The organism is Leptolyngbya sp. BL0902, from assembly GCF_016403105.1.
Taxonomy (GTDB): Bacteria; Cyanobacteriota; Cyanobacteriia; order Phormidesmidales; family Phormidesmidaceae; genus Nodosilinea.
On record NZ_CP046155.1, the window covers coordinates 569,289 to 684,631 of the forward strand.

Consider the following 115,343-nt stretch of genomic DNA (forward strand, 5'->3'; position numbering starts at 1 on the left):
CCTCCCCTGGGCTAGGCTTGGGGGCTCAAGGGTGCCTGCTATTGTTCAACACGATCCCTGACCATTCTATAAAGTTTATAAAGCTTCACCTGAAATTTACAAAAAGGCTCAGATCGTAAAACTACTGAGTTCAAATCCCTTGTGCCTCAGTCCCTCTGGCAGCGCCTCTTAGGCAGGGGGAGGAGAGACCGCCCTTGTGCCCCACAGGCGGCGGATGAACTGGGACACGACAGCCCCTTGATCGCGACGAACAGCGCCAGCGGTGGGGGGAGAGATCGTCGTCAGCAGGGCTAGGAAGTCGGTATCGAGGGCCGGGGTAAACTGCGCTAGGGGCCAGATCAAATCTGGAACTGCTGGCGCGTCGTGCCCAGCCCCCTGTTCCCAGCCTAGGGCCGAAGCTGCTGCTAGGGGCAGGGTTTCCTTCGGGGTGGACAGCACCAGGGGCCTCACCCAGGCGAGTTGCCGATCCGTCAAAACCTCAATGACCTCGGTGTAAAGCCGACTTTGGTCGCAGGTTAGGTAGACAATTTGATGCGGCTGAAAGGGCTGATCTGGGGATGATTGGGAATGCTCGTTTTTGATCATGGCGATTGGATACGGACATCCTGGAACAAAGCTGCGAAGGGCGCGTGGAGCCGATACCTTGCTAAGGTTTGGGATCACCCTTAAGGGAATCCTTGTACCTTGAAACCTAGCCGATCAAGGTATTGCGGTCATAGATCGGGAAACCGTGGAACCAACAATGGGTGGAGGAGGGGGTGGGCAGAGCCGTAACTTGGCCGGGGGAAAGATGCCAAACCCAAGGTAACGTTTTATGATGATGGAGCATCGCCCAACATAGTCAAAGGGTTCACTGGCCTCAGTCTGCCACGGCAGGCTATAGGAGAGCGATGCTGGGCTAGATCCTATCGCCAGAACCCGCAGAGCAACGCTAGTCCTGGGAGCATGAGGTGTCGCTGTGTCGGTTGAAACGATTGAAAAGAAGTCAACCTCAACCATTCGTAAGCCCGCCCCCCGCTATCGGGTGCTGCTTCACAATGACGAGTTCAACTCCATGGAGTACGTGGTGGAGTCGTTGCTGAAGGTGGTGCCTAGCCTCACCATGCCCCAGGCTGTCGATATTATGATGCAGGCCCACACGGCGGGGGTGGCCTTGGTCATTACCTGCGCCCTCGAACACGCCGAATTTTACAGCGAGAGCCTACGGGGCCTCGGTTTGACCAGCACCATCGAGCCGGACGAATAGGCCCGATGAAAAACGGGAAATGGCTCCAGCGGTTGCCGTGGAAGGTGGCCCAGTGGCCCGCCTGGGCTAGGGTAATCACCTTTTTAGGCGTGGCGGTGGCTCTCTGGTTTCCGGTGGCTTGGCCGTTCTACCGCCTCTCTGGCCAAGGGCGGCTTCCCGGTGGTGATCTGGTGCCCACGGCCATGCTGTACCTGGTATTTTTGGCCCTTCTGCCCCAGTGGCAGCGGCGGGTACATGGTTTGCGGCAACCCTGGCGATCTGTCGGCTTCACCGGAGTCTGGCGGCTGGGGCGGGGCTTTGGCATCGGCCTGGGGCTGGGGATTATCAGCATTGTGGCCCTGGGGGTAATTCAGTGGGGCGCAGGCTGGGCCACTCTCAACGCTGAGGCCATAGCAACAAATCCCTGGAGCAGCATTCTATTAGGCGCTGCCCTCACGGCCTTGGCGGTGGGCTGGGCCGAGGAAATTCTCTTCCGGGGCTGGCTGCTGGGGGAATTAGAACGGGGGTTGTCTGCGAGGGTGGCGCTGATTGCCAATAGCCTGATCTTCGCGGTGGCCCACTTTATCAAGCCCCCAGCAGTGATGCTACAAATGCTGCCCCAGTTCTTCGGGCTTTTTTTGCTGGGCATGGTTCTGGTGTGGGCGCGGCGGGTGGCCTTGGTGCCCATCCCCCGCGAGGATAGCCTGGGGCCAGCGGTGGGGTTGCACAGCGGCCTGGTGGGGATGTATTACGTGTTCAACGTCGGCCATTTGTTACAGCCTACGGGTCGTGTTCCAGCCTGGGTGACAGGTTTAGATGGCAACCCCCTGGCTGGACTCCTAGGCATTACCCTGCTAACGGCCCTGGGGCTGGGGTTTTGCCGCTGGGTTGCCCAGTCTCAGGCGACCTAGCCGCGCTGATCTAGACCGCTTCTCCCCTCACCTCCTACCCATGACGCTATGCCCTACCCCCTCGCCCAACTCAACCAAATGACCGAGGCCGAGTTTGTCCAAGCTATCGGCCCCACCTTTGAAGACACTCCCCAGATTGCCGCCCAGGTGTGGCCCCAGCGCCCCTTTGCCTCGGTGGCCGATTTACACAGCAGGATGGTGGCCCTCGTGCGGGCTATGGCTGAGGCCGATCAGTTGGCCCTCATCCAAGCTCACCCCGACCTAGGCACCCGTGTGGCCATGGCGGAGGCCTCGGTGGCCGAACAGAGTCAGGCAGGGCTGACCCAGCTTTCGGCGGCAGAATACGAGCAGTTTCAATCACTGAACCAGCGCTACAAGGAACGCTTCGGCTTTCCCTTCATCCTGGCGGTGGCAGGGCACACCAAGGCCTCGATTCTGGAAAACTTCACCCAGCGCCTCACCAACGACCTTGCTACCGAAAAAGCCACGGCCCTCCGCCAGATCGAAACCATTGCTCACCTGCGCCTGTCGAGCTGGATCCAGGACTAGGCCCAGGCTGGGAGGGCGGTCGGCTAGGGCAGGCTGGTACTTGTCCTAGGGGCGCGGCGGGGTTAAGACAAGCCAATGAACCGCTTGAACAGTTGCACCTTGCCCTCGTAGGGCGGATAGCGCCAGTCTAAATCCATCCAGAAGGGCTTTTTCAGGACGCTTTTGAGGTGGGAGAAGGTGTTGAAGCTGTGGGGGCCGTGGTAGCTGCCGAGGCCGCTGCTGCCCACGCCGCCAAAGGGCAAATCCCACACGGCCACCTGCAAAATCACGTCGTTGATGCAGAGGGATCCGGCGGTGGTGTGGTGCAGCACTTGGTCTTGGGTGGCTTTGTCCTTAGAGAAGAGGTAGAGAGCCAGGGGTTTGGGGCGCTGGTTGATGGCGGTGAGGGCTTCCTCTAGGGTGCGATAGGTGAGGATGGGCAGGATGGGGCCAAAGATCTCCTCCTGCATGATGGGGTCGTCCCAGGTGATGCCGTCGATGAGGGTGGGGGCAATGAAGCGATCCGGGCGGCTGTGGTCGCCTCCAATCAGGATGTTGCCGCGATCCAGCAGGCTCACCAGGCGATCAAACTGCCGCTCGTTGACCACACGGGAGAAGTCGGGGCTGTGGGCCGGGTTGTCGCCATAGCAGGCTTGGATGCGCTGTTGGAGGGCTTCCACTAGGGCGGGCTTGATGCTTTCGTGGACGAGCAGGTAGTCGGGGGCGATGCAGGTTTGGCCCGCGTTCAAAAACTTGCCCCAGACAATGCGGCGGGCCGTCACCGCTAGATCAATGTCGGGGGTGACGATGCAAGGGCTTTTGCCGCCCAACTCTAGGGTGACGGGCGTGAGGTGCTGGGCTGCCGCCTGCATCACCACCTTACCAACGCGCTCGCCCCCGGTGAAGAACACATGGTCAAACCGCTCCGCCAGCAGCGCCTGGGCCGTTTCTACACCGCCTTCGATCAGGGCTACATGGGCGGGGTCAAAGATTTCAGCCACCAGCTTAGCGAGCACTTGGGAGGTGGCGGGGGCCAGTTCCGACGGCTTCAGAATGGCGCAGTTGCCCGCCGCAATCGCGCCCGCCAAGGGGGAAATCATGAGCTGGAAGGGATAGTTCCAGGGGCCGATAATCAGCGCCACCCCCAGGGGTTCTGGCTGGATCCAGGCTGACCCTGGTTTTTGGTTGAGGGGCAGCGACACCTTGCGAGGCCGCATCCAAGCCCGCAGGTGCTTAATGACGTAGTCGAGTTCGCTAATGGCCCCCACCTCAAAATAGCCCTCAAAGGCCGGACGCCCTAGGTCTGCCGTGGCTGCGGCCACAATTTTATCCTGGTAGCGCACAATGCCGTCCCGCAGTTTTTTGAGGTGGGCGAGCCGAAAGTCAGCCCCACGGGTGGCTCCGGTGGCAAAGAAGGTGCGCTGCCGTTGCAGCACATCGGCGATGGAGGAAGCGGCGGTTAGAGTCGTAGTCATGGGGTATTTAAGCGCGAATGAGGAACCGAATCAGCCGTAGGACAGGGCAACCCTGGGAATATCTTTTGCTATCTTACAGAGGGTAAAGTTTTCTTGCAGAACCCACCGCCCTTGCCCAGTCATCTTGTTTCCCTTCCAGAGTTTGCCCCACTACAACAGCCCATGCCCATGCCCTTTTTGCACCGTCTAAGCGCTCTTTTTCTAGCGCTGTGTCTTGTTTTGACCGCCGCTGTTCCCCCTGTTCTTGCCGCCCCCACCAGTCCTATGCCCCTAGCTGCTTTGCCGTTCTTGGGTTCGCTGTTTGCGGGTCAGCGCCCTAGTAATTTGGGCGTGAAAAATGGCCAGCTTGCCCCCTGCCCCAGTTCGCCCAACTGCGTGGTGAGCCAGGGCAACCCCGATGCCGACCACGCCATTGCCCCCATTGCCTACAGCGGCGATACGGCCAGCGCCCTGAGTCGGCTGGAAGCGGTGATTACGGCCATGCCCCGCACCGCCATTATCGAAAAAAGCGACACCTACCTCTATGCCGAATTCACCAGTCGGCTGATGGGCTATGTGGACGATGTAGAGTTCTACGCCGACCCGGATGCTGCCGTGATTCATGTGCGGTCAGCCTCTCGCCTGGGCGAGTCGGACTTGGGAGTAAACCGCAAGCGCATCGAGGCTATTCGGGCGGCCCTGGCTGGATAGCGATGGCCACCGTTGATTAAAATAGTGGGGCATTCCCTAGGCGGAAATTGGCTCAGACTTCCACGCCATCCCTAACCGCGACCTGCCAAGGTGGGGCACTCTTAGGGGGAGGCGACAGGGCGCACTACAGCTTCCATGACGTTCCGTGGAACAATCCTAAGAAACGTTAAGGGTTGTCGCAGGATCTGACAAACTGGGCTGAACTTTTGGGAAGAATGAGCTTGGTTGAGTCGTGGTTGTCTGACATGGTTGTCTGACATGGCTGTTTTGCCCAACATAAGTGAACCGTAATGGCCGATGCTCAGTACGGGAAGGATGAGATCAGGCTATCTACCTGGGCCAAGATCGGGGCTCCAGGCGAGGTGGGGTTTGGGCTAGAACCGCTCGGCAAAGAAGCGGAAACGGACGCCGCAAAGGAGGAGGATCTCCTCCTGAACTTTCTGTTTGATCAAAGTCTCGACGGCTTCTTCTTAATGCGGATGGAACGGCCCGTGGTGTGGCCCGCCATGGACGACCCCGACGAAATGCTAGAGCAGATTTGGACGCACCTGCGGATGACAAGGGTCAACCAGGCCTTTTGCGACCAGTATCTTGCCCAGCCGGAGGACTTAATCGGCAGGGCTTGGGCTGATTTCTTTGCCCACGATCCTGCGGGCGGACACGCCACCCTTCAACAACTGTTGGACAGTGGCCGCGCCCATCTAGAAACCGAGGAACAACGTCAGGATGGGTCGGCGCTGGTGGTAGAAAGTGATGTAATCTGCCTCTACGATGACCAGGGCCGGGTGGTGGGCTGCTGTGGGGTGCAGCGAGATATTACGGAACTACGGCAGGCCATAGAATTTTTGCAGGTTTCAGAACATCGCCTACAAACCCAAGAAAACCATCTGCGAACCGCCCTCGAAGCAGCCCACATGGGCACTTGGGAATGGCATTTTTCGAGCGGCCAGGTCATCTGGTCGGAGAGCCTGGAGAAACTAATGGGGCTGGCTCTGGGCAGCTTTGATGGGCACATTGACAGCGTCCGGGAGATGATCCACCCAGAGGATCGGGATCGGGTGGCCCAGGCGATTCAGCAGGCCATTGCCAAACAGGCGGAGTACACCATTGAGTTTCGCTTTCTGCGGGCCGATGGTACCGTGCGGTGGGCCTTGGGCCAGGGCACCGTAGAGTACGATAACCAGGGCCAACCCTTGGTGATGCGCGGCGTGGATGTCGATATTACCGACCGCAAGGAGGCCGAGGAGCGGCTGCGGGAAAGCGAGCTGCGGTTTCGCAATATCTCCAGCAACCTGCCCGGTGCGATCTTTCGCTACGTACTCCACACCGACGGCAGCGACTCAATCACCTACATGAACCAAGGCTGCGTCGAGGTTTGGGAGGTGGAGGCAGATCAGATCCTGGAGAATGCCCAAGCCCTGTGGGCCGCAGTGCACCCGGAGGATCGGCTGGCCATGTGGGAGTCGGTGCAGGTCTCAGCCCGCGACCTGACGACCTGGGTCTACGACTGGCGGATTCATACCCCATCCGGACGGCAGAAGTGGATCCATGGTATCGGTCGGCCCGAACGTCTAGATAACGGTGACACCGCCTGGGACACGATTATTTTTGACTATAGTGATCGCAAACAGGCCGAACTAGCCCTAGCTGCGACGACCGCCCAGCTAGAATCCTTCATTGCTAACACTCCCGCCCTCGTCACCTTCATTGATGGCCATGGCACCTATCTCAGTGTGAACCAGGCCGTGGCGGATCAATTTCATCTCCAGGCCCAGGACATGATGGGCCTGCCCCTAGATCGGTTCATGCCGCCGGAGGTATTGCCACTGTTCATGGCTCGCATTCAGCAGGTGATCACCAGCCAAGCGTCCATCACGGTGGAGGATCGGTTAGCGCTGCCCACCGGGGAGAAGGTGTTTAGCACCGTGCTGTTCCCCATTATGACCAAGGAAGGCGATGGAACGGGGGCGATTGGAACCATTGCCACCGACATTACCCCCCTGGTCGAAGCCCAGCAGGCCAGCCATCGGCAGGCTCAGGAAGAGCATTTGCTGCGTACCCTCACCCAACACATCCACCAGTCCCTAGAGGTCGGCGAGATTTTGCAGACCATCGTGGACGATATTCGCCAGTTTCTCCAAACGGATCGGGTGATGGTTTACCAGATTAACCCCGACGGCAGCGGCACTGGATTGGTGGAATCCGTGGAGCCACCCTGGGCTTCGGCGCTGGAGATCGCCCTACCGCCAACCTGGCTGGACGCCACCCTGGTGCAGGAGGCTGATCCCCTGCTGAGCCAAGGCCCCAACTCTGATCCCCCCCCACCTTCCTTAGGGGCCGACCAGCGGCGCTGGTTCGATCAGGTTGAGGCGACATCTCACCTGAGTATTCCCATCCGCTACAGCGACAAGCTCTGGGGCTTCATCCACGTCCACCACTGCCGCGCCCCGCGCCCGTGGCAGGCCCAAGAGGTTGATCTGGTGCAACAACTGGCCGATCAGTTGGCCATTGCCCTCTACCAGGGCGAACTGCTGGCGAAAACAACCCTCCTGGCTGAGCAGGAAAAGCTGCTCAACACCATTGTCACCGCCATTAGCGACAGCCTGGAATTAGAAGATCTGCTTCAGCGGGCGGCGGATCAGATGCTTCAAGTATTCAAGGCCAGCCGCAGCCTGGTGATTCTCTGTCAGGCCACCGATGAGGTGCTGATCCATACCACCACGGCGGCGGCCCCCGGCTTTGCAGACCTCAAAGGGGTTGGCATTCCTGTGGTGGACAACCCCCACGCCCAGCTTATCCTCAGCCAAGACGATCCGGTGGCCGTAGATGATGTGACCCAGGATCCTCGGCTGGCTACTGCCGCTATGCAGGCAAGGGTTCAGAGTAGGGATATTGGGGCGATACTAGCGGTATCCATTCGCTACCGGGGTGAGGTGAGGGGGATTTTGAGCCTGCACCAAGGCCCCTATGCCCAGCCCCGCCATTGGACGCCGGAGGAACAAGACCTCCTCAAACGGGTGGCGGATCATCTGGCCATTGCCATCCAGCAGGCGGAACTCTATCAGCAGGCCCAAACCGAACTAGCCGCCCGCAAACGCCTAGAAGCCAAGTTGCGCTATGAGGCTCTCCATGACAAGCTAACGGCCCTGCCCAACCGAGTGCTGTTTTTAGAGCGGCTCTCCCAGGCCATGGACGATCTGCACCAAGCGGCCCCCGCCCCGCCCGCCTGCGTGCTGCCCTACGAATCTAACTTGGCCGAACTGCGGGTTCCCAGGGGCCACCAGTTTGCCGTACTGTTCCTAGACCTAGATCGGTTCAAGGTGGTGAACGACAGCCTCGGCCACACCATTGGCGATCAGCTCCTCCGCGCTGTGGCGGACCGTCTGCAAAGCTGCCTGCGCCCCACGGATACCGCCGCCCGCCTGGGGGGCGATGAATTTGTTGTGCTGCTCGCCTGCTTAGCCGATAGCCAAGTTGCCATTAATCTGGCCCGCCGTATCCATGCGGCCCTAGAGGCACCGATGATCCTGGATGGCTATGAGGTATTTGTGCGGGCCAGCATTGGCATTGCCCTAGGATCCCTCGCCTACACCGACCCCAACCATGTCCTGCGCGATGCCGATATTGCCATGTATCAGGCCAAAACGAGTGGTCGAGAATACGCCATTTTTGACGCGCCCATGCACGCCCATGCCGTGCAGCGAATGCAGATCGAAAGCGACCTCCAGCGGGCTATCGAACGCCAGGAGTTTGTGCTGTACTATCAACCGATTATCAACCTCAACACTTTTCAGGTAGAGGGGTTTGAGGCACTGATGCGGTGGTGCCATCCCACGGCGGGCGTGGTTTCCCCCAGCGACTTTATTCCCGTTGCCGAAAGTACGGGCCTGATTGCCCACCTCGACCTGTGGGCGCTCAACCATGCCTGCCAGCAACTACGCCAGTGGCAACTGCAATATCCCCACCTGCCCCTGTCTATGAATGTGAACCTTTCGGGGAAGCAGTTCATGCGCTCCGATCTGATTCCTCAGATCGATCATGCCCTGGTCTCCAATGAAATCAGTGGCCGCTTCCTCAAAATTGAAATTACCGAAACTGTCCTCATTCAAAATGCCCAGGCCGCTATTGATCTCCTGGGGCAACTGCGCCAGCGCCACATCCAAATCTGCATGGACGACTTCGGGACGGGCTATTCCTCCCTCAGCTACCTGCACCGCTTTCCCATTGATATTCTCAAAATTGATAAGTCCTTCATCGACCCGCTGCAAGGCCACGCTGACAGCAACGGAACCATCGTCCATGCCATCCTCAACTTGGCCCAAAGCCTTAACCTGCGGGTGGTCGCTGAAGGTATTGAAACCTACGACCAAATGCAGTACCTCCAGAGCCACCGCTGCCACAGCGGCCAGGGTTATTACTTCGCCCGTCCCCTGGCTCCCCATGAAGTACACCCCTTCCTGGCCCAGCAGAAACCGCAAATTGCCTAGGGGCCATGGCCCCGGTGCCCAGGTATCAACGGTTCTAGGCATCGACGCCTAGCCAGGTGGTGGCGGCGGGCTGGGTTTGGGCTAAGAGCTGGCCCCTGGAGATGACGTGGGTGACGGTGGCGCAGCGGCGGATGGCGTCGTAGGGGCTGTCGGCATCGAGGACGATCAGGTTGGCGGGCTTGCCCACTTCAAGGCCGTACTGGTCTTCCACCTGGAGGGTTTTGGCTCCGTGGTGGGTGGCCATGGCGTAGCAGGCGTCGATTTCCGCCTGTCCGGTCATGTGGCAGGCGTGGACGGCCATGGAAGCGACGGCCAGCATATTGCCTGTGCCCAGGTTGTACCAGGGGTCTTGCACACAGTCGTTACCGAGGCTAACGTTGAGCCCCCGCTGCCACAGTTCCTTGACGCGGGTGATGCCCCGTCGTTTGGGGTAGGTATCGGCGCGGCCCTGGAGGGTGATGTTAATCAGGGGGTTGGCGACGAAGTTAATTTGGGATCGCTCTAGCAAGCCCATGAGCTTGGTGGCGTAGGCGTTGTTGTAGGCGGCGAAGGCGGTGGTGTGGCTGGCGGTGACGCGATCCCCCAGGCCAGATCGCAGGGCGCAGGCGGCGACGACTTCTAAAAAGCGGGATTGATCGTCGTCAATTTCATCGCAGTGGATATCCACCAGGCGACCGTACTGCTGGGCCAGATCAAAAATGCGGTGGACAGACTGCACCCCGTCCTCGCGGGTGAGTTCGTAGTGGGGAATGCCCCCCACCCCATCGGCCCCCATCTCCATCGCCGTCTCGATCAGGGCGTCGTTGCCGGGACTGCCATAGATGCCGTCCTGGGGAAAGGCCACCACCTGCACGGTGATCCAGTCCTTCACCGCCTCCCGCACCTCCAGCAAGGCTTTTAGGGCGGTGAGGCTGGGTTCGCTAACATCGGCATGGCTGCGGACAAAGAGCGTCCCCTGCTGGGCCAGCAATTTCAGAGTGGCCGTCGCCCGTTGCTTCACATCCTCTAGGGTGAGGGACTGCTTGCGTTCCCGCCAGATGTCGATGCCCTCAAACAGGGTGCCGCTCTGGTTCCAGCGCGGTTCGCCCACGGTGAGGGCCGAGTCTAGGTGGATATGGGACTCCACAAAGGGCGGACTGACGAGCTTTCCCTGTACCGCCAGTTCCTGGCCCCCAAACACCTCTAGCCGAGGCGCAATGGCCTGAATGACACCGTCTTGAATGGCAATATCGACATCTCCATCGTGATTTAAGAGGCGACATTGCCGCAGCACCATTTCCGGCGAGATCATAGCTATACTTCCTAGCTTGGGTGGGATGGGGGATGAGCTAACGAGCCGACCCCACAAACAGCCCCGGCGCGTAGGCTTCGATCACCTTGCCGCTGCGGGTACAGGTAATCATAAGGTAATCGCAGGCATTACACTGGGTGCGCACCAACTGTTCTTTTTGCAAATGATGACGTTCGGCCAAGTGACCACAGTTGGGGCAATGCACCTGTTGAGACATAAAAATCATTTTTGTAATCCTAGCTACTTTAGGGTGCGAAAAAACAAACCTGCGACCTGAATTTCTCCAAAAATAAGCTCGCAACGAACTAGGCCCATTGCGAGGAATTCAGAAAAATACAGTCTTTGATATAGCTCATATTATGACGGCCTTTTCCGGTGGCGACAATGTTATTTTATAAATGCTTAATCTTGTAAACCTCTACATATCGGATGATCCCTGGGGGGATTGGCTGCGATTAGGGCATTTAGCGATTAAGGCCATAGACCACCAAAGGACGGCTAAGGTTTCCAAAAGTCTGCCCTAGGGCAACGGAGGTAGCTCGCCATGATCGCCCTATCGCGCCATCGGTAATCGGCAGAACGGCACCACCCCGATCTTCCAGCGATCCCAAACGGCATGATCACAGGTCAACGCCTTGGCGAGCATGGAGCGGGCGGCTTTTAGCGGGGTACCTAGCCAGATCGCCGGGGACGGATGGGCCGGGGCTTTGGCCAAGGGAAGACCGCAGGCATACAGAACCAGAGCCCCCCTTGCGCTAAGGTAGTGGCGCTCCCAGGAGGTTAAATTCAGCCATGCGCTTTCATATTCAGCACCATACCACCTACCGCTATCCGGAGCCCGTTTTGCTCCAGCCCCACACCCTGCGGCTGCATCCCCGCACCGACGCGGCCCAGCGGGTGAGCTATTTCCACCTAGAGGTCTCCCCGCCCCCGGTGCAGCAAACCGCCCTCCTCGACACCAACGGCAACCACACCCACCGCCTCTGGTTTGATCCTACCCCCGCCCACCAGTTCACGGTAACGACCACCACCGAGGTCGAAACCTATCGCGTCAATCCCTTTGACTATCTCCTAGAGCCCTGGGCCGCTACCCTACCCATTGACTATCCCAGCAGTCTGGTAGCCATCCTCCAGCCCTATCTCAAGCCCATCCTCTACCCCACCACCTCTCCGCGAGCAGCCCAGTTGGCGGCGGATCTGAGCCATGAGGTAGACGGTAACGTTAGCTTTTTTCTTACCACCCTCACCCAGCGTATCTACGATAGTTGTGCCTACACCACCCGCAGCACAGGCGATCCCTGGCCACCGGGCGTAACCTGGGAAAAGCGCCTTGGCAGTTGTCGCGATTTTACGGTGCTGTTTATGGAGGTCTGTCGGTCGGTGGGGCTCGCTGCCCGGTTTGTCAGCGGCTACGAGGCGGGGGATGAGGCTGCACAGCGCGATCTCCATGCCTGGGCCGAGGTCTATGTGCCTGGTGGCGGTTGGCGTGGCTTCGACCCCACCCACGGACTGGCGGTGGGTGATCGCCATGTGGCCATTGCGGCCAGCCCTTTTCCGCCCTACACCGCTCCGGTCAGCGGCCACACCCTAGCCACCACGCGCCCGGTTATGGGCCACCTCGAAACCCACCTAAATCTGTCGGTGCAGGACTAAACACGGCCTAGGGCAGATCCCAGGGCCGAGGTCTGGGTAGAGATTAAGGCTATCGTTCAGCCAAAAACCCGCCAGTGGGCCACCAGCGGGGAGGGTAGCTTGCTGCCGAGCCTGGCTTGGGGAGGTTAAATCCGATCACCCTAGAGCGATCCCGCACCGCCAACGCTACGGAAATAGTCTCGACCGTTGTAGGTAAGCACCACCGTAGGATCAACCCCTGAGAGGTCGATGGTCTTGATCCGCACCTGCCCCCCTGCGACGGTATCTCCCTGGGAAACGCGCCGCCCCGAAGGATTGCCGGGATCGACGACGATGGCGTGAACCTGTTGGCCAATCTGCACCACACCGCTAATCGTGACTTGATCAACCGCACTTTGAACCACCGGAGCCGTGTCTAAGGTGGCCTCTGGCAACAGAGGAAATCCCCCCGGAATTGGGGGGGCGGGCAAATTGGAGAGGGTGACTGTGGGTAGAGGAGGCAAGCTTTGGGCCGCTGCCCCCGTGGGTAAAGACGGAGGGCCAGCGGGCTGGGAGGGAGCCGCAGCGGGCGCGGGCATGGGGACAGGCGGGGGCGGCGGGGCAGTTACGAGGGCCGGAGTGGGCCGGGCCGGGGTAGCCGCAGGAATGACCAACGGCGAAAAGGGGTCGGGGCGTCCAGCGGCGACGGTGGGCACCCGCGCCTGGGACGGCGTTGATTGCAGCAGGGTTGGATCCGCAGGATCGGGGGTCGCGGCGAGAAAAGGCTCTGGAAAACCAGCGGGCTGGGACCCATCTACCGACACCGCCGTCGTTTCCTGGGAGCCGTCGGCTAGGCTGGCCGCCGCCGATGCCGTAGCGCCTGGGTCGGCCTGCTGATGCTGCCATAGCTTCAACCCGCCGCCCATGGCCAGGGCTACCAAGGCCCCTCCTGCGATGCCAAGGTACAGCCTACGGTTGGGCCTAGGGCTGGCACTGCCGGGGCCAGGAAGCACTGTAATTTTCGGGGGTCTCGTCTGGGACGACCGCCCTTGGGATGACCCTGAGTAGGATGTCCTTGAATAGCTCATGCGCCTTATTCCCCACAACTCATCCCAAAGGATAGCGAATTCTCTGGGAGATGGCGCATGGCCCCCTAGGGGACTGACCCATGGATGAGAACGGGTTAGCCTAGGGGTGGGCTATCAGGCTACTGGGCCAAAGACTTGGCGCTGGTCTGGCGTTGCTGCTGAAGGGTCTGAAGCTGCAACAGCAGGGCATCTGCCTCCGCTTGCAGGTGCAGCAGTTCAACCTGGTGATCGGGGCCGTAGGGCGATTGGCTCACCCCGATCCAACAAATCTTGTCATCGGCGGCGGGGGCCGTTTCACGGTCAACCTCCCCAAGGTCGAGGGATGGGGCGGAGACATTGACGCGATCAGCGGGGGCGTTCATCGGCAAGACCCTAGTGAAATATACTCAGTCAGCTACTCAGTCAGAACGTTAAGCTATTTTAACTATTCTGTCTAGAGGACTATCTTAAACTACGTGGCTCAGACCGCCGAGCGTCTGCCATGGCAGTTTCCCAACTGGAACGGTGGGGCGAAGCCCTGTGGATTCCATCCCCCCCGCAGCAAGGTCGCCAAATCGGGGCATCGCACACGGTAAACTGGGAAGGCAGTTGCGCCACCGATGGGGTTGGGGTATCTGGGGATGAACGCTATCCCTGGGCCAGCCTTAACCTTTGTCCCGCTTTAATCCAGCGTTTGTTCGTCCCCTAATCGTTTTTTGCTTGAGCCTACCGTGACGATTCGTTTCACCCCCTCTTCCCGTGAAGTTAGCGCCGTTTCGCCTCCTAGCGTCCCCAGCCCCGGCACTCAGCCTTGGCCAGGGCTGATCGAAGCCTATCGCCCCTATCTACCCGTATCGGATCAGACCCCGGTCGTCACCCTCTGCGAGGGCAACACGCCGCTGATTGCCATGCCTGCCCTCAGCGAGCGCATTGGCCGAGGGGTGCAGGTCTGGGTGAAGTATGACGGCCTCAACCCCACCGGAAGCTTTAAGGATCGAGGGATGACCATGGCCCTCTCTAAGGCCAAGGAAGACGGGGCCGAAGCGGTGATCTGCGCCAGTACGGGCAATACCTCGGCGGCGGCGGCGGCCTATGCCCGACGGGGCGGCATGCGGGCTTTTGTGCTCATCCCTGACGGCTATGTGGCCCTGGGCAAGCTGGCCCAAGCCCTGCTCTACGGAGCCGAGGTGCTGGCCATCCAAGGCAACTTTGACGATGCCCTGCGGATGGTGCAAGAACTGGCTAAAGACTATCCCGTTACCCTGGTGAACTCGGTCAACCCCTACCGTTTGCAGGGGCAAAAAACCGCCGCCTTTGAAATTGTGGATGTGATGGGTGATGCCCCCGACTGGCTCTGCATTCCTGTGGGCAACGCCGGAAACATCACCGCCTACTGGATGGGCTTCAGTGAATATCACCAGCAGGGCAAATGCCGTCTGCCCCAGATGATGGGCTTTCAGGCTGCTGGGGCGGCTCCCCTGGTCAACGGCCACGTCGTTGCCGACCCCCACACCCTGGCCACTGCCATCCGCATTGGCAACCCCGCCAGTTGGAAGCCCGCCGAGGCGGTGCGCGATGCCAGCGGTGGCAGCTTTACCGCCGTCACCGACGAGGAAATCCTCGACGCCTACCGGATTTTGGCCCTAGAAGGCATCTTCTGTGAACCCGCTAGTGCCGCCTCTGTGGCCGGACTGCTGAAGGTGAAAGACCAAGTGCCCGCCGCCGCCAAGGTGGTCTGTGTGCTCACGGGCAACGGCCTCAAGGATCCCGACACCGCCATCACCCACAGCAACAACCAGGTGAAGGGCGGACTGGTGCCAGAACTGAACGTCCTAGCCCAGGCTATGGGGTTTTAAGCCTTGTCCTGGCCTAGGCCCATCAGGGCGTCTCCTTGGCGGGAGCGCCCTGGGGCCTAATGTACTTTGCTGTCTCGCACCATGACCACATCGTGGATGGGGCAGTGGGGAATTGCTTCATCGTTGCTGTGGCGATACCAGGTTTGATGGCAACTGGCGACCGGGCAGCGATAGCGCGGGCTTTCTACCCGTGACTCGCTGCCCACCAGGGGGCTGTAGCCATCGTGGAAAGCACTGTCTTGGCCTGGGTTAGCGGAGGAGTCGGTGGTCATATTGCAAGGCTTACCCCATAGAAAACGTAATGGCGCATGAGGGTTGAAGGGCCGCTGGGGAAATGCGGTGTTCTCGTCCCAGATAGTGTGATCATAGCCCCCGGCTGGGAGGCTGCTTCAGCTTTTTACAAAACTCATCCCTGGCCAGCCGCCCCCATGGGCGATGGATGGGGCAGTACCGACGCAATGATGACAAATCTGACTTGCAAGAAGAAATTTAATGTAGTTTTGTGAAAACTTAAGATTCAGTCCGTAAAAATACGGGTAATCTGCAACAGACCGACATGACAAGGCGAAAGCCATCTGTCCTGCTGGCATTGAGTGCTAGGGATCAGGGCTAGGGATCATGGTTAACGTCGGGGCGAATCCAGCCATGGCCTAGCCCGATGATGAAGCACGGTCTTCGCCTTACGGGTCTGCTTGGTTTATACGGTGTGAGGGTGAAACCCCAGAGGGTGAGTGTGAGACGACGTTATCGGCACTTGTGGCTAGGGTTTCTCTTTGCCCTATCGCTTTTGGTTAGCCTTGCCTGGGGAAACTGGCCCCAGGGAACAACCGCGGCCTATGCTCAGGCTGCACCGACCCTAATTCAGAACCAGGCCCAAGCATCCTACGATCCGGGCGGTGGGCTGCCCCCTGTGACCTTGCCCCCCTCCATCACCACCACGGTGCCTGTGGCGGCGCTGCCTCAGCTCACGATTCAAAAGACCGTGAGTCGGGCGACGGCGGCACCGGGCGATACGGTGAACTATGAAGTCGTAGTACGGAATCCTTCCACGGTGGCGGCAACTCCGGTGACGATTATCGACCAGTTGCCTGGGGGCTTTAGCTATGTGGCCAGCACCGTGGCTTCGGTGCCCGCCCCCGCCAATCCTCCTGCCATCAACACCGCCAACCGTACCCTCACCCTCACCTACGGCACGCTTGCCCCTGGCGGCGAGATTCGCGTCACCTACGAGGTGCAGATTGCGGCCAATGCCCCTGACGGCAGTGGTATCAACACCGCTGAAGCCTCTGCCCCCGGAGTTCCCCCCGTCACGGCTACCGCTGAGGTGGTTGTGAGCCGCACCCCAATTCCAGAACTTAGCATTGAGAAAACCACCGCCCGCGCCACGGCTGCACCGGGCGACACCGTCGGTTACACCGTGGTGGTGCGAAACGTCTCTACGGTGGTGGCGAACCCGGTGACGATTACCGACCAGTTGCCTGGGGGCTTTAGCTATGTGGCCAGCACCGTGGCTTCGGTACCCGCCCCGACGAATCCCCCCGCTATCAACACCGCCAACCGCACCCTTGCGCTGACCTACGGCGCGTTGAATCCGGGCGACGAGATTCGCGTGACCTACAACGTTCGCATTGCCGCCGATGCCCCCGATGGCAATGGAGTCAACACCGCCGAAGCCTCCACCCCAGGAGCCCCCACTGTAACGGCCAACGCCACGGTGCTGATCAGCCGCACCCCGATCCCGGAGCTCAGCATTGAGAAAACCGTCGCTCGTCCCACGGTGGCCCCAGGCGATACGGTGAACTACGAGGTCATCGTGCAGAACGTCTCCACAGTGGTGGCCAATCCGGTAACGGTGGTGGATCAATTGCCCGTGGGCTTTAGCTACGTGGCCAACTCCATCGAATCAGTACCCGCGACCACCGCACCCCCAGCAATTGACGCGGCCAACCGCACCCTCACCCTCACCTACGGAGCGCTGAATCCGGGCGACGAGATTCGCGTGACCTACAACGTTCGCATTGCCGCCGATGCCCCCGATGGCAATGGGGTGAACACCGCTGAAGCCCTCACGCCGGGGGCTCCTATCGTGGTTGCTAGGGCTACTGTTACTGTTACCCGTGCGGCCCCGGCCCTCGCCATTGTCAAGACCTCCAACCGCACAGCGGCGGCTCCAGAGGATGTGGTGAACTACCAGGTGGAGGTGACAAACATTTCCACGGTGACGTTGGATCCTGTGAGGGTGGTGGATCAGTTGCCCGTGGGCTTTAGCTACGTGGCCAACTCCATCCAATCGGTGCCCCCCGCCTTGACGCAAACCCTCGACCCAGCCAACCGCACCCTCACCCTCACCTATAATCCCTTAGCCGCTGGGGCCGTCATTGACCTCACCTACGACGTTCGCATTGCCCCAGGGGCAACGGCGGGCAACGGGGTCAATACCGTGCAAGCAGAGGTGCCGGGGGTGGTGCCGCCAGTGGTGGACAACGTCCGCGTCACCCTGGTGCCTCCGCCCTCGCCCCCACCCCAGCTTCGGATTGAGAAGACCGCCAATCGGACGGCGGCGGCACCGGGCGACGTGGTGGATTACCAAGTTGTCGTGAGGAACCCCTCCAATGTGGCGGCGACACCTGTGACTGTGTCCGACCAGTTGCCCGTAGGGTTTGCCTACATTCCTAACTCGGTGCAGGCTACCCCCAATGCCCCGACGGCGGTGGAGATTAACGGGCGCACCCTCACCCTTACCTTTGCCACCCTGCCCGCCGGAGAAGCCCTCACCGTCACCTACTCGGCCCAGGTGACGCCTGAAGCCGCCAACGGGGACGGCATCAATCGGGCCCAAGCCTCAACGCCGGGGGTACCGCCCGTGGGCGCTAGGGTTCCGGTGACGGTGGTGCCGCCGCCCTTCCCGCCGCCCCAACTTGAAATTGAGAAGACTGCTGCACGGACGGTGGCTCCCCCTGGCGGGCTGGTGGGCTACCAGGTGGTGGTAACGAACACCTCCACCGTGGCGGCCACCCCCTTGACCATCATTGACCAGTTGCCCGATGGCTTTGCCTATGTGGCTTCCTCGGTACAGGCGACGCCCAACGCGCCTACCCAGGTGGAAATCCTTGGGCGCACCCTCACCCTCACCTTTGCCACCCTGCCCGGTGAGGAGGCCCTCACCGTGACCTACAACGTCCGCATTGCCGCCGATGCGCCGGAGGCCGATGGGGTCAACGAAGTCCAGGCCACCACGCCCGGTCTTCCCCCCGTCCGCGATAGGGCTCAGGTGACGGTCAATCCATCGCCGCCAGAGCTAGCAATTGAGAAGACCGTAGTTCAGTCCGAGGCAACTCCTGGCGATTTAGTGAACTACCAGGTGGTGGTGAGCAATGTGTCTGCGGTGGTGGCCGCCCCGGTGACTGTAACCGACCAGTTGCCCTTGGGCTTGGCCTACCTAGAGGACTCGATCCGAGCGACCTCAGACATTCGGGATCAGACCGTCAATGCCGCAGATCGCACCCTCATCCTCACCTTTGACACCCTCCCCCCCGATGGAGCAATTACCATCAACTACGCGGTGCGGGTAACGGCTGATGCGGTCGGCGGCGATGGGGTGAACCGGGTTGAGGCGTCGGCACCGGGAACCAACACGGTTTCTGCCAACGCCCGGATTACCATCAACGCCCCAACGCCAGAACTCCGAATCATCAAGACGTCGGATCGGGCGGCGGCGGAACCGGGGGATGTGGTGGTGTATCGCCTGGTGGTTACGAACGTCTCTGAGGCGGTGGCCAATCCGGTGACGATCACCGACCAGTTGCCCCTAGGGATGACCTACGTACCCGACTCGATTCAGGCCATCCCCAACCCGCCCACCGAGGTGATGAACATGGGCAGTGCCCTGCGGCTCACCTTTGGTGAACTGCCGCCGGGGCAGTCCATCACCGTGGCCTATGCGGTACTGATGACGCCGGATGCGGTGCGTGGCGATGGCCGCAACATTGCCCAAGCCGCCACCCCTGGGGCACCCACCGTCACCGCCACCTACCAAATGACCATCCGCCCCGGCATTTTGGCCGACTGCGGCACCATTGTGGGGCGGGTGTTTGTGGACAAAAACTTCGATGGCCAGCAGCAGCCAGGGGAACCGGGCGTACCCAACGCCGTGATCTTCATGGATGACGGCAACCGCATCCTCACCGATGCCGATGGGCTGTTCTCCTTAATCAATGTGCTGCCCGGTCATCGCGTCGGCACCCTGGATCTGTACAGTATGCCGGGGTATACCCTGGCTCCCAACCTCTTCCGCATTGAGGAAAATAGCGTGTCTCGGATGGTGCGCCTATCGCCAGGAGGAATGGCCCGCATGAACTTTGCCGTAACACCGACCTTTGGGGAGGAGCAGCCATGACCGTTCTGTTCTCTCGACGCTGGGGGCTGGGGCTGCTGGCCACCCTGGCCGGATCCTGGAGCGGGGTCAATCCGGCCTGGGCAGAGACGGTTCCAGGATCCTCGCCTGACCGTGGTTTGAGCGAGGCCACCCTAGCCGTATCGCCCTGGATCGATGGGCTGGCCCTAGAGTCTCCATCCTCGACCGCCATCAACCCAGAAGCCGGATCCAGGCCCTCGGTCAGCCTAGACGTCATCGGCACGGAAGCTGAGGCTCCAGCCTCTGGCCCTGGGGAATCTGGAGGGGCGCATCCCCTCGACGCAGGCACTCCAGCAGCCGACGGGGAACAGGCATGGCCCGCCCTCACCGAGGCGATTATCACCTTCCGTACCCAGTCAGCGCCGTCAACCTTCGGCACCCCGGCGGCTCCGTCTAGCGAAGCGCCTCAGCCCAACAACTGGCAAACCGGAACCACAGACCTGGCCAACCGTCGGGAAAACAGCGACCTGTTTGAATCTAGCCCGTGGCAGCATCAGGTGCCCCAGGTGCCGCCGGAAGTGGTGCCCCTAGCGCCCGTGGTGCCCGTGGTGGTGGCAGACTATCAGGTGACGCTGCGGCCCCAGCGGGAGGTGCAAATCCCCGCCAACAGCCGTTCCTCCCTGGTGGTAGAGGGGGAAGTGCTGGATCCAGACGGCAACCCCGTTGAACGGGATGTAGTGGTCACGCTGACCAGCAGCGCCGGGGAATTTGTGGGGGCCGACTACGACACCGACCGCAGTGGCTTTCAGGTGTTGGCTCGTCAGGGGCGGTTTGAAGCCCGATTGCGCTCCACCCTAGAGGCCCAGGTGGTGACGGTGCGGGCTACGGTGGAGGGCAAGGCGGCGCGGGGGCTGGAGGAGGCCCAAACCCGCGAAAGCTACCCCCGTTTGGTCGCGGATCTTCAGGTTCACTTTTTAACCGATCTGCGGCCTACGTTGATTTCTGGGGTCATTGATGTTCGCCTAGGGCGGGGCGGCACCAACCTGCTCAGCAGCTTCCAGGATTTCCTCAACCCCGATGCCCTGAACAACGACGTGAGCCTCGACCTCAGTGCCGGAATTTTTGGCACGGGCAGCTTGGGTTCCTGGACGTTTACCGGGGCCTACAACAGCCAGCGGGGGCTGAATGACCGCTGTGATGGGGGCGGACTGTATCGCGATGTGCAAGCCTGCGACCAGCGCTATCCCACCTACGGCGACAGTTCTACCACTTCGTTTCTAACGCCCTCCGCCGATAGCCTGTACCTGCGGTTCCAGCGCGATTCCCTCGCCCCCGATGCCAACCCCGACTACTTCATGTGGGGGGATTTTGGCACCCAGGAATTTGCCGCGCCCTCCCAGAGCTTTACGGCCACGATACGGGAATTCCACGGCCTGAAGGGGAACTTCACCTTTGGCAACGGCATCCAGCTCACCGCCCTCTATGGCGATAATGTGCGCCCCTTCCAGCGGGATACCCTCGCTCCCGACGGCACCAGCGGCTTTTATTTCCTGTCGCAACGGCTGATTCTGCGCGGCAGCGAGAATGTATTTTTGGAATCTGAAGAACTGAACCGCCCCGGCACGGTGGTCAGCCGCCAGCCGCTCTTTCGGGGGGTAGACTACGAAATTGACTACGACCGGGGCACCCTGCTGTTCCGGCAGCCGATCAGCGCCGTTGACCTCAACCCCCTCGGCACCACCCTGGTGCGGCGGATTGTGGCCACCTACCAAATTGATGACCCCAACAACCGGGGCAGCGTCTACGCCGGACGGGTGCAGTATCGGCCCCAGGGCAATGACGGCCTGCTGCTAGGGGCCTCCCTGATGACAGAAGACCAGGGGATGCAGGACTTTACCCTCTACGGCGTTGACCTGCTGCTGCCCCTGGGGGATGTGGGCCGCATTGTGGGCGAGTTTGCCCGGTCGTCGTCCTCCATGGATGGCACCACCGCCGAGGGCAATGCCTACCGCCTGGAAGCCTCCGGTTCCCCGGTGGACTGGCTGCTGGGGCAAGCCTACATTCGCTCGACCGATAGCGGCTTTAACAACACGGCTTCAGTTAGCTTTCGGCCTGGGCAAACCCGCTGGGGGGCACAGCTTACGGGGCAGGTTGGCCCCACCACCCAGCTTCGGGCCGGGGTGGATCAAGAGCGTAATGTGGGCGACACCCCGGCGGTGCTGACCACGGCAGAAGCCCTGCTGCAACCGGGCCAAACCCCCATTTTGGGCGCAGCGGTAGACAACACCCTCACCGAGTATCGGGCCGGGGTGATTCAGCAGTTGGGCACCGCCACCCTCGGCGTCGATTACGTCAACCGTTCCCGCACCGACCGCATTGGCGACCAGTCCATCAACGCCAGCCAGTTGGCCTCCCGGTTTAATTTGCCGATTACCGGAAACCTCAACTTCCTGGCCCAAAGCGAGCTGAACCTCAGCAATGAGGCGGATCCCCTCTACCCCACCCGCAACACCGTGGGGCTGGAATGGGCCTTGCAGCCCGGAGTCAGCCTGCGGTTGGCCCAGCAGTTTATCTCTGGGGGCCAGGGGCCAGGTTCCATCACCAGCCTGGATAGCCTGGTCAGTTACGACCTCGACGACAACACCACCCTCACCAACCGCTATTCCCTGCTGGGGGCCAACAACGGCGTCACCGGGCAGGGGTCGGTGGGGCTGAACCATCGCCTGGTGCTGGCTCCGGGGCTGCGGGCGAATATCGGCTTCGAGCGCATCTTTGGCGAGGGCTATAACCTGACCGGAGCAGGCCAGCAGTTTGCTCAACCCTTCGCCGTCGGATCGGGAGCTTCGGCCCTGGGACTGCAAGCCTCGACGGCCTACCGGGTGGGGCTAGAATATACCGACAACCCCAACTGGCAGGCCAGTGGTCGGGTGGAGTATCGCGATTCCCCTGGGGCTAGCAACCTGGTGCTGGGGGCGGCGGCGGCGGGGCGATTTACCGACTCCCTCAGCGGCCTGTTCCGGTTTGACACGGCCAACTTTGCCAACCAAACCATCACCGACCAACTGGGGAACTCCAGCAACCTACGGCTGGGCCTCGCCTACCGCAACCCCCACAGCGATCAATTCAACGGCCTGCTGAGCTACGAATTTCGCAACAACCCCAGCACCACCCCCGATACCCTGCTGTTTGGGGCGGGCAGCGCCTCCCAGGATCACACCCTGTCCCTAGAGGGCATCTACGCCCCCAACTGGCAGTGGGAGTTCTACGGACGGTATGGGCTGCGCCACAGCACCACCAGCCTCACGGATACCATCATCCCCTCCAACACCATTCACCTAGGCCAATTCCGGGCCAACTATCGCTTTGCCTACCGCTGGGATGTGGGCGGCGAGGTGCGCTGGATTGGCCAGCCTGTGGTGGGCTTCAACGAACTTGGATTTGCCCTGGAGACCGGGTATTACCTCACCCCGGATGTTCGACTGGGGCTGGGCTACAGCTTTGGTCGGGCCAACGACGGCAGCTTTGTCGGCGGCGGCGGATCCCGTTCCGCCAGCGGCCCCTACTTTGGCATCACCGCCAAGGTCAACCAATTGTTTAATTCCTTTGGGGTGCAGCCCATCGCGCCACCCCAGCAGCGAGAATCGCTCATTCAACGGGACGAAGCGGCCATTCCGGTCAACCTGAATAGCGAGGAAGTGATCTCAGACCCCACCGTTCCCCTCAACTTGAACCCTAACGGAGACGATAGCTCGCCCGATGGGAGCCACCATTTCGAGGGTGAGGCGGCAACCGCAGAGGATGAAACCGCAGATGATATTGAGGCGAATCAGCCCAATGCCCAGCCCAGCGGCTTGGCCGTCCTAGGAGGTGAACCATGATGAAACAAGGGTGGATAGCCTTGGGGGTGATGGTCGTCACCCTGCCGACGGTGACGGTGGGGCTGGCCTGGGCAGAAACCCCATTGCCCAGTTATCGCATAGTGGTGACAAGCCCAATGGATGGCCCCCCGGAGGCCGATGGTGTCCTCACCCTGCGGGAAGCCTTGGAACTGGCCAACGGCACCCGATCCTGGGACAGCCTCAGTCCGGCGGAGCAAGCCCTCGTGGAGGTGCGGCCAGGAAGCGTCAACGACGGCCAAGGGTCTGAGATTGGCTTTGCCCTGCCAGCAGGAGAAACCACCATTGCCCTGACGGATCTGCTGCCGGAGATTGTGGCTCCAGGGCTGACCATTGACGGCACCACCCAGGCGGGCTACGACCCCACGCTGATGGTGGTGCCCCGATTCCCCGCCCCGCCCGTGGTGACGATCACCGTGGCTCCGGGCCATGAGGTGGCGCGAGGGTTAACCATTGCCGCCAGCGATGTCACCGTGCGCGGGCTAACGATGCACGGCTTTCGCACCGCCCACCGAGCCACCCAAACCACGCCCCCGGCCAACATTTTCATTAGCGCCCAGGCCCCAGCGGTGGATTCTGCGCCCAACTTGCCGCCGCTGTCGGTGTTTCGGCTGACGGAATCCGAATTCGCCCCCCGCAACGTGGTGATTGAGCAAAACTGGCTGGGCCTCACCGCCGAAGAAACCCTCCCCGGTCAGCCCTCGGCCTTTGGGGTGGTGGTGTTCAACGGGGTGGATACGGTGATCCGCCACAACCGCATCGAGTTCCACGACGGCAGCGCCGTAATTACGGGCTTTCGGGCCGAGGGGTTGCAGATTCACGAAAACGCCATCATCGGCAACGGACGGGCCGGAATGCCCGACGCCCTTCGCCTGGAGGGGCAGATTGCCGCCAGCAAAATCACCGGAAACCTGATCTGCGCCAACGACGGCAGCGGTGTGTTTCTGTTCAAGCCCGATGGGGCCATTCAGGTTCGCGACAACCAAATCCAGTTCAATGGCCGACGGTTCCAGCGATCTGCCCTCTACCTGATGGGTAGCGACCACCAAGTCACCGACAACACCATCGGCTACCAGCCCGGAGCGGGCATCACCGTGGCGGCCTATCCTGCCAGCCATCGCAACCTGCTGCGGGGCAATCAGTTTGCTCAGCTAGACGGCCTCAGCGTTGATCTCATCGCCCAGGGCAACACGGGGGTACGAGACTTTCAAACCGGGGATGGCCCCAACCCGCCCCGCAATTCTCGCCACCGTCGCCTAGACACAGCCAACGGAGCGGTGAACGCCCCGGAGTTTGCCGCCTACCGCTTTGTGGTGAGCAGCGGCAGCGCCCTAGTCACGGGCACCGCCGACCCCAGTACCGAGATTGATCTGTACCAAGTGCTGGAACTGGGTCAGCCCTACGCCGCCCTGGGCGACTATCTGGGCACCGTCCAAGCCGATGACGCGGGGCAGTTCACCGCCACGGTGGAACTCCCCGTTGGCAGTCGGGTTAGCGCCCTAGCCACCGACCCCGCCCACGGCACCTCCGAGCCCGCCGCCGTGGCCACCCTCACCGCCGCCGATGGTTCGTTCCCCACCCTGCCGCCACCGCCCCCCGACCTACCCGACTGTTCTCCCCCCGTCCGCCCAGAGCCGCCCCCAGAACCGGAACCGCCGCCGCCGCCCCCAGAGCCAGAGCCCCTGGTGCTGGAAATTGTCCGCAACATCCACTTTGCGCTGGATCGGTCGAACATTAGCCCCGAAAGCGCCGCTATCCTCGATGCCATCGCCACCACGATGCTGGAGTATCCCTTCCTCACGGTGGAACTCCATGGCCACACCGACCCCCGCGCCAGCGCCGCCTACAACATGGCCCTCAGCGAACGCCGCGCCCTCGCCGCCAGGGATTACCTCCTGCGCCGAGGCGTGGCCCCAGAACGGATGCGGATTGTGCCCTTCGGCCTCACCCAGCGGCGCAGTCAGGGCAACACCCGACTCGATTTTGCCCGCGACCGTCGCGTAGAATTCGTCTTCACCGACCTGCGCGGCCTAGAGATTATCTTCATCGACCAAGAGGCCGACCTCCAACTGGAGTAGATGCTGCCCTTTGTTCCCTGTTTCCGCCTGCCTCACCCGCCTGTCCTAGGGATATAGCCTTTACCCCGAACCTGTTTATGCGCCTACCTTCTCCGATTCCACCCTCCGCCCTATTCGCGTCCTTCTGGTCTTGGGCTAAACGGTTGACCAGCAGTCTGGTGGCAGGGCTATTCATCCTGACCAGCGTGGCGGGCTGGGCTCCTCCGGCTCAGGCTCAGGCTGGACTAGTCCCCCCCCGGCCTGTGACGGCCATCACCACCCAGAACGACATCCCGCTGGTCAGCAATACTCCCAACGCGCCCTACGCCAACCCCTGTGACAATACTGCTACCCTTCAGGGCTGTTCAGGAGCTGCGGTAGACCTTGCCTTTGGAAGCGGCAATAACCGAGTCTTGGTGGAGTTTCAGGCCGCTACGGTTCCCGGAGGTTTGAGGCGGGTAACGGGGATAAACGAGCAGATTGAAATACGGCGCAACCTAGGCTTTGCACCCAACGGCAGCATTAGCCGAGATATCTTGTTCTACGAAAGCACCGCTATTGCTGGCGGCCCACCTCCCACCAATATTAGCCTCGCCCCCGAGGAAGCGGTGAATATTGCTGACGCTCTCATCAGTCCCATTGTGAATCGAGGGATTGACAACGTTTTTAATAACATTGGCTTCAACGAAATTGCTCCAGGTTCTGGTCAAGATACCCGTATCAACGTCGAGCGGATTGACTATATTTTGCGTGATGGTGTGGTGGTGCCCCCTGAATTTCAAGGACAGGAGGGTTTCTTGGTGCTAGAGCGTGGCGGTAATGACCCATTTCTGATTGCCGCCATCACCAGCCTTGATGCCAACGGCAACCCTGCCAGCTACGGCGATCCAGTTCTGGTGAGGGTTGCAGACTGGGGCGTTACCAACGATATCAACTTCCCGTCGGTGGTGTTTCGCCGGGAAAATGCAGGCGGTGATCTGCAAGCCTCCCACTCCGTGGGTGCTCAGTCCGTTAGGGGGATTTTCTTCCCGGTCAACGCTCTGTTATCTGCACCCGAAAGTAATAGCCGGATTTTTGGCTACTCCTTGATGGCCGCAGATGTCCCCCAAAATCGTAATGCCATCCTCGATTGGAACACCTTTCCAACGGATACGGTGGGGGCTGGGGTGGCAGCTCCCCCTGAAGGCTTGGCGGGCGGGCTTGACCTGGTGGCGGGGGGCTTTGGCCTTTTCCGGGTGCCGCGTCCACCCGTACCGGGCAACCTATTTTTGAATAAGCGGATTACCCAACTCACGGCGGCGGGCACGGCCATTCCCTTTCCTGGCACCGTTAACCCCGATGGCAATGCTGGGTTTCCAGCCCTGGAATTGGCTGGCCTAGGGCAGGGTACCGTCACCGTGGCCAACCCAGAACTGGCCCCCGCCGACCAGGTGGAATATACCCTCTATATCAACAATACGGGGGAAACTGTGGTTAGCAATGCCCAAATCTGCGACCAAATCCCCCCTGGCACTGCGTTTGCGCCCAATGCCTTTGGCGCAGGGCGTGGGGTGCAGGCCATTGCGCCCACGAACTCTCAAAATCCACCTGTGAACTATCCAACCGTGACCTATACCAATGCCGCTGATGGCGATCCAGCCACATTTTTCCCTCCCGGCGCACCGCTGCCTGCCATTTGTGGGGCGAATCAGGGCAATGGTGCGGTGGTCGTCACTTTCCCCACCGTGGGGCCAAGTCAGGTCGGGTATGTGCGGTTTCGTACCACCGTCAACCCGTTCTAGACCTAACGTTAGTTCAGCACACCACGCCCCTGCTGGGGAATCATCGAGGATGGGATGCCCAGAGCATCCCATCCTCGGTTTTTTGATGCAATCAGGGTAATCTTACCGGGGCTAATGGGGGATTCCCCTCCTAGGAGGCGGAGTAAGATCAAGATAGGCCCAGGGGTGTCCACCCTCCCTTCATTGGTGCGCCTGGGCTCAGAGGTCGCTATGGTCTACGTCAACGCCGCCGCATCGCCCACGCCCGACACCCACCCCACCACGAGGCCGATCATGATTTTTTCCCTAGGCCACGGCCCCCTCGGACGGCAGTACGCCGACCAGCGCCAGCAGATGGTGCAGCAGCAGATTGTGGGACGCGGCATCACCGATCCTAGGGTGGTCAACGCCCTGATGATGGTGCCTCGCCATCGCTTTGTGCCCGCTGATTATGCCAACCGGGCCTATGCCGATGAACCCCTACCCCTGGGCCAAGGGCAAACCATTTCTCAGCCCTACATCGTTGCGTTTATGACCGATGCTGCCTCTATCCCTGCCAATGGCAAGGTGTTGGAGGTGGGCACTGGGTCAGGCTACCAAACGGCGATCTTGGCCCAACTGGCCCAGGAGGTTTATTCCGTAGAAATTTTGACCTCCCTAGCCCAGCGAGCCGAGCAAACCCTAGGCCAAATGGGCTATGCCAACGTTCACATCAAACGGGGCAATGGCTATGAAGGTTGGGCCGACCACGCCCCCTACGACGCCATTGTGGTGACAGCCGCGCCGCCCCGCATTCCCAGCGCCTTGGTCGATCAACTGGCCATGGGAGGCAAACTGGTGGTTCCGGTGGGCCACTCTAGCCAAACCCTGCTGGTGATCACTCGCCACCTCACGGGCCTGTCTACGGAATATACCATTCCCGTGCGCTTTGTGCCGATGGTAGACGAACCTGTGGCCACGGTCTAATTTCTGTGGCCACGGCCTACTTAACGAACCGCTTGTAGCAGTCCGTAGCGGATCAGCCCGCCGTAAAGCCCCTGCCGCATGGGCCAAAGGGCGAGGGCACCTTGAATGGTCTCTGGCCCTGCTTGGATTAGACCTGTGACCGCTTCCCAACTGAAGGCAGAGGCGATCACCTCATCCCAAAAGGGGGCGACGGCCTGAGACCAGTCGGCGGTGTGTACCTGCTGGAAACCCGTATTTTCGGCCAGGGTTTGGTATTCTGGCAGCGACAGCACGTAGGGCAGGCCATAGACTCGGTAAATCCAGTCCAGTTGGCCCCGTTCGGCAGGCGTTAGCGGCCCCGCCAGGGAATCTGTGGGGCGATGGCACCACGTCACCATCAGCAGCTTGCCCCCCGGCTTGAGGAGGCGGTGGCATTCCTGCAAGAATCCCGCCTTGTTGGGCATGTGTTCGCCGCTTTCCATCGACCAAATGAAATCAAAGCTCTCGTCGGCGAAGGGCGTTTGCAGGGCGTTGGCCACCTGAAACTGAGCACAGGGGGCGCTGTCTCCGGCTAATCCCGCTGCTTCAGCCCGTTCTGTGGCGCGATTGGCCTGCACGGGGCTGAGGGTAATACCTGTCACCTTGGCGTTGAACCGGGTGGCCAACTCCAGAGCACTGCCGCCAATACCGCAGCCGCAGTCCAAAATTGCCGCCGCCTGGGTGATGTTGGCCCAGCGCAAGCATTCGTCGATCAGGTCAATCTGGGCTTGCCGCCGATCCTTCCGCACCGTGCCCGTGGGGCCGTAGTAGCCATGGTGCATGTGTTCGCCCCAGATTTGCTCCCAGAGGCCGGAGGAAGCGTCGTAGAAGGATTGGATTTGGTCGGAGAGAGGAGTAGGCATGGGGGAGGAGAGAGTTGGGAACCATCGTAGGGCACATTACATCGCGAATGCGCTCTCTTCAAGAATTGGGAAAGGCTGAAATAGGTTTACATTACTTTATTAAGAAACTGGGCGATGGGGCCATTGGGATCCAAGAAAAACGGTGGATCAAGGGTTTGGGACGATGGATAGAGGGGGATCTATAGGGGCATTATTACGATCCATTAAGGTTTGCCAGGGCCAATGATAAGAGCTGAAAACTCTCGCTATAGACTGGTTCATGATTAGGAAACCCTTACTGTATAGACCCTTTTGACCGCTTTTTAAGGGGCTCCTTAGGGCTGTCAAAGTCAGTAGTCGTGACCCAACATTGGAGTTTTAAATTCAATGTCCCATTCCGTCAAAATCTACGATACCTGTATCGGCTGCACCCAGTGCGTGCGTGCCTGCCCCCTAGACGTCCTGGAGATGGTTCCCTGGGATGGCTGTAAGGCTGGCCAAATCGCCTCCTCCCCCCGGACTGAAGACTGCGTGGGCTGTAAGCGTTGCGAAACCGCTTGCCCCACCGACTTCCTCAGCATTCGGGTTTACCTGGGTGCCGAAACCACCCGCAGCATGGGCTTGGCCTACTAGGGCTGTGCCTACGGGCTTACATCATCATAGTTTCTGCATTCTCGTTCCCTGCTGGCTTTGGTCAGTGGGGTTTTTTGATGCGCTAGGCTTAACCCTGGGCTGTAGGGGCATCAACGATAGCGACTCAGCCCTCCACAAGACTGGCTCCTCTCCCATACTGCTATGACCTTATCCGACCCCTCTCCAACCCAGCCGGATGGCGCTGACCTCAAGATGTGGCCCCTAGAGCTTCAGGCCGTGGTGCGGGGGGCGGCGGGGGGCTTTTTGTTTGGGGTGCCCCTGCTCTACACCGTGGAAGTGTGGTCGATTGGGTCGTCTACGGGGGCTTGGTGGCTGTTGACGGTGCTGGGGGCGACGCTGCTGGGGGCTTGGCTGCTGACCCAGGTGGAGGGCTTTCGCCAAACCCTCAGCCTGCATCCCCTAGAAGCGGTGATGGAAAGTGTGGAGGCGGTGGGGATTGGGGTGGTTTGTGCAGCGGTGGCCCTGGTGCTGCTGCGGCGCATCACCCTAGATACGCCCCTGGCGGAAACCTTGGGCAAGCTGGTGTTTGAAGCGGTGCCCTTTTCCTTGGGGGTGGCCCTGGCTCGGTCTACGTTTCAGGGGCGCAAGGTACGAGATCGTCGTACTACGGCCCCGCTGTCGCGCCATTTTTCCTCACCGACCCTAGCCACCGTGCGCGATGCCCTGGTGGATCTCGATGCCACCCTGATCGGCACCGTGTTGATTGCCTTCAGCATTGCCCCCACCGAGGAAGTGCCGCTGATTGCGTCGTCGTTGCCCTCCCTGTGGCTGCTGTTGATTATGGCGGCTTCCCTGGGGCTGTCCTACGCCATTGTGTTTGCCTCTGGCTTTGCCGACCGCAGCGAACGGCTCCAGCGGGGGCTTTTGTTCAGCCCCATCACCGAAACCCTGGTGGCCTATTTGGTGGCGCTGCTGATTTCCGTGATCATGATGGTGCTGTTTCAGCAGCTCAACCTCACTGACCCCTGGCAAGAATGGCTGGGTAATACCCTCGTTTTGGGCCTGCCTGCCTCCATTGGGGGGGCCGCAGGGCGTATTCTAATTTAATAAGACCTAGTAGATCGCGAACGCTTTCTTATGCCATGCCTTGGCCCTCACCCTAAATCCCTCTCCCAAATAGGGAGAGGGATTTTGAAGAATTTTCCTGCTCCCCTCTCCCTCCTGGGAGAGGGGCCGGGGGGGAGGGCTAATCTCACGGTAAGCGAGGATGTTTTCGATCTACTAAGGCTTGTGAATTAAATCGGCTTACTGAAATTGAAGCTGAACCTGCATGAGTTTGCTGAAACCCCACCCATCCTCCCCTTTGCCTGTGCCCATGGATGCCGACGGCTTTACCCGCCGCTCCTTGGCAGAATGGGTCACGTTTTGGGTGTCGGCTCTAATTTTGCTGGTGCTGGTGGGCCTGATTCTCTACGATTGGCAGGTGAACCAAAGCCGCCCCCCCGCCTTTGATGTGGCGGTCTCCGATGCCATCCGCATCACCGATGGCCGCTACTATGTGCCCTTTGCCATCACCAACACCGGGGGCCGCATCGCCAACGGCGTTCAAGTCACCGCCGAACTCCATTTCCCCGACGCCGAAGAGGAAACCGGGGAACAGCAAATCGACTTTCTCTCCGGCCACGAAACCAAGGCGGGTAGCTTTGTCTTCAGCCACAATCCCCAGAAGGGCGACCTCACCGTTAGAGTCGCTAGCTATCGCTTGCCGTAGGGGGCATCCGCGTAGCAAAGTACCCCCTAGCCCTTGACCTCATCCTCAACCCTCAGCGACCGAGGTAATCTAAAATGCCCCTGGCGATGCCGTCGGCGATTTGGTTGACGGCGGCGGGGTTGCGAAACCGAGCAGCATCCTCGGCCCCGGTGACAAACCCCGTCTCCACCAACACGGCGGGCATGGTGGTGTGGCGCAGCACATAGAACCGGGCTTGGCGAACGCCTCGGTCGCGCATGTCGGTATTTTGCAATACGCTCCGATGGATACTGCGGGCCAACCGTTCGCCGCTGGCCAGGTAGTAGGTTTCGAGGCCGTTCACCTCCGGGCGAGACATACTGATGGCGTTGGCGTGAATGCTGACAAAAATGTCGGCCCTAGCGCGGTTGGCAAACTGGGCGCGGGCATCGAGATCGACCCACTGATCGCCCTCGCGGGTCATCAGCACCGTCAGGCCAGCCTCTTGCAGTCGCTGCCGCACCCGATTGGAGATGGTGGTGTTGATTACTTTTTCCTGAATGCCGCCAATGCCGATGGCCCCAGGGTCGCGTCCGCCGTGGCCGGGGTCAATCACCACCACGGTTTGGCCACGGGGCACATTGGGAATCACCGGAGTAGACGCCACGGCAGGGGCCATCGCGGCCATGATGGTGGCGGGAAGACTGGCCGCTACGAGGCTTTGACGCACTTCTTCGGCCCGCTGCCGCTCCCGAAATAGGCCCACCTGCACCACATTTTGACCATCCACCGTCGTCCGAAACGCCTCGGGCTCCACATTGCGTACCTGTTGCAGGGTATCGGGGCTGCTGATGGGCACAATCACCCGAAAATGGCTGGCGTTCGAGGCTGGGGGGGCTGGGTTAGACCCAGGGACGCTGCTGGGTGGCGGAGTCGAAATCGGCGTGGTGGGGGCCGTCGTGGCCCCAGATCCAGAGACCACCTGGGCCGACAGCCGTGCTGAGGCCAGCCGCTGCCGCAATTCCTCCGCCCGCTGCGCCTCTTGGAACACCCCGGCCTGCACCACCTCCGCCCCATTCAGCGTCGTCCGAAAGGCGGTGGGTTCTACCGCCCGCACCTGGGGCAGGGTGGTGGGGCCAGCCACGGGCACAATCACCCGGAACTGACTGCCTTGGGCCGCCGTTTGGGCATTGCTGGGGGTGCTGGCGACAGGGGGCGTGGTACCGGGATTGGGGCGCACCGCCACTGTGGGCAAGTTGGGCTGGGTGGGCGCGGGCACATTCAGCCCACCGGAGCTATTGGAGGTGGGCGGCGTGATGGGCCGAGTAGCCGACGGGTTGACCGGGGGAGGATTCAGCGGCACCGTGGTGGGAAGGGAGGGGGCGGCGGGGCTGGTGGGTGCTGGGTTGAGGGGAGCACTCAGGGCCGGAGCCTCAGCACCCGACAGCGGCGGCAGGGGGGCCGTGGCCACCGCCACATTGGTCAGGGGGGCATCGTGGGTGACGTAGATGTGGCCCGTGGGCTGGCCGTTGAAGAGGCGACGGGTGAGCTGCCAGCCCGGATTGAGCTGAATCCGTAGGAGGCCATCGGCGCGGCCCTGGGTGCGGCCAATTTCAATGGGGGCCAGACTGCGATCTCGGTTGTGGCGGGCCAACAGCACCAAATCATCCTGGCGTTGGACGATTTCGAGCCGATACTGAACCCCCAAATCCTCACCGTTGATGCGTACCGAGTAGCCGTTACTATCGGTTTTGCGCTCGCAGGATCCCACAAAGTCAAAGTTCAGCAGCAGCGGATCAACCACCGTGGGGCCGTTGCCCTGGGCCTGCTCCTGCCAGCACTGGCGACGGTTGGGCACCTGCTCCAAGATCATCAGGTTGTGCAGCGCCCCATTACGAATGGGAGTCGCCACGGGGATGATCAGGTTAGGGTCAATAGGTTGTTGGCCAAAGGTATTGGCGGAGGCCGTAGCGGGCGTAACGAGTCCGGCCACGGCGGCGGCAACGGTGGCCGCTAGAGGCACTAGGGAACGGGTGAGAAGAGCCATAGCGGTGGGTGAGTGGGTGAGCAAACGCGGAGGATGGGCGAGGGGAGGTCGGGGGTAGACCCAAGCCGCTAATCCTATCTCAGATTGTCGGAGCTAACCGGAGTCTGGCTATGCCCTAGTGTCGCAGTTTACCGACTGTCCTTGCGTAGGGCGTGGGGAGTCGGGTTCTGGGAGAGTAAATAGGTAACAAAAAACCGACCCACAAGGATCGGCTGATCAATTAGGGCTATTCAATTAGGGCCATGACGCGCTCGCAGTTCGCGTGATCAGGATGGCCTTCCCCAGGCATTGGTGAATGGTTGGCCTAGGGAAGGTGCTCCAAGCGTCTCGCGAGAGCGGCCCTACTTGAGCCTAGGACTTGGCCTGACGGAAGCTAGTGTAGGCCCGCTCTGGGTGATAGATGTGGCAGCGCCCCACAATGGTTTTCATCAGATCCCAGGAGAAGCGGGTTTCCTTCATCAGCGGCCCCCACTGTTCCTTGAGAGAGGCGTAGGCAGGCCGCAGGTTGTAGGACGGAATGCCAACTGAGACATGGTGGGGAACATGGACGTTGATATCGTGACACAGCACCTCAACCCACTTGGGATAGTCGCAGTGGAGAGTGCCGCCGAGTTGGGCTTCCACTTCGTTCCAGGTGTCGGCGGGGCGAAACTGAATTTCGGGGATGGTGTGGTGCACCAGGGTGAAGGTGCTCATCCAGAAGTGGTAGCCCAGCCAGGGCATCAGCCAGTATTTGACAATGCCCCAAGGCCCAGCCACCGCCCATAGGGTGGGGAAAAGAATGGCGGCAAAAATTACCACAGCGGCGATGGAACGGCTCACCTTAGCTCGGTCGCGGGGCTCAAAGTTGTTGAGGTTGAAGTGCAGCACCGCCCAGTGGGCCACAGAAGCCAGCCACCATAGCCAACCCCGCATCCCTTGGTACACCCCTTTCATGAAGCCGCTGGCTTCGGTATACTCCTGCTCTGTCCAGGGTGTCCAGGCGTTGTCAATATCCAGGTTGTTGGTGTTGCGGTGGTGGATATCGTGGAGCAGTCGCCAGCTATGGAAGGGGTAAATCAACGGCAGCATAGCCAGATGCCCCACCAGGTTGTTCACCCAGCGACGATTGGAAAAGGAACGGTGGCCGCAGTCATGGCCGATGACAAAAAATCCCGTCAGCGCGGTGCCCGTCAAAAACCAGGTGATGGGCAGCAAAAACCAAGGCGAAAAATAGAGGGCGGTGTAGCCTGCAATCACCGCAGCTACGCTTAGAGCTACGGAGGCCCAGGCTTTGCGCGGATCTTTTTGAAAATAGACTTTGGGAATGCTTTGGATGACCTGCTTTAGGGTCAGGTCTTGGTAGGAAAGGACATCCGCTTGAACGGCGGAAGGCTCAGCAGTAGCAGTCAAAGAACGGTCTCCACGAAATGAACAAGGCTAGGCAACTTGGCAACACCGCTTTGAAGACAATAAACCTGCAAAAACAAATGTGCCAAAAAAATCTGTTCTTCTCTGGCTGGAAAAGAACAGTGCATACGCCGGATGACCAAGCAGTACGGGGAGAGCACGACTGAATGGAAGCCGCTGCGGGCGTGACTGTAGAACACCTGGCGGAGCAAGAAGACACCAAATGAGAGCACTTAGTATTCCTTCACATTTATACCATGTTGAACCGGGGTCGCCCACCCCTTACCTCCCCCCATCGCTGCAACCCTTGCGTTCTATGAACGACTGTCCCCAGACTCCCAGAGGGTAGGGGAAAATGAATGTAGCCTGAGTTACATTTCAGCCAAGGCCAGGGACGGTGGAGCACGGGATTGCCGTTAGCTCAGCCTAGGCATCTACGCCTTCCCTTCTTTCCCTCAACCCAACTCCTGATCGATGGAGGCCGCTGCCATGGATGTTCAACAATTTCTACACGAGTACAACCGAGGCGACCGTAACTTTTCGGGGGTCAGGCTGCATCGGCTGGACTTGCGGGGAGTCAACCTCAGCGGTATCGACCTTCGTGGGGCCGACCTCTCCCAAGCCGCCCTCGATGGCACTGACCTCTCCCGGGCCAACCTTGAGCGGGCCAACCTCTCCGATGCCGACCTCACGGGCACCGATCTGAGCGGAGCCAACCTCAAACACACCAATTTAATTGGGGCCGATCTACGGCGGGCTAGCCTCGTGGGGGCCGATCTCAGCCAGGCCGACCTGCGTACGGCCAACCTAGAGCAAGCCGATCTGCGGGGGGCAATTCTGTGTGAGGTCATCCTCAGCGGGGCTAACCTCACCAACGCCAACCTAGTCAGCGCCTGGGTAGAGGATACCCACTTAGCCGAGGCCGACCTAGGCGGAGCTAACCTGAATTTGCTGCGCCACTGCGGTGTGGATACTCGCCCCACGGGAGAATCTCGCTGGATTTCCTGGGGTATCCATTAGCCTCAGCCGTATGAATTGTGATCTGAGACACGCCAAAAAGTCGCTAAGATCACGCAAAAACGCTGGAAAAGATCACAAGGGGGCAGAGAGTGGGTCACAGTATTGCGCCCCAAAAAAGCAGATAGTAAGAACAGAAATGCATCTTACCCATTCTGGCTATGACATCTACCACCTCTCCTCCTACCCTTGCTGCCATCGCCGATCAAATCTTTACGGATCGTCGCATTACTCGCCAGGTACAGCAGGATCTGATGCAGCTTTTGCTAGGCAAAGCGCAAATCAGCAGCCAGGAACAAGCCCTCGCCCAACGCATTTTTGAGGCGATTCAGCAGGGGCGTTTGCGAGTGGTGGACTAGGTCAACAGTCGGTCGATAAACAGTGAATGATCCAAGGTCTCCTTGGCAGGGCGGCGAGTCCATCGGGTTTCGCCATGGACGGCAGCATACAGGTAGGATCGGGCCTCCGTAGGCAGCACAGATTCGGTAAATTCTGTGCCCTCAACACAGGCCGACCGCAGCGAAGCTTCCCCCAAGTGGGCGCGGGTTAGATCAGCCCGGGAGAGATTGACCTCATCGAGGTTGCCGTGCCATACCACAGCCCCCGTTAGATTAGCGTTGCACAAATTAGCTCCCACCATAGAGACGCCGCGCATGGTGGTATGGGAAAGGTTGGCGGCACTTAGGTTGGTGTGGTCGAGGTTGGCCCCGTTTAGTTTGGCATCCTTGAGGTTGACCCCCGACAGATCCAGACCACTGAGGTCTACGCCGTTCAGCCAAGCTCCCTCCAGGTTGACGGCAGACAGGCAAGTACGGTCTAGGTCGGCCCCACTCAGCCGTACCCCGGTAAGGTGTGCCCAGGCGAGGTTGGCTTCCCGCAGATTGGCCCCGCGTAGGTTGGCCCCACTGAGGTTGGCCCCGCACAGGTTCGCGCCGCACAGGTTGGCATTCCGCAGGTTGACGTAGCACAAATCTGCGCCACTGAGCTGAGTTTGGTGAAGGTTGGCCTGCACCAGAAAGGCTCCCCGAAAGCTGGCCTTGGTGAAATCAGCCCCAGCTAGGTTGGCCTCGCTCATCTTGGCAAAGCTGAAGTTAGCCCAGTTGCCCTTGGCCCCCACCAAAACAGCCTGGGTGAGGAAAGAACGGCTGAGGTTGGTGCCTTTGAGGTTGGAGCGACTGAGATCGACCTCGACCAGAATGTGGTGGGCCAAATCGGCCCCGGCCAACTGAATGCCGACGAAATCGCGGTAGCCTGCCTCGTAAAGTTCAAGAAAGTACTGAATGTTCATAGTACTGCGGTGGGAAGTCCTGGTAAAACCGGACTCACGGAGGGCGATGGTGGGCACGGTAGTTTCCAAAATGAGAACAGCAAACAGGAGACTGAGAGAGTCGCTATCGTCCCAGGTGTGGCTGTAGCTCATCGCGAGACGAAGCTGGACGGTAGCTTGAGTGCTGGTGATGTAACAGGCAAGTTGAGAAAAAGGCAAGATAGCAAAGGATGCCCATGAAGTCACTGAACCAAGGTTCTCGGTGGCTATATCAGGCCCATGCTGCGGAAAATAGAGAATTGATAATGGTATCAAATTTTGGTCTGACTGGATAATTCAGTGCTTCTAACTAGGCCAATCACTGGCTATAGATGGCAGAATGAATGGTAAAAATGCCTATAGCCTAGATCTAGCACGCTAAATTAAAGATGGCGAAGATCAAGAAATTAACAACTTAGATCAATATTAAATATTTTTTAACATTTGCCATTGCGGGAGCCAAAACCTCCTGACTAAAGATTAGTTGGTTTTGCCATTCCTGTCAGTCTATATTGAGCTTGTTTGATATTTCAGTGTGAAACTTATCAGTTATCCGATGATGCAACGACTCGTTTTTGGCCTCCTGTGGCTGAGCTTTGTCGGGTATGCCGTGCTCCTAGCCCCTCCCGATCAGCCCGATATCGCCGATCTCATCCTGCGCCTGTCCACCGGAAACTGGGATGGCCTCAACCCAGCGCTGATTGCTCTGTTCAATGCCATGGGTCTCTGGCCCATGGTCTATGCTGCCGTGGCGCTGGTGGATGGCCGAGGGCAGCGAATCTGGGCGTGGCCCTTTGTGGGCGCTTCCTTTGCGGTAGGAGCCTTTGCCCTATTGCCCTACCTAGCTCTGCGATCCCCTGTTCCCTGGGTTGGCCCAGAGGATCGACTGTTGCGGGTGGTTGGGAGTCGTCTGTTGGGCGCAAGTTTGGCCCTGGCGGCCTTGGTGCTGCTGGGCTGGGGGCTCATCTATGGCGATTGGTCGGCCTTCTGGCAGCAGTGGCAAACCTCCCGGTTTGTCCACGTCATGACCTTGGATTTTTGTGCCCTGTGGCTCTTGTTCCCGGTTCTCTTGATCGATGATCTGCCCCGACGTGGTCTCCGTCAGGGGTGGGTAATTCCCTCTGTCTTGGCGTTGCCCCTCCTTGGAGCCGCGCTCTACCTCGCCCTGCGGCCTCCCCTGCCTAGAGATCAGTCCAGTCAAGCGCCAACCCTCGCCCCAGTACCGGAGTCATCGGGTCTGGGCTAGCGTGAGGCTCTGGAGCCCTAGTGTGTCCTTCTAAAATCCGACTGGGCCTGCGGCTTACGCATTCTCAGTGGTCTCTTCGGCAACAGTATCTTCGGTAACAGCCTCTTCGGCCACAGCCTCTTCAGCGGCGGTGTCTTCGGCAGTATCGCTGGGGGCCAAAAGGTCGTCGGGCTCTTGCAGGGCGGGGGGCACCACGGCCACAGCAGCAATGGCGTCTTCCCCATCCAACCGTTGCAGCCGCACCCCGGTGGCCGGACGAGACTGGATAGAGATGTCGTTCACCCGCTGACGAATGATGATGCCTCGGTTTGTCACCAGCATTAGTTCGTCGCCATCGCTGACCACCCGCAGGGCCGCTAGGGTGTCGTCGTTCTTGCGGAACTTGATGGCCTTCAGCCCTAGCCCCGCCCGGTTTTGCAGGCGGAATTTCGACACAGGCACCCGCTTCCCTAGGCCAGAGGAGGCGATCACCAGCACCCAGGGGCCGGGATCGTTGGTGGCAACGAGGGTATCTTCGTCGTCTTCGCTCTCGCTATCGGCAGCGGCCTGCACGGCTTCAACCACTTGGCTCGGCAGAATATCCATGCTGATCAACTCGTCGCCATCGCGCAGGGCCATGGCCCGTACCCCACGGGTGGGCCGACCGAGGGGCCGCAGTTGGTCGTCGTCTACCTTGAAGTGGATGGTCATGCCGTGGCGGGAACCGATCAGAATGCTGTCGGTGCTGCGGGCGAGGCGCACCCAGCGCAGTTGGTCGCCCTCTTCGAGGGAAATGGCGATCAGACCGTTGGCCCGGATATTGCTGAAGGCAGAGAGGGCTGTTTTTTTAACGAAGCCACCCCGCGTTAGCATCACCAGATAGTCTTCATCGGTGAATTCCCGCACCGATAGCACCGAGGTAATCACCTCTTCCTTGGGGATGGGCAGCATTTGCACGATGGGAATGCCCCGCGCTGCCCGCGAACCTTCGGGCACCTGGTAGGCCCGCATAGAGTAGGCCACGCCTCGGTCGCTGAAGAACATCAGATAATCGTGGGTGTAGCAGGTGATGAAGTGCTGAACGCCATCGTCCTCCTTCATCTTGGCTCCGGCCTTGCCACGGGTGGCGCGGCTTTGGGCCTCAAAGGTGGTGACGGGCATCCGCTTGATGTAGCCCTGATCCGTCACCAGAATGACTACCTGCTCGTTAGCGATGAGAGAAATGTCGCTGAGTTCACCCTCGTCCATCTCGATGGTGGTGCGGCGGGGGGTGTTGTGCTTGGCCTTGAGATCGCCCAGCTCGGTGATGATAATTTCGAGAATCCGCTCCCGACGGGCCAAAATATCCTGAAGATCCGTGATTTTAGCCATCAGGTCTTCGTGTTCGCTCTGGATTTTGTCGGCCTCGAGGGCGGTGAGGCGGCGCAACTGCATTTGTAGAATGGCGTCCGACTGCACCTCCGAGAGGCCGTAGGTGTCCATCAATTCCTGCTTGGCGGTGGGGGTGTCGGCGGCGTGGCGAATCAGGGCAATCACCGCATCCAAGTTGGCTAGGGCAATCAGATAGCCTTGAAGGATGTGATCCCGCTCCTGGGCCTTGCGCAGTTCGTAGCGGGTGCGGCGGGTGATGGTCTCTTCCCGGAACTCCAGGAATACCTCCAGCATTCGCTTCAGGCCCAGCAGTTGGGGTTCCCCGTTCACCAGGGCCAGCATGTTGACGCCAAAGTTGTTTTGCAGCGGCGTTTGCTTATAGAGGTTGTTTAGCACCACGCGGGGGTAGGCGTCGCGCTTCAGTTCGATCACGATCCGCATTCCGTCCCGGTCGCTCTCGTCGCGGATGTCGGAAATGCCCTCTAGTTTGCGCTCGTTCACCATTTCGGCGATGCGCTCGATCATGCCCGCCTTGTTGGTTTGGTAGGGCAGTTCGGTGATGATGATGGCTTCTCGGTCGGGCCGCCCCCGGTGCTCAATGGTTTCCAGACTGGCCACGCCGCGCATGGTCACAGAGCCGCGCCCGGTGTTGTAGGCATCGCGAATGCCGCTGCGGCCCAGGATTTGGGCTCCGGTGGGAAAGTCCGGGCCGGGGATGATCTCCATCAATTCGGCGGTGGTGATGTCGGGGTTGTGGATCAGGGCGATCACGCCGTCGATCAGCTCACCGGGGTTGTGGGGCGGAATGTTCGTCGCCATCCCCACGGCAATGCCGGAGGAACCATTCAGTAAAAGCTGGGGCAAGCGCGAGGGCAGCACCACGGGCTCCTGCTGGGAACCATCGAAGTTATCGGCAAAATCGACGGTTTCCGACTCGATATCCTGCAACAGGGAGTCGCTGGTCAGGGATTGCAGGCGGCATTCGGTGTATCGCATCGCCGCCGGAGGGTCGTTGTCGATGGAGCCAAAGTTGCCGTGACCATTGATCAGCGGCGACCGCATCGAAAAATCCTGGGCCATCCGCACCAGGGCATCGTAAACCGCCGTATCGCCGTGGGGGTGATACTTACCCAGCACTTCCCCCACCACCCGGGCGCACTTACGGAAAGGCCGATCCGCCGCCAAACCCAGTTCGTGCATGGCATACAGAATGCGACGATGCACAGGCTTGAGGCCGTCCCTGGCATCGGGCAAGGCTCGACCCACGATCACGCTCATGGCGTATTCCAGATAGGAGCTTTCCATTTCGTTGCGTAGATCGGTGGGAACGATACGCTCTTCTGGGGTTGCCATGGGCAGAAAAACTCCGAATTTGCGAACAACAAAGCGCTAGTCAGACCCTCGCACCGAATGGTGCTGAATAGCGCTTGAAAGGCTTGATTTTTGGGGACTCGTGCCTGGTCTATTTTAGCACAGAAGCCTTGTTTGTAAGTCCCTAGGGCTAGGGCTGCAATGGGGCTAGGCTCCTAGGCGGTGACGGGGGAAATGGTTGTAGTGCAGTTCGGGTAGGGTTGCGGCGGATCTTGGAGGCCCAGCAAATCCTCACCGTGGCCAAGGAGAGAACCCGTCGTCGGCACGATAACCCGATGGTGTAGTAATGCGGGTGGCAGAGTTGCGTTCACCGCATTAACGAACGTAACCTGGAGGCCGAGACTATTGAGGGCCTCCCGCAACGTTTTGACGTTCAGCGATTGATCCATCATTTGAGTGCGCCTCCACCGAAGGCTCTACAAAGATTTCTTCTGCGATGGCCATAGGATTCGCACCTAGCCCTATCGCAGTGGCTGAGCGACTTCATTCTAAGGACTTTAAAGTTCTCCTCCTTTAATGAATTAGCGCCGTAAATTGGATCGAGTATGAAGTATTGGAGAAACTAAACCCATGGGAATGCCTTGTGAAGTGAATAGCATGCTGAAGTTAACGCCTGCCCAGGGATATCCTCTTCACCTTAAGAAAGGTGGAAGACACGTTGTCCAAAAGGAAGGATATCGAATCATCCCGATTGATGTGCCGATTCCTTTGGTTGATGAGAACTGGTTTGCCCAAGCAGATATTAGAATCTACAAGCTGGTTTGGGAAAATGGTGTGACTCAAATAAGCTTTGAGATTGATCGAGTTTATGAGTTTCCGGTGTTGACCAAAACTTAAAACTCAGGCCATCCTTAGGCCATCGATAAAAGGCTGGATAGCGCTACGGTTTTTCTGAGGCGTTTTAGCTGATTCCTTGGCCTCACCATGGATCGTCCAAACCCTGGATCTGACCGTTGGCTGATGGGCTACCATCTCTTTCCTCCGGCTGTTGTGATGCTCAGCTTGTAGCGCTATGATGCGGCCTGCCCAAGCCAGTTTTCGCTAAGGCCACTGTATTCTGAGACAGCGACGGGGAGGCGATCTGTCATCCTGGGGAGGCAACCTCTATGATTGTTCAATCGGCATTGATGCACGATGGTGTTCACGGAGCGGTACTGTCTCCGCTGGCGCTGGGTAAAGTGTGAGGAAGCAGCGTTACTATGACCGGGTCTCAATTTGAACCGTGGCAACCCCCAGAGGGGGACGATGGGGCATCCTTGGCGGGTGGCCCTGGGTCGATGGCTGGGGCAAACGCTGAGGCGGCTAGTCAGGCGGCCATGGCCCTAACGTTAACCCCTCCGCCATCGGGGGTGCCCCGGCGGTCGTGGCGACAACGGCTAGGGCTGGGGGCAGCGGTTTTGGCCATGGGGGGAATCGGCTATGGGCTGTGGGCCTGGTGGTTGCGTCCGCCCCTGCGGCCCTACGTGCTAGACTTTGCGCCCTCTGCCAGCCAGTATGCCGTGGCGGCGCAACAGGCCCCGCTGTTGAACTGGCAGATCAGCCATCCGCGCCAGGTTGAGACCTTGGTGGTGCGAACTTTGACGGCGGAGGGGGCCTTGGTCGGTGAGCCGAAGACCTATGATTTGGCAGGTACTGGATCCAGTTCTCTGCCTGTGGATCTGTTAGCCTACTGTAGCCAAACGCGCCAGCGCCTCTCCTGCGAGAATGTGCCGACCCAGCTTCGGGAGCCGGGGCAGTATCGTTTTGAGGTCACGCTGTTGCCGAAGGCGTCCCTAAACTTGCCGCCGATCCAGGCGACGAGTAGCCTGGTCACGATTACGCAGCGGCCCATGCCCGTGGCGATAGAACTGGTGCCCCAGCAGGTGATTTATTCGGAGGCGGGCACCCCGGTCAGCGCCAACCAGCCCACGCTGGCTCCTCCGGTGACGGGCAACGGCATTGAGCTAAGCTGGATCGTCACCCATCCCCAGGCGTTGCAGGATCTGCTGCTGGTGGTGCGGAAGCCGGGGGGCACCACGGTGGGCGGACGGCGGTTTTCCCTGCGAAATCCCGAAAATCCTACCCTGTTGACCCTGCCGGAGGAACTACAGCCCTTCTGCCAAATCGGCGAATATTTGGTGTGTCAAGGGGTGCCCACGGGCATGGGCCAGGTGGGGCAATACCAGTTTGAGCTAACGCCAATTCCGGTGGGGTTAGCCGACACCGAAACGCCCCCGGTGAAGGTGAGTGAGGTGGTGGAAGTGCAGCCTCGGCCCCTGGCGATCACGGCCTTTCGTATTAATGGCCAAGAAGCCGATCCTAAGTATTTGGTTCCGGTAGAGCCCGGTCAGCCCATTCCTGGCTTCCAGCTCGATTGGCAGGTGGAGGGAGGATCTACCGCCCAGGTAGAACTGCTGCCTTCCCCTGGCACCGTGGGCCGTTCGGGGAGTTTGCGCCTGCCCCTGCCCCCTTCCGGCAGTACCACCCTCACCCTACGGGTCAGCGATGGCCACCATCCCCCGGTGGTGCGGGCCGTGACCTTTGAGACCTTCAACCCCAACCCTAACCCGCCCATTATCCTTAACCCCGAAGCCCTGCGGCCCAACAGCCCCAGCCCACCCGCCGCCCAGCCCTCACCACAACCGTCGGCCCAAGCGCCCCGAAGCCCTGCGGCCCCTAGTCCGCCGCCAGACCCGCGTCCTAGGCCCAATCCTCCCAGTCCGCCAGCTCTCCGGTTGCCAGAACCGACAGCTCCGCCCGCCACCCTGCCGGAGGATTTGCGGAATCGCCCCCTCGAAGACCTCAACCTTCAGTTCTAACCCAGTTCTAACTTCGCCCTGGAGTTGCCCCTAGCCCCTAGGGACGGTACTCTACGCGGGCATCTAGGCCCTGGGCCAAGAGTTCATTGGCCTTGGCGGTGGCGGTAGCTTCGTCGGCGTAGGCTCCCACCTGCATCATGGTCTGCCCGTTGAGGTGAATCCGAAAGGCATCGGCGACCATGGCTCGCACCTGGGCCTGGGTCGTGACATCAGCCGCAGGGACTACCACGGTGTAGACCAACCCCAACAATCCACGATGGGAAGGCGGGGCCGGGGGCGCACCGTTGAGGGCGAGGGTGGTAGACGGCGGGGCAAGGGTTGGCAGCGTCGATCCACCGCTCCCTTGGGGAATCCTACGGTCGGGCACGGGTAGGAGATCCGGGTTGCGGGGCAGAGCATCGACGCTGGCGGGGTTGCCTTGGGCCGGAACCGGGGGCCGGAAAGGCGTAGTTGCGGCGGCGGGCTCGGCCAAACGGGAGGGAGCCTCATTGGCCCTAGCCACGGTATCAACCGGGGGCGGAATCACGGCGATGGGAATCGCTGCCGCCTCGGCGGTAGGGGCGTCCTCCACCGTTGAAACGGCATCGGCAGAATTGGCATCGGCGGCAGATCGAGCGACGGACTCCTGGTACAGTCGCCAGCGCCGGAGCGTTTCCCGCGCCGCCAAGACGGTCTCGTGGGGGGTAGGAGACGGCGTAGAAGGCTGCACCACCGCTGGTTCTGCCGCTGGTGTGACGGCTCTCCCTCCAGGCATCGGGCTGACGGCAATGGGCATCGACGGCAGATCGGCCTCCGCACGGGCCAGGGTCGCGGGTTCTGGGATGACAGGCACCGCTGGTACAGGCAGGTCAATGGCTGTGGTTTCTGTGGCGATGGTTTCTGTGGCCGTGGTTTCCGTGGCCAGGGGCTCGGCGGCGGCGGTAGCTGGGGGGGCGGCTGGTGTGACCGAGGACACCGCTGAAGACAGGGCTAAGGCCGGGGATGATGGCCTCAGCGGCAGGGCATCGGGCAGGGGCTGCGTGGGAACTGGGTCGGGCTGAGCCACCGCCCCTGGGGGAACTACTCCAGAACTGGGAGCCTCGGCCCCAGGAGCCACCGTCGCCGGAGTATCCGCCGCCTGAATCCCAGGGGATTGGGCCACCGGGGGAACCGTCAACGCCGCATCCACCGGAGGAGTCTGGATTACAGGGGATTGGGCCACCGGGGGAACCGTCAACGCCGCTGCTACCGGGGGAGCCTGAATCATCGGAGGATTGGCCGCTACTCCGGAGGGAGCCAGGGCCACCGCTGGAGTTGTCCCGGTATCAGCCCGGTGAACAAGCGCGGGCGGCACGGCAACAACGGCAGGCAGCACGGCCTCTGGGGCCGAGGTTTCGACCTTGAGGGCGGTTTGAAATTCCACGACGCCATTGCGGCGATTCTGGGCAATCACATTGTCCTGAAGAATCGGGTTGGCGCTACCGTCAAGCAGCAAGCCCTCCTGGTTTTGGACGATGGTGTTGTTGATAATCTGCGGCTGGGCACCGGGAGCCACTCGAATGCCGATCCCGGTTTGCTCAAAGCGATTGCCCCGCACCTCGGCGGCTGACTGCCCGGAGAGCACCAATCCCACCACGCCATTCTGGCTAAACTGGTTGCCCTCCAGCACCGGAGCGCTGGTTCCCGACACATACACCCCGCCATAGCCGCTGCCCACAAACTGGTTTTGGCGAATGGTGGGGCGTCCGGCCTCAATCACCAGGCCATAGCCCGCCGTGCTGGTGTTCGTCACCGTCACATGGCCGAGGCCCGATCCATCGGCTCCAACCAGGGTGGCCTGCACCATGCCCGCCGTGGCGCTGGCAAAAATGCCGCTGCCGCGAATCACCGTTTGGCCCAATGCACCGTTGGGCGAGCCCTGTACCGTTACCCCTGGGCGCAACTGGATGGGGAACTGCTCCCCACTGGCCTCGCTGTAGTTTCCCGGAGCCAGCAGCACGATGGAATTGACCGGGGCCAGCCGCAGGGCATGGGTGATGGTTTGGTAGGGACGAAGCTGGCTACCGTCGCCGCTGGTGTCGCTGCCTGCCTGGGGGTTGACATGCACCAAGGGGTAGGCATGGGCCGAAGGCGATGGCGTGGTTCTGGGTTGCAGCGCCCCAGGCGCAGCGGTTTGGGCTAGGGCCGGAGTTGCCACCATCGCCAGGGCTGCTACAAGGGCTGGGCTAAGCAGAGCAGGATGCAGGGATATGGAGGAGCGCATGGGCATGACCTATGGGCGGTGAACCAGTGGAGATCAGTGGCATCTGGTCTAGGGCGATGATGGGGAGCCGCCCCCGGAGAACGCCTAGCTACCAGAAACGACAAACTAATAGCTTAAACCTCAAAAAACGAGGCGCTTGTTTACCAAAGTTAACAGAGCTAGGCCCTTGGGTCACGCCCTGATTCCGCCTGTCCTGATTCAATATTCCACAACCACCGGAGTATGGTCGCTGGGCTTTTCGAGGCGGCGGGGTTCGAGGTCGATGGTGCAGGCGGTGGCCCGGTCATACAACGGGGCCGAGAGATAGTGGTGGTCGATACGCCAGCCCAGATTGCGACGGAAGGACGCGGCGCGGTAGTCCCACCAGCTAAAGTGTCCGCCCTCGTCGGTAAACTTGCGAAAGGCATCGGAGAGCCCCACCGACAGCACATCCCGCAGGGCGTCCCGCTCCACCGGGGAGGCCATGATGTGCTTGTCCTTGCCCTCTGGGTTGTAGATGTCTTTGTCCTCTAGGGCAATATTGAAATCGCCGCAGACGTTCAAGTTGGGGTAGTCCTTCAGCAGGGCCGCCAGGTATTCCTTCAGGCAAGCCAGCCACCGAAGTTTGTACTCATACTTTTCGCTGCCGATGGAGCTGCCGTTGGGCACGTAGAGGTTCACCACGTAGACGTCGCCCCACTGTCCGGCAATCACCCGCTTTTGGTCGTCCAAATCCCCCACCCGGTCTTCCCCCAGCACGGCGGCAAAGCCCCGCTGCACGTTTTCTAGCGGCTGACGGCTGATCAGCGCCACGCCGTTATAGGACTTTTGGCCGTAGATGTAGGGGTGGTAGCCCAGGGCCTCAAAGGCTGCTGCCGGAAAGTCGGCATCCACCACCTTGGTTTCTTGCAGGCACAGCACCTCCACCGGGTTCGTTTCGAGCCACTGCACGGCATGGTCGAGGCGGGAGCGAATGGAATTGACGTTCCAAGTGGCAACTTTCATAGCAGGCAAGGCACACAATCAGCGTTCTATAGCTTAACGGGCGCATTGGCCTAAAGGAAATACGCATATTTTGGGCCTTTCTCAGGCGAGCCTCCTATGCTGAAAGCAGCCTACGTGGTGGCGTCCTAACACAGCGAGAAAGTGAGCCATGGCCAGCGTCTTTCGAGACCTAAAGGAGACCCTGGGCGACGTGAGCGCCACCCTGGGGGAGGACGTGCTAGAGGCGTGGCGGGATCTCCTGCGGGAGTGGTTGGAGGTCAACGAGACGAACCTGCGCACCCGGCAGGGGGGCTTCAACGGCACCATGATGCAGTATTTCCATTGGTATACCGCCGCCGATGGGGATCACTGGAATCGACTGCGGGCGGAGGCTCCAGCCCTAGCGGCGGCGGGGATTTCGGCGCTGTGGTTGCCCCCGGCCTGCAAGGGCTTTAGCGGCCCCAATGACGTGGGCTACAGCATCTACGACCTGTTTGACCTGGGCGAATTTCCCCAGCAGGGCACCGTTCGCACCAAGTATGGCACCAAAGACGAGTATGTGGCCGCTGTCAAAACCTGCCGCGACCTAGGCATCAATATCTACGCCGATGTGGTGTTTAACCACAAAATGGCGGCGGATTTTGAAGAAACCTTCAAGGCCACGCCGATGGATCCCCAAGACCGCCATCGGCCCCTGGGCGATCTGCGACCCATCACGGCCTGGACAGGGTTTAAGTTTCCGGGGCGGGGCGGCACCTATTCTGCCATGACCTGGAGTTGGAAACACTTCGATGCCGTTGACCACAACAGCGCAGATCCCGACTATCGGGCGGTGTGGCTGATTGAGGGCAAGCAATTTGAGGATAAGGTGAGTTGGGAACTAGGCAACTTTGACTACCTGATGGGCTGCGATCTCGACATCGACGACCCTGAGGTACGGGCCGAACTGAAGCGCTGGGGCGAGTGGATCATCGACACGGTGGGCGTGGATGGCTTTCGGCTGGATGCCATCAAACACATCTGCGGCGACTTTTTTGTGGACTGGATCGACCACCTCGAAACCTATGCCCAGCGAGACCTATTTTGCGTCGGAGAATACTGGACCTACGACCTCGACACCCTGCGGTGGTATGCGGTGAACTCAGGGGGCCATCTCAGCCTGTTTGATGCGCCCCTGCACCACAACTTCCACAAAGCCAGCCAGTCCGGCGACCGCTACGATATGCGCACCATCTTTAACAATACTGTGGTCAGAGAAATGCCCCTGCTGGCCGTCACCCTAGTAGAAAACCACGATACCCAACCCCTACAAGCTCTGGAATCGGTGGTAGAAGCCTGGTTCAAGCCCCTGGCCTATGCCCTCATTTTGCTGCGGGCCGAAGGCTATCCCTGCATTTTCTACCCCGACTACTACGGTGCCCACTACCAAGACAAAGGCCGCGACGGCAACCTCTACGACATTCATTTGGAGAGCCATCGCGCCATCCTCGACCGCCTGCTCCAAGCCCGCCAGCATTTTGCCCACGGCCCCCAATACGATTACTTCAATGACCCCAACCGCATTGGCTGGACGCGGCTAGGTACCGACGTTAACCCCCGCGCTATGGCGGTGCTGCTCAGCAATGGCTCCGGCGGTCGCGAATGGATGGAGGTGGGGCGACCCAACACCACCTTCTACGACCTAACGGGCCACATCCCCGACACCCTGACCACCAACGACGACGGCTGGGCCGAGTTTCGCTGCAACGGCGGATCTGTCTCCGTGTGGGTAGAAGATCACCCCATCCTGAAAGCGTTTCGGTAGGTGAGACACAGACCAGGCTACAAGACCTTAGCTAGAGCCAATCTCAAGGCTTCTAGGCCGGGGCCGATGGAGCTTTCGATCCAGGTAAACAGGGCCGTAACTCGCTCACTTTTGGGGCTGGAGGACGGCGGTACATTGCCCTTGGGTGGATCGAGATCGAAAATAACGGCATCGACTTGAGGATCGGGCAGTGCGAGAACTGACGCAGTTGGGTGCGTTCCTGGGGAATGACTGATCCAGGGTTTGGCTCCCGAATTCCAGGAAATCTGTCATCTCAGAATTCGCGATCATCCCATTTATTGATGCAGTCCGGAATCGTCGTGAGATTGATCGCAATTGCCCAAAGTTTTTCTAGGCTCTAAAGCTGAGATAACCACTCAGGCAGTTCCCCAAAAGAGTTCCCACTCAGGTTGATTTCTTTAAGCTGGGTTAAATTCGCTATTTCCTTGGCAGCTTGGTTAGATCATTGGTTGAGAGCTGCGGTGTTGGCTTCCCATCTGGGTACTCCCACTTTGTCACTTTTCCCAAAACCAGGGTTTCTAGCTGGGTAAGTTTGCCAATTTCGGAGGGCAGTTCTGTCAGCCCTTGGCCAGAAAGGTCTAGTTCCGTCCAGCCCTCGGCAGCAGCTGGGGCCATTCGTTGCAGATCGTCTTGGGGTATAGACGTAGGTAACTGATGCTTTCCCTGTTACGGCAACATTGGGGGTGGTTGGCGAGGTCAGGCTCCCGGCTTCTTGATCAAGGCGCTTCCTGGGCTAACCATCGCCAAGGCTGCAATTTCTCGCTATTCTTGAGCCATTTCCCATACTTGCACATATTGTCTCTACGGAAAGCCCCCAATGATGACCGACTCCACCCCCATGGCCCACATCACCATCACCTTCAACAATGGAGCAGTACAGGTCTATGCCGTCACCGAGCAACAGCTCGACGGCTTGCAGATGGCTAGTCGGGTCAAAAGTATGATGGAAGCGAATGTGGTGGCCCTAGAACTGGAGGATCGGCTGGTGATGCTGCCGATGGCCAACATTCGGATGATTGAGGTGAGCCCGTCGCCAACCAAGCTGCCTGATACCGTGATTCGGCAGGTGTTGCCCGTAGACTAGACTGGCCCCTGAAAGCGGCTATCGACGCGCCCGAGGATTGAGGGCTGACCACAGGGGATGGCTTGGCCCCTGGTGGTGAATGTCGCTGTGCAGACGGTCGAGGCGCTGTTGTTCTGAGCGGCTGAGGCCAAATAGGATATGACGGCTTTCGGCCACCAGTAGCGCCACCGTCAATCCGGCGCATAATCCTAGGGACAGGGCGGCGAGACGGTTATAGGCCACGGCGTAGCGCACCGCCGTCCATGTGAAGTATTGCCGCAGCATGGCCCATTCGCCGCGCAGGCTCCATAGGCTGAGGCTACCCACCGTCAGCCAGAGGATGGCTGTGGTGCGCCACCAGCGACGGAGCAAGATCACCCGAAGTCGCTCAATTTGACGCTGATGCTGGGGATCCACAGTCACAATTCCGCCGTCACAATAGAAGCCCAGAGAGACAGAAGACGATAGCCAATCTAGCAGAGGCCGGGTTAAACCTGCTCTGCGGGGGTGGGCGCATCGGGGTCGGTGGTGGCGTCATCGGGGGCATCTTCACCGCTGCCGTAGATTTGGCCGCTGCGTTCGCGCCAGAGGGTAAGCAGGGTGCTAGCCACAAAGATACTGGAATACACCCCAGACAGGAAGCCCACAATCATCGCTAGAGCAAAGAATTTCAGGGTTTGGCCCCCAAACAGGACGATGGCCAGCAGGGGTAGGGTGGTGGTGAGGGTGGTGTTGACGGAGCGGGCCAGGGTTTGGTTGACCGATTCGTCTACCACGTCGCGGATGTGCCGTTCGGGGTGCAGCTTTAGGTTTTCGCGGATGCGGTCGTAGATCACCACCGTATCGTTCACCGAGAACCCGACGACGGTGAGCAGCGCCACGATGAAGAGGCTGTCGATTTCTACCTCTAGCACCAACCCCAGGGCCGCAAACACGCCCATCGTGATCAGTACGTCGTGGGCGAGGGCAACGATGGCAAAAACGGCGTAGTCCAGCTTAAAGCGCAGGCTGAGGTAGGCGACGATGCCCGCAAAGGACACCAGCAACGCCAGCAACCCAGAGGCCAAGAGCTGTTGCCCAATCACGGGGCCAACGGTGTCGATTTGGGTGGAGTTGATGTCGAAGGGGCCGACGGTTTCTTCCAGGTTGGCTTGCAGGGTGGAACGTTCGTCCACGTCCAGGTTGCGGGTGCGGATGGAAAGGGTTTGGCGATCCTGGCCCAACAGTTGCAGGCTGCTGGATTCTAGCCCCTGATCCGCCAACACCTGGCGTACCTCGTCGAGGGAAATCTCCTCGGTGCAGCTTTCCGTCAGGGTGCAGACGTGGGTGAGCTGGAGCCGGGTGCCGCCGACGAAGTCCAGACCGGGCCGCAGGGGCGCACCAAACTGCTGCCAGGAGATGGCCATGGCCACAATGCCCAGGCCAATCACCAAGCCCGACAGGCTCCACCACAGGCTTCGTTTTTGGTTGATGTGTAGGTTCATGGGGTTGCGCTCCGGGGGGCAGTCAGGCGGCTAATGCCGGGGTAAAACCATTCGGGTTTGCGGAACTGGGGCATTCCCAACACCACAAACAGCAGGGTGCGGGTGCAGGTAAAGGCCGTGAACATACTCACCAACACCCCCAAGCCCAGGGTGAGGGCAAAGCCCTTGACGAGGCCTGCCCCAAAGAAGAACAGCGCCAAGCAGGAAATCACCGTGGTGACGTTGCTGTCGATAATGCTGGAAAAGGCGCGGTAAAAGCCTGATTCCACCGAGCGATACAGGGTTTTGCCCGCCCGCAATTCCTCACGGGTGCGCTCAAAAATCAGCACGTTGGCATCCACCGCCATACCGATGCTGAGAATGAATCCGGCAATCCCCGGCAGGGTGAGGGTGACGCCCAGCATCACAAAGGCGGCCCAGGTGAGCAGGGCGTAGACCACTAGGGCGATGTCGGCCAAAATTCCCGGCAGGCGATAGTACACGGCCATGTAGACCAGCACCAGGGCCAGACCGACGAGGGCGGCATAGAGGCTGCGCTGGATGCTGTCGCGGCCCAGGGTGGGGCCAACGGTGCGGTTTTCCACCACCTCCACAGGCAGGGGCAGGGCACCGCCACGTAGCTGAATTTCCAAATCGCGGGCCGACACCGCATCAAAGTTGCCAGAGATCACCGCGTTCCCGCCCGTAATCCCCAGTTCGGCATACTGCACATCCACCCGTGGGGCGCTGAGCAGGCGGTTATCGAGGAAAATCCCCAGCCCTCGGCCTGTGCCCGCCACGGATTTGGTCAGTTCGGCAAAGTCGTTGGCCCCTTCGTTATTGAACTCAATCACCACCTCCCACTGGGTGCCATTGCCGGGACGGGCCAGGGCATCGGTAAGCTTGTCGCCCTTCAACTCGCTGGGTTCAAATAGGTCGAGAATGGCGGCTTCGCTGATGGTGATATCGGCCTGGATGGCGTCGATTTCGGCCTGGGTGGCGTCATCAATGGCTCCGGTGGGGGGCAAGTTCGCCTGAACTTGAGCCAGGTCAGCGAGGTGTTCCTGGAGAATCTCGTTTTCCACCAAAAGCTGCTGCTCGGTGCCCGCCTTTTGCGCCCGGAATTCGAGCTGGGCCGTGCCGCCCAGTACCCGTTCCGCCTGCTGAGGGTCGTTAATCCCCGGCAACTGCACCAAAAGCTGGTCATTCCCCAACTGCTGCACAACAGCTTCAGACACCCCCAAGCCGTTGACCCGGCCTTCCACCACGCTCTGCACCGCTTCCATTTCCCGGTCGGTGATGGTGGGAATGGCGGCGGTGGGCTGCACCTGAATCGTCAGTTGAGAGCCACCACGCAAATCCAACCCCAGGGAGGTGGGAAACAGCGGATTTTCCGACAGCAGCGAATTGGCGATCAGCGTCACGGCCCCAATAGTCAGGGCCAGAATCAGTGCCAACCAAGCTTGATACTTTGCCATGGATTAGGGAGATAACAGGACGAGTCGGAAATCGGGACGCTACAGACGTTCAAAAAACTAGGACACTGAGAACCTTTCCGGCCCCCCTCTCCCCCCTGGGAGAGGGGCTGGGGGAGAGGGCAAGGGATTTGGCCACTAGACCTTCAGCGCCAGCATATTTTCAACGGCGGCCTCGATTTGCTTGGGCTGCACGATAGTCAGGCTTTCCAGCTTGCCGTTGTAGGGGGTGGGGATGTCTTGGGACGACAGCCGCAGCACCGGGGCATCCAGTTCATCAAAGAAGCGGTCGTTGATGGAGGCGATGATTTCTGCGCCAATGCCGCCCGTCCGCATACATTCTTCAACCACGATCACCCGGTGGGTTTTCTTGATGGAAGCGCCGATGGTCTCAAAGTCCAGGGGCTTGAGGGAAATCAGGTCGATGACCTCTGGGTCAAAGCCCTTGGCCACCAAACCCTTCACCGCCTGGGTGACGTGGTGGCGCATCCGGGAATAGGTGAGGATGGTGACGTCTTTGCCGGGACGGACGATTTCCGCCTTATCCAGGGGCACCAGGTATTCGTGGTTGGGCAGGTCTTCCTTGAGGTTGTAGAGGAGGACGTGCTCGAAGAAGAGAACGGGGTTGTCGTCGCGGATGGCGGATTTCAGCAGCCCCTTGGCGTTGTAGGGGGTGGAGCAGGCCACGATTTTTAGACCGGGCACGGCTTGGAAGTAGGCTTCGAGCCGCTGGGAGTGCTCGGCCCCCAACTGCCGACCGACGCCACCGGGGCCACGGATCACCATGGGAATTTTGAAGTTGCCACCGGAGGTGTAGCGCAGCATCCCGGCATTGTTGGCGATTTGGTTGAAGGCCAACAGCAAAAAGCCCATGTTCATGCCTTCGATGATGGGCCGCAACCCGGTCATCGCGGCACCCACGGCCATCCCGGTAAAGCTGTTTTCGGCGATGGGGGTATCCAGCACGCGAAATTCGCCGTACTTGTCGTAGAGGTCTTTCGTGACCTTGTAGGAACCGCCGTATTGGCCGACATCTTCGCCCAGCACAAAAACGGTTTCGTCGCGGCCCATCTCTTCGTCAATGGCCTCGCGCAGGGCGTTAAATAGGAGAGTTTCTGCCATGGTTTCGGTGTCGTTGCTTGGGTGAAGGTTACAAAAGTAATTGCAGAGTAAACACGGCCCACCGGATTCAAGCGCCTACTCGACGACGGTGGGCATGGCTACGAGCCGTTAGCTGTCGGCGAAGATGTACTTATAGAGGTCGTCGGGGCTGGGTTCGGGGCTTTCTTCGGCGAAGGTGAGGGCATCGTCGATGGTGGTTTGGATGCGATCCCGCACGCCCTTGAGGGTGGCTTCGTCGGCCAGGTTTTGCTCTAGCAGGTAAGCTTCAAACCGCTTGATCGGGTCACGGGCCAGCCATTCTTCTTTTTCGGCCTTAGAGCGCAGTTCGTCGGGGTCGGCCAGGGAGTGGCCCCGGAAGCGGTAGGTGAGGCATTCGATCAGCGTCGGGCCTTCTCCGGCGCGGGCGCGGGCCACGGCTTCCTGGGCGATGGAGCGCACGGCCATCACGTCCATGCCGTCTACCTCATATCCCGGCATCCCAAACACCGAGGCCTTTTTGTAGATTTCCGGCTGGGAGGTGGCGCGTTCGTGGGCCATGCCAATCGCCCACTTGTTGTTTTCCACCACAAACAGGATCGGCAGCTTCCACAGCGCCGCCATGTTCAAACATTCAAAAAATTGGCCGTTGTTGGTGGTGCCGTCGCCAAAGAAGCAGGCCGTCACCTGGTCGGCACTGGCATCCCCCAGGGCCACCCGGCGATAGTGGGTTTGGAACGCCGCCCCCAGGGCCACGGGAATCCCTTCCCCGATGAAGGCAAAGCCTCCTAATAAGTTATGTTCGCCCGAAAACAGGTGCATGGAACCGCCTCGGCCCCGGCTACAGCCCGTTTCCTTGCCGAACAACTCGGCCATCACGTTTTTGGCGGGCACCCCAGCACTGAGGGCGTGGACGTGGTCGCGGTAGGTGCTGCATACGTAATCGTCGGGGCGCATGGACTTGATCACCCCGCTAGACACCGCTTCCTGGCCGTTGTAGAGGTGCACAAACCCAAACATTTTGCCCCGATAGTACATTTCGGCGCACTTGTCTTCAAAGAAGCGACCCAAAATCATGTCTTCGTAAAGCCTCAGCCCTTCCTCGCTGGAAATGGAAGCCGCTGGAGCCTGAAACTGGGGTAATGTCCGTTCTTGAACCATGGGTTTTGCTGGGTCCTACGCTGCGATGTCCAACACTTGACTATACCGAAAAAGGTGTCCCCAAACTGTTACCCCGCCGGGGCAGCGCCAGGGAACGCCCAAAACTGTTTCCTATCATACCGAGGGCCGTACCGTTATTAAAAACCCTGAGTTGACGACGCCTGCAAAAACGGGCTAAAAGAGGGGTGATCGCCCCTGGCCAGAGGTCGAGGTCTATGATATAAACTTCACCTTTTAAGCGGTTTGTTTTTATCGGTTGAAGGGTGAAGGCCATTGACGATACTCCAAGGCCATGCGCCCCGTGGCCATTGCTATCCAGGCGATGGCGGTAATCGGGTAACAAAGGTCAGAAACAACGCTCAGAACCCAAGGGCAGGGGGAAGATGAAGGGATCGGTTGGGGCTTTTTAGGTACTATTTCGTGTGAATTCGCTGCTGGGGATATGAACTGTGCACGTTCCATTAGACTACTACCGAATTCTAGGACTGCCGATTCAGGCCACGGCGGATCAGCTTCAGCAGGCCCATCGGGATCGGGGTGTACAGCTTCCTCGGCGCGAATTTTCGGAGGTGGCTATCGCCGCCCGCAAGCAATTGATTGACGACGCCTACCAAGTCCTGTCCGACCCCGACTACCGCCGCGACTACGACAGCCGCTTTTTGGCCGATGCCTACGCCGCCGAACCCACCCCAGACTCCAGCCGCCCAGCGGGGCTAGCGGTCAGGCCAGATTTGGGCGAAGCAGCCCTGCGATCCCTGGCCACAGAGCCGGGAGCTGGGGAGGTGCCCAGCAATGCCATCGCCATCGAATCCGAACTGTTTGCGGGGGCGCTGCTAATTTTGCTGGAACTGGGGGAATACGAGCAGGTGATCCACCTGGGTCGGCCCTACCTCAGCAGCGGCACGGGCAGTTTGGCCGATGGGCAGTTTGGCGATCCGGCCCTGGTGCAAGGGGATGTGGTGCTGACCTTGGCCCTCGCCTGTTTGGAACTAGGCCGCGAGCAATGGCACCAGCGCCAGTACGAAACAGCGGCAGAATCCCTCGAAACGGGCCACGAACTGTTAGCGAAGGAAAATCGCTTCCCGGCCCTGCGCGCCGAAATTCAGTCGGAACTGTACAAACTGCGGCCCTACCGAATTTTGGAACTGCTGGCGCGGCCTCTGGATCAGACTAAGGAACGGCGACAGGGGCTAAAGCTGCTGAAGTCGATGCTGGAGGATCGGGGCGGCATTGAGGGCAGCGAGGATGACCTTTCTGGGCTAGCCATTGACGACTTTTTGCGCTTCATCCAGCAACTGCGGGACTACCTCACGGCCTCCGAGCAGCAGGAATTGTTTGAGCATGAAGCCCGTCGGCCTTCTCCGGTGGCCACCTACCTAACGGTGTATGCCCTGTTGGCCCGGGGCTTTGCCCGTCACCAGCCTGCCCTGGTGCGCCGCGCCAAGCAGTTGCTCATGGGCCTCGCCCATCAGCAGGATGTGCACCTCGAACAGGCCGTCTGCGCCATGCTGCTGGGCCAAACTGAGGAGGCCAACCGCGCCCTAGAATTCAGCCAAGAATACGAGCCCTTGGCCTACATCCGCGAACATTCTCGCAATTCCCCCGATTTGCTCCCCGGTCTCTGCCTCTACACCGAGCGCTGGATTCAGGATGAGTTGTTTCCCCACTTCCGAGACTTCAAAGACCAAGACGCTACCCTCAAGGACTACTTTGCCAATCCCCAGGTGCAGAGCTACCTTGAGGCGATGGTGCCGGGGCCAGAGGCCGCCTGGGAGGGAGTTGATCCCGGTGCCCAGGGCTACAGTGTGCCCACGGTAGAAGGGTCGCTGCCCATCCATGCGCCCTCCTTGGCGAGCCCTGCCAGCTACCAGCGTCCGGCCATGGCGACGCCCCCCGCCACCAACGGCTACAGCCCTGATCCGCCTGCCCCAAGGGCCAACCACAACGGCTATGGTGGGGCTGACCTGGGCTATGGTGCGGCGGAGATAGCGGTGTCTCGCAATGGACGGGCTCACCCAGCGGCGAAGGCCCCTGATCCTGCCCCGCCCGACGCCCCTGCCCTCGATGCAGCCCAGGCCGCACCCGCCCCTCGTCCAGCTCAGCGGTCTAAGGCAGCGCAACCCAAGCCAGGGCGGCCCAAGCCAGAGCGGTTGAAAGCCAAGCCGCCTGCCCTAGATCCCCGCCCTGCCGAGAGAACCAGTTCAGATCAAGAGCCCTCTGTGGCCGAACGGGTGGCCCAGCTTTCCCCAGAGGGTCAGTTGAAGGCGGCCACCAAGGCCAAGGTGACACCACCCTCCCCCCGCCCGTCTCGATCTCGGTCGCCTAAGCCCAGCTTGCCTGCCGCCATGGCCAGTGATCCCTCGGCTACGGTGACTCAGCTTGAGCCTGGATCGCGCCGAAAAAAGTCAACCTCCCCCCGCTGGGGCCGACTGGCGTTGGTAGGCATGGTGGGATTGTTGGGGCTGGGTACCCTGGGCTTTGCTACGGCCCGCACGGTGAGCTGGCTGACGGGGGCCGTATCGGGGCCAAGGCTGGAGGGACGTCCCCTAGACCTGAGCTTGGCCGAGCCCGCTGTTGAGATTCCCAGCCTGCCCAGCCCCGACGAGCAAATTGGAGCAGCCAGCATGGCCCAGCAGGTGATTGAAACCTGGCTAAGCGCCAAAAGTGCTGCCATGGGAGAGGATTACCAGGCCGACCAGCTAGCGACGGTTTTGACCGGTTCCCTGTTGAGCCAATGGCAACGCCGTGCCGCTGCTGCCCCCCAAGAGAATTGGTACTGGCGGTATGAGCATGAGGTAGCGGTGCAGTCTGTTACCCCCGATGACCCGACGGCGGATCGGCTCCAGGTGATTGCCCTGGTGCGGGAAAACGCCCGCCTGTTTGAATTTGGCGTTGAAAACGACCAAGCCTCCTACGATGAGCGGCTTACCATGGAGTACACCCTAGTGCGCCAGGACGGCCAATGGTTCATCGAAAGTATGCGCCAAGCGCCAGGCCGCAACTAGGGATGAATCCGCCTCGCCTGCGGCAGCCTCGCCCTCCCAGGGGCAGGATGGCGGTAATCTCGCCAGCGATGGGGTCAGCCGTGTTTTGATACAATGCTGGCTGACAGCCTTGGGCTTAGCCCTGCGGTGCCTCACCGACCCGATGCCCTCTGGGAGTGCCACCCTATTCGGTGTCAACCTGGGTGCCCACCATCGGAGCGAATGGCTGTATGGATGAGATATTGATTACTGTTATTGTGCAGAGCCACCCTGAATGTCAGTAGATAGCCCGCCCCGGTCTTCCGTACCGTTAATTTTGGAGTCGCTGCCAACCCCAGAGTTGCCCAGCCAAGAATGCCCCCGCCGTGCCCGCACCCAGATTGATCTGCTGCTGTTGGCCATCGAGGCGCTGGACTTGGGCGGCAGCGAGGCCATGCTGGGAGTTGCCCAGGAATTGGGCCTTGACCCCGTGGTGAAGGGGCGGGTGAACCTGTGGCTCCTCCGCAGCACCAATCCCATGCGTCGCTACAGCCAGCGGCGACCCATGACCCTGGAGGAAGCCAAAGCCATGGTCGCCATCATCGGCAACCTAGCCCGACGGCTGACGGTGCTGATGCGGCAGTTGCTGACGGGCTATCAGCAGCTTCGGGAACGGGGGCTATCCCTCGACCATCACCTGCGTCTGGCGGATTATCTTCAGCGGTTTCGCACCCACTTTCGGTCTCGCATGAATCCCCGTCGCGCCGGAGTGATTGCCTACAGCAGCGATGAACGGCTGGACGAATTAGCCATGCAATTATTAGAACAACTGCTGCTTTGTTCCGGCATTTTAGGCACCCAGCGGCTGTGGAGTAGTTTGTTTGATGGAGAGGTGGTATGACCGTTACCCGTCAGTACACCCTGCCCTACTGCAACCTCGTGTTAGAGGGCATGGAGTCCATCGCCTTCGATCCCTATTCCCCCATGACGGTGTTAATGAATGCGGAATGCCAGTTCCCCGGCGTTACCGATACCACCCTCACGGGCGGACGGGAGTTTTTAGAGAGCTTGGTTGCCGCCGTCAGTGCCTATGGTCAACACTTGCTCAGCGGTATTCCCCGCCCGGTTAGCGCCAACGCTTCCCTAGTGGATCTCAAGCCGGGGGAGGGCAATCTCCATCATCTGGTCGTGCGTCAGCAGCCGGGAACAGAGCCCGCCGTAGACACCGAAGCCCTGGCCCCGTTGGATATCCCCCTCACCACCGTCCAGTTCTACGACCTGATGGAGGCGGTGGATCAACTGCTGGCCGATGGGCTGACCTTGCCCGACCTGAAGGCCCAGTTCCAGGCCGTTCCGCGCCGTTTGGTGAAGCCCGCCGAACCCATGGCTCAACGGTCGGCCCCTGCCGTGGTGGGAGCCGCCGCCCTGGTCGCTGCGGGATTGGCCCTCTTCTTTATGCCGCCGCCCGAGTTTGACCCCAGCCGCCTCGAACGCCGCGAGGCCACCGAAACCCTGGCCCCCACCGACACTCAAGAGGCCCTGGAGTCCTGGGAAGATGCCCCTACGATCACCGATGCCGTGGTGCTGACCACCCTGCGACGAGATTTGCAGCAGCGCCTCCAGGAGGGCTGGACAGCGGCAGAAGCCTCCACCGAAGACCTCGTCTACCGAGTCGTGGTGTCTGAAACGGGGGAGATCCTCGGCTACAAGTACGAGAATGACGCCGCCCTAGAGGCCGTGGATAGTACACCCTTAGCCCAGGTTGCCGTTCCCACCCCCGGCCCCACCGCGCCCCAGCAGGCGGTAGCTCAGTTCTTGGCCCGCTTTACCCCAGCGGGGGACGTCGAGGTGGAGGTCTGGGATCCGACCTTAGCGACTGAGGACGAGCCGCAGGCCACCGAGAATGGAACTCTGGCGGAGTTGCCCCCGGTGGAAGATGCGGCCGATGAGACAGCCAATCAATCCAATGACGACGACTCCCCAACATCCGAAGCGGCAGAGGATGCCGTCCCCGAGGTAGACAGTGCATCGGATAGCACCAGCGCCGCCGCCAGGGGAAACCCGCCTCCAGCGAGCTCCGGTCGCGCCCCCCAGGCCCTAGCCACCCTAGATAACCGAATCACCGATGGGAATCGCATTCGCACCCTGAATGGGGATCTGCGGGCCCAGCTTAGCAGTGCCGATCTGCCCGATACCCGCGCCGATTTGATCTACCAGGTGCGCCTAGATAGTCGGGGTAATGTTGTGGGTTACAACGCCATCAATACCGATGCCCTGCTGTTGGCCCAGGAGACCCCCCTACCCGAACTGGTGACGGCTCGTCCAGCCAGTGCGGATCAGGCAGACTTCCGAGTGGTCTTTACCGCCCGTGGTGTGATTGAGGTCAGCCCCTGGGATGGGTGGCCGCGCTAGGGTCGATCTGGCGCGGTCATGGACAGCCACCAAGCTAATCCAGGGAAATTCTGGGAAGGCATTTGCTAAGCTGTTTCATGCTGAAAACCAATCCCTGGTATGACCCATCCCTCCGATGCTTCGCCACCCTCCCATGAGGCTGCCCCACCCTCCCCCAGTGCGTCAGCCGCTAAGGGGAGTCCGACGCCCGTGCCATCGCCGCCGCCACCCTCATCCCCTGGCTGGTTTCAGCGACTGTGGGTAGTGGTAGTGCGGCTGCTAATTTTGGGGATGAGCATCAGCGTTGGCTGGCTGGCGGGCCTGCTGGTGGCGCAAGTGTGGCCTGCCCGCAACCCCAATCCGCCAATGCAGGAGCGGGTGATGCGCCAGGGTAGCCAAACCCTTCGCAAGGTGCGCCAGCTTCCCGAATGGTGGCAGGGCTCAACGGTGGCTCTACCCGCCGCTGAGGGGGGGGCTACCGCTGTCCCCCAGGCCGATCCAGGGCCAGAACCTGCACTGCCGCCCCTTGGTCAAGCCGTCCTTGATCTTCAGCAGGATCTAGCCAGTTTAGAAGCTCGACTAACAGAGCTAGAGCAGCAGACTGGCCAGCCCGGTAGTGGCGATCTGGCAGATCGGCTTCAGCAGCTAGCCCAGCAGGTTACGGCCAGCCCCGATACCCGGCCTGATGGGGCCACCCAGGACGCTACCCCTAACCCAGACGCTACTCCTAACCCAGAGGAGGAAGCAGAACCCGGCCCTGACCTAGAATCTACCGAAGACCCAGCGGCCGCAGAAACCCCGACCTCCAACGATGGCCTGGGCCGTCACGCCGCTGCTCCCCCCCCAGAACCCATGTTTCCCCTGGTCAGCCAGCGGATTGGGCTACCCAGTGCGCTGCTGTTTCAGCCCAATAGTAGCCTGCTCACCCCGACTGGACAGCAGTTGTTGGACGCCATCGTGCCCGACCTCCGCCGCTTTGGAACGGCGACCTTCTTGGTGGGTAGCCACACCGATGGCGACCTAAGCGCCGCCGAGGCCCGTACCCTTACCTTTCAGCAAGCTCTTGCCGTGCAGACCTACCTCGCCGCCCAACTGGAGGACACCAATCGCCGCTGGTTGACCGTAGGCTACGGCAAAACCCGACCCGTGGCCGTTGGTGATGCCCCCGGCACCGTCGCCCGCAATCAGCGCCTTGAGATCGGTATTGTCCGCCCTTGAACCCGCCGTTTTTCCCTCTCGCCCCATCAGGTAGGACTCCTTGCCCAAACCCCCTGGGCGCTACCCTGCCACCGTTCCTAGCCATTACCTACCATCACCTAATAAGGACTCAAACCCGCCATGCGAATTGTCTTTTTGGGGACGCCCCACTTTGCCGTACCCAGCCTGAAACGGCTATTAGCGGATCCTGCCTTTGACGTGGTAGCCGTTGTCACCCAGCCCGATAAGCGCCGGGGCCGAGGTAGCCAGGTAGATGCGTCCCCTGTGAAGCAGGTGGCGGCGGCGGCGGGGTGCCCGATTTGGCAGCCGCGTCGGATTAAAAAAGATGAGGCTTGTCTCACGGCCCTCGAAGCCCTACAGGCCGATGCCTTTGTGGTAGTGGCCTATGGTCAAATTCTCTCCCAGCGGATTTTGGCGATGCCGCGCCTGGGCTGCATCAATGGCCACGGGTCGCTGTTGCCCGCCTACCGAGGCGCAGCCCCAATTCAGTGGTGCATCGTTCAGGGCGCTACCGAAACGGGCATGACCACCATGCAGATGGACATTGGTATGGATACTGGGGCGATGCTGCTGAAGTCTCAGTTGCCCATTGGCCTGCTCGATAACTTCTATGACGTCGCCGCTGCCCTGGCCGACCAATGTGCCGACCTGCTGGTGGAGACCCTCCACGGCCTTGACGCCCACCGCCTTACCCCCGAACCCCAGGACAACGCCCAGGCCACCTACGCACCGCTGATTCAAAAGGAAGACTATCGGCTGGACTGGAGCCAGTCGGCCCTAGATCTCCATAACCGAGTGCGTGGCTTCTATCCCCATGCCGAAACAACCCTGCGGAATCAGCCCCTTAAAGTGCTGGCCACCGCTCCCCTCGGCGATCCCCACTGGCCCCAGCTACCCGCCGACCTAGCCCAGATGCGGCCCACGGTTGAGGCGCTGACGTCTAACCTTACCTCGGCCCAGCCCGGTCAAATGGTTGCGCTGCTGAAGGGCCATGGGCCGCTGATCTACACCGGGGATGGACTGCTGCTGCTGCGGGAGGTAAAACCCAGCGGCAAAAAAGCCCAGCGAGGCCAGGATTTTATCAACGGCAGTCGCCTAACCTTGGGAGAACAAGTTGTCTAGAGGCTGAGCCTCGCCCGCTTTCCCTACCCTGATCTAGCTTGGGATAGAGAGCCTCTGACCTATCGTTCCATGGCGAATAACTCAATCCTTGGACTGCCCAAGGACAGCCATCGCCTTGATAAGCTGATGAAGTGCCGCGCCGCCCCATGCATGGAGCCAGTGAATTCTCCCCATGAAAACGGAATCCCCAAGCTTGACGGCCCCCTCCGACCCCGTGCCAGAGTCTATCCGCAACCGCCGGGATATGGTGTTCCTCGTGCTGTCGGGTTTGTTTTTGGGCACCTTGGGAATGCTCAATATTTTAGGAATCAGTCGGTTTGTCAATGTGTTGGAGTGGGGCGACGTGGCTGTCACCGTAGCCGTAGGCGTCTTGCCCTACCCCCTCACCTTCCTCTGTACCGACCTCATTTCCGAACTCTACGGCAAAGATCGGGCCAACCAAGTCGTGTGGGTGGGGCTGCTGTTGAATGTCTGGGTGCTGTTCATCGTCTGGCTGGGGGGTGTCCTCCCCGGATTTGAGCCCACCGATCCCACCACCGGAGCAATCCTGCGCGACTCCGCCGGACGCCTGCCCGTGTTCTTTGAAATTCGCAACCTCACCTTTGGGGCCGTCACCGCCTCCATGGCCGCCTACCTCACCGCTCAGTTTGTGGACGTGTACCTGTTCCACTTTTGGAAGGAACTAACCAACGGCAAACACCTGTGGCTGCGCAACAACGGTTCCACCCTCCTCAGCCAGCTCGTAGACACCGTGGCGGTGGTACTGATTACCCACTTTCTCGCCGGAGCCCTGCCCATCGACGACGGCCAAGCCCTTTGGCCCCAACTCCTTCGCTTCATTGGCTATGGCTACGTCTTCAAGCTGGTGGCCGCGCTGCTCGATACGGGGCCCTTCTACCTCTGTGTCTTTTGGCTCACCCATTACCTTCAAATGGAATCCCCGATTGCTCGCCCCAAACGCCCTCGCCTAGGGCAACGCAGCTAGACCGAGGCCCAGGGTCTCGGTTGGTGCGCCCCACCGCTGATATAAGCTCATCCCTTTTGCCCTAAAGGGCAGGGCTCGAAACCCATCCCGTTTTGGTCAATGCTCAATCTTCCCAAGCGGTAAAGACTAGCGATTCAAAATCTACGCCTAAATGATGAAACCCTCGGTTGCCGCAAAATTCTGCGATAACCGAGGGTTTATACCCCCAGGGGAATTCGAATCCCCGTCGCCTCCGTGAAAGGGAGGTGTCCTAGGCCTCTAGACGATGGGGGCCTGTGTTTTTCGACAATTCTTAGTATAGGGAAGAGGAATGGGATTGTCAAACATCTTGGCCAAAAAAAAATTAAAACCTTTGGCCTGAAGGCGAAGGCCCCAGCCTGGGCCACCGACAAGACTTCCTGGAGCGGTGGCCCAGCGACCGGAGGGTTAGGCCCTGGAGCATGGATCACCGGGGGCCGAGGCGGCTGAAACGACCGGGGGCCGCATCGGCCCAGGCAAAGCGGCGCGAGATCCTGAATCTTGGTAGCCATGGGTGGGGCCAACCCCTAGGCAGAGGGCAGGTTACGCAGTCGGATGAGCTGACGACGCATGAGGGGAGAGGCATTGACCTCATCGATAACCTGAACCTTAACCTGGGATTCTAGGGCCTCGACAAACTCATCGCTGCCGTAGGAGAAGGCGTCAATGAGGAGTTCAAGGAGGTGATCCTGCTGATCTATCACCTGGCTTTCCTCGATGAGCCTAAATTTCAGCGTGACCTCGCATTCATAAACGCCAACTTGGGAGGGAAGGGGAGAGTGGGATGCAGATGTGGCCATAGCAACAGGGAATCTCTAGGGTGCAGAACAATGGCGATCCTAGGGCCGAGGCCGGGGCGGGTAGTACCGCTGGGGATCTTAGGCAAGATTGAGCCCAGGGGTGGCAACGGTGAGGATGGGCCTGGAGGGGCTAGGGACATCTCTGGATCATGATTCCTGCGGGGCAAATGGGAACGATGTCTAGGACGGCCTATCTCTATGAAAACAAAGAATTGATGAATGTGCACTGAGGCATCTTTTTTTTACATGATTTATACAGCTTTGTAAGGCTAGATTAAACTCGGCATCATGCCTGTATTAACAACAGCGTTATAGATTTTTTTATACTCAGAAATATCTCTACCTTCCATAGACTCGGAGGATCGATGTGCTGAGAAGGCAGGCTGTCTCAGAGAAAATCCTGAGCTTATTTCTGAGATGATCTAGAGGGTCTCTAGTTCTCTAGAGCAGAAGCAAAGATAACCGCAATTTCAGGGGATCAAGGGCTGGCTACCCTTAACCATAGAGAAGCCTTTAGCGGCTATGGGCTCTGAACCATGGACTTAGCAATGATGGCAGATGTATCTAGATTTAAGAAAAATTGCGTAAACTTACGGACGCTCTGAATCTACTTCGCCCTGAACTTCTGAAGATCCAGAATGCCACCTTACCTGTTCTGCAAGGGTACGACGAATAATGGATGAGAAGTGGGTTCCATTGAAACCAAAAATGATGAGATCGTCGGCTGGAATTAACCTGAAACCTCCTGCTGGTAGGGCTGTAATGCCTGATCCAAGCTGGGCAAAAAGACCGGGGAGAAAATCACCTCAGGGAAAAATTTTACCATCGGCACATTTTCTACGCGAGGATAAAAATCCGATGGCGTTGGCCCATCAATGTGACGACTCAGCACCCCAAACCCCAGTCGCCCGCTGCGGGGTTGCCAGACGGGGGCGGTGCGTTGCAGCCAATCTTTGAAGTTGGTGGCGTTGTCCATGCTGGCCACCAAGTTGGCAATTATCTCAGGGTCGGGCAGACTGTCCGCCAGTTGAGGGAGGTCTTCGGGTTGCGTCACCCAGGCTCTCTCTAGCAGGGTTTGGCGTTGATCGGGGGTTTGCCAGGCCGCGATGGCGTACTTGGCTGGGCTTTCGGGTAGCTGGTCTGGATTCACCCTACCCCCCTGGCTCAGGGTGAGGAGCGCTTCTTGAAGGGGGCCGCCTGTCCAATCCTCGGCGGCGGCCGCAACGTCACCGAGCCACCAGCGCAGGGTGCCGCGCCCCTGGTGCAGGAAGGCAGTGAGGCCAGGATCGGTACTTTGGTTGAGGAGGTCTTGGTAGAGCGTAGCTAGGCGTTCGGTGACGGGGGCGTAGAGGGGCGCTAGGGGGCCGAACTGCCACATGGGGCTAGTGAGCACGACCGGATGGCGGAGGAGTTCTAGGGCAAAGGCGGTGGTGGCACAGTCTGTATCGCCCTGCCGCAGACAGCTAAAGCCCAGGCCAAAAAAGACCCCCGGCTTGGCGGGCAGGAGGGCAATGGATCGCTGAAAGGCGGCCTGGGCGGCTTCAGGCTGCTGGTTCTCGACCAACAGCCAGCCCAGGTTAGAGTGGCCGAATTCTTGATAGGGCACCGTGGCGTTACCCACCTCAAACCAGCGGATGGCATCCTGCCGCAGGGCCGTTTGCAGGTCGGGGTTATCGGTCACTTGGTAGCTTAGATCGCCGAGGTTCCAGCCCAGTTGGTAGGGGTAGTACATTTCCCAGGGAGCCAACTGATGGGCACGTTCTAGCCGCTGCACAAAGCGGTTAATGTCCTGCTTGGCCAGGGCGGCAAAGCCATCACTGGAGAGGCCCCAGGCGCGATGGACGGGGGTGAGCCAAAGGGCCATGGCCAGGGTTGTGCCCAGCCCCAGCGCGACGAGAAGTTGAGAGGTTTTGGACGGTGGCTGGGGGCTGGTGGGCAGGGGGGGAGACCCAAGGGCGTGGGAGAGCGTGGCAAGGTAGAGGATCAGTACGCCGCTGATGGGCAGAATGTCGAGCTGGTAGTCGGTGAGGCTAAGGAGGGCAAAGCCGACCCCGGCAGCAACGATGCACCACACCATGAGCGGGGGCAGGCCAGAGGGCGTTTGGTGGGCACCGTTGCGAATCCAGCGCATCCCCAGGACAAGGATCACCCCTGCTAGGGCAACCGGAACCATGACGCCCCAAATCCCCAGTTCTCCCCAGAGCTGAGCCGGGGTGCTGTGCAGTTGAAATTGCAGTTCGGCGTCGCGTCCGGCCCAGTGGGGGCGGTAGGCTTGGTAAACCAGGGGCACACTACCCGGCCCTAGCCCCGTAAACGGAGCGCTTTGGCCCATGTGCCAGCCCACGGCATTGGTAACGGCCCGGTAGGATAGCTCTCCCCCGGCTAGATTGCCGCTGGTGAGGCCAGCTAGGGCCTGACGCAAACGGCTATTGCTGAAGATTAAGGCCAACACTAGGGCCATGGCCGCCGCGCCCCCAGCCAGCACCCAGCGCCGAGGCAGGGGGCTGTAGATCAGCGCCACCCCCAGGCCCACCAACCCCGCCGCCGCCAAGGCCAGCCAGCCGCCCCGAGAACTGGTGGTATAGAGGTTGGCCAAGCCTAGGCCAATGGCCCCCAGCCACAGCCAGCGCCGCCAGTCCTTCGCCATCCACCCCAGCCCCACAAACAGGGGCAGCACCAGTACCAGATAGCCTGCCACATAGTTTTGGTGGCCGATGGGTTGCCAATTCCGCAGACTGGTGAACTGAAAACTAAAGGCGGTTTCAACTCCGTACTGCTGAAGCGCCTGCAACCGGGCCAGTTCGGGCCGATAGATCTGCAAAACCCACAGCGTCAAACTCACGACCACAAAGGCCAGGGCCACATAACCTTGAACTTCTAGCGCCGCCTGAACCCGATGGGTGGTTGTCAACCATCCCCGCAGGGCGTAGAGGGCCGCGATGCCCCCCAGGGCTGCCCAGCCGTACCACAGGGCTTGGCCATGGAACTCTGCGGCTAGGGTGGAAATACCGAGCCCCACCACTGCTAGGACAACGACGCCATCTAGCCCCGATCCCAGGGCCAAGGAGGCTAGGGGCCGATGCCACCCCTGCCACAACAGCCAAAGGATGGGCAGCAGGATCGCCACCTGCCACAGAAACACCCAGGGCCAAGCCACCATCATCGTGCTGCTGCCAGGGAGCAGGGTGAAGAGGACATAGAGCGCTAGGGTGAGCAGGCCCAAGAGGGTACCGTCCCCGGTATCTCTGGGCGAACCTGGGCGAGATGCCGGGGATCCTTTCTGGGAGGCCGCCTGGGGCGATGGTTGAGGCAGAGGTTCGGGCTGGGTCACGGCATCTTCGTTCAGAGCACGGCTATGTCGTGATCCTAAAGGATGGGTGGGCCTTTTGGATAAAGGCCGGGATGCGGGGGCAACTAGACCGTGGCAGGCACCCCCGCAAAGGCGGGCTCTAGGGTTGCCAGTTGGGCAACGAGAGCGGCAATGGCTTCGGGGTTGGCCGCTTTGTGGGCATTGGCGACCACTTCTCGACCGAGGACATTACAGCCCAGGTGCGCCAACTGTTGACGCATCGCTAGACCCACCTTTTGGCCGCCGCCGCCGCTGTGGCTTGCTAAGGCTGCCGGACGACCGTTGAACAGCGCCCGAAAGTCCTCGGTGCTAACCGACAGCCAAGCGATGGCATTACTGACCACCGGGGGGATGGAGCCGTTATACTCCGGGGCACAGACCACCAGGCTGCGATGGTGACGCAGGGCTTGGGCAAGCTGGGCTAACCCTGGGCCAGCCTCCCCCACCACCGAATCGTAAAGGGGCAAATGGAGATCAGGCAGGCTGACGACCTCGGCCGTCACGCCCTGTTTGGTGGACTCCTCGGCAAAGGCGCGGGCTAGGGCTAAGTTGTTGCCGTTAGTGGCAGAGAGAATCAGCATGGAGATAACCGATTAATAATTGTTAACAAACTTGTGGTGTGTTCAATGTAGCGCACATGGCTAGGGTTTATGGCCCTTGGTTGGGCGGTTGGGGGAGCGAAGCTCAGGTTCGTGGGCCGAGGGTTTTGCCCTTGGAGCGACACACCTTGAGGGGATATTTAATGGGCAGATTGCCCGGTGGAGAGAGCCCGATAGCGCCCGGTGACGGTGGGATGAGCTAGGCCCAGAGCTGTAGTTTTGAGGCTTTCTAGGCGCTGATCTAACGCCGGAAACTCCCTCGGCCAGGGCTGAAAAAGCCCTAGTTTGCGGATCACCAGATGGGTTTCTAGGCTGGGTGGGGCCAGCATTTGGGTGATGGCTTGGGCCTGGGCATTGCGGTAGGCGAAGGCTAGCCCCCCTCGGTAGGAGCGGTCTGGGGGCAGGGGCAGGGATGTCAGCCACGACCGCAGCGGTTGAATAGCCAGGGTGTCGGCCAGACGCAGGGTATCGAGGGTCAGAGATCCGCCCGCCTGAAGGTCGTTCTGGGTGTAGGCGGGCCAGTGGGTGTCTGGGTCGAGCCATGCCGCCATCAAGAGAGCGGGCGGTGGGGCATCCGTGGCGATCAGGCTTTCTAGATGGGCTAGGGCAGCGGCAGGATCGGTGTCAGCCCAGAAGACGGCAGGCAAGAAGGGCCGCAATCGGCTGGTATCCAAAGACGCCAGCGGTTGTCCGACCCACCAGCCCAGGACAGCACGGGTTTCGTACAGAACGCCGTAGCCCGGATCGCTGGCATTCACCTCGGCCAGCAGGTGATCGTATTCCGCCAGGGTTGCGCTGACCACAGCGGGATAGATCGCTTGTAGGGGCGGGCTTTGCCACAGTGGATAGGTGAGGGAGGCCGGATTGACCAGGGCTTCTAGGGTAAAGGCCGCGATGGCCTGGGCCGCTTGGTCGGTGGCTAAGAGTAGTTCCCCCAGCAGCCAGTAGCCGTAGTGGCGGTGGCGGGGCAGGATCTGGACGGATCGCTGGGCGTAGGTCAAGGCTTGGGCAGGGTCGTCGGGCTGGTAGAGTACCGCCAGATTTTGGTTAAACCAGACATCATTGGGAGCAGCGGCTTGGGCCTGCTGGGCATAGTCCACCGCGAGGGCACGCACCCTGACCTTGGCTTCAGAATCGCCCAGTAGCTCACTCAGGTCTTGGAAGGACTCGCTGGCCATGGCGGCGGCGGTTGGATCCCAGGGACTGAGTAGGGTGGCTTGGTGCCAGCGGGTATCGGCCAGATTGACGGCTTGACGGTCAAAGGCGGCTTTGGCCTGAGCCCCCAGACCCACCGTGAGCGCAAAGGGCAACCAGAGGTAGACCAGGAGCCCAACCCCGGCCCAGACGACCAAGCTGGCCAGCCGACGGTGGGCGGGCAGAATGGTGCGGCTGGGTAATCCATAGGCATCGGCAAGGCTGATCAGCAGTACGACCAGGGCCACCAGGGTGCCAGAAATGGGGATATTTTCGAGCTGATAATCCGTCAGGCTAGACACGCCATAGGCCACAAACGCGCCGCCAATGCCCCCCAAAAGGTGCCGATCCGCCGTCGCCAAGGGCAACTGCCACAGTTGCCACAGCCGTCGGCCCAGCCAAAACAGCCCCGCTAGGTATAGGATCAGCCCCGGCAGGCCCAACTCCCCCGCAATCTGCACCGGGGTATTGTGCAACTGCTGAATGTGATCCAGTCCGGCCCCGGTTTCAATCGGGCGATAGAGGTTAGACATCCGACTCATCACCCCCGGCCCCACCCCCACCCAGGGGCGATCTGCCAAAATATTGCCCCCCAGCCGCAGCATAAACCAGCGATCCAGGGTGGGGCCATCCGCAGCGCCTGCCATGCTAAACCAACCGCGCAGGCGAGGGTTGAGGCCCAGGGCCAGCCCCATCGCCCCCAGGGGCACTACCCCCATCAGCCCCCAACGCCAGCGGTGATCCTGGTGAGCCCTGCCTAGGCCCCAGGCCCAGGCCCCGACTAGCCAGACGATAAAACCCAAGGCAGCTCCTCGGGAGCCACTGAGGTAGAGGGCGGTGGTGATTAGACCTACGGCTCCGGCAGCGGCCCAACGCCCAGGGCCAGACAGGGCCAGAGCTGCCGCCACCGCCAGGGGCAGCGTCAGCCCCAGATAGCCGCCCACAAAGTTGTGGTGTCCTAGGGGCTGGTGGTTGCGAAGGGCCGTAAAAAAGTCCTGGGATGACAAAGAGGCTACCTCGGGCCAACCCAGAGCCAAGCTGATGAGCGCCACCCCCGCCGCCACCGCCACCAGGCCCAGCCACAGCCGCCGCCGCGTTAACGCGCTGTGATCAACTTCATTGCGGTAGGCGTAGAGTCCGAGGGCGTAGGCGATGACTACGCTGGTATTCCACAGCGCCACCCGAGGAAACGGCGATGCCAGACTCGATAGGGCCAGAACAGCCCCCAGGGCCAACAGCCAGCTATCCAACCCGTGCCCTAGGCCCAGGAAGGGCCGCTGAAGCTGTCGCAGCCGTAGAATTAGCCCCACCAGTAGGGCCAAAAATCCTCCCTGCCACAGCCCCAGCCAGGGCCAGTCCACCATGCGAAAGTAGCTCAAGGGCAGCCAGCTCAAGATCACCAGCACAGCGAGGTGAGGCCCCAGCCGCCAGGGCCATCGCCGCTGACCAGGGCAGGAACGGGGGGAATCGAGAGATGGGGCGGTCATGGTGGCGGAGCAGACGGGATCGTGGTGGAAGCAGTGTACCCCACTTGCTTTCTTAAACTTTTGTTGAGATTGAGACAATGTAGCCTTAGCCCAGCCATGAGGTGGGCTTAGGGTGAGCCTCGTATTCTCTGGGGTGGCGAATTTTTCTTCCTTCGACCGCTACGGAGAATGTCCTATGGTGATGAGCAGACAAAAATTGAACCGCTATGCCCTGGCTAGCGCAGTAGCGGCCACCGTGGCCCTAGGGTTTGGAGCGACCCCAGCCCCGGCCCAAAGCTCCCTGGTGCAGGTGGATGGGTCTAGCACGGTGTTTCCCATCAGCGAGGCCATGGCCGAGGAGTTTATCGCGGCGAACCCCGGCACGCAAGTCACCGTGGGCGTATCGGGCACCGGGGGCGGTTTTCGCAAGTTCTGTGCTGGCGAACTCGACATCACCGGAGCCTCCCGCCCCATCCGCGACACGGAAGCTGAACTCTGCGCGGCAGCGGGGGTGGAGTACGTGGAAGTGCCCATCGCCATCGATGCCCTGACGGTAGTGATTCACCCCGAAAACACCTGGGCCAGAAGCATGACCGTGGATCAGCTTCGCACCCTGTGGGAGCCCGCTGCCGAAGGGCGCATCACCCGCTGGAATCAGATCAATCCGAGCTGGCCCAACACCCCGATTTCCCTCTACGGCCCCGGCACCGACTCCGGCACCTTCGACTACTTTACCGAGGCCATTATCGGCACCTCTGGCGAAAGCCGCACTGACTACACCGCCAGCGAAGATGACAACATCCTAGTAGTGGGGGTTTCCCGCGACCGGGGTGCCCTGGGCTACTTTGGCATGGCCTACTACCTAGAAAACCAAGGGCGCTTAGCTTCGGTGGCCATCGATGGGGTTGCTGCCACGGTTGAGCACGTGGCCGATGGCACCTATGTACCCCTCTCCCGACCGATCTTTTTCTACGTGAGGAAGAGCAGCCTAGAGTCTCGGCCTGAGGTACGCGCCTTTGTGGAGTTCATGCTAGACCAGGCCACCACCCTGGTTCCTGAGGTGGGCTATGTGCCGCTGCCTACCGAACGCTACAGCGCCATTCGGTCTGGGCTGTAGACTGCTGGTTGCCCACGCCAACCCCTGCCCATAGCCCTTGGGATGATGGTGTTCCAAGGGCTTTCTGCCCCCTTTGGTACTCAGCCCTATGGCCCCCGACGCCTCTCCACGGATCAACCCCTTGTCCCGGCTGGCGGGGCTCAAGACACGCTGTGTCTCGCCCACGGCTTGGGCGGGCCTGCTGGTTAGTCTATCCCTAGCGATCCATGGGCTGTTGTTGATGGCACCGATGCCCCCTCGCCCAGAGGCCACTGAGGAGGAAACAACGGCTGAGGAGGACTTTGTGGATCTGCTCAGTATTAGCTCCCTGGCGGCTCCGGCCCCGGTGGCTGAGACACCGCCGCCCGCTGAGACGCCCACGGCCCCACCCCCAGCCGCCCCACCCCCAGCCGCCCCAGTGGCTCCTCGAATACCCGATTCATACCCCGATCCCAGCGCGTTGCCGCCCGCCCCCCTAGAGGCCATGGCCCCAACGGATCTCCCTACGGACAACCTCGAAGCCTTGAGCACCGAGGATAACCCACCCGTGGCCTCCTCTACGGCGGTGGATTCCAACCCTCCCCCCGTGGTGGTGCAGGAACAGGAAGTTTTGGAAATTGTGACGCGCCTCACTCGCGGGTCGGGAGAAAGCGATTTTGACTCCACAGCTACTTCCTTTCCCGCCGTAGCGTTTTTAACCCGACGTGGTATCCAGGAGTGGTCGGCCCAGCAGCAAGCCTGCTTTTTTAGCCAAATTAGCGCCGATAGCTACCGCTTGGCTCCGGGGGCTGTGGATGTCCGCTACCTGACCCGCAATGTGCAATTCATCGAGCAGCAGGATGTGCCCCGCACCTTTCCAACGCCCGCCTACCAGGTCAGCCCCCTACCGGAGGGCTACTGTGGCCACACCCTGTTTCAAGTGTTGCAGGGAGGACAGCCGCTGCTGTTTATTTCCGTTGTGGGGCTGGGGGTGGGCAATCCCCAGGCCACGGGCCTCGTGATCATTTGGTCGTCTGACCCTAGGCTGGGCTGGGCTCCCTGAACCGTCCTTCCTGCCCCAACTCGACAGCCCCCTGGATCTATCCTGAATAGGAAGCCCTATTGATAACGGGCCACCAAACCGTTGCCTCACTTCGTGCTGCTATGACGTTCCAACCCCCGCCACCCCCAAAATATAGGCTGCCGTGGCAACGCCTGCTCGCCCCCATGCTGCTGGCCTCCCTGGGGCTGCATGGGGCCGTTCTGATGCTGCCCACCGGAGCCTCGGACGATAGCCCCATTCCCCCACCCGATCCAGAGCAGGACAGTGTGGCGATGACCCGCGTTCTCCCGACGTCTTCCTCCGAAGGGGAAGACCCGATGGCAGGCCAATCCCCAGGGGAGGCTGTTACCCCAATGGCGGGGACACAACCTCTGAACCCAGCCGGAGTAGGCGTTCCAGCCCAGCGCTCGCCTGAGGTTGCCCCCACCGCGCCCCGGACAGTTCCCCAACCCAGGACAGTTCCTCGCAACCTGGAAAATGTCGGCCAGGGCCAATCGTCCCCCAATCCTGCGCCTCCCCCCAGCCCTGCCGCCAACCGCCCCCAGGCCGGGGAAACGGAAAGCCCCCGCCCCAGCGCCCCCAGCCCTGCGGCTCCGCCTGTGCCTAGCGATAGACCTGCGCCCGCTGATTCATCTAACCAAAACCAAACCCAGGCGCTCATGGCCTCGCCCCGCCCCCCTGCCCTGGCAGGAAATAACCTGCGGGAGCAATTGCAGGCCCATGCGGCTCGGCTGAACTTTTCCCCATCTCGGCTCAATCGGCTGACGGAGGCCCTGCGGGAACGGTTTAGCTACAACGCCGTAACCAGCACCGAGGAAGCCTTTGCCACCAACTACCGTGAATGGCAGACGCAGATTCGCCAAGACACCGGGATCGCTGATCTCACAGCGGAGACCCTGCCCGACCCCGTGGCTGTGGCCTATTGGCAGCGGGCTTGCCTCAATCCGGCCCCTGGCCTAGTTAGGGTGGGCCTTGTGGTCAATCCCGATGGCTCCCACCACGGCCCGCCCGTCCTATTGCAAAGCTCTGGCTATGGGGCCGTCGATGACTGGGCCTTGAGCACCCTGGCCGACCAAACGCTCCCAACGGCCAATCAGGTCAGCGCCTATATCCTCACGGTTGAACCCAGCGTGGAGGCTGGGCCGAATCCCTGCCTTGCGGTTACGCCTAGTACCTAAAGCCAATCCGACTTGGCTAACCCTGATTCCTCTGGAGTGGTATTGCAGCTCACCCAAGCTGTTAGCGTGTCGCCAGGGCGTAATCGCTGCAAATGCACCACCCAGAGCATCATCCAGAGGCTAGATGCTTCGGATAATCATGACTCTAGATCTTGCTGAGCCCTCAAGAGTGCCTCGGTAGCCACCTTAATGCAGGACTCTAGAGGAACGTCCTGAGGATCTATGCCAAACACTTCCGCCATACGGTAACGCGCCATCTTTGCTGTATCCACAATGTCGATTACAGCACCGTTTAACGGGCCATAGAGACCCCCAGGACAGGCTTTAGCATACATTTCAGCCATGGTGGCGGCACGGTTGGTGTCTATCATTTTATTACTCTCCTCTTCTAGTGTTTCAACCTGCTCAAAGATCAAAACTCTCAGCTTTGCCCCAAAGCTAAGCTCTTTCCAACTCAAGTCGCTACGACAAGACTCAATTTGCTTTTTTTCGATGTCGGATATATCCAGTGAGTAACGGGTCATATTGCTTGCACGTATTTTTAGCCTCAGTTCAAAGAACTTATGCTGATGCTAGCGCAGTAACTCAATATGAGTATATATTTTATCTTCTAGCTCGACTTGAGTCGGTCGCAATGGAGGGTCAGCCTGTGTCGCGGTCAATCTCGCTATGTTTTGACAGCAGGTATTAGCTAGGCCAGAAATCTAGAGCTTGTTGGATTCTGTGTCCCTTGCCGAAAGCCTGCTAAGCGTTGAAAACTGCCGGGGCCGCATTCTTTTTCAAATTCCTGCACGATCCAGTCCTGGCGTTTGCCGAGGCGTTTAGCGCTTTTTTGTAGATATTCCCAATACTCCATCATTTGGTAGGGGGTGGGGCGGGGGCCAAACAGGGAGCCAAAGTACCAGGAATCCTTCGGTTTGCGTCCGCAGTGTTCCCAGAAGGAGCGTTCGGCCCAGGTGGGGGCATTGCGGCGCAGGTAGGCGCGGCGACGGTGGCTGTGGAACAGTTCGACTAGGGTGGGCAAGTCGTTGATTTGGTGGGCCTGGGCGGCGGAGTAGATCTCCACCATGTCCTCCAGGTTGAGGGGGCGTTCGGTGATCCACTGGTGGCCGCAGTCGGGGCATTTGGCGATGAAGGCTAGCACTACCCGTCCGCATTGGGGGCAGGGTTTGGTGGGGGCGGGTTTGGAGTCGTCGCTGCTGGCTTGCTGGGTGGGCAGGTGGTAGTCCTTGATGTCTTCCGGGAAGCCCAGCCGTTCCAGATTGCCCGCCTGGTCGAGGATAATGCCGTAGCCCTTGCCCGTGTGGGGCGAAATCCGCATGACGCGGCCAATTTGTTGCAGGTGCAAGGCGCTAGATTGGGTGGGCCGCAGCAGCAGGCCGACCTCCACGCTGGGCTCGTCAAAGCCGATACTGATCACGTTGCAGGAGGTGAGCATCAGGATCTTTTCCTGGCGCAAATCTTGGTACATCTGCTGACGTTCTTTGATCGGGGTGCCCCCTTCCACCGTGGCGGCGGGGATGCCAGCGGCGTTGAAGGCGTTGGCCACATGGCGGGCGTGTTCCAAATCCACACAAAAGGCGATGGTGCGTTTGCCGGGGCAGAGGCGCTGCCATTCGGTGACGATTTTTTCGACCAGTTCTGGACGGTCGCAGGCGTTTTTGAGGCCCGCTTCGTCATAGTCGCCGCCCACGGTTTTCACCTCCGCCAGGTTGGCGACGCCATCGGGGGGCATACTGTAGTACTTCATCGGGGCCAGATAGCCCATGTGCTGCAACTCGCTGGGTACCGGGGAGGCCACCAGCGTATCGAGCACATCTCCCAGTTGCTCTTTGCCCAGGCGTTCGGGGGTGGCGGTCATCACTAGGTGGGTGGCGTTGGGAAAGGTCTTCAGTACCGACTTACCGACCTGGCTGAATAGGGTGATGTGGCCCTCGTCGTAGAACACCACATCGGCGGGCCACTGTTTCCACCAGCGGCGTTTGGCCATGGTTTGAATGCTGGCAATCTGAATCGGGGCGTCGCGGTTTTCCTCCCAGCCCGCTTTGATGAAGCCGCAGTGCAGCCCAAAGGACTTCATTTTTTCGTAGGTTTGGCCCACCAACACGTCCAGATGCACCAAAAACATCAGCCGTTTGCCCGCTGACTCCGCGTGGGCACAAATTTGACCGCTAATCACCGTTTTCCCGGCCCCGGTGCCCGCCACAATGGCCACCCGCTTGTGGCCCTCATTCAACTCTCGGTAGAGATCGTTAATCAGGTCAACCTGGTAGGGACGTAGTTTGGGCGGCACGGCAGACATCGCAAGGCAAGGAAGACGATAGGTTCATGGAATGTGGGGGATTAGCCCTCACCCCCAGCCCCTCTCCCCTAGGGAGAGGGGAGCTGGAGTATCCTTCAAAGTCCTTCTCCCCCAGGGAGAGGGATTGAGGGGGAGGGATCTCCCTACCACAGGGCTGGGATCGACTCCAGTTCGGGGTCGTTGGTGACGGGGGGCGCTGGGTCGGGTCGCACCAAACCGGGCTGCACTGGGGCAATGTCGCCAATGGGGGCGGGTAGGGTGGTGGCTCCCTGGCGGGGAATCACGTTTTGAGTTGCTCCGGGCTGGGTGGGGCTAAGGGTGGGTGGGGTGCCCGCTGGGGCCGTAAACCCGCCGTTGGTGGGGGTGATGTCGCCGCCACCCATCACAGCCGAGTTGTTGGGAACCGTGGTGCCCAGGGCGGGTGTGCCAGATGGGGTCATATTTTGACGCTGTACGGCCTGCCCTGCCTGCTCGATAGGCTGTGTCCCTAGATCGCGGTCATCGGCTCGTAACCCACCTCGCGGCTGATTATTGCCCTGAAGCAGTTGGCTCATGCCTCCCGCCCCCGACCAAGCCAGCAGCACCAGCAGCGCCATAGCTGCGCCCAACGCATAGCGATTCATGGCCTCCTCCTCACACCGTGCAGTCCCATCATGGCGCAGGTTGCCAAAAATGAACGAAGAATTTGATCGCCATGGGGAAGCGTTGCCAGTCCACCCAAGGTTGCTATTCACAGCTGGGACGAATGGCTGGAATGCACGCCTGGAATCAACAGCGCTCGGCGGAATCAGGGGATTCCTAACCGGATTGGCTATGGTGCAACGGTTGATGAGCCCCTATCTGGCGGGAGTGGTCAACGGCCTGCGGGGCCAAGGTACTTTTTTGGGGTAATGGCCATTAAAAAAGCCCGATTTCCTGAAGAAACCGGGCTTTTCGTTGGCTTATTAACGTCGAATCAAGGCTGACTCAACGCAGCGTCTATTCAACGCCTTCGATGCGGTCTTCAACTTCCTGGTACAGCTCTTGGAGGCGTTCCAGGTTTTCGTCGCTGGTTTCCCAGTAGCCGCGCCCGTTCACTTCCAGCAGGGTGGAAACCATGCGGCGGAAGGAGTTGGGGTTGAGATCCATCAGGCGCTTGCACATTTCTGGGTCTTGGATGAAGGTGGTGTTCACGTCTTCGTAGACCCAGTTGTCCACTGCGCCTGCGGTGGCCGACCAGCCCATGGTGTTCACCAAGCGCTTGGAGAGTTCCCGCACGCCCTCGTAGCCGTGGGAGAGCATCCCTTCGTACCACTTGGGGTTCAGCATTTTGGTGCGGGCATCCAGGCGGACGGTCTCGGAGAGGGTGCGTACCTGGGCGTTGGCGGTGGTGGTGTCGGCGATGTAGGAGGCCGGGGCCTTGCCGTCTTCGCGCAGACTGGCCACCAGTTTGGTGGGGTCGGAATCGAAGTAGTGGGACACGTCGGTGAGGGAAATCTCCGAGGAATCCAGGTTTTGGAAGGTGGCGTCCGCCGTCTTCAGGGCCGACTCGAACAGGCCGCGATTGCTGTCCATCACGCCGGGATTGTCGGAGTTGAAGGCAAAGGACTTGCGCTTCAGGTACATTTCCTGGAGTTCGGCCTCGTTTTCCCAGGTGCTATTTTCCACCGCCAGGTTGATGTTGGAGGAATAGGAACCGGAGGCGTTGGAGAAGATGCGGGTGGCGGCTTCCCGGAGGCCAATGCCCATTTCCTCGGCCTGTTGCAGGGCGTGCTTGCGGACGAAGTTCATCTCTAGGGGCTCGTCGGCTTCGGCGGCCATTTTCACGGCGCGATCCAGCAGGGCCATTTGGTTAATGAACAGGTCGCGGAACACGCCAGAGCAGTTGACCACGATATCCACGCGGGGCCGACCCAGTTCCTCCAGGGGAATCAGCTCCAGCTTGTTGACCCGACCGAGGGAGTCGGGCAGGGGCTTAACGCCGACGAACCACAGCATTTGCGCCAGAGATTCGCCGTAGGTCTTGATGTTGTCGGTGCCCCAGAGCACGGTGGCGATGGTTTCGGGGTAGTTGCCGCCGTTTTCCTGGCGCTGCCGTTCCAGCAGCCGATCCACCACAATCTTGGCCGACTGCACGGCGGCGGTGGTGGGGATGGACTGGGGGTCGAGGGCGTGGATGTTCTTGCCCGTGGGCAGCACTTCCGGGTTGCGGATGGGGTCGCCGCCGGGGCCGGGGAGGATGTATTCGCCTTCGAGGGCTTGCAGCAAACCGCCCAGTTCGTTGTCGGCGCAGACCTGCTCTAGGCAGAACTCCAGGTACTCCATCAGAGGCTTGATGGCGTCGGCGTTGACGTTGGTGTAGCCCGCCTCGTGGAGGGCTTTGATCCAGGGTTCCTTGCGGCCAATGTTGAAGAAGTTCAGCCGAGAGACCATGGACACCCGACCCTCGGCGTCAATCTGCTCATGCACCAGGGCGGCGACGGCGGCGCGTACCCCTTGGTTGATGTCGTAGAGCAGTTGCACATCGGCCAGCACGCCCCGGTCGCTGTTCCGATAGATCTCCTCAATGTCGCGGCCTAGGCTGTCGGCGATGATCCGCTGGAGGCTCATGATGCCGTCCTCTTCGCGATCCAGTCCGGCGATGTTGACCAGGGTGGCGATGGCTTCCTCGGCGCTGGGGGGCTTGCCGACCACATGAAGGCCGCAGGGCAGCAGACGAGATTCAATCTCCATCAGCTTGATGTAGATTTTGCCCACCAAGGCATCCCGCTCATCGTTAGACAGGTCGCCAGAATCGCCTTCGGGCAGTTCCACGTCCTTATCCAGGTTGCAGATCCGCGCCGTTTCGATGATGGCGTTGACGATCTGCACCGCCCGACCGCTTTCCTTGTTGCCTTGGTAGGAGCCGATCAGTTCGCTCAGTTCCTTCAGCCCCTTGTATAGACCCGCATTCTCAGCAGGCGGCGTCAGGTAGCTGATGGTTTCGGCGTAGCCCCGGCGCTTGGCGATGGTGGCCTCCGAGGGGTTGTTGGCGGCGTAGTAGTAGAGGTTGGGGATGCTGCCGATCAGGTTGTCGGGATAGCAGGTGCCCGACATCCCCATCTGCTTACCGGGCATGAATTCCAGAGAGCCGTGGGTGCCAAAGTGCAGCACCGCATCCGCGCCCCAGATTTTGTTCAGGAAGGTGTAGTAGGCGGCGAAGCCGTGGTGGGGGCTGGCGGAACGGGAGAACAGCAGCCGCATCGGGTCGCCCTCGTAGCCGAAGGTGGGCTGCACGCCGATGAACACGTTGCCGAAGGCCTTGCCGTAGACCAGCAGGTTTTCGCCGTCGGTGTTGAGGTGTCCGGGCGCTGGGCCCCAGTTTTCCTCTAGGCGCTCGGCGTAGGGGGTGAGGGCTTGGTATTCGCGCACGGGCATCCGGTAGGCCACGTTCAGTTCGGGGCTGCTGTACTGGGCCTGGGCATCGTGGATCACCTCTTGCAGCAGCGCTTCAGGGGATTCGGGCAGATCCTGCACATCGTAGCCGTTCTGCTTCATCGCCTCTAGCACCTTATAGATGGAGCCGAACACGTCTAGATAGGCGGCGGTACCGACGTTGCCCTTATCCGGCGGGAAGCTGAAGATGGTGATGGCCAGCTTTTTGTCCACTTTGGGCTTGCGGCGCAGGTTGGCCCACTTCATCGCCCGTTGAGTGATGGATTCAATCCGGTCTTGCAGGGAAATCGCCCGTCCGGTCAGGCCATCGCGTCCCGACAGCACGATGGGTTCGATGGCCCCATCCAGCTCAGGAATGGCCATTTGCAGCGCCACCTGAATCGGGTGCAGGCCCAGGTCGCTGTCCTCCCACTCCTCGGTGGTTTGGAACACCAGGGGCAGGGCCACCATGTAGGGACGGTTCAGCCGCTTCAGGGTCTCGATGGCCTTGGGGTGATCCTGGCGAGCGGGGCCACCCACCAGGGCAAACCCGGTGAGGGACACCACCGCATCCACGATGGTTTTGGAGTTATCCACGGGGTCAAAGAAGTAGGCATCCACGGGCTTGGAGAAATCCAAACCGCCCGCAAACACGGGGATCACCTTCGCGCCCAGGTACTCAAATTCCTGCACCATGGCCACATAGTGGGCCTCATCCCCGGTGACGAGGTGCGTCCGTTGCAGCACCAGGCCAATGGTGGGGGCGAGGGGATCCTTGAGGTCGTCGGAAATATCCCGGCGGGAGGTGTACCAGTTGAGGTATTCCTTAATATCCTCGAACATGGCCGGGGCCATCGGGTGCCAGATGCCCATGTCGGGGTAGGTGACGGGCTCTTCGTAGTCGAGGGTTTCGGTTTGGGGGGCACCCTCGATTTGGCTATCGGTGATGACGTAGCGGTCGGCCAGCATCAGGAAGAAGTTTTCCAGGTTCTCCGGCGAGCCGCCCAGCCAGTACTGGAAGCTCAGCATGAAGTTGCGGGCATCCTGGGCCTTTTCCACGGGCAGATACTTCAGCACCGTGGGCAGCGTCCGCAGCAGCTTCAGCATGGCATCCTGGAAGCCCGCGCCAGACTTCTCCTTGCGCTTCTTCATAAAGGAGCCGATCATGCTCTTCGACTGGCCCAACTGCGCCATGGAGAAGCTGCCCATCTTGTTCAGGCGCATCACCTGGGGCATGGAGGGGAAGCACACCGCCACATCCAACTGGTCGCGCACGGGGGCCACCGCTTCCACCACCTTATCGGCCAGGTCTTCAATAAAGATCAGCGAGGCAATGAATACGTTGGCCTCGGCCACATCCTGCTTAAACGCCTCGTAGTTGTTGGCATCGCGCAGTTCTTCGATTAAATAGCCGTTGACCTCAAACGCCACCTGGGAATTGTGGGCGTTGATCGACCGGATGGCGGAGGATAGAGCACTCTGGTACTGAGGCTCTAACACCACATAGACCACCTTGACCAGCCTCCGCCCGTTCAGATCGTCGGGGGCAATGTGGCGCACAGTGGGCTTGACGTGGGTGAACATGCAGTAAAACTCCTTTCGCTGCTAAGGCCGAGGGGCTGGAGAGGGCCGGATTGCCAAGAAACTTAGTAACCCAGGCTTCACGAACCGCCAAATACTGTATCAAAGAAACATTTCTTAACGGAACCACAGCCGAGATCCCATTTCTCTTTGTACCAGAAAACCTTGCCCCATCTAGGTTTAAGGCCCCCAGGTGACACAATTTGAAATAAACCCAAGGTGCTTCCGTAACTAAAATTTACAGTCTTTTGAGAGGGAAACTCTCATTTTTGTATCAAAACGTTAAATAAAAATTTTTCAGAGAAAAATATCAAGGGAGAGCAAGGCTTAGGGCAAGTGCTGGACTGAGCCTCTCAAGCATGGTTGCCGTGCCGTTGGGGTAGCGCTTTCCTGTTCATGGCCCCATCCCCAAGGAAGCTACTGCCCCGACAGTACAACCTGCGTAATCAACGGCCCAAAGGCTTGGAGGGCGGCAGGCAACACCGCCACCGTCGCCGCCGCCACAATGATGGTGGTGGCCAAGCGGGACAGCTTCTCGGAGGCTTTTTCGTAGGTGTCGAACTTATAGTCCAACTTCTCCAGCCGTTGATCCACCTGCTCGAAGCGCTTGTCTACCTGCTCAAAGCGCTTGTCTACCTGCTCAAAGCGCTTGTCTACCTGCTCAAAGCGCTGATCAACGTCGGCTTTGAAGGCTTGGAGATCGCTTTTCACCGATTGCAGCTCGGTCAGAATGTCGCCAAGGGTGGGTTCTCTGGGAGGTTGGGCCTGCATGGGCGGTTTCGTTTTGGGGGATGCCTCCCTAGATCATAACCTGCTCACCCCTAGGCGCGACGACCCAGCATTGACGATCCCAGCTAGGGTTTAGGCCCTTGCAGGCCCATCTCAGTCCGCGAAAGACACCGGGCCTGTATCGCGATCAGGGGCGGCAAAGTTCAAGATTAATTCATTGGCTATGCAAATATAAATTTCTCTTGATTATATAAAAAACTTATATTTGAGTTTTGATATTGACATTTTACAAGTCTTGTAGGTTTCCTTCATCATTGAGCTATTCAAAGCTTAGTCTCGATGAGGATAGAGATACATCATGGTTGCTCTCACGGATGTGCATCTCCCAATGGTGCCCCCAGGACGGCTAAGCCTTCAGGTGGCAGAGATTGCGGCCCACTCAACAACGTTTCGCTGTCAGGATTGGGATCGGGATCGCTTTGATATTGAGTTTGAGTTACGGAATGGCACCACCTACAACTCGTTTTTGGTGCGCGGCGACCGGACGGCGTTGATTGACACCACCCACGCAAAGTTTCGGGACTTGTATTTGGCAGAGTTGCAGCGTCGGATCGACGTCACCACGATTGATTACTTGGTGGTCAACCACACGGAGCCGGATCACAGCGGATTGGTGGCGGATCTCTTGGCCCTAGCGCCGCAAATCACGGTGGTGGGCACGAAGGTCGCCATTCAGTTTTTGCAGAATCAGATCCATCGGCCCTTTGCTGCCCAGATCGTGAAAAGTGGCGACCACCTCGATTTGGGGCAGGGGCATGAGCTGGCCTTCATCAGCGCCCCCAATTTGCACTGGCCAGACACGATGCTGACCTACGACCAGGGCACCCATGTGCTCTATACCTGTGATGTGTTGGGGATGCACTATTGCGACGACACCCTCTACGACGAAGCCCCTCGGCTGCTGGAGCCAGATTTTCAGCTTTACTACGATTGTCTGATGGCTCCCAATGCCCGGTCGGTGTTGGCCGCTCTCAAGCGCCTTGAGCCCTTCACCATTCAGCAGGTGGCAACGGGGCACGGCCCCTTACTACAACACCATTTGGTGGACTGGTTCCATTACTACCGTGAATGGAGCGAGGCTCAAGCAGAAAAGACCCCCTTTGTGGCGCTGTTCTACACCCGAGGCTATGGCCATAGCGACCAGATGGCCCTGGCGCTGGGGCGGGGAATGATGAAAACAGGGCTGGCGGTGGAAGCGGTGGATTACTTAGAAGTGGACACGGCCATCGTCCGGGAGTTGGTGGACAGCGCCGCCGGGGTGGTGGTGGGCATGCCGCCCCAGGATCGCCCGGAGTTTGCCCCCCTTTTGAGTACGCTGCTGGCTGCTGCCCGTCCGGGGCAAGCCATCGGTTTGTTTGAAACTGGGGGCGGGCAGGATGAGCCGATCTTTCCCCTGAGAAACCGCTGTACCGCCCTGGGCCTTACCCTCGGCTTCGAGCCCATTCTGATGAAAACCGATGCCACCCCAGCCATTGACAAACGCTGCGAAACAGCGGGCCTTGATCTGGGGCAGGCGATTCAGGCGAGGGCAGCGGCCAAATCCCGGCCTACAGAGCCGCTGACGGGGTTAGATCAGGCCCTAGGGCGACTCAGCACCGGGCTGTATCTCCTCACCACCCAGCAGGGAGAGGTGGGCGGTGCGATGCTGGCCTCTTGGGTGATGCGCACCAGCCCTCAGCCACCGGGGCTGGCCCTGGCCATTGCCAAGGATCGGGCGATGGCCTCCCTGCTGCAATGGGGCGACACCTTTGTGCTAAACGTGCTGGAGGAAGGCCAGAACCAGCGGTTGATCAAGCATTTCCTGAAGCGGTTTCCGCCGGGGGTGGATCGGTTTGAGGGCATTGCCACCCGCCGCGCCACCAACGGTTCCCCCATTTTGGCCGAGGCGCTGGCCTATCTAGAGTGCACCGTCACCCATCGCCTAGAAACCCCCGATCACTGGATTGTCTGCGCGACGGCCCAAGCCGGACGGGTCGCCAACCCCAACGGGCGCACTGCCATTCACCATCGCACCAGCGGTAGTCACTATTAGGCCCCTCGGTACCCACAACCTCGCTACCCACAACCTCGGTACCTACGATCTCAGTCTCCCAATCGGGGCAGATCTCCTTTGCACTTGGCTACCTCAACGTCAGTTTTTTCTTTGCCGTTATTGCGAGACACAGCTATGCCAACTCTTCCTGATTCTTCCCCCCGCTGGCTTCCTGGGCTCAATGGCAGTACGGTGGTGCGCCTGCTGGAAACGGTGCAAGACCTAATCGTGATTTCCCTTTGCATGGGGCTGTTTAGCTTCATGGTGATGCAGTTGCGGCAAATGTTTCTCTCGCTGCTGCCGCCCCTAAACTTCCCGGAAGTGACCGCCGATATCCTCTTTCTGCTGATTTTGGTGGAGTTGTTTCGGCTGCTGATTATTTACCTCCAGGAACACCGTATTTCCATTGGTGTGGCGGTGGAGGTTTCCATCGTATCGGTGCTGCGGGAAATTATCGTGCATGGGGTGCTAGAAACGCCCTGGGTGCAGGTGGTGGCCAGTTGTCTGTTCCTCACGGTGCTGGGGGCGCTGCTGGTGGTACGCGCCTGGATTCCCCCCACCTTCGATGGCGTTGATCCAGAACAATGGGTATCTCGCCGCCATCGTCTGCGCTTTGCCCAGGATTTGCCGACCCTAGCCACGCCCCCCGTGGGCACCACCAGCGACGAGCGGCCCAGCCCCTAACCCTCCCTCCTCCCATGACCTACTACACCATGTCTACCCCCAATCCCATGCCTTCCACCGCCGTTCCTATGACGGCACGGCCCCGCGATGTCCAAATTGCCGACCTGGGCCATCAAACCTGGGTTTTGCGGTCTCGCACCTGGGAACGGCTGAAGTTTGAGGTGGAGTACAGCCGCCAGTGCGGCACCACCGCCAATGCCTATCTCATTCGTGGAGATCGTACTGCCCTGCTAGACCCGCCGGGGGAATCCTTTACGACCCTGTTTTTGGCGGCTCTCCAGCCCCAGGTTGACCTAGGCTCGTTAGACTACCTCGTGCTCAACCACGTGAATGCCAATCGGCTGGCCACCCTCCGGCGATTGCTGGGGTTGGCTCCCCAGGCCCAGGTGGTGTGCTCCCATCCGGCAACTCGTTGGCTACGCGACCGGGGCCTTTCTTCAGCGCAGATCCATCCTGTCCGGTCTGGAGACAGTCTAGACTTAGGCCAGGGCCACATCCTGCGGTTTGTGGGAGTGCCCACGCCGCGCTGGCCCGATGGCCTCTGTACCTACGACCCCGCCAGCCAGATCCTCTATAGCGACAAGCTGTTTGGGGTGCACCACTGCGCCGACGCCCTGTGGGATGCCCAGTGGCGGCAGTTGGAGGCCGACCGTCGTCACTATTTCGACTGTTTGCACAGTTCTCAAACCCGCCAGATCGCCACGGCCCTACGACAGTTGGAGGCGCTTCCCCTAAACCTTCTTGCACCGGGCCACGGGCCGCTAGTTCGCTATAGCCTCAGTCGGGTGATGCAGGACTATCGCCAATGGTGTCAGCAGCGAGGGCCCAGGTTGCCCCAGGTGGCCATCATCTACGCCTCCGCCTACGGCAACACCGCTAAGCTGGCCGCCGCCCTGGCGACCGCCCTAACCCAGGCCAACGTAGCGGTGGAGTTGGTAAATGGTGAACATACCGACCCCGCCGCCCTGCTAGACATCCTGGCCCGCTGTGATGGGGTGATGCTGGGATCGCCTACCCTAGGTGGCCACGCCCCGGTGCAAATGCAAACGGCCCTGGGGTTGGTGCTAGATCATTGGCCTAAGACCAAGCCCGTGGGCGTCTTTGGCTCCTATGGCTGGAGTGGCGAGGCGGTTGACTGGCTGGCCCAAAAACTGCGAGATGCCAACATTCCCCTGGGCTTCGATCCGCTGCGGGTACGCTTTAGTCCCGATGACAACGCCCTAGAATCTTGCCATGCCGCCGCCGCCCGTTTTGCCCAGCAGTTGCGCAAACGCCAAAAGCAGCATACTCCGCCCCCCGCCGCAGGTCAGGGAGATCGCACCCAGCAGGCCCTAAACCGCGTAGTGGGAACCCTCTGCGTGCTGACCACCACCGACGCCGATGGCCCCAGCGGCCTGCTCACCAGCGCCGTTGCCCAGGCCAGCTTTGAGCCCCCCGGCCTGATGGTGACTGTTCCCCAGGGGTGTCTCGACCTCAGCCCTGGCACCGCCTTTGGCCTGAATATTCTCCAGGAGGGTCGCACTGTGCGTCGCCATTTTTCTACCCAACAGCCTGTCCGCCCGCCCTTTGGCCCCCTGCTCTTTACCCTGGCCGACAATAGCTGCGCCCGCCTCAGCGATGCCCTCGCTTACCTCGCCTGCACTGTGGTAGAAACCTTGCCCCTGGGGGATCACCTCCTGATCTACGCCACCGTAGCCCAAGGCAGTCTGCTGGCCCAGGGCATGCCCGCCGTGGGACAGTAGGCCGCCACGGATGCGCCGCCACGGATGCGCCGCCACGGATGCGCCGCCGTGGCCGCTAGGGCGTAATACCTTCCGCCGCTAAGATTGACTCCTGCTATACTCAAGTCCCTTTTTAATAAGCTCAGCTTATTTTCTGCATTGAAAATTGCAGGGAGGTTTCGAGCCTTGGGGCATTCCATCCCCTGGAACTTTTGTATAGACTGAGAGATATGGAGAAAGATTGAATAATTTATAAAAGTAAATTACTTGATCGTCGTCTCCAGTGCTGCCTAGCCCTTGTCCCTGATGGCAATTGTCCTGATCGTCTCTGGCGTTTGCCCGTTCTCGTTTTACAGTCTTGGCTCAGGCATGTGGATCTCAGAGTGGGCCGCATCCCATCGCCAAAGGTTTGCTGCGGCATCATCGCCCTCTGAGCCTGGGCCAGCCTACCCCCATCGCCTCCTCCCCCAGGCGGGTGGTGAGGGTAGGTTTCCTCTTCATCCCTGGGCCTGGTCAGGATCAACCAGTGGCTAGGAGGGCGTGGTAGTAGGCATCGGGGACGTGGGGCAGCACGTCCAGGGGTTGCAGACGACCATGGCTGAGGTGGAAGGCTCGGTTCAGGCCAATGCGGCTGAGGAAATCTACGTCGTGGGAAATCACCCAAAGCGCCCCCCGGTACTGGTTAAGCGCATCTACCAGAGTGTCCACGGTTTCGAGGTCGAGGTTGTTCGTCGGTTCGTCTAAAATCAGTAGGTCAATAGCAGCAATGCTGACCATGGCGAGGGCTAATCGGGCCAGTTCGCCGCCACTGAGCGCCGAGGCGGATTTCTCCACGGCCTGCCCAAAGAACAGGAAATGGCCAAGTTGTTGGCGCAGGGCTTGGTAGGGCCAGTCGGGGTTGGTGGCCTGCATGTTGGCAAGAACACTCCGACAACGATCCACCAGGCTATAGGTTTGATCGAGATAGACCACCCGGAGCGGTTCGGCTTGGCGGTGGTGCTTGGCGGTGAGAACGATACCGTCGGCGGCACCCAACGCCGAATCATGGGCCAGTAGCGCTTTGATGAGGCTCGATTTCCCGGAGCCATTGGCCCCGGCAATGACCAACCGATCCCCAGACACCACCTGCAACTGAAGGTCTTGAATCAGCGGGTGGCCTCCCACTCTCAGACAACCATCCTGAAGGTCTAGAAGTGTGCGGCGTTTAGAGTTCACCTCCTCTAGGTGAATGAGGCTGGGCTTGGAAGTTTTTCCCTTGGTGTCGGCTACCCGCTGAGCGGCTTGCTCTAGGGTGGCTTGGTGGCGCTTGGCCGCTGTCCCCGCTGTGCCTGAAGCCCGATTGGCCAAGTAATGTTTTGCCATTTTGCCCATGCTGCCGCCCGCCGCCTTCTGTTCACCACGGCGTCGAGATTGCGCCGCCCGTTTTTGTTCTGCCAGGGCCGTTGCCTTGGCGCGGGCTAGGGCTTTTTGGGCCACCTCATGGTGACGAGCTGCGGCCTGCTGTTGGGCTTGGATTTGGGCTCGATAGGAGTGGTAGTTGCCGCCGTATTCCCGCAGTGTATGGGGCGTGAGTTCCCAGATTTTGGCAACCACTTGATCTAAGAAATGGGGCCTGTGGGAAACTATCACCAGGGCTCCCTGAAATGCCCCTAGACTAGCCTGAAGACGATCCAGGGCCATTAAATCAAGGTGGTTGGTTGGTTCGTCCAACAGCAAAATATCAGGGGTCGATGCCAGCGCAACGGCTAATAGTAGATGGGTCAGTTCACCTCCGCTTAACTGGGCAATGGGCTGTGAGAGATCTAGGGAGGTGGCTAACGGATTGCCCCATAAATCATTGATGCACCACCAGTCTTCAGAGGCATGGCTCAGCCAGTCTAAAATTGTCTGAGAATCAAGCTTAGACGACAGCGTACTCACCTGGGGAACATAGGCTAGGGAACCGTAGGTGGCAATGGTGCCCTGCATCGGGAGGATCTGCCCCGCCAGCAGCTTCATCAGTGTCGATTTGCCGCTACCGTTGCGACCGATTAGGGCAACACGATCTCCACGGTGCAGGCTGAGGTGAATGGACTCAAAAAGGGGAGAGGTGGGATCACAGTCGTAACGGAGATCCTGGGCAGATAATAGTAGTCTGGCCATGCTGGTTGCTTAGACTAAAGACCGAAACGGGGTAGCAAAATGCGGGTTTCTGGCTTAGCAAAAGCTTCATGGCACGAAATTCCAATAGGATATGGAGTGAGCAATTCAATCCAGCAATGGGGTGATTAAAAATGAGATGTCATCCAGGGATCGCTCAAACCCTGAATTGGCCCTAAAAGGCCCATCTCACCCCCGTCTTGCTGACTATGCTACTGCATGATACAAGCCCTAGGGCTACAATTCCGAAGGGGAATCCCTTGGATGTTAACCCCTGCCATTTTCTGCTGACGTGCCCATGACCGATCTATTTGCCCGTCGGGTGGCTGTCCTCGCCACCATGCACCGCAAAGAGCAGGCCATCGCCCCCCGCCTCGAAATGCCCTTGGGCCTCACCGTCACCGTGCCCGCTGGGTTTGATACCGATGGTTTTGGCACCTTCACCGGGGAAGTGACGCGCCCCGCCGACCAGCTTGCCACCGCCCGACTCAAGGCCGAAGCCGCCCTCGATTACACCGGAGAAACCCTAGCCATCGCCAGTGAGGGCAGTTTTGGGCCGCATCCCCAGATTCCCTTTGTGCCCTGCAACCGCGAACTGGTGGTGCTGATCGACCGTCAGCATGGCCTAGAAATCGTCGGCGAGTGCCTGTCTACGGAAACCAACTATCGTCAACAGCCCCTTCGGAGTTGGCAAGATGCTGAAGCCTTTGCCGCCGCCGTAGACTTTCCCAGCCATGGGCTCATTGTCCGCGCCGATGGCACCGTCCTCGCTAAGGGCATCACCACGGAATCCGCCCTATCCACCGCTGTGGAAGCCGCCCTTCGCCAAGCCGCCACCGTCCAAATCGAAACGGATATGCGCGCCCTCTACAACCCAACCCGCATGGGGGTGATTGCCCAAGCCACTGAGGATTTGCTGCGGGCCATTGCCCAAACCTGCCCAAATTGCGCTTGTCCTGGTTTTCGGGAGGTAAAGCGCTGGCCCGGTTTGCCCTGTGGTCTGTGCGGCACTCCCACCCTGCTAACTCGCTTGGTGCGCCACCAGTGCCAGCGCTGCGACTACCAACAAGACCAAGCCCCCGCCGACCTGCCCACCGCCGCCGATCCCCTCCACTGCCCCTACTGCAACCCCTAGGCCCACCCGGAACTAGCCTCCCCGCAAGGCAGGCTGACGATGGCGCGTGTACAGCACCCATCCAGCCACCGCCATTGCCGCCACGGACAAAATATGCACCACATTGAAGGGAGTGCCCGGAAAAAACCAGGAGTCTGTCCGCAGGAACTCAAGGAAAAAGCGGCCTAGGGGATACCAAATCAAATAGGCGAGGGCTAAATCCCCCGGTTTCAGTTGTTTTTCAAATCTGCGGGCGATCCACAACAGCAGGGCAAAGCCGATCAGGTTCCAGACTGATTCGTACAAAAACAGAGGATGAAAGCGGGTGGAGTCGGGGTATTGGGCTAGGTTGTTGTAGGGCGGAATTCGATGCTGGGCATCAATCCGCAGGCCCCAGGGCAGGGTGGTGGGCGGGCCATAGAGTTCTTGGTTGATGAAATTTCCCCAGCGACCGATGGCCTGGGCCAGGGGCAACCCCAGGGCAATGCCATCCAGGTAGGGCAGGGGGTTGAGTTGGCGGATGCGGCTGAAGAGAAAAAGCGCGATTGCCCCAAAAATAAACCCGCCAAAGATGTGAATGCCGCCCCCCCAAATTTGCAAAATCTTGCCCGGATTGGCGAGGTAATAGCCCAGCCCTTCCGGCCCCCGTGGCGACTGAATGAACACGTAATACAGCCGCGCCCCAACAAAGCCGGGAATCAAAATCCAAAACAGCATATCCCACAGGTTGTCGGGGTCTTCCCCTTGGCGGGCCACATAGCGACTGGCCACCGTGGCCGCGGACAGAATAGCGACTAACATCAGCAGCCCATACCAGCGCAGGGCGAAGGGGCCAAGCTCAAAAATGATGGGGGAAACGGGAGGATACATGGGGCGTCAGAAATGGGGCGTTGGGAAAACAGATGGAATCGGGCGAGGGTTTGGCCCAGCGATGCCCTCCCATGATACCAAGCCAGACCCCTAGGCCTTGGAATAGCCTTGGCTGGGCCTCCGTGGGCGGCTAGGACGACCGAAAGCCAATGCGCCCACGACCAAGCCTGACTATCAGCTAGGTGAATAACCGCAAAGATGTATCGGAAACAACAGATTTGCCAGGGTTTTCTAGCGATTACTTATGGCTTGAGTCGTTTTAGTCCTTTGTGAGGAGTTGCGTCGTGACCCAGCCGTCTGAAGACCTACAAACCCCGCCAGGAGGAGGGCTACAGCCTTCGCCCGGTGGCGGTGGCATCCCAGGCACCATCGCCAGCTTTTTTGATTTTGAAGGCCATCGCACCAATCTACGTACCGAGGTGATTGCCGGGGCCACCAGCTTCGTTACGATGGCCTACATTTTGATCGTTAACCCCGATATTCTGTCAGCGGCGGTGTTTCTCAATGAACCGGGGGATCTGTTCGGCGAGTTGGTGATGGCCACGGGTATTTCCTCAGCCATTGCCACGCTGATCATGGGCCTCTACGCCAAGTTTCCCTTTGTGCTGGCCCCCGGCATGGGTATCAATGCTTACTTTGCCTTCACCGTGGTGCTGGGGCTGGGGATTGATTGGCGAGTGGCCCTAGCCGCTGTCTTCATCGAAGGGATTATCTTCATTCTGCTGACCATTACCAATGTTCGCAGCAAAATTGTGGAGGCCATTCCCGAAGCCATTAAGCACGCCACCACCGCCGGGATTGGCATTTTCATTGCCTACATCGGCCTGAAAAATGCGGGCATCATTGTGGCCTACGAGCCCACCTTTACCACCCTGGGCTCCCTCCAAACCCCCTCCACTGCCGTGGCTATTTTGGGGTTGCTGGTCACGTCGGCCCTGTTTGCCCGTCGGGTTACGGGGGCGCTACTGTGGGGCATTTTGGGTACCGCCATCTTCGCTTGGGTGTTTGGGGTGGCCCCTTGGCCCACGGGGGTTGTGGCGATTCCCAGTGCGCCCGTGGATCTCTTTGGTCAGGCCTTTGTGGGCTTAGGAGAACTGCTGCGGATCAACTTTTGGGAGATGTTCAGCATCGTCTTCGTGTTCCTGTTTGTGGACTTGTTCGACACCATTGGCACCCTAACCGGGCTGGGATCTAAGGCCGGATACATTGATTCGGAGGGTAAGTTCCCTGGCGTCGAAAAAGCCTTCATGGCCGACGCTGTGGGCACCACCGCCGGAGCCGTCCTTGGCACCTCCACCGTCACCACCTACATCGAGTCGGCATCGGGCATTTACGAAGGGGGACGCACCGGGTTCACCGCTGTGGTTGCGGCCCTGCTATTCATCGTGGCGATGCTGTTTATCCCCTTCTTTTCGGGCATTCCCTCCTTTGCAACGGCTCCGGCTCTGATTCTGGTGGGGGTAATGATGATGTCCGCCGCCCGCATGATTGACTGGGATGACCCCGCTGCGGCCATTGCGGCCTTTCTGACCATTGTGGTCATGCCCCTGTCCTTCTCCATTGCCGAAGGGCTGGCCATGGGCCTGATTGCCTATCCGTTGATCAAAGCCTTCCAGGGCAAAGCCAGCGAAACCACGCTGGGCATGTGGATCTTGGCGGCGATCTTCCTGCTGCGCTATATCTTCATTGCCGAATAGAGCAGCGGGTGCCAGATGGGCAGACTTTGATGGCTGTCCCTCCGGCTTCATTCACCTAGCAGGGGCGCATTTCTTTGAGGACTGCGCCCCTGCTAAGTCCGGGGCAGGGCACCGGAGAAGAGACCACCGACTTCCTGCCGCGCCAGGTTCCCCGTCCGCCTAGTAAATCAGCGGCAGTTCACCGACCACATCTAGGCGCTTGAAGGGGCCAATTTGCATATAGGTTTCGGCCAGGGTGTCAGCCACGGCGGGGAGAATCCAGCCCATTTGTTTGAGGGTGAAAATGGCGGTCGCGTACTTCGCCCGTTTGGAGCCATCCATCACCTTAATCGCCAGTCCCAGGCCATCGCCCACCTTGCCAATGCACTGAATCCCTTCGGCTCCAGATTTACTCACCAGTTCGCCGTCGGTCAGTTCCATGAGCTTCGTGTCAAAGGCGTCGGCCCCGCCGACTAGGCTGGGGTGGCTGGTCATGGCGCGGATGATGCGTTCCATTTCTAGGTTGTCGCCGGAGGAGAGCATGGCGAAGAGGGTGGCCATCTGGCGCAACTGCATGAAATAGGTGGGGGCACCGCAGTCGTCGTGGGCCATGATGAACTCATCGGCGGGCATCCCCAGCAGTTCGGCCATGCGGGAGAGGATCAGCTTTTGGACGGGGTGGTTGCGGTCGAGGTAGCTTTCGATGGGCCAGTTTTGCTGATGGGACACCGCCAACATCCCCGCGTGTTTGCCAGAGCAATTGTGCTCTAGGGGGCTTTTGCGGCCCGCCGGGGTAGGACAGCGCAGGGCCGTAGAATCCAAATCCGACTGCCAAAGAATATGAAACACCTGGCGCACCTGCTCGATGGTGCCCTGGTGGGATCCGCACATAATCGCGAGATCCTGGTCGTTGAGGTTGTAGCGCTCCATGGCCCCAGCGGCGGTCACAGCCAACGCCTGAAAGGGCTTGAGGGCCGAGCGAATGAAGGTGGCCAGTTCGGGATTGCCCGCCACCGAGAGGGTGCGCCCCCGCGCATCGCACACCACCACATGGGCCGTATGGCTAGATTCCACCACCCCTTCGCGGAGCAGTTGCACGTCAAGTTCTTTGGTTTGGTGGCGGTTTACCCGGCTGCTGGTCATAGGGAATGCTCTGGCTGAAGGATGGGGGTTGGGGACTAGGGGTTGGGGACTAGGGATTGGGGGTTGGGGACTAGGGACTGGGGCGCAGTGAGGTTGTGGGCAGGGGTGGCATTGTGGTGGAAGCCAGTCTGGGAGGACAGGCATCCCTAGACCGTGGAACCCTTGCCCTGTCATCTTAGATCACTGGTAGATCACTAGCTCGCTAGATTAATTGCCAGGTGATGAGCCCTAGGCTGAGCAGGGCAGCGATGGTGCCGATGGTTTTGCGGATGCGCTGCAAGACGGGCTGCACTTGGTAGTCCACAATCAGGCGGTCGCGGTTCAGCACATCCTCCGGCTTAATCCACACTTGCCCGTCATACCAGCCCGATTCTTCGTAGGGTACTTTATCTTCCTTCAGGCGTCCGCCCACATGGGCCCAACCGACATAGAGCTGCATCAGGGCCAGCATCGGCAGCACTAAAGCGCCCATGGCGGCACTGAGGGCAAAGGGGATAGGATGCTTGGCCGGGGCAAAACTCGCCGCCGCCATGGGGCCAGCCACCAGCCAGCCCACCAGCCAGAGGATGACCACAGGCTTGAGGTAGCCCGTCAAGTCGCGGCTACCCCAGCTGTAGAACCAAGATTCGCGCACATCCTGGTATTCGTTAATCGGCTGCTGTTCCGCCGGAACCGGACATCGTTGCGCCATGCCATCCATCCAAAACCTAGTTTCTAGCCTAAACGAATTCCCCCCAATTCGGTACGTTACCTCTTGACCTACCGTCGCCTCCGTCGTTCGGATTGCCCCCACGGCCCGTACAATAAAGGATGGATTTTTCGCGTACAGGATTTCGAGGAGAGCAGCCATGCCACAGGCCGTAGGGTCCCTGGAGACCAGAGGATTTCCCCCCGTTCTAGCCGCCGCCGATGCGATGGTGAAGGCCGGACGAGTGACGTTGATCGGCTACATTCGGGCCGGGAGTGCCCGGTTTGTGGTGAATATTCGCGGCGATGTGTCGGAGGTGAAGGCCGCGATGGCGGCGGGGGTAGAAGCGGCGGAAAACACCCCCGGCGGCATCCTCGAAACCTGGGTGATCATCCCCCGTCCCCACGAAAACGTGGTGGCCGTGCTGCCCATCGACTTCAATGAAGAGGTGGAAATCTACCGTCAGGCCGTGGAAATGCCGATTCTACCTGGTTCGACGGGGCGGTAACGGATCGCTTTACCTTGCCCTGGGGCTATAGCGGCCCTCGCTGGATCAACCGCCCAACGGTATTGGCGGAAATCCGGCGAGGGCTATTCTTCTTCCGGCGAGGGCTATTCTTCTAGGGGGATACCTGGATGATATGCCCCAGGGTGCGCTGGTTTTCGGCGGGGCTGCCGATGGTGATGCGAAGGCCCCCGCCCGTATGGCGAATCAGGGTGCCCTGGGCCTTGAGGTGCTGGAACCAGTGGGCGAGGTCGTCCTCCATGGGCCGCTGGGGGGCAGCGGGGCGGGCGTAGATAAAGTTGGCGGCACTGGGCCAAGGGTGCAGCGGGGTTTGGCTGGCCATGGCAGTGCTCAACCAGTCTCGCTGGGCCTGGATTTCGGGAATCACTGCGAGGAGATCCTGGCGGTGGGCCAGGGCGAGGGCGGCGGCGGCTTGGGTGGCGCTGGGCAGGTTGTAGGGCAGGCGCACCTTCTCTAGGGCGGCGGTGAGGTCAGGGTTGGCCACGGCATAGCCCACCCGAAAGGCCGCCAGCCGAAACGCCTTGGAGAAGGTTCTCAGCACCACCCAGTTCGGTCGTTGCCGCACCTCGGCGGCGGTGGTGTGCTGGCTAAATTCAAAATAGGCTTCGTCCACCACCACCAGAATGTCCTCCGGCAGTTGCTTTAGCCACGCCAGTTCGGCCTCGGTGAGGGCGTTGCCCGTGGGGGAGTTGGGATGCACCATAAACACCACTCGCACGGGTAAGCCTGCGGGTTGGTCGATGGCCTGCTGGGCGGCGTCTAGATCCACGGCGAAGGTCTCCTCGTCCCGGCCCACGGCCACGACGGGAATGCCCAGGGTGCGGGCCAAAATGGCATACATCGAAAAGGTGGGATTGGCCACCAGCACCGATCCTTCGCCACCGACGCAGGTGGCAATCAGCAGGGAGCGAATCAGTTCATCGGAGCCATTCCCCACCGAAATGTGTTGGGCCAAGATGCCCGGTGCAGATTCCGCGACATAGGCGGCAATGCTAGCCTTGAGGTCGGCGTGGCCCCCGTCGGGGTAGCGGTTGGCGGCGATGGTGTGCTGCACCGTCCAAGCCAGCTTTTCCTTCAGTTCGGCGGGCAGGTCGTAGGGGCATTCATTGGTATCAAGGGGATCGATGATCTGGGGTTCTGCCTCACCCGCTGCTCCGGGATGGGGCTGGTAGGCCGCCAGTTGCACCACATCAGACCGCAAAAAGGAAAGCACCATACCCTCACGCCTACCACGTCATAAATTTCCCCGGATGGGTTTTGCCGGACTTCAATTATGGCAGGATTTAGGGTCTTTGCAGGGGTTTCCGCAGTTCCTGGGGTGATCATCATCTGGCCAACTAGCTCTATGAAAGATGATGAAATGCGGTAGTCTTTGATAGGTATACATCCTGCCAATCCGTGCTACATAGGCAAGTTCGACGGGTTGTCATTGACACATCGAAAGGTTCGTTTTGGTTTATGGCGACCTTTCCTGGGTCAATGAATTGATGGGGATGCAGGAAAAATTGTGATGTCATTATCTAAGAGGATCGGCCATTGTCTAAGCGCTACCTGTTTACCTCCGAGTCTGTGACCGAGGGGCACCCGGATAAGATTTGTGACCAGATTTCCGACACCATTTTGGACGCCATGCTGGCCCAAGATCCCCTCAGCCGGGTGGCTGCTGAGGTGGTGGTGAATACCGGGCTGGTGCTGGTGACGGGGGAAATTTCCTCCCAGGCGAATGTGAACTACGCCAACCTGATTCGCCGCAAAATCCAGGAAATTGGCTATATAGACCCCACTAACAACGGCTTTTCCGCCGATAGCTGCGCGGTGATGATTACCCTAGACGAGCAATCCCGCGATATTGCCCAGGGCGTGGATCAAGCCCACGAAACCCGGGCCGCCTCCAGCGACGAAATGTTCGACGCCATTGGGGCGGGCGACCAGGGGATCATGTTCGGCTTTGCCTGCAACGAAACCCCAGAATTTATGCCGCTGCCCATCAGCTTGGCCCACCGCATTGCCCGCCAACTGGCGGCGGTGCGCAAAACGGGTCAGCTTCCCTACCTGCGCCCCGACGGCAAAACCCAGGTCACAGTGGCCTACGAAGACGGCAAACCCGTGGGCATCGATACCGTCCTGGTCTCCACCCAGCACACCGCCGCCATTGGCGACATCACCGACGACGCAGCGGTGCAGGACAAAATTAAGGCCGATCTGTGGGAACAGGTGGTGCTGCCCGTCTTTGGCGACCTGACCATCCAGCCCGACGCCAACACCCGTTTCTTGGTCAACCCCACGGGCAAGTTCGTCATCGGTGGCCCCCAAGGCGACGCCGGACTGACCGGGCGCAAAATCATCGTGGATACCTACGGCGGCTACTCTCGCCACGGGGGCGGGGCCTTCTCCGGCAAAGATCCCACCAAGGTAGACCGCAGTGCCGCCTACGCCTGCCGCCACATGGCCAAAAACATCGTAGCCGCTGGCCTGGCGGAAAAGTGCGAAGTGCAGCTCAGCTATGCCATCGGCGTGGCCCGTCCGGTGAGCATTTTCATCGACACCTTTGGCACGGGCAAAATCAGCGATGACCAAATCCTAGCCCTAGCGACGGAGCACTTTGAGCTGCGTCCCGCTGGCATCATCGCCACCTTCAACCTGCAAACCCTGCCCCAGGAAAGGGGTGGACGCTTCTACCAAGATGTCGCGGCCTACGGTCACTTTGGCCGCACCGACCTCGACCTGCCCTGGGAAGCCACCGACAAAGCCGAAGCCCTGGCCAAGGCCGCAGAGGCGTTTTTGGCGGCTGTCTAGGGGATCTGAAAATCACTCTTTCGGGCAAAACCTGACTCCATGTTCGGCACTGGCCCTCACCCCCTCAGTCCCCCTCTCCCAAAAATGGGAGAGGGGGAAGCCAGACAAGGATTTCAAGGATTTTTCTAGCTCCCCTTCTCCCGTCCTGGGAGAAGGGGTTGGGGGATGAGGGCAAAGCCCTGGTAGAAAGGGCTTCAAGACTTATAGTTGATTGACTTTAGACTGGGACGTTTTTAAGCTATTTATAAGCGGAGTGATGGTTGAACGAAGAAACGATGCCTTACAGTCTGGATTTAAGGAAGCGCGTGATCGACTTTGTAGAAGGAGGTGGCAGCATCTCGAAGGCGGCGAAAACCTATCAAGTCGGTCGTGCGACAATCTATCGCTGGTTAAATCGAGTCGACTTGGCCCCGACCAAGGTAACCCGACGCCAACGTAAACTCGATTGGGACGCTCTTCGCAAAGATGTGGAGCAGAATCCAGAAGCCACGTTGAAGGAACGGGCTCAGAAATTTGGGGTGAGCATTAGTGCGCTCTCTAAGGTCTTCAAGAAAATGAAAATCACCCGAAAAAAAAAGAACTAAGGTATCGAGAGCGAAATGCAGAAGAACGCATGAAATACTATCGAACCCTGAGAGCATTGATTCAGGTGTATGGCGTCAAAAGCCTGGTCTATATTGATGAGTGTGGGTTTGAGGAAGGCGTGGCTTGTCTGTACGCTTGGTCGAAACGGGGAAAGAAAATCTATGGAGAGCGCCAGGGCAAGCGAGGGAAGAAGGAGAATCTGATTGCGGCCCGGAGGAAAGGCAGAAAAGACTTGATTGCCCCAATGTTGTTTACCGGAAGCTTAGATGCTGAAGGATTTGAGGGATGGTTTAGTCTGTTTTTGTTGACGAACGTCACGACCCCCTCAGTTTTTATTCTAGATAATGCTCCCATCCATCGAAAGACGAAGATTAAAGAACTAGCAGAAGAGGCAGGGCATCAGATTTTATTTTTACCGAAGTACTCTCCCGACCTAAATGATATCGAGCATGACTTTAGTGCCTTAAAGAGAGCCAGAATGTATGCGAAACCCGGCACTTCTCTGGATGACATTATTCGAGACTATTGTGCTTCCTGATGTCTCATTACTAATTCCATCAACTATATGTATATACAGCAGCCCAGGGAGAAGAGGGGAGCTAGAAAGCGTCAAAGTCCCTCTCCCCACGGGAGAGGGGTTTAGGGTGAGGGCCAAAGTGCACACGGCCAGAAGGCTTCTCCAGGGTACAGGATTCGGCTAAACCCGAACTCAGGTTAGGTTAAGGGCAGCTTTCTAAAGTCGTTTTCCTGACAACGAGTTTCTAAAAGCGGGTTTCCTAAAAGCGATTTTCGATGAGGCGCTGGATGACGTCTTGGACACCAGCGCCTCGTTCGTGTTGGGTGGTGTAGTCGGCAATGGCCTTGAGGGCGGGTAAGGCGTTGGCTACGGCTACCCCTTGGGTGCAGGCTTGGAGCAGGCTGCGGTCATTTTCGGCATCGCCAATGCCCACGATGGGTAGATGGGCGAGATCCAGTGCCGCCAAGGCTGCGGCCAAGCCACTGGCCTTATCCACGCCCTGGGGCAAAATCATGATGGCCCGCTTGTTTAGAATCACCGTTGCCCCTAGACCTAGGTCTTGAAGGGTGCGCCGTACTGTGTCGCCGTGGGGCTCCCAGGTGGCGACAATCACCTGGCCTTGGCTGAGGGGCTCAACGCCAGCCTCTCTAAGTGTTTCTACGAGAATGGGCGGAAAGGGATCGGCTAAAAGCTGCACCCGATCCCGCTGGGGCTGGTAGAAAACCGCGCCATTTTCTGCCACAATGCCCTCAAACCAATGGCTATGGGGAAACACCCGCAACAGATCATCCAACTGTCGCCCCGTCACCAACATCAGGTGGCCACCGTGGCGGCGGTAGCGTTCTAGGGCAGACAGGGTCGCCTCATCCACGATCCCCTCCGTAGCCAGGGTGCCATCGTAGTCTGTGGCGATGATGGGGTAGTCCATGGGGCTGGCTCCTGCGCCTGCGTAATTGGATGCTGCGTTGTCCTTCCGCTTCTGTGTACCACAATTCACGGTTTCCCTGCACCATGACTCCGTCGTCATCCCAGAGCCGTTCTCACCGCCTAGGCCGTCCTGACCTTCGGCCCTTAATCGATGCCCTTCCCAGAACCCTAGCCTTAGCAGGACTAGCGCTAGGACTTGCTGCGACGGGGCAGGTTGCAGCCCTGGCGGAACCATCCACTGATCCCTCGGCCACGCTGAGCCCTAGTCGTGATCAGCGTCCGTCTGCCGCCGTTGCCCAACTCAAGCAGGACACGCCCCTCGCCCTGCCGCCCCTGCCGGAAACCATCCCCAACGCTGTGACCCCGCCCCAGGGTGGCATTGTGGGCCTTACCCCCGGCCCTGCGGAGGAGTTGGGGGTTGGGCTACTGCAACCCCAGGACTTGTCTTTTCTAGAGTCGGCAGCCTGGGAAGACAACTCCCTCGCCTACGGACGCTGGCTAAGTTCCGTGGCCCTGCCCCTCTACGTTGGCCCTGGCGGCGACCATTGGGGGTGGATGGTGAATGGATGGCTGATGATTAACGGCTTTGAGCCCTTGGCCATCGGCCAAGACGCCAGCTTTTCCATGGTGGAGGCCCAACCGGGGCTGTATAGCTTCCCGGTTTTGGAGCAGCGCGCCGACGGCTGGTTTCGGTTTCAATACACCCCGGCGGGTAGCGCCTGGGCGCACATGGATCACCTAAACGGCGGATCCACGGCTCTCGCTGTCCAGCCCTGGGATGCGGTGTTTGCCACAGCCCCCCAGATTCGGTTTCGTCGCCATGGGCTCTCCCAAGCCCTGCGGATTGACCCCAGCCCTAGCGCCTCTTTACGATCCTTGGTGGTGCCCAACAGCCGGATTCGGCCCCTGGCGGTTGAGGGCGACTGGATGCGGGTGGAGGTAATTCAACCCGTCCAGGGCTGCACCATTCTCCCCGGCCACACCACTGAAGAAGGCTGGCTGCGCTGGCGCGACGAGAACCAATCGCTGCTAATTTGGACGGTCAATGCCGACTGCTCAGTCCCGGAGGATGAGTAAGCCCCACCTCAGATCCTGACTCATGCCCCCGATTCCAAGGCTGGTTCCCGTTTTCGACTGGGGCAATTGCGGATCGTGTCTAGGGGTGGCGCACCAAGGTGAGCAGCGTTACCTCCGGTGGACAGCGCCAGCGCCCTGGTGAATAGGTGCCTAGCCCTCGGTTGACGTAGATCCAACTGGGGGTGATTGGGTTGCAGGTGACAGGGTGAAGCCCAGAGGCCCAGTCCCAATGGCGGATGGCCTGGGCGGCTCTGCGCTTGAGTTTGGGGAACGGTAGCACTGTGGCGAGCCCTTTTTCCCAGCGCTCTACCCAGGCGGGTACGATACCAAGCTTGGGCACCACAATTTGGCCCCCGTGGGTGTGGCCAGAAAGCTGGAGATCTACCCGCCAAGGGGTTAGCGTATCTGCGGTATCCGGCTGATGGGCCAACACCAGGCGCGGTAGGTGCGGTGGCACTTGACCCAGCACCGAGGGCAAAAAGTCCTTGGCCCACAGTTCCGCCAGACCCACCACCGGAAAGTCTGGCCCCAGAGGATAGACCACCTCGTTCCACAGCGTTTGAATGCCGACGCGCCGCAGTTCTTCCAGCACTTTAGATCGGTGTTTAGGGGAATGGTTATCGTGGTTGCCCAGCACCGCCAATACCCCGCAGCGGCCCTGGAGTTGGCCTAGGTAGTCGGCCAGTTCGGCCACGGGGGCAGGGCTGCGGGTGATGAAGTCCCCCGTGAGCGTGACTAAATCCGCCTGGAGGGCGTTTACCTGGGCAATGGCCGCTTGCAGCAGGGGCAGGGTGAGCCGCTGGCCGTCGTAGTGCAGGTCGGAAAGTTGGGCGATGCGGGTGCCGACTAGGGCTGAGGGCAAATCGCAAATCGGAACGGTGACGGTTTCTAAAGTTAAGGGGCCAACCCACAGGGGACGCATAGGCTAGAGCAGACAAGGAATGGGCACAATGGGGGACGCCATGATGCCTACGGTAACACTTGCTCAGGGTGGCTGCTACCGATGGGCAGTCTCCCATCTGGGCACTTCCCACCCCGTAGCCTAAAATCGTGGACAGCCCCTTGCCCCAACGCCAACGGAAGCCCACCCATGCCTGTCACCATCACCCAGCGTAACGGTCTATTCAACGATGCCGCCTTTACCCGTCCTGGGGCAGGTGAAGAATTAACCCGATCTATTTTGGTAGTGGGGGGGGCCACAGCGGCCTATACCACCGCCCTAATGGCTCTGCGGCTGAATTGGGATGTCTGCCTCGTGCAGCCCCAGGCCCTGGTAGGTGGTCAGTTTACGGCCCAGGCGTTGCCCGCGTCTGACGATGGCGATTTATTGCGGGACAAGGCCACCCTACAAACCCTGGATGGAGAGCAGTTTGCCATCTCCAAGGCGCAGCGAGAATTTCGAGAACGCCAGCGGGAACTTCAGCCCGTGGCCCAGCGCAAGGTCGAGAATCCGGGGGGCGGCTGGGTGAGCCCCCTGGCGACAACCCCGGTGGTGGCAGCAACGGCGATGAATGAGGCACTCATCCCCTACCTGCGAGATGGCCGACTGACCCTGATTCCCTTTGTGGAACCTGTGGAGGTGCGGCTGTCCACCGATGGCCCCCGGCCCAAGGTGACGGGGGTGGTCTGTCGCGATCTCCAGCACGGCCATACCTTTACCGTCTACGCAGCCATCACGGTGGAAGCCACCGACCTGGGCGATCTGCTGGAGGTAGGGCATTTCCCCTCCCGCATCGGGCAAGAGGCTCGCCACGAAACTGGAGAAGCGATTTTGCCGGAGGAGTCCCGCCCCCAGTGCCAGCAGGCGATTACCTGGGATGCCGTGGTGGAATATGCAAAACCCGGTCAGGGCGTCCCCATCCATCCGCCGGAGGGCTATGGACAGGCTAGTTGGCTCGACCCCCTGGAGTTCACGGCCAACTTTTGGGTAAAGCGCAGCGGTCAATGGCAAAAACGAGAATTTTTGAGTGATTTTGGCATTTTTCGCTATCGCCGCTTGTATCGGGCCAAGGCCCACGACAAAACGGTGCACCCAGGGGATGTGGCCGTGATTAACTGGGGCACCTCCAGCGATCCGGATCGGGGCGTTTGCTGCGGCAACGACTACCGCCCCGGATGCCTCGTGGGGGTGAGCCGAGAGGAACGCCAGCATCACCTGCATCGGGCACGGCAGCGCACCCAAGCCTACCTGCACTACCTGCAAAGCCAGGATGGCATTGACCTCAAAACCAGGGGCGACCTCACCTGGACGCCGGACGGCCTCGCCCTGGAACCCTACATCCGCGAAGCAAGGCGGGGTATTGCCCTCACCACCATTCGCCACGAGGATGTGGCCGAGCACTTCTTCCCCAACCGAGCCAGAGCCCGCTGTTTTGACGATTCCGTCGGCATTGGTCAATACCACTACCTCGACTTCCATCCTAACGATGCCCAGGGCCACATTAACCTCAAAGGCAAAGACTTGGTGGCCCTGCCCTTCACCCTGCCCCTAGGTGCCCTGGTACCAGCGGACATCGACGGCCTTATCCTCTCAGCCAAGAGCATCGGCACCACCCACATCACCAACGCCGCCTACCGAATGCATCCCGTGGAATGGGCGATTGGCGAAGCGAGCGGGGTCTTAGCGGCCTTTACCCTACAGACCGGGCTAAATCCGAGGGATCTGGCCCAGGACGAACGCCATATCCGCAAAATTCAGGGACTCATGGCCCGCAACGGCATTCCCATCTTCTGGTTCAACGATGTGGCCCACGATGACCCTGATTTTGAGGCCGTTCAGGTGATGGCGGCGGCAGGCATCATCCGCAGCGAAAACGCTGAAAACCTGAGCTTTCGGCCCTTTGCCACCGTCAGCCGAGCGGTGGTAGCCACGGCCTTGATCAACGTGCTCAAACTGCCCAAATCTAGCCCACCCCAGCCTACCTTTAAGGACGTGCCGCCCGACCACTGGGCCTACGACGCCATCGAAACCCTCTATGCCCACGGTATGGTGGCTGGTATCACCACCTCGCGCTTCGACCCCGATAGCCCCATTACCCGCGAACAGCTTGGCTTTTTGGTCAAACGCGCCATGCCCACCGCCTACGACCAAGCCTTCATGCGTACCCCCACGGATCGCCAATTTCTTCAGCGGCGGGAGCTTTCGCGGGTACTCTACGAAGTCCTAAAAGGGCGATTAGGAATCTAAAAAGCGCTGCGATATGGAAACATTAAAGACACGAATCAATTCAACTTTGGGACTGCAATATTTCAGATAATCTCAGCCTAAAAGTCCCAATTTGTCCCTGATTTCCTACAAAGAACTTCCTGTGAGCAACCCACGACGAGCACTCTTTTTATCCCACGGCGGTGGGCCACTTCCCCTGTTAGGCGATTCAGCCCACGCAGAAATGGTGGACTGTTTGAAAACCATGGCCGCAACGATTGAACGACCGTCGGCCATGGTCGTAGTCAGCGCCCACTGGGAAGCCCCCTATCCCACTATTACATCCGGTTCTAATCCGGCACTCATCTATGATTACAACGGGTTTCCGAAGGAATCCTACGAAATTCAGTATCCCTGCCCAGGTGCACCCGACCTGGCAAAGGTAATCGCTGAGTGCCTTATTCAGGCGGGCTTTTCGGCCTATCTGAACGACACCAGAGGCTTTGACCATGGCCTCTTTGTGCCCCTCAAAATGATGTATCCATCGGCGGATATTCCCTGTGTTCAAATATCTTTGATAAAGTCCCTAGATCCGGCAGCGCATATTCAGCTAGGCCGCGCCCTGCAAGGGTTGTCTGATCCGTCTATCCTGGTGATTGGATCGGGATTTTCCTTTCATAATATGCAGGCTTTTTTTCGGTCAGAAGCCAGCGATGAAAAGGCCATGAACCAAGCCTTTGAAGATTGGTTGATCGACACCTGCTCCAACCTCAATTTAACCGAAGAAGAACGCCATCAACGACTCATCCAATGGGATTCTGCCCCCTCTGCCCGCTATTGTCATCCAAGGGAAGAGCACTTGATTCCCCTCCATGTTTGCTATGGCTTTGCTGAATCGGCCTGTACCCAAACCTATGCATTAAATATCCTCAATAAACGCGCCAGTATGTATCTATGGGAGGTGACGGGTTAGTTTTGGTATTGATTCCCTGAATCCCCCAGCGATCCAAGCCCATTGGGGTAGGATGAATAAGCCATCTATAATCTGAGCAATCTAATCCTAGGGCGCCGATAGATCCCCTTGGCTGCGGTTTCTGTAGGACAGGACAGGCTAGAGCTGGGTTGTGGTTGGTTGGCGCAAGGCTCCATTCTGCTGGGATGGTTAAGACCTAGGACTTTGCATCCCTAGTTTTCATCCTTAGATCGTGTCGTTAGTTGTATTTTTGCGTGGTTATGGTGGCCCAAAAGTTAGAGCAACTAAAAGTCTTGTTTGCCGAGATGGATCGGGCCTTGATTGCCTACTCTGGTGGCATTGATAGCACCCTGGTGGCCAAGGTGGCCTACGATGTGCTGGGAGATCGCGCCCTGGCGGTAACAGCCAATTCCCCCTCCCTGATGCCGGAGGATTTGGAGGACGCCCGCATCCAGGCGGCAACCATCGGCATTGCCCACGAAGTTGTGCAAACCCACGAGCTAGACAACCCCAACTACGCCAGCAACCCGGTCAACCGCTGCTATTTTTGCAAAAGCGAACTCCACGACACCCTGCGGCCCCTGGCCCTGGAACGGGGTTATCCCTACGTGGTGGACGGGGTGAATGCCGATGATTTGGGGGACTATCGACCGGGCATCCAGGCGGCGAAGGAACGGGGGGCACGGTCGCCCTTAGCTGAGATCGGCATCACCAAGCTGGAGGTGCGGCAGATTTCCCAGTTTTTGGGTCTGCCCTGGTGGGATAAACCCGCCCAGCCCTGCCTCAGTTCCCGCTTTCCCTACGGCGAAGAAATCACCCTGGAAAAGCTGCACCGGGTGGGCCGAGCCGAGCGCTACCTGCGGGATTTGGGTCTGCGGAACCTGCGGGTTCGATCCGCCGGAGAAACGGCCCGCATTGAGATTCCGGCGGAAGACATCAAAGATTTTGTGGCCGATCACGACCTAAATGCCTTGGTCAACGCCTTCCAGGGGTATGGCTTCACCTATGTCACCCTAGACCTCGAAGGCTTCCGCAGCGGCAAACTCAACCAGGATCTCCCCCTTGTGAAGGCTTGACCCCACCCCGTTTTGGCCCTACCTTGGCCTTGGCCCTCGCTGGGCAGGATGTCCCTTCGTTTGGCATGGCCCCCCTTGGCCCTCGAACGGCCTGACCTCTAGCCCTTTCTCCTTGTCATGACTTACTACCTCGCTGGCGACATTGGCGGTACCAAAACCATCCTTCGCCTGGTGGATGCCACGGCGGAAGCCTCTGTCCATCCCCACGTGAAAACCTGCTTTGAACAACGCTACTCCAGTCAGGCTTACCCTGACTTGGTGCCCATGGTGAAGGAATTTCTGCACACGGTGGCCGACCAGGCCGGACAGCCGATCCAACCCGTGCGGGCCTGCTTTGCCATCGCTGGCCCGGTGGTAGACAACACCTCCAGTCTCACCAATTTAGCCTGGTCGCTGGAGGGGGATCGGCTGAAGGAAGAGCTAGGTTTAGAGCGAGTTGAGTTGATCAACGACTTCGAGGCTGTGGGCTACGGCGTATTTGGCCTAGAACCCGACGACCTCCACACCCTCCAGGCAGGGGACTATCACCCCCATGCCCCGGTGGCCATTTTGGGCGCGGGCACGGGGCTAGGCCAAGGCTTTGCCATTCCTCACAACGAGCGCTGGCAGGTGTTTCCCTCCGAGGGTGGCCATGCGGACTTTGCCCCCCGCTCGGAACTGGAATTTCAACTGCTGCGCTACCTGATCGACAAGCACCACATCTCGCGGGTCTCGGTAGAGCGGGTGGTGTCGGGCCAGGGGATTGTCTCCATCTACCAATTTCTGCGAGATCGGGAATTTGCCCATGAAACCCCCGCCGTGGCCGAAGCCATCACCGCCTGGGAGCGCCAAATCGGCCTCAAGACCAAAACCATCGATCCCGCTGCCGTGATTGCCCAAGCCGCTGCCGAGGGTCATGATCGCCTCTGCCAAAAGGCGATGGAGATTTTTGTGGAGGCCTACGGGGCCGAAGCTGGAAACCTGGCTCTTAAGCTGCTGCCCTACGGCGGGCTGTACGTAGCCGGGGGGGTAGCCGCCAAAAACCTCCCTCTGATGACCGCTGGCCAGTTTATGGACGCCTTTTGTCACAAGGGTCGCATGAGTTCCCTGCTGGATAACGTCCCGGTTCACATTGTCCTCAACCCCCAAGTGGGGCTGATTGGAGCGGCCCTGAAGGCAGCGCAAAGCTAGCCCATAGCCCTAGCCGCCCAACCTCAGCCGCCCAGACTGCCAGGGCTGACTGCCTGACAGAAGTGGGTGAAAGGCTTGAAACCTCGTGGTGGGAGGGGAAAAGGTGAGGTGACATGAGACGCTGGAATTTGCGTATTTCAGGGTCTTTGCCATGTCATCCACCACCTGTCTCTATGATCAAGTGCTGTCCTTGCTGCGTCAATATAGCCATCGTCGGGATTTACGGCACCTCAAAGCGCTGGCGTGGATGGTGACGGCGCTGGTGTGCAGTGGTCGGTTGAGCCTGCCGGAGTGGGAGGCCTATGTTCCCAGTCGCGCCCGCCAAGCGCAAAGCACCGAACGACGATGGCAACGGTTTATGAGCAATCACCGGGTGCGGATTAAAAGTCTGTACGTGCCCTTGGCGTTAGCGGCGATTCATCGGTGGAAAGGACGGCGACTCTACCTAGCCCTCGATACGACGGTGCTGTGGAATCGGTATTGCATGATTCACCTGTCCGTGACCTGTTGTGGGCGGGCGGTGCCCCTGCTGTGGCGGGTGTTAGAGCATCCTAGTGCCACGGTCAGTGCCCAACGGTATTTGCCGATGCTGCGCTTAGCCCATCGACTGTTGCAGGCTTATCCCGATGTGATGCTGTTAGCCGACCGAGGGTTTGCCAACCATGACCTGCTGGCGTGGCTCAGCGACAGTCGATGGCACTATGCTTTACGCTTGCCCAGTGATGTGGTGGTGCATGGCCCCCGCCGTCAGCCGATTGAGGTAGGTGTTCTGTGGCCCCCCAAGGGCGAAGTTCGTTTCTATGAGGGCATTGGCCTGTGGGCCGATGGGCGCTGGCGCTGCAACCTGGTTCTGGCTAACGTCAAAGGCGTTAAGGAGCCCTGGGCGGTCATCACCGATGAGCCGCCGACCCTCAATACCCTGTGGCAATATGCCCTCAGGTTCCGAGTTGAGGAACTGTTCCTCGATTCAAAATCCGGGGCCTTTGCCCTCGAATCTTCCGGCATCCGCTCCGCCCAAGCCCTCGAACGTCTCTACCTCGTCGCGGCAGTCGCCATCCTCTATGGCACCACCCAGGGCATGGCCGCTCAACTCGACGGTCTCCGCTCTCAGGTTGACCCTCATTGGACACGGGGCATCAGCTATCTCAAAATCGGCCTCCGCTGGCTTAGAGGGGTGGTCAACAAAGGGCGTCCGTTGCTCAACCCCATCCCCCTATTGACCGTTGACCCAGATCCCTGTTTTGCATCTAAAAAGGCAGAAGCCCGATATTATGACCGCATCTGGTTCTCTAGGATCCAGTCCATGCGCTGTCAGCTACCCCCTTGGGAGGCCGCATAAAGATGTGTCAGGCAGTCAGCTGCCAGGGTGTGCGGTATCTCTAAACTTCCCCAGTTCTCTGAAGAATCGCAGACAACCCAAGCGGGCGCAGAAGCCTCGCCCCTGCGGCTAGCTAGGCACAGATCGGCCCTATCCTAGTCGGCTTTAAGACCAATCGTGTAGCAGCCTATGCCTTGCGGGTGTGTTCGGCCATTTGCATCGTAAATTCGGCCTGGGTAAGGGTAGCGGCTACCTGGCAGGCCACCTCTGGGGAGAGGCTGGGCTGGGTTTCGGCCAGGAAGGTGAGGTAGCCCTGGAAGGTGCTGGTGATAATAACCTTGTTTTGCTGCATGGTGAAGTCTCCTGGGAAAGGCGATCACAGGGCGGTTGCCCAAGCGTTTCCGAACGGTGGGGGCCTGTCTGATCACAGTCCCTGTCGGCATAGGTTGGCCAACCCTGTCCCCTGCGAGGACGCCGGATTCAGGACTATACTGTAACCCGGCAATCCTGCGGTTCGGGCGTTTTTCATGGCAGATTTAATCCTTTTTTGGCATCGTCGCGATTTGCGCCTAGGGGATAACCTGGGCCTGACGGCGGCACGGGAACGCAGCGCCCAGGTGGTGGGGGTGTTCTGCCTCGATCCGGCCATTTTGCAAGGTAAAGACATGGCTCCGGCGCGAGTGGCCTACATGATTGGCTGTTTGGCCGACTTGCAGCACCGCTACACCCAGGCCGGAGGACAGCTTTTGATCCTCCAGGGCGACCCGCGCCAGCAAATTCCGGCCCTGGCCCAAGCCCTGGGAACCGCCGCCGTGTACTGGAACCGCGATGTAGAACCCTACTCTCGCCAGCGGGATAAGGCCGTGGTGGAAGCTCTCAAGACCGTCGGCGTAGGCTTTGAAACCGTCTTTTGGGATCAGCTCCTCCACGCACCGGGGGACGTTCTCACCGGATCTGGTCAGCCCTACACCGTCTACGGCCCCTTCTGGAAAAACTGGCAGCGACAGGCCAAGCAATCCCCACTGCCAACGCCCCAGGGGCTCCAAGGCTTGAGCGCCACCCAACAGCAGGCCGCTCAGGCCGTCGGGTGCGTTCCTCTGCCCAGCGCCCAAGATTTAGGGTTTCTGTGGGACAAGGGTTTTCCTGTGGAACCAGGAGAACAGGCGGCCCTGGCGAGGCTGGCCAGCTTTTGCGACGATGATCGCCGGATTGGCACCTACGACGACCAGCGCAATTTTCCAGCGGTGGAGGGCACCTCTGGCCTTAGTGCCGCGCTGAAGTTTGGGGCCATCGGCATTCGCACCCTGTGGGCCGCAGCCGCCGAAGCCTACGACCGAGGCCGCAGCGACGAAGCCCGCAGCAACGTGCAAACCTGGCAGCAAGAACTGGCATGGCGCGAGTTTTATCAGCACGTTCTCTACTTTTTTCCAGAACTGGCGGATGGCCCCTACCGCCCCCAGTGGAAAGATTTTCCTTGGGAGAACAACCCCGACCACTTTGCCGCCTGGTGCGAAGGCCGCACGGGCTACCCGATTGTGGATGCCGCCATGCGCCAGCTTCGAGAAACGGGCTGGATGCACAACCGCTGCCGCATGATTGTGGCTAGCTTTCTCACCAAAGACCTGATCATCAACTGGCAGTGGGGCGAACAATACTTTATGCAAAATCTCGTTGACGGCGATCTCGCGGCCAACAACGGCGGATGGCAATGGAGTGCCTCCAGCGGCATGGATCCCAAACCCCTCCGCATTTTTAACCCCGCCAGCCAAGCCCAAAAGTTTGACCCCGACGCCGACTACATCCGCCAGTGGGTGCCCGAACTCAAATCCCTAGACACCCAGGTGTTGGTAACGGGCAAAATTCCGGCCCAAGTTTGCCGACGCATCGGCTATCCCGTCCCCATCGTCGATCACAAGGTTCAGCAGGCTATTTTTAAGGACAAATACAAAGCCCAAAAGGGCGCTTAGCTAGGCGTAGGTGCGCTTAGCTGGGCGTAGTTTTTGATGGGCAGTGCGCCAAGCCGACACCCTACCCCACCGAATCAGCACTATGTCCTGCAACCTACACCGCCAACTTGCCCCGGACATCCCGCAACCACCAGGTTCCCCAGTGGAAGCCCATCACCAGCCCTAGGGATCCGGTGGCTAGGTACATCACGGTGGCCAGGGCACCCACGATCATGGGGCGGGCCAAGGTGAAGAGCGGCGTTACTGAGGTAGATCGCTGCCGCAAGTGGTGGTAGATCAGCCAGAGCCCCAGGCTGATCATCGTCCAGAGGCCAATTATGGAGGGACGCACGCCCTCGGTGGGGTGGGGCAGCAGCAGCACCCGAAACACGAGTTCTTGCCAGAGGACAGGGCTGATCAGAGCCAGCAGGGCGGCGGCGAGGGTCGGGTTCGTTGGGGCGATGGGGCGTGGTAGGTGGGATTGGGCAAGGCCGAAGATTCCTAGGCCCAGCAGCGCTATCACAACGTCCCAGCGAGAGGGCGGAGCAAGGGACTCGATCAGCCGGGAAAAGACGACGGGAACAACGACAAACTCCCCAAACAGCGGCGTGGCAGCGAGAGGCAGGATGGTGGGATCCTCGCCGCCCACTTGGTAGGTGTTCAAAAACCAGAGGTCGCCGCCCTGCTGAAGGAAAATGGCGGTCATGTTGTCGTGGGCCACGCGGGGAATCACCGTGCGCCAACTCAGCAGGTTATTGAGCCAGGTGGTTTGGTTGGCAAAGGCGCTGGCGGGGTCGGCGACGGATGGTGTGCCCTCAATTCCGGTGAGGACGGAGGCATTGTCGCGCCAGTCGGGTCGCACGATGCCCAGAGGCACCAGTTGCCCTTGCAAGCGCTGACCCAGGGCCACCAGGTCTCGAAACAAGGCCGTTTGGGGATCGTCGGGATGGCTGGTCAGCCAGTCTTGGGCGGCGGGAGAACCGCTGACCTGGTTCCGCAGCACCCGGATGGTTTCGTAGAGGGCTTGGCTGGAATCTTGCACACAGGACTGGGCCGGGGTGACGATGGAGGCCCCAGTGCCGTCTCCAGTGCGGTAGCGGGCCATCATCACCATGAGCTGCCGATCTAGTTCGGCTAGGGGCGAGAAGGTGAGATCGCCCAGCCGATAGGTGTGGCTGAGGGCGGGCAACAGCACCAGCGCATCAACGATGGGACGGGTGCCCAGCCAGCCCCGTTTGAGGTTGCCGCTATATTCCGCCCACAGGGTGCGACCTGCCACAATTCCCTGGGCATTGTGGGAATAGACTTGGTCGTAAATCACCCGAATCTGCGGCTCTTGGGTGAAGGGATCGGTGACGACCTCCCCCAGGCCAAAGGCAAAGTGCCCCGTGACGGTGCCCGGTACCGAGCGCGGTTCCGCCAGTTCGCCCCCAATGCCACCAAAGAGATGCAGCAGCAGCAGACGATCTCCCACGGCCCAGGTGGGCGCTGGCGGGGATCCATCCTGGGCTTTCACCAGCACCGATTCCAGCGTTCCCTTGCGCTGGGGCGTCCGTCGCCAGTTGCCAAAGCGAATGCGGTTGAGCCCCTGAACCTGCCCTACTAAGACCTGCTGGGGCTGAAGCTGAAACAGCCGTCGGGGCATGATGGCCCGCACCACCAAGGTGCCCGTGGCATCGGGGGAACCATAGAGATACCAGCCCGCCGCTCCAGCGGGAGACTGGGCCAAGGCTTGGGGCGTCGATGAAAACACCCCGGTCTTGGGATGGGCGGGCACCTGGGGCAGATGGACGGTTTCCGTGGGGCCATCAAAGGCTTGGCTGGCGGGGTTGTAGTGTTGTACCTGCACAAAATCGCTGGGACACACCGCCTGACCAGGACACTGATCCGGGGCAGGATACCCCTCGGCTGGCCCCAGAATTTGCACCAGGCCATAGAACCGCTCTGGAATCTGGGTCGGCATTTCGTCGATCAACAGGACGGGGTTGCCCGCTGGGTCTGGGTTCCCCACCGCAACCGGAGGCAGCGCCACCAGCATATCGTCCTGGGGCCGAGTGCCCGCCAAGGATTGCAGCGGCCCCACCCTGGCCCAGCCATTCAGCCGAGTGGGATGCACAATGCCCTTGGCGATGCTCTCTAGGGCTGCGTCGTTAAAGAGAATTCCGCGAGTGACCAGGGCCAAAAACGCATCGGTTTCCGGCGTTTCCTGCCATTGCAGCCGTACCCGTTGGCCAACCCAGGCCGTATCGGGACTGGTCAAAACCTCCATCCAGACCCAGTCTCGATCTTCGGCTTCGGCAGCGGTTTGATCCGGCAAGATCAGCCGTCCGGCCCAGTCGGCCACGGGGCGATAGTTCTGGGGTGTTGCGGGTTGAATCGGTAAGGGCGTCGTCCAGATATCAGGGGACTCGGTGGTTGGGGTGTGCTGATTTGGGTTCCCTAGGTTTGGACTGTCTGGGCTTGGACTGTCTGGGCTTGGGTTCCCCAACCCTGGAGTTGTGATCGCTGGCGTATCAGGAACTTGGGCCACCATTGCCGCTGTCATTGGCCCAAACCCGCCCCAGGCCAAGCAAAGCAGTGCCGTCAGCAGGGTCAAAAGTCCCCAACGACAGTGCTTCCAGGTCGATTTTAGGCAGGGCTGCTGAGTCCGTCGTGGGATCATCAGGACAAGGCGAGACCAAAGACCAAGGCGGTTCATGGGTGATCCTGGGCAAGGGCTAAAACGATGTCGGCGAGACGGGCGGCGGCTCCGGCGGGGCCACGGACGGCCCGGAGGTTTTCCCGGATGGCCGCTAGGGTGTGGGGCTGGGTGAGGTAGCCCACGGCCTGGTCGGCAACGGCTTGGGGGCGGAGGGGGCCGATCAGTTCTGGCACAATTTCCGCCTTGGCCCACAGGTTGGGCCACGCAAACAGGCGACCTTCTTTATAAATTTGCCGCAAAATCACGGTGTTGATGCCCTTCGCAAAGGCATCCCCCACCAGGGGCAGGTTGGCCAACAGACCCGGAATGCCGTCCCACGCCTTCATCACCGAGAGCTTTTGGGTGGGCAGCAGCACCATCATCGGCACGCCCAAGGCCCCTAGTTCGGCGGTGTTGGCCCCCACGGTGGTAATGCACAACTGAAACTGGCTCATCACCTCATAGGCGGGGTGCGGCTGCCACAACATCACCTCCAGCCCGTTGGCATTGCGAAGCACAGGCAACCGATCCGGCGCAACCACTAACTCAGCGGTAGTGCAGCCCTCGAATAACTGGGTATCTGGATTTTGGTGGGCATCGGCAAACTGGGCTAGGGTTTCGAGGGGCAGCAGCGGGGCCACAGGAATCACAAACCGCGCCTGGGGATATTGGCGGCGGATGGCCTCGGCGGTGGCTAGGCAGAAGGGCAGGCCCACGCTCAGTTTGTTGGCCTTAGAACCGGGCATGATGCCCACCAGCACCTCGTCGGGCTGGAGGTTGAGGGTGTCGCGCAGGTTGGCCAAGCCTGCCGTGGATGGGGCCACATCGGCCATCAGGTCGCCAATCACCTGGCACTTATGCCGAAACGGGGCCGGAGCCGCCTCCACAATGTTCGGCGTCATACAAGCGATGCCATCCACCCAGCGATGCCAGCGGGCCTCCCATTCGGCATAGATCACCGTGCGGTAGCCCAGGCGTCGGCCCAAAATCACCGGATAGACTTGATCGCCACCTAGAAACAGGACAACACCCTGGGGCCGCCAGTCCCAGTTTTCAGCGGTTTTGCCCGCCAGCAAAAACGGGAAAAAGTGCGCCGCCCCCTGCACCCGATCCACCCCTGGAATCTGCGCCGCCATCGCCGCCTCGCGCCCGGAGGCATTGGTACAAGGGGACAGCACCACAGAAATACGCAGCAGGTCGGGATCGTCCACCCTCGCCCGTAACGCCTGCACCACAGGCCGCACCCAGGTCGAAATTTCCCCCGGCCCATTCGACAAAATCAGCAGATCGATCCCTGGAGATCCATCCCCTAGCGGTGTTTTGGTGTCATTTCCCATCCTGTCCTCACCTTTGGTTGGAGAACGTCCTGTCCTGCACCCCAACCCATTGTTTAACCACGGTGCCTGCCACCAAGGCGAGAATGACCGCTGCATTTCCGCTGCATTCCACCCTCCGTTAGAATAACAGTGCCGTTGCCCCCCGCTGCCCTGTGACTCCGCCCCCCAGCCCTTCTATGGAACCGTTGACCCGATCCCAGGTGTTGGTGGCCATGGGTGTGACCGCTGTGGTGCTGCTGATTATCGCCAAGGCATGGCTTTATTTTGAGCCATCCAAACAACTGCCCCTCACCTTCTCCTGGCGCGATGGGGGGCTAGGCATGGCGCTGGGGCTGGGGATTACCCTGGCCAGTGCCGCCATTTACGAGGTTTGGGGCCACTATCGCAAAAGCGCCGATGAGTATCTGTCCATTGTGCTCAAGCCCTTATACTGGCCGGATTTACTGTGGTTGGGGCTGCTCCCTGGCCTCAGCGAAGAACTGTTGTTTCGGGGCGTCATGCTGCCCGCCATTGGCCTCAACGGGCTGGGCATTCTGGTGTCGGGGG

Annotated in this window: 87 protein-coding genes, 1 tRNA gene and 1 pseudogene (1 of these 89 only partly in view); 48 read left to right on the top strand and 41 right to left on the bottom strand. The window is 60.0% G+C overall.

Annotation, left to right across the window (positions count from 1 at the left end):
* Positions 1-168: 168 nt before the first annotated feature.
* Positions 169-585 (bottom strand): hypothetical protein, encoded by a 417-nt coding sequence (locus GFS31_RS02615; RefSeq protein ID WP_198806739.1) that lies wholly within the window; start codon positions 583-585, stop codon positions 169-171.
* Between the two features lie 373 nt (positions 586-958).
* On the opposite strand from GFS31_RS02615, the gene clpS reads away from it, so the two are divergent.
* Genes clpS through uraD form a run of 3 tightly spaced genes read left to right on the top strand, consistent with a single transcriptional unit; the run spans position 959 to position 2,685 of the window.
* Entirely contained in the window at positions 959-1,246 is a 288-nt protein-coding gene (gene clpS, locus GFS31_RS02620) for an ATP-dependent Clp protease adapter ClpS (protein ID WP_198806740.1), read from the top strand.
* A gap of 5 nt (positions 1,247-1,251) precedes the next feature.
* Positions 1,252-2,136 carry a CPBP family intramembrane glutamic endopeptidase gene (locus tag GFS31_RS02625; RefSeq protein WP_198806741.1) on the top strand — a complete coding sequence of 295 codons (885 nt, stop codon included), beginning with the start codon at positions 1,252-1,254 and terminating at the stop codon, positions 2,134-2,136.
* A gap of 48 nt (positions 2,137-2,184) precedes the next feature.
* Positions 2,185-2,685: a 2-oxo-4-hydroxy-4-carboxy-5-ureidoimidazoline decarboxylase gene (gene uraD / locus GFS31_RS02630; protein WP_198806742.1), complete on the top strand. Its 501-nt coding sequence runs from the start codon at positions 2,185-2,187 to the stop codon at positions 2,683-2,685.
* Between the two features lie 62 nt (positions 2,686-2,747).
* On the opposite strand, the gene GFS31_RS02635 is transcribed toward uraD, so the two are convergent.
* On the bottom strand, positions 2,748-4,139 hold the full coding sequence (locus GFS31_RS02635) for an aldehyde dehydrogenase (RefSeq protein WP_198806743.1): 1,392 nt from the start codon (positions 4,137-4,139) through the stop codon (positions 2,748-2,750).
* A gap of 264 nt (positions 4,140-4,403) precedes the next feature.
* On the opposite strand from GFS31_RS02635, the gene GFS31_RS02640 reads away from it, so the two are divergent.
* Together GFS31_RS02640 and GFS31_RS02645 are read left to right on the top strand one after the other, a co-directional pair.
* Entirely contained in the window at positions 4,404-4,829 is a 426-nt protein-coding gene (locus tag GFS31_RS02640; RefSeq protein WP_198806744.1) for a DUF1499 domain-containing protein, read from the top strand.
* A gap of 290 nt (positions 4,830-5,119) precedes the next feature.
* Positions 5,120-9,316: an EAL domain-containing protein gene (locus GFS31_RS02645; protein ID WP_198806745.1), complete on the top strand. Its 4,197-nt coding sequence runs from the start codon at positions 5,120-5,122 to the stop codon at positions 9,314-9,316.
* 34 nt (positions 9,317-9,350) lie between these two features.
* On the opposite strand, the gene codA is transcribed toward GFS31_RS02645, so the two are convergent.
* Both codA and GFS31_RS02655 read right to left on the bottom strand, forming a co-directional pair.
* Positions 9,351-10,607 (bottom strand): cytosine deaminase, encoded by a 1,257-nt coding sequence (gene codA, locus GFS31_RS02650; RefSeq protein ID WP_198806746.1) that lies wholly within the window; start codon positions 10,605-10,607, stop codon positions 9,351-9,353.
* Between the two features lie 37 nt (positions 10,608-10,644).
* Positions 10,645-10,833, bottom strand: coding sequence for a replication restart DNA helicase PriA (locus GFS31_RS02655; protein ID WP_198806747.1), 189 nt, complete (start codon positions 10,831-10,833; stop codon positions 10,645-10,647).
* A 566-nt stretch (positions 10,834-11,399) separates the two neighbouring features.
* On the opposite strand from GFS31_RS02655, the gene GFS31_RS02660 reads away from it, so the two are divergent.
* Complete coding sequence (locus GFS31_RS02660; RefSeq protein WP_198806748.1) at positions 11,400-12,260, top strand: transglutaminase N-terminal domain-containing protein; 861 nt, start codon at positions 11,400-11,402, stop codon at positions 12,258-12,260.
* A 140-nt stretch (positions 12,261-12,400) separates the two neighbouring features.
* Here GFS31_RS02660 and GFS31_RS02665 read toward each other — a convergent pair whose 3' ends face one another.
* Complete coding sequence (locus tag GFS31_RS02665) at positions 12,401-13,159, bottom strand: hypothetical protein (protein WP_198806749.1); 759 nt, start codon at positions 13,157-13,159, stop codon at positions 12,401-12,403.
* A 266-nt stretch (positions 13,160-13,425) separates the two neighbouring features.
* A complete protein-coding gene (locus tag GFS31_RS02670) occupies positions 13,426-13,668 on the bottom strand; it encodes a hypothetical protein (protein WP_198806750.1) in 243 nt (80 codons plus the stop codon).
* A gap of 119 nt (positions 13,669-13,787) precedes the next feature.
* Here GFS31_RS02670 and GFS31_RS02675 point away from each other — a divergent pair, with 119 nt between their 5' ends.
* The gene (locus GFS31_RS02675) at positions 13,788-13,994 is read left to right on the top strand and encodes a hypothetical protein (protein ID WP_198806751.1); all 207 of its coding nucleotides are present in this window, start codon (positions 13,788-13,790) and stop codon (positions 13,992-13,994) included.
* A 112-nt stretch (positions 13,995-14,106) separates the two neighbouring features.
* Positions 14,107-15,141, top strand: a complete 1,035-nt coding sequence (gene thrC / locus GFS31_RS02680) for a threonine synthase (RefSeq protein ID WP_225907726.1) — start codon at positions 14,107-14,109, stop codon at positions 15,139-15,141.
* Between the two features lie 56 nt (positions 15,142-15,197).
* Here thrC and GFS31_RS02685 read toward each other — a convergent pair whose 3' ends face one another.
* Positions 15,198-15,413, bottom strand: a complete 216-nt coding sequence (locus GFS31_RS02685) for a hypothetical protein (protein WP_198806753.1) — start codon at positions 15,411-15,413, stop codon at positions 15,198-15,200.
* Between the two features lie 638 nt (positions 15,414-16,051).
* On the opposite strand from GFS31_RS02685, the gene GFS31_RS02690 reads away from it, so the two are divergent.
* The 5 genes from GFS31_RS02690 to GFS31_RS02710 all read left to right on the top strand — a co-directional run bounded on the left by GFS31_RS02690 (position 16,052) and on the right by GFS31_RS02710 (position 28,174).
* Positions 16,052-19,537, top strand: a complete 3,486-nt coding sequence (locus tag GFS31_RS02690) for an isopeptide-forming domain-containing fimbrial protein (RefSeq protein WP_198806754.1) — start codon at positions 16,052-16,054, stop codon at positions 19,535-19,537.
* Positions 19,534-23,373 (top strand): TonB-dependent receptor, encoded by a 3,840-nt coding sequence (locus GFS31_RS02695; protein WP_198806755.1) that lies wholly within the window; start codon positions 19,534-19,536, stop codon positions 23,371-23,373. Before GFS31_RS02690 ends, GFS31_RS02695 begins: the two co-directional genes overlap by 4 nt.
* Positions 23,370-25,469, top strand: a complete 2,100-nt coding sequence (locus GFS31_RS21215; RefSeq protein WP_198806756.1) for an OmpA family protein — start codon at positions 23,370-23,372, stop codon at positions 25,467-25,469. Before GFS31_RS02695 ends, GFS31_RS21215 begins: the two co-directional genes overlap by 4 nt.
* Before the next feature lie 77 nt (positions 25,470-25,546).
* On the top strand, positions 25,547-27,229 hold the full coding sequence (locus tag GFS31_RS02705; protein ID WP_198806757.1) for a DUF11 domain-containing protein: 1,683 nt from the start codon (positions 25,547-25,549) through the stop codon (positions 27,227-27,229).
* Positions 27,230-27,439: 210 nt separating this feature from the next.
* On the top strand, positions 27,440-28,174 hold the full coding sequence (locus GFS31_RS02710; protein ID WP_225907543.1) for a protein-L-isoaspartate(D-aspartate) O-methyltransferase: 735 nt from the start codon (positions 27,440-27,442) through the stop codon (positions 28,172-28,174).
* A gap of 20 nt (positions 28,175-28,194) precedes the next feature.
* Here the strand turns inward: GFS31_RS02710 and GFS31_RS02715 are convergent, their stop codons facing one another.
* Positions 28,195-29,055: a methyltransferase domain-containing protein gene (locus GFS31_RS02715; RefSeq protein ID WP_198806758.1), complete on the bottom strand. Its 861-nt coding sequence runs from the start codon at positions 29,053-29,055 to the stop codon at positions 28,195-28,197.
* A 366-nt stretch (positions 29,056-29,421) separates the two neighbouring features.
* On the opposite strand from GFS31_RS02715, the gene psaC reads away from it, so the two are divergent.
* From psaC to GFS31_RS02730, 3 genes are all read left to right on the top strand, one after another.
* Positions 29,422-29,667: a photosystem I iron-sulfur center protein PsaC gene (gene psaC, locus GFS31_RS02720; protein WP_012307203.1), complete on the top strand. Its 246-nt coding sequence runs from the start codon at positions 29,422-29,424 to the stop codon at positions 29,665-29,667.
* Positions 29,668-29,829: 162 nt separating this feature from the next.
* On the top strand, positions 29,830-30,735 hold the full coding sequence (locus GFS31_RS02725; protein WP_263974888.1) for a TIGR02587 family membrane protein: 906 nt from the start codon (positions 29,830-29,832) through the stop codon (positions 30,733-30,735).
* A gap of 223 nt (positions 30,736-30,958) precedes the next feature.
* Entirely contained in the window at positions 30,959-31,399 is a 441-nt protein-coding gene (locus tag GFS31_RS02730) for a TIGR02588 family protein (RefSeq protein ID WP_198806759.1), read from the top strand.
* A gap of 52 nt (positions 31,400-31,451) precedes the next feature.
* Here the strand turns inward: GFS31_RS02730 and GFS31_RS20910 are convergent, their stop codons facing one another.
* Both GFS31_RS20910 and GFS31_RS02745 read right to left on the bottom strand, forming a co-directional pair.
* Positions 31,452-33,404, bottom strand: coding sequence for a DUF3747 domain-containing protein (locus GFS31_RS20910; RefSeq protein WP_225907544.1), 1,953 nt, complete (start codon positions 33,402-33,404; stop codon positions 31,452-31,454).
* A gap of 351 nt (positions 33,405-33,755) precedes the next feature.
* A complete protein-coding gene (locus GFS31_RS02745) occupies positions 33,756-34,796 on the bottom strand; it encodes a fatty acid desaturase (protein ID WP_198806760.1) in 1,041 nt (346 codons plus the stop codon).
* 486 nt (positions 34,797-35,282) lie between these two features.
* Here GFS31_RS02745 and GFS31_RS02750 point away from each other — a divergent pair, with 486 nt between their 5' ends.
* Together GFS31_RS02750 and GFS31_RS02755 are read left to right on the top strand one after the other, a co-directional pair.
* Positions 35,283-35,813: a pentapeptide repeat-containing protein gene (locus GFS31_RS02750; RefSeq protein ID WP_198806761.1), complete on the top strand. Its 531-nt coding sequence runs from the start codon at positions 35,283-35,285 to the stop codon at positions 35,811-35,813.
* 158 nt (positions 35,814-35,971) lie between these two features.
* The gene (locus GFS31_RS02755; protein ID WP_198806762.1) at positions 35,972-36,169 is read left to right on the top strand and encodes a hypothetical protein; all 198 of its coding nucleotides are present in this window, start codon (positions 35,972-35,974) and stop codon (positions 36,167-36,169) included.
* Here GFS31_RS02755 and GFS31_RS02760 read toward each other — a convergent pair.
* Positions 36,166-37,296: a pentapeptide repeat-containing protein gene (locus GFS31_RS02760; protein WP_225907545.1), complete on the bottom strand. Its 1,131-nt coding sequence runs from the start codon at positions 37,294-37,296 to the stop codon at positions 36,166-36,168. The two genes, GFS31_RS02755 and GFS31_RS02760, sit on opposite strands and share 4 nt — an antisense overlap.
* A gap of 376 nt (positions 37,297-37,672) precedes the next feature.
* Between GFS31_RS02760 and GFS31_RS02765 the strand changes: the two genes are divergently transcribed.
* The gene (locus GFS31_RS02765; RefSeq protein WP_198806763.1) at positions 37,673-38,362 is read left to right on the top strand and encodes a DUF2834 domain-containing protein; all 690 of its coding nucleotides are present in this window, start codon (positions 37,673-37,675) and stop codon (positions 38,360-38,362) included.
* A gap of 54 nt (positions 38,363-38,416) precedes the next feature.
* On the opposite strand, the gene gyrA is transcribed toward GFS31_RS02765, so the two are convergent.
* On the bottom strand, positions 38,417-41,065 hold the full coding sequence (gene gyrA, locus GFS31_RS02770; RefSeq protein WP_198806764.1) for a DNA gyrase subunit A: 2,649 nt from the start codon (positions 41,063-41,065) through the stop codon (positions 38,417-38,419).
* A 173-nt stretch (positions 41,066-41,238) separates the two neighbouring features.
* Positions 41,239-41,475 carry a hypothetical protein gene (locus GFS31_RS02775; RefSeq protein WP_198806765.1) on the bottom strand — a complete coding sequence of 79 codons (237 nt, stop codon included), beginning with the start codon at positions 41,473-41,475 and terminating at the stop codon, positions 41,239-41,241.
* Positions 41,476-41,659: 184 nt separating this feature from the next.
* On the opposite strand from GFS31_RS02775, the gene GFS31_RS02780 reads away from it, so the two are divergent.
* On the top strand, positions 41,660-41,920 hold the full coding sequence (locus GFS31_RS02780) for a DUF2584 family protein (protein ID WP_225907728.1): 261 nt from the start codon (positions 41,660-41,662) through the stop codon (positions 41,918-41,920).
* Between the two features lie 362 nt (positions 41,921-42,282).
* Entirely contained in the window at positions 42,283-43,881 is a 1,599-nt protein-coding gene (locus GFS31_RS02785; RefSeq protein ID WP_198806767.1) for a hypothetical protein, read from the top strand.
* Positions 43,882-43,918: 37 nt separating this feature from the next.
* Here GFS31_RS02785 and GFS31_RS02790 read toward each other — a convergent pair whose 3' ends face one another.
* Together GFS31_RS02790 and xth are read right to left on the bottom strand one after the other, a co-directional pair.
* Positions 43,919-46,123, bottom strand: a complete 2,205-nt coding sequence (locus tag GFS31_RS02790; RefSeq protein WP_198806768.1) for a DUF1565 domain-containing protein — start codon at positions 46,121-46,123, stop codon at positions 43,919-43,921.
* Positions 46,124-46,321: 198 nt separating this feature from the next.
* A complete protein-coding gene (xth, locus tag GFS31_RS02795) occupies positions 46,322-47,107 on the bottom strand; it encodes an exodeoxyribonuclease III (RefSeq protein WP_198806769.1) in 786 nt (261 codons plus the stop codon).
* Between the two features lie 148 nt (positions 47,108-47,255).
* Here xth and GFS31_RS02800 point away from each other — a divergent pair, with 148 nt between their 5' ends.
* Entirely contained in the window at positions 47,256-48,890 is a 1,635-nt protein-coding gene (locus tag GFS31_RS02800; protein WP_198806770.1) for an alpha-amylase, read from the top strand.
* Positions 48,891-49,248: 358 nt separating this feature from the next.
* Here GFS31_RS02800 and GFS31_RS21650 read toward each other — a convergent pair whose 3' ends face one another.
* Entirely contained in the window at positions 49,249-49,332 is an 84-nt protein-coding gene (locus GFS31_RS21650) for a hypothetical protein (RefSeq protein WP_410503866.1), read from the bottom strand.
* Positions 49,333-49,728: 396 nt separating this feature from the next.
* Here GFS31_RS21650 and GFS31_RS02805 point away from each other — a divergent pair, with 396 nt between their 5' ends.
* Positions 49,729-49,995 carry a hypothetical protein gene (locus GFS31_RS02805; RefSeq protein WP_198806771.1) on the top strand — a complete coding sequence of 89 codons (267 nt, stop codon included), beginning with the start codon at positions 49,729-49,731 and terminating at the stop codon, positions 49,993-49,995.
* An 18-nt stretch (positions 49,996-50,013) separates the two neighbouring features.
* On the opposite strand, the gene GFS31_RS02810 is transcribed toward GFS31_RS02805, so the two are convergent.
* The 5 genes from GFS31_RS02810 to pdhA form a co-directional block, all read right to left on the bottom strand.
* Entirely contained in the window at positions 50,014-50,397 is a 384-nt protein-coding gene (locus tag GFS31_RS02810; RefSeq protein ID WP_225907546.1) for a hypothetical protein, read from the bottom strand.
* 65 nt (positions 50,398-50,462) lie between these two features.
* Positions 50,463-51,458 carry a protein translocase subunit SecF gene (gene secF, locus GFS31_RS02815; protein WP_198806772.1) on the bottom strand — a complete coding sequence of 332 codons (996 nt, stop codon included), beginning with the start codon at positions 51,456-51,458 and terminating at the stop codon, positions 50,463-50,465.
* The gene (gene secD, locus GFS31_RS02820) at positions 51,455-52,915 is read right to left on the bottom strand and encodes a protein translocase subunit SecD (RefSeq protein WP_198806773.1); all 1,461 of its coding nucleotides are present in this window, start codon (positions 52,913-52,915) and stop codon (positions 51,455-51,457) included. Before secD ends, secF begins: the two co-directional genes overlap by 4 nt.
* A 135-nt stretch (positions 52,916-53,050) precedes the next feature.
* Entirely contained in the window at positions 53,051-54,034 is a 984-nt protein-coding gene (locus GFS31_RS02825) for an alpha-ketoacid dehydrogenase subunit beta (protein ID WP_198806774.1), read from the bottom strand.
* Positions 54,035-54,142: 108 nt separating this feature from the next.
* Positions 54,143-55,171 carry a pyruvate dehydrogenase (acetyl-transferring) E1 component subunit alpha gene (gene pdhA, locus GFS31_RS02830; protein WP_198806775.1) on the bottom strand — a complete coding sequence of 343 codons (1,029 nt, stop codon included), beginning with the start codon at positions 55,169-55,171 and terminating at the stop codon, positions 54,143-54,145.
* Positions 55,172-55,620: 449 nt separating this feature from the next.
* Here pdhA and GFS31_RS02835 point away from each other — a divergent pair, with 449 nt between their 5' ends.
* The 6 genes from GFS31_RS02835 to GFS31_RS02860 all read left to right on the top strand — a co-directional run bounded on the left by GFS31_RS02835 (position 55,621) and on the right by GFS31_RS02860 (position 63,850).
* On the top strand, positions 55,621-58,176 hold the full coding sequence (locus GFS31_RS02835; RefSeq protein WP_198806776.1) for an IMS domain-containing protein: 2,556 nt from the start codon (positions 55,621-55,623) through the stop codon (positions 58,174-58,176).
* A gap of 253 nt (positions 58,177-58,429) precedes the next feature.
* Positions 58,430-59,035: a DUF3038 domain-containing protein gene (locus GFS31_RS02840; RefSeq protein WP_198806777.1), complete on the top strand. Its 606-nt coding sequence runs from the start codon at positions 58,430-58,432 to the stop codon at positions 59,033-59,035.
* Entirely contained in the window at positions 59,032-60,546 is a 1,515-nt protein-coding gene (locus GFS31_RS02845) for a DUF4335 domain-containing protein (RefSeq protein WP_198806778.1), read from the top strand. The genes GFS31_RS02840 and GFS31_RS02845 overlap by 4 nt, the downstream gene beginning before the upstream one ends.
* Positions 60,547-60,645: 99 nt before the next feature.
* The gene (locus GFS31_RS02850; protein WP_198806779.1) at positions 60,646-61,743 is read left to right on the top strand and encodes an OmpA family protein; all 1,098 of its coding nucleotides are present in this window, start codon (positions 60,646-60,648) and stop codon (positions 61,741-61,743) included.
* A 120-nt stretch (positions 61,744-61,863) separates the two neighbouring features.
* Positions 61,864-62,865, top strand: a complete 1,002-nt coding sequence (gene fmt, locus GFS31_RS02855) for a methionyl-tRNA formyltransferase (RefSeq protein WP_198806780.1) — start codon at positions 61,864-61,866, stop codon at positions 62,863-62,865.
* Positions 62,866-63,037: 172 nt separating this feature from the next.
* Positions 63,038-63,850, top strand: a complete 813-nt coding sequence (locus GFS31_RS02860; RefSeq protein ID WP_198806781.1) for a queuosine precursor transporter — start codon at positions 63,038-63,040, stop codon at positions 63,848-63,850.
* Positions 63,851-64,050: 200 nt separating this feature from the next.
* Here the strand turns inward: GFS31_RS02860 and GFS31_RS02865 are convergent.
* The 5 genes from GFS31_RS02865 to GFS31_RS02885 all read right to left on the bottom strand — a co-directional run bounded on the left by GFS31_RS02865 (position 64,051) and on the right by GFS31_RS02885 (position 71,297).
* A tRNA-Glu gene (locus tag GFS31_RS02865) sits at positions 64,051-64,123 on the bottom strand.
* Between the two features lie 272 nt (positions 64,124-64,395).
* Positions 64,396-64,668: an Npun_R1517 family heterocyst differentiation transcriptional regulator gene (locus tag GFS31_RS02870; protein ID WP_198806782.1), complete on the bottom strand. Its 273-nt coding sequence runs from the start codon at positions 64,666-64,668 to the stop codon at positions 64,396-64,398.
* 730 nt (positions 64,669-65,398) lie between these two features.
* The gene (locus GFS31_RS02875) at positions 65,399-67,999 is read right to left on the bottom strand and encodes an O-antigen ligase family protein (RefSeq protein ID WP_198806783.1); all 2,601 of its coding nucleotides are present in this window, start codon (positions 67,997-67,999) and stop codon (positions 65,399-65,401) included.
* 83 nt (positions 68,000-68,082) lie between these two features.
* Positions 68,083-68,598, bottom strand: a complete 516-nt coding sequence (locus GFS31_RS02880; RefSeq protein WP_198806784.1) for an NADPH-dependent FMN reductase — start codon at positions 68,596-68,598, stop codon at positions 68,083-68,085.
* Positions 68,599-68,756: 158 nt separating this feature from the next.
* Complete coding sequence (locus GFS31_RS02885; protein WP_198806785.1) at positions 68,757-71,297, bottom strand: O-antigen ligase family protein; 2,541 nt, start codon at positions 71,295-71,297, stop codon at positions 68,757-68,759.
* A 175-nt stretch (positions 71,298-71,472) separates the two neighbouring features.
* Here GFS31_RS02885 and GFS31_RS02890 point away from each other — a divergent pair, with 175 nt between their 5' ends.
* The 3 genes from GFS31_RS02890 (at position 71,473) to GFS31_RS21220 (ending at position 74,592) form a co-directional block, all read left to right on the top strand.
* Positions 71,473-72,393, top strand: coding sequence for a PstS family phosphate ABC transporter substrate-binding protein (locus GFS31_RS02890; protein WP_198806786.1), 921 nt, complete (start codon positions 71,473-71,475; stop codon positions 72,391-72,393).
* Between the two features lie 88 nt (positions 72,394-72,481).
* Positions 72,482-73,414 carry a hypothetical protein gene (locus tag GFS31_RS02895; RefSeq protein WP_198806787.1) on the top strand — a complete coding sequence of 311 codons (933 nt, stop codon included), beginning with the start codon at positions 72,482-72,484 and terminating at the stop codon, positions 73,412-73,414.
* Positions 73,415-73,515: 101 nt separating this feature from the next.
* A complete protein-coding gene (locus GFS31_RS21220) occupies positions 73,516-74,592 on the top strand; it encodes a hypothetical protein (protein ID WP_198806788.1) in 1,077 nt (358 codons plus the stop codon).
* A 137-nt stretch (positions 74,593-74,729) separates the two neighbouring features.
* On the opposite strand, the gene GFS31_RS02905 is transcribed toward GFS31_RS21220, so the two are convergent.
* The 5 genes from GFS31_RS02905 to GFS31_RS02925 form a co-directional block, all read right to left on the bottom strand.
* Positions 74,730-75,116, bottom strand: a complete 387-nt coding sequence (locus GFS31_RS02905) for a hypothetical protein (RefSeq protein WP_198806789.1) — start codon at positions 75,114-75,116, stop codon at positions 74,730-74,732.
* Positions 75,117-75,283: 167 nt separating this feature from the next.
* A complete protein-coding gene (locus GFS31_RS02910; RefSeq protein WP_198806790.1) occupies positions 75,284-76,894 on the bottom strand; it encodes a DEAD/DEAH box helicase in 1,611 nt (536 codons plus the stop codon).
* A 143-nt stretch (positions 76,895-77,037) separates the two neighbouring features.
* Positions 77,038-77,517, bottom strand: a complete 480-nt coding sequence (locus tag GFS31_RS02915; RefSeq protein WP_198806791.1) for a hypothetical protein — start codon at positions 77,515-77,517, stop codon at positions 77,038-77,040.
* Between the two features lie 355 nt (positions 77,518-77,872).
* Positions 77,873-81,871 (bottom strand): magnesium chelatase subunit H, encoded by a 3,999-nt coding sequence (locus tag GFS31_RS02920; RefSeq protein WP_198806792.1) that lies wholly within the window; start codon positions 81,869-81,871, stop codon positions 77,873-77,875.
* 414 nt (positions 81,872-82,285) lie between these two features.
* Positions 82,286-82,639 carry a hypothetical protein gene (locus GFS31_RS02925; protein ID WP_198806793.1) on the bottom strand — a complete coding sequence of 118 codons (354 nt, stop codon included), beginning with the start codon at positions 82,637-82,639 and terminating at the stop codon, positions 82,286-82,288.
* A gap of 316 nt (positions 82,640-82,955) precedes the next feature.
* On the opposite strand from GFS31_RS02925, the gene GFS31_RS02930 reads away from it, so the two are divergent.
* The 3 genes from GFS31_RS02930 (at position 82,956) to GFS31_RS02940 (ending at position 87,115) form a co-directional block, all read left to right on the top strand.
* A complete protein-coding gene (locus GFS31_RS02930) occupies positions 82,956-84,689 on the top strand; it encodes a diflavin flavoprotein (RefSeq protein WP_198806794.1) in 1,734 nt (577 codons plus the stop codon).
* Positions 84,690-84,824: 135 nt separating this feature from the next.
* Positions 84,825-85,373, top strand: a complete 549-nt coding sequence (locus GFS31_RS02935) for a phosphate-starvation-inducible PsiE family protein (RefSeq protein ID WP_198806795.1) — start codon at positions 84,825-84,827, stop codon at positions 85,371-85,373.
* Between the two features lie 14 nt (positions 85,374-85,387).
* Complete coding sequence (locus GFS31_RS02940; RefSeq protein WP_225907547.1) at positions 85,388-87,115, top strand: diflavin flavoprotein; 1,728 nt, start codon at positions 85,388-85,390, stop codon at positions 87,113-87,115.
* Between the two features lie 498 nt (positions 87,116-87,613).
* On the opposite strand, the gene GFS31_RS02945 is transcribed toward GFS31_RS02940, so the two are convergent.
* Positions 87,614-89,236, bottom strand: coding sequence for an ABC-F family ATP-binding cassette domain-containing protein (locus GFS31_RS02945; RefSeq protein ID WP_198806796.1), 1,623 nt, complete (start codon positions 89,234-89,236; stop codon positions 87,614-87,616).
* Positions 89,237-89,531: 295 nt separating this feature from the next.
* Between GFS31_RS02945 and GFS31_RS02950 the strand changes: the two genes are divergently transcribed.
* Positions 89,532-90,368 carry a DUF6671 family protein gene (locus tag GFS31_RS02950; RefSeq protein ID WP_198806797.1) on the top strand — a complete coding sequence of 279 codons (837 nt, stop codon included), beginning with the start codon at positions 89,532-89,534 and terminating at the stop codon, positions 90,366-90,368.
* Between the two features lie 12 nt (positions 90,369-90,380).
* Here GFS31_RS02950 and lgt read toward each other — a convergent pair whose 3' ends face one another.
* Entirely contained in the window at positions 90,381-91,217 is an 837-nt protein-coding gene (gene lgt, locus GFS31_RS02955; protein ID WP_198806798.1) for a prolipoprotein diacylglyceryl transferase, read from the bottom strand.
* Between the two features lie 284 nt (positions 91,218-91,501).
* On the opposite strand from lgt, the gene GFS31_RS02960 reads away from it, so the two are divergent.
* The gene (locus tag GFS31_RS02960) at positions 91,502-92,914 is read left to right on the top strand and encodes an NCS2 family permease (RefSeq protein ID WP_263974889.1); all 1,413 of its coding nucleotides are present in this window, start codon (positions 91,502-91,504) and stop codon (positions 92,912-92,914) included.
* A gap of 159 nt (positions 92,915-93,073) precedes the next feature.
* Here GFS31_RS02960 and GFS31_RS02965 read toward each other — a convergent pair whose 3' ends face one another.
* Entirely contained in the window at positions 93,074-94,036 is a 963-nt protein-coding gene (locus GFS31_RS02965; protein ID WP_198806799.1) for an asparaginase, read from the bottom strand.
* 202 nt (positions 94,037-94,238) lie between these two features.
* On the bottom strand, positions 94,239-94,727 hold the full coding sequence (locus GFS31_RS02970) for a CGLD27 family protein (RefSeq protein ID WP_198806800.1): 489 nt from the start codon (positions 94,725-94,727) through the stop codon (positions 94,239-94,241).
* A 157-nt stretch (positions 94,728-94,884) separates the two neighbouring features.
* Between GFS31_RS02970 and GFS31_RS02975 the strand changes: the two genes are divergently transcribed.
* On the top strand, positions 94,885-95,232 hold the full coding sequence (locus GFS31_RS02975; RefSeq protein ID WP_198806801.1) for a carbon dioxide-concentrating mechanism protein CcmK: 348 nt from the start codon (positions 94,885-94,887) through the stop codon (positions 95,230-95,232).
* Positions 95,233-95,344: 112 nt separating this feature from the next.
* Here GFS31_RS02975 and GFS31_RS02980 read toward each other — a convergent pair whose 3' ends face one another.
* Positions 95,345-96,466 carry a histidinol-phosphate transaminase gene (locus GFS31_RS02980; RefSeq protein WP_263974890.1) on the bottom strand — a complete coding sequence of 374 codons (1,122 nt, stop codon included), beginning with the start codon at positions 96,464-96,466 and terminating at the stop codon, positions 95,345-95,347.
* Between the two features lie 320 nt (positions 96,467-96,786).
* On the opposite strand from GFS31_RS02980, the gene metK reads away from it, so the two are divergent.
* Positions 96,787-98,046: a methionine adenosyltransferase gene (gene metK / locus GFS31_RS02985; protein WP_198806802.1), complete on the top strand. Its 1,260-nt coding sequence runs from the start codon at positions 96,787-96,789 to the stop codon at positions 98,044-98,046.
* A gap of 275 nt (positions 98,047-98,321) precedes the next feature.
* A pseudogene (locus GFS31_RS02990) lies at positions 98,322-99,169 on the top strand (IS630 family transposase).
* A gap of 238 nt (positions 99,170-99,407) precedes the next feature.
* On the opposite strand, the gene GFS31_RS02995 reads toward GFS31_RS02990, so the two are convergent.
* Positions 99,408-100,076 carry an HAD family hydrolase gene (locus GFS31_RS02995; protein ID WP_198806803.1) on the bottom strand — a complete coding sequence of 223 codons (669 nt, stop codon included), beginning with the start codon at positions 100,074-100,076 and terminating at the stop codon, positions 99,408-99,410.
* Positions 100,077-100,159: 83 nt separating this feature from the next.
* Between GFS31_RS02995 and GFS31_RS03000 the strand changes: the two genes are divergently transcribed.
* Positions 100,160-101,152, top strand: a complete 993-nt coding sequence (locus GFS31_RS03000; protein WP_198806804.1) for a hypothetical protein — start codon at positions 100,160-100,162, stop codon at positions 101,150-101,152.
* A gap of 79 nt (positions 101,153-101,231) precedes the next feature.
* Here GFS31_RS03000 and GFS31_RS03005 read toward each other — a convergent pair whose 3' ends face one another.
* Positions 101,232-102,074, bottom strand: coding sequence for a metallophosphoesterase (locus GFS31_RS03005; protein WP_198806805.1), 843 nt, complete (start codon positions 102,072-102,074; stop codon positions 101,232-101,234).
* A gap of 168 nt (positions 102,075-102,242) precedes the next feature.
* Here GFS31_RS03005 and GFS31_RS03010 point away from each other — a divergent pair, with 168 nt between their 5' ends.
* From GFS31_RS03010 to GFS31_RS03030, 5 genes are all read left to right on the top strand, one after another.
* Entirely contained in the window at positions 102,243-104,339 is a 2,097-nt protein-coding gene (locus GFS31_RS03010) for an FAD-dependent oxidoreductase (protein ID WP_198806806.1), read from the top strand.
* A gap of 202 nt (positions 104,340-104,541) precedes the next feature.
* The gene (locus tag GFS31_RS03015) at positions 104,542-105,270 is read left to right on the top strand and encodes a DODA-type extradiol aromatic ring-opening family dioxygenase (protein ID WP_410503867.1); all 729 of its coding nucleotides are present in this window, start codon (positions 104,542-104,544) and stop codon (positions 105,268-105,270) included.
* A 260-nt stretch (positions 105,271-105,530) separates the two neighbouring features.
* Positions 105,531-106,346, top strand: a complete 816-nt coding sequence (larE, locus tag GFS31_RS03020) for an ATP-dependent sacrificial sulfur transferase LarE (RefSeq protein WP_198806808.1) — start codon at positions 105,531-105,533, stop codon at positions 106,344-106,346.
* A 117-nt stretch (positions 106,347-106,463) separates the two neighbouring features.
* Positions 106,464-107,516, top strand: a complete 1,053-nt coding sequence (locus GFS31_RS03025) for a glucokinase (RefSeq protein WP_198806809.1) — start codon at positions 106,464-106,466, stop codon at positions 107,514-107,516.
* Positions 107,517-107,667: 151 nt separating this feature from the next.
* Positions 107,668-108,855 carry a transposase gene (locus GFS31_RS03030; RefSeq protein WP_198804897.1) on the top strand — a complete coding sequence of 396 codons (1,188 nt, stop codon included), beginning with the start codon at positions 107,668-107,670 and terminating at the stop codon, positions 108,853-108,855.
* Positions 108,856-109,021: 166 nt separating this feature from the next.
* Here GFS31_RS03030 and GFS31_RS03035 read toward each other — a convergent pair whose 3' ends face one another.
* On the bottom strand, positions 109,022-109,186 hold the full coding sequence (locus tag GFS31_RS03035; protein ID WP_198806810.1) for a hypothetical protein: 165 nt from the start codon (positions 109,184-109,186) through the stop codon (positions 109,022-109,024).
* Positions 109,187-109,361: 175 nt separating this feature from the next.
* Here GFS31_RS03035 and GFS31_RS03040 point away from each other — a divergent pair, with 175 nt between their 5' ends.
* On the top strand, positions 109,362-110,801 hold the full coding sequence (locus GFS31_RS03040; protein WP_198806811.1) for an FAD-binding domain-containing protein: 1,440 nt from the start codon (positions 109,362-109,364) through the stop codon (positions 110,799-110,801).
* Positions 110,802-110,895: 94 nt separating this feature from the next.
* Here the strand turns inward: GFS31_RS03040 and GFS31_RS03045 are convergent, their stop codons facing one another.
* Both GFS31_RS03045 and GFS31_RS03050 read right to left on the bottom strand, forming a co-directional pair.
* Positions 110,896-113,478 carry a type II CAAX prenyl endopeptidase Rce1 family protein gene (locus tag GFS31_RS03045; RefSeq protein WP_198806812.1) on the bottom strand — a complete coding sequence of 861 codons (2,583 nt, stop codon included), beginning with the start codon at positions 113,476-113,478 and terminating at the stop codon, positions 110,896-110,898.
* Positions 113,475-114,797: a lipid-A-disaccharide synthase gene (locus GFS31_RS03050; protein ID WP_198806813.1), complete on the bottom strand. Its 1,323-nt coding sequence runs from the start codon at positions 114,795-114,797 to the stop codon at positions 113,475-113,477. The genes GFS31_RS03045 and GFS31_RS03050 overlap by 4 nt, the downstream gene beginning before the upstream one ends.
* A gap of 152 nt (positions 114,798-114,949) precedes the next feature.
* Here GFS31_RS03050 and GFS31_RS03055 point away from each other — a divergent pair, with 152 nt between their 5' ends.
* A protein-coding gene (locus tag GFS31_RS03055; RefSeq protein WP_317135065.1) for a CPBP family intramembrane glutamic endopeptidase crosses the window boundary here: on the top strand, positions 114,950-115,343 show its 5' portion. 194 nt of this gene lie beyond the right edge of the window; the window shows 394 of its 588 coding nt (coding positions 1-394); its start codon is at positions 114,950-114,952; its stop codon lies off the right edge, out of view.

Excerpts from the sequence above, each read along its gene's own strand:
- GFS31_RS02615 (WP_198806739.1), bottom strand. The coding sequence starts at position 585 with ATGATCAAAAACGAGCATTCCCAATCATCCCCAGATCAGCCCTTTCAG.
- GFS31_RS02625 (WP_198806741.1), top strand. The coding sequence starts at position 1,252 with ATGAAAAACGGGAAATGGCTCCAGCGGTTGCCGTGGAAGGTGGCCCAG.
- uraD (WP_198806742.1), top strand. The coding sequence starts at position 2,185 with ATGCCCTACCCCCTCGCCCAACTCAACCAAATGACCGAGGCCGAGTTT.
- GFS31_RS02635 (WP_198806743.1), bottom strand. The coding sequence starts at position 4,139 with ATGACTACGACTCTAACCGCCGCTTCCTCCATCGCCGATGTGCTGCAA.
- GFS31_RS02640 (WP_198806744.1), top strand. The coding sequence starts at position 4,404 with ATGCCCCTAGCTGCTTTGCCGTTCTTGGGTTCGCTGTTTGCGGGTCAG.
- GFS31_RS02645 (WP_198806745.1), top strand. The coding sequence starts at position 5,120 with ATGGCCGATGCTCAGTACGGGAAGGATGAGATCAGGCTATCTACCTGG.
- codA (WP_198806746.1), bottom strand. The coding sequence starts at position 10,607 with ATGATCTCGCCGGAAATGGTGCTGCGGCAATGTCGCCTCTTAAATCAC.
- GFS31_RS02655 (WP_198806747.1), bottom strand. The coding sequence starts at position 10,833 with ATGATTTTTATGTCTCAACAGGTGCATTGCCCCAACTGTGGTCACTTG.
- GFS31_RS02660 (WP_198806748.1), top strand. The coding sequence starts at position 11,400 with ATGCGCTTTCATATTCAGCACCATACCACCTACCGCTATCCGGAGCCC.
- GFS31_RS02670 (WP_198806750.1), bottom strand. The coding sequence starts at position 13,668 with ATGAACGCCCCCGCTGATCGCGTCAATGTCTCCGCCCCATCCCTCGAC.
- GFS31_RS02675 (WP_198806751.1), top strand. The coding sequence starts at position 13,788 with ATGGCAGTTTCCCAACTGGAACGGTGGGGCGAAGCCCTGTGGATTCCA.
- GFS31_RS02685 (WP_198806753.1), bottom strand. The coding sequence starts at position 15,413 with ATGACCACCGACTCCTCCGCTAACCCAGGCCAAGACAGTGCTTTCCAC.
- GFS31_RS02695 (WP_198806755.1), top strand. The coding sequence starts at position 19,534 with ATGACCGTTCTGTTCTCTCGACGCTGGGGGCTGGGGCTGCTGGCCACC.
- GFS31_RS21215 (WP_198806756.1), top strand. The coding sequence starts at position 23,370 with ATGATGAAACAAGGGTGGATAGCCTTGGGGGTGATGGTCGTCACCCTG.
- GFS31_RS02705 (WP_198806757.1), top strand. The coding sequence starts at position 25,547 with ATGCGCCTACCTTCTCCGATTCCACCCTCCGCCCTATTCGCGTCCTTC.
- GFS31_RS02710 (WP_225907543.1), top strand. The coding sequence starts at position 27,440 with ATGGTCTACGTCAACGCCGCCGCATCGCCCACGCCCGACACCCACCCC.
- GFS31_RS02715 (WP_198806758.1), bottom strand. The coding sequence starts at position 29,055 with ATGCCTACTCCTCTCTCCGACCAAATCCAATCCTTCTACGACGCTTCC.
- psaC (WP_012307203.1), top strand. The coding sequence starts at position 29,422 with ATGTCCCATTCCGTCAAAATCTACGATACCTGTATCGGCTGCACCCAG.
- GFS31_RS02725 (WP_263974888.1), top strand. The coding sequence starts at position 29,830 with ATGACCTTATCCGACCCCTCTCCAACCCAGCCGGATGGCGCTGACCTC.
- GFS31_RS02730 (WP_198806759.1), top strand. The coding sequence starts at position 30,959 with ATGAGTTTGCTGAAACCCCACCCATCCTCCCCTTTGCCTGTGCCCATG.
- GFS31_RS20910 (WP_225907544.1), bottom strand. The coding sequence starts at position 33,404 with ATGGCTCTTCTCACCCGTTCCCTAGTGCCTCTAGCGGCCACCGTTGCC.
- GFS31_RS02750 (WP_198806761.1), top strand. The coding sequence starts at position 35,283 with ATGGATGTTCAACAATTTCTACACGAGTACAACCGAGGCGACCGTAAC.
- GFS31_RS02755 (WP_198806762.1), top strand. The coding sequence starts at position 35,972 with ATGACATCTACCACCTCTCCTCCTACCCTTGCTGCCATCGCCGATCAA.
- GFS31_RS02765 (WP_198806763.1), top strand. The coding sequence starts at position 37,673 with ATGATGCAACGACTCGTTTTTGGCCTCCTGTGGCTGAGCTTTGTCGGG.
- gyrA (WP_198806764.1), bottom strand. The coding sequence starts at position 41,065 with ATGGCAACCCCAGAAGAGCGTATCGTTCCCACCGATCTACGCAACGAA.
- GFS31_RS02775 (WP_198806765.1), bottom strand. The coding sequence starts at position 41,475 with ATGATGGATCAATCGCTGAACGTCAAAACGTTGCGGGAGGCCCTCAAT.
- GFS31_RS02780 (WP_225907728.1), top strand. The coding sequence starts at position 41,660 with ATGCCTTGTGAAGTGAATAGCATGCTGAAGTTAACGCCTGCCCAGGGA.
- GFS31_RS02785 (WP_198806767.1), top strand. The coding sequence starts at position 42,283 with ATGACCGGGTCTCAATTTGAACCGTGGCAACCCCCAGAGGGGGACGAT.
- GFS31_RS02790 (WP_198806768.1), bottom strand. The coding sequence starts at position 46,123 with ATGCGCTCCTCCATATCCCTGCATCCTGCTCTGCTTAGCCCAGCCCTT.
- xth (WP_198806769.1), bottom strand. The coding sequence starts at position 47,107 with ATGAAAGTTGCCACTTGGAACGTCAATTCCATTCGCTCCCGCCTCGAC.
- GFS31_RS02800 (WP_198806770.1), top strand. The coding sequence starts at position 47,256 with ATGGCCAGCGTCTTTCGAGACCTAAAGGAGACCCTGGGCGACGTGAGC.
- GFS31_RS02805 (WP_198806771.1), top strand. The coding sequence starts at position 49,729 with ATGATGACCGACTCCACCCCCATGGCCCACATCACCATCACCTTCAAC.
- secF (WP_198806772.1), bottom strand. The coding sequence starts at position 51,458 with ATGAACCTACACATCAACCAAAAACGAAGCCTGTGGTGGAGCCTGTCG.
- secD (WP_198806773.1), bottom strand. The coding sequence starts at position 52,915 with ATGGCAAAGTATCAAGCTTGGTTGGCACTGATTCTGGCCCTGACTATT.
- GFS31_RS02825 (WP_198806774.1), bottom strand. The coding sequence starts at position 54,034 with ATGGCAGAAACTCTCCTATTTAACGCCCTGCGCGAGGCCATTGACGAA.
- pdhA (WP_198806775.1), bottom strand. The coding sequence starts at position 55,171 with ATGGTTCAAGAACGGACATTACCCCAGTTTCAGGCTCCAGCGGCTTCC.
- GFS31_RS02840 (WP_198806777.1), top strand. The coding sequence starts at position 58,430 with ATGTCAGTAGATAGCCCGCCCCGGTCTTCCGTACCGTTAATTTTGGAG.
- GFS31_RS02845 (WP_198806778.1), top strand. The coding sequence starts at position 59,032 with ATGACCGTTACCCGTCAGTACACCCTGCCCTACTGCAACCTCGTGTTA.
- GFS31_RS02850 (WP_198806779.1), top strand. The coding sequence starts at position 60,646 with ATGACCCATCCCTCCGATGCTTCGCCACCCTCCCATGAGGCTGCCCCA.
- fmt (WP_198806780.1), top strand. The coding sequence starts at position 61,864 with ATGCGAATTGTCTTTTTGGGGACGCCCCACTTTGCCGTACCCAGCCTG.
- GFS31_RS02860 (WP_198806781.1), top strand. The coding sequence starts at position 63,038 with ATGAAAACGGAATCCCCAAGCTTGACGGCCCCCTCCGACCCCGTGCCA.
- GFS31_RS02870 (WP_198806782.1), bottom strand. The coding sequence starts at position 64,668 with ATGGCCACATCTGCATCCCACTCTCCCCTTCCCTCCCAAGTTGGCGTT.
- GFS31_RS02880 (WP_198806784.1), bottom strand. The coding sequence starts at position 68,598 with ATGCTGATTCTCTCTGCCACTAACGGCAACAACTTAGCCCTAGCCCGC.
- GFS31_RS02885 (WP_198806785.1), bottom strand. The coding sequence starts at position 71,297 with ATGACCGCCCCATCTCTCGATTCCCCCCGTTCCTGCCCTGGTCAGCGG.
- GFS31_RS02890 (WP_198806786.1), top strand. The coding sequence starts at position 71,473 with ATGGTGATGAGCAGACAAAAATTGAACCGCTATGCCCTGGCTAGCGCA.
- GFS31_RS02895 (WP_198806787.1), top strand. The coding sequence starts at position 72,482 with ATGGCCCCCGACGCCTCTCCACGGATCAACCCCTTGTCCCGGCTGGCG.
- GFS31_RS21220 (WP_198806788.1), top strand. The coding sequence starts at position 73,516 with ATGACGTTCCAACCCCCGCCACCCCCAAAATATAGGCTGCCGTGGCAA.
- GFS31_RS02905 (WP_198806789.1), bottom strand. The coding sequence starts at position 75,116 with ATGACCCGTTACTCACTGGATATATCCGACATCGAAAAAAAGCAAATT.
- GFS31_RS02910 (WP_198806790.1), bottom strand. The coding sequence starts at position 76,894 with ATGTCTGCCGTGCCGCCCAAACTACGTCCCTACCAGGTTGACCTGATT.
- GFS31_RS02915 (WP_198806791.1), bottom strand. The coding sequence starts at position 77,517 with ATGAATCGCTATGCGTTGGGCGCAGCTATGGCGCTGCTGGTGCTGCTG.
- GFS31_RS02920 (WP_198806792.1), bottom strand. The coding sequence starts at position 81,871 with ATGTTCACCCACGTCAAGCCCACTGTGCGCCACATTGCCCCCGACGAT.
- GFS31_RS02925 (WP_198806793.1), bottom strand. The coding sequence starts at position 82,639 with ATGCAGGCCCAACCTCCCAGAGAACCCACCCTTGGCGACATTCTGACC.
- GFS31_RS02930 (WP_198806794.1), top strand. The coding sequence starts at position 82,956 with ATGGTTGCTCTCACGGATGTGCATCTCCCAATGGTGCCCCCAGGACGG.
- GFS31_RS02935 (WP_198806795.1), top strand. The coding sequence starts at position 84,825 with ATGCCAACTCTTCCTGATTCTTCCCCCCGCTGGCTTCCTGGGCTCAAT.
- GFS31_RS02940 (WP_225907547.1), top strand. The coding sequence starts at position 85,388 with ATGACCTACTACACCATGTCTACCCCCAATCCCATGCCTTCCACCGCC.
- GFS31_RS02945 (WP_198806796.1), bottom strand. The coding sequence starts at position 89,236 with ATGGCCAGACTACTATTATCTGCCCAGGATCTCCGTTACGACTGTGAT.
- GFS31_RS02950 (WP_198806797.1), top strand. The coding sequence starts at position 89,532 with ATGACCGATCTATTTGCCCGTCGGGTGGCTGTCCTCGCCACCATGCAC.
- lgt (WP_198806798.1), bottom strand. The coding sequence starts at position 91,217 with ATGTATCCTCCCGTTTCCCCCATCATTTTTGAGCTTGGCCCCTTCGCC.
- GFS31_RS02965 (WP_198806799.1), bottom strand. The coding sequence starts at position 94,036 with ATGACCAGCAGCCGGGTAAACCGCCACCAAACCAAAGAACTTGACGTG.
- GFS31_RS02970 (WP_198806800.1), bottom strand. The coding sequence starts at position 94,727 with ATGGCGCAACGATGTCCGGTTCCGGCGGAACAGCAGCCGATTAACGAA.
- GFS31_RS02975 (WP_198806801.1), top strand. The coding sequence starts at position 94,885 with ATGCCACAGGCCGTAGGGTCCCTGGAGACCAGAGGATTTCCCCCCGTT.
- GFS31_RS02980 (WP_263974890.1), bottom strand. The coding sequence starts at position 96,466 with ATGGTGCTTTCCTTTTTGCGGTCTGATGTGGTGCAACTGGCGGCCTAC.
- GFS31_RS02995 (WP_198806803.1), bottom strand. The coding sequence starts at position 100,076 with ATGGACTACCCCATCATCGCCACAGACTACGATGGCACCCTGGCTACG.
- GFS31_RS03000 (WP_198806804.1), top strand. The coding sequence starts at position 100,160 with ATGACTCCGTCGTCATCCCAGAGCCGTTCTCACCGCCTAGGCCGTCCT.
- GFS31_RS03005 (WP_198806805.1), bottom strand. The coding sequence starts at position 102,074 with ATGCGTCCCCTGTGGGTTGGCCCCTTAACTTTAGAAACCGTCACCGTT.
- GFS31_RS03010 (WP_198806806.1), top strand. The coding sequence starts at position 102,243 with ATGCCTGTCACCATCACCCAGCGTAACGGTCTATTCAACGATGCCGCC.
- GFS31_RS03015 (WP_410503867.1), top strand. The coding sequence starts at position 104,542 with ATGGTGGACTGTTTGAAAACCATGGCCGCAACGATTGAACGACCGTCG.
- larE (WP_198806808.1), top strand. The coding sequence starts at position 105,531 with ATGGTGGCCCAAAAGTTAGAGCAACTAAAAGTCTTGTTTGCCGAGATG.
- GFS31_RS03025 (WP_198806809.1), top strand. The coding sequence starts at position 106,464 with ATGACTTACTACCTCGCTGGCGACATTGGCGGTACCAAAACCATCCTT.
- GFS31_RS03030 (WP_198804897.1), top strand. The coding sequence starts at position 107,668 with ATGTCATCCACCACCTGTCTCTATGATCAAGTGCTGTCCTTGCTGCGT.
- GFS31_RS03035 (WP_198806810.1), bottom strand. The coding sequence starts at position 109,186 with ATGCAGCAAAACAAGGTTATTATCACCAGCACCTTCCAGGGCTACCTC.
- GFS31_RS03040 (WP_198806811.1), top strand. The coding sequence starts at position 109,362 with ATGGCAGATTTAATCCTTTTTTGGCATCGTCGCGATTTGCGCCTAGGG.
- GFS31_RS03045 (WP_198806812.1), bottom strand. The coding sequence starts at position 113,478 with ATGAACCGCCTTGGTCTTTGGTCTCGCCTTGTCCTGATGATCCCACGA.
- GFS31_RS03050 (WP_198806813.1), bottom strand. The coding sequence starts at position 114,797 with ATGGGAAATGACACCAAAACACCGCTAGGGGATGGATCTCCAGGGATC.